The organism is Rhizobium sp. 05N49 (assembly GCF_056396805.1).
In genome coordinates, this window is sequence record NZ_JBFTME010000001.1 from 111967 (window position 1) to 220999 (window position 109033).

Genomic DNA, 109033 nt, shown 5'->3' on the forward strand with positions numbered 1-109033 from the left:
GACAAGCGCTGGCAGCAGATTGATAACAAGGCGCTGCCGGGCTATCTTAAAGCTGTTCCAGAAAAGCGCGCAGCGGCTGTGCGTTGGAAGCCGCGCGCAATAAAGGCATCATGACGCATTTTGGAAACCAGATCGTTCCTGCCGAATTCCCCGAGCTGAAAATGCTCGTATGGAACCGGGATCCCGCGCATCCCATTGCCGCCGCCGACGCCTTTGCCTTGTATGAACGGAACTGGCGTTTCGTCGATCGTGAGAACCTGACCCCTCGTGAAACGCTTCTGATCAAGGAGCTCACTGAAGAATATGGTCACGGCCTCATGTTGGTTTAGCAGATTTACCGATGCTTCCGAACTTTCTATCGTGACGATCGGCGCATCGGGAGACTGGAATGCACTTCGTCCGACCTGAACATCAGATAATCGCGGAAATGCTTGAGCGCATGGACAGCAGGTTTCTGCTCGACTGCGAATGCTGGTTCGGTGGCGGAACCGCGATCGTCCTCAAACTCGGCGAATACAGGAAGTCGCTCGACCTGGACTTTCTTTGCGCCAGCCGCGAGGGATACAGAAAGCTCAGGGAAGGCTTCTTCGAGCATGGCGTCCGCGCCGTGTTTCCCGAACCCGTTCAGACGCTGCGCGAGGTGCGGGCAGATGCATATGGCATCAGGATGATCGTGGGACTTCATGGACAGCCCATCAGGTTCGAGATCGTCAACGAACCGCGCATCGAACTGAGAGGCGCCTACGACCCTGACCTGAAGGTGCCGGCGTTGCTGCCCGAGTCGATGTTTGCCGAAAAACTCCTTGCCAATGCCGATCGCTGCCAGGACAGGRCTGTCGCCTATCGTGATGCCCTCGACCTCGGACGTCTCGTAGAGACATATCAGGCTATTCCCGACGCTGCGGTCAAAGCAGCGGAGGGAGCCTACGGCAAGGATATAGCGAGATTCATGGCATGGGTACTGAACCGGCTTCGTGACGACAACGAAATCCGATATGCGGCCGAAGCGCTCGATATGGATTTCGACGCCGCCGCCCGTGCGGTGGCCGTTCTTCGACAGGCGGCGCTCCACGTCTGGCCCGACAGGGGCATAGAGGAAGAGGTCTGATCATGGATCGGCCGTCAAACACGATGAACCCAGCAGACGACAGCTTCACCCACGCCCTTGCCCTCATCCCCGAGGGCTATAGCGAAGGTGCCTTCGAGAACCGCCGCTGGGGCGCCACCGTGAAGCGCTCGCCCGACGGCAAACGCATCTGGCTCTATGCCGAGGATCTCGCCGGAACCGATATCGTCAGCTTCAATCTCTACCTGCTGGCGGAGAGCGGCAGCACGCTGAAGCCCTGTGAAATGTCCTCCGCGAAGGTCATCGCCTTCGTGCTCGGTTACCGGCCGGACAGCCAGGATCAACCGATACTGCCGGCAAAGCGTTCGGCCAGCCTCTGACGCTGAAAACCTTCGGTGACAAAATCGACGAAGGCCCGCGTCTTCAGCGGCAGCAGCGTCCGGCTAGCGTAATAGATCGAGATCGGCCCGGCATCCACATACCAGGAAGGCAAGAGGCGGATCAGCTCGCCGCTGTCGAGATAAGGCAGCGCATCGGGCTTGGCGATGACAGTCACCCCAAGCCCGAGAAGGGCGGCGGCACACATCGCCGTCGGATCGTTGACGACGATCCTGGCCGGCAGATCGGCGGACTGCTCCTCGCCGGCGGCATTGCGCATCTGCCGTTGCGTCAGGCGCCCGGTGCTCAATGATTTCATGACGATACCGTCAAATGCTGAGAGCCCGGCCGGATCGACCGGCGGCCGGCGGCCGGCCATATAGGCCGGTGACGCCACCGCCACGAGATGGGCCGGCGCCAGCGTGCGCGCCACCACGCCCGAAGCGAGCTCGAAGCCACCGCCGACGGCCGCATCGTAACCTTCGGCGATGAGATCGACCGGCCGGTTCTCGAACATCCATTCCGGCTGCACCAGCGGATAACGCTTCATGAAACCGGGCAGCATCGGCAGGATATAGCCCGTGCCGAAACCCGGCGGCAGGCTGACCTTCAGCACGCCCGCCGGCTCCGCATGCTCGTTGGAGATCCCGGCAATCGCCCCCTGCAACCCCTCCAGATGATCGCGTACGGAGAGGAGAAAGCGCTCGCCCGCCTCCGTCAGCGTCAGGCTGCGCGTGCTGCGATGGAAGAGCCGGAGTTTCAGATTGGCCTCGAGCGCCGCCACATTGCGGCTGACGGCGGCTGGCGTCAGGCCGAGACGACGTGCGGCCGCCGAAAAGCCGCCAAGTTCAGCGCTGCGCACGAAGGATTCCAGATTTGCCAAACTCTCCATCCCGCAGGCCCCGCATCACCTTCAAGGAAAACTTGAAACTGATACCACCCACTCCCCTCTAATCAAACAGGAATGAGATCGCGATATTGCCTTCATCGAAACGAACACGACACGCAGAAAGGAAACTTGCCATGTCCATCGGCATCATCGGCGCCGGCAATATCGGTGCAGCCTTCGCCCGCGCCCTCGCCCGCAGTGGCATCTCCGCCACCATCGCCAATAGCCGCGGCCCTGAAACGCTCGGGGACCTCACCGCCGAGCTCGCTCCGCATATCACAGCGGGCACGATCGAGGAGGCAGCCAAGGCCGATATCGTCCTCATCGCCGTGCCCTGGTCGAAGCTGCCGGCAGCGCTGTCCGGCCTGCCGGATTGGGCCGGCCGCATCGTCATCGATGCCAATAACCCGATCGAAGCGCCTCTCTTCAAGCCGGCCGAGCTCGGCGGCCGGCTGTCGAGCGAGATCGTCGCCGGCCTCGTGCCCGGCGCCCGTCTCGTCAAGGCCTTCAACCACCTCTTCGCCAATCTCGTCTCCGCCGACCCGCACGCCGAAGGCGGCAGCCGCGTGCTCTTCTACTCGGGCGATGATATCAAGGCGAAGGCGGAAGTCGCCGAAATCATCACGCGCCTCGGCTTTGCCGGCGTCGACCTCGGCCCGCTCAAGATCGGCGCCAGCCTGACGCAATTCCCCGGCGGCCCGCTGCCGGCCCTCAACCTCGTCAAGTTCGGCTGAAGGAAGTTGATATGACACCGATGGAGGTCGCAAGGATCTTTCGGCAACTGGCTGCGATCAAGCGCTAGCCGCCTTCAATCATCCGCCCCTGTGGCGGCGTACGTAGAGCTCGTTCGCCGCCCGAATCAGAGCAGGAAGATTTCGGACATATTGGGCGGCGCCCCGAAAAATGTTCCGGAACCCGTCTCTGCCGGAGAGCCTACGGAAACTCTGGTTTCGGATGGCAAAGGGGCTTCCGTGTGCCGCCGCGGCATCGAGAGCCGCGTTCGCATCCGAAATCGCACCCAGCCTCTTGAGGGCCATGTAAAGAGGGTAGTAGCAATCCGTCTCGCCACTCTTGGCCGCCCGATCATACAAAGGAGCCGCATCGGCGAAATTGCCTTCTTCCGCCAGCAACCCGGCAAGCCCATACATGCCGAAGGCATCGCCTTCCTCCACCGCAAGCCTATAATAGTGTTTGGCTTTTTGCACGTCTCGCGGCTGCATGTTGTCGTAGGCATAGGCAATGTGCGAGGAGCACGGACCATATCCTTCAGCCAGCAGCTCAAGATAGATCGCCAGGGACTGCTCATAATTCCCCGCCTCAAGCAGCTTATATGCTTCCTCGCCGTTTTTGCTGGCAGTCAGGCTGTCCATGGTGCCCCCGTTCGCACCCTCGCGCCGCATCCCCCGATACGGGCTCCCCAGTCACGATACCAGTGGTTGTGCCCTCCGCCAATATGAACGAGCATCAGTCCGTTTACTGCTGCTGAAATGCCAGCCGCACGCCGAGCGCCATGTAGATCGAGCCGATCACCTTCCCCTGCCAGCGGCCGATCGTCCGGTTCCTGTTGAGCCAGCCGCGCACCGAACCGGCACTGATCGCGAGTGCTGAAGTCACGCAGATGCTGAGCGCCACAAAGATGATGCCGAGCAGCGCGAATTGCCCGATCACCGATCCGCTTTCGGGATGGATGAATTGCGGCAGGAAGGCGAGGAAGAAGAGCGCCGTCTTCGGGTTCAGGATCTCTGTGAAGATCCCCTGACGGAAAGCCTTGCCGGGGCTGATCTCAGGCGCCGCCGCCATATCGAGATTGCCGGACTTTTCGATGAAGGCCCGGTATCCGAGATAGATGAGATAGGCCACGCCGATATATTTGACGACCTCGAAGGCGAGCGCCGAAGTCGCAAGCAAGGCCGAAAGGCCGAAAGTCGCCATGGTGGAATGGATGAGATCGCCGACCCCGATGCCGAGCCCCGTTGCGATGCCGGCCCGCCTGCCGCCGCTCACCGAGCGGGCGAGAACCAGCAGCGTCGCAGGCCCGGGAATCACCATCAGCCCGAGCACGACGAGAACATAGGTCGTCAAAACAGCCATACTCATCTTCGATTTCCATATCTGAAATAGCGACCGTCAGACTAACGACTTCGGCTGTCGGTGCAATATTCGAAAAGTTTACGCGGCGGCAGGTGCCATGGCCCTCGTCTCGCGAGAACGCCCTTGCGTAAAGCACGGAATAGGCGCAGCATTCGAACGCTGGCAGCCACTTCAAGGGCCCTGCCGGTTCGGGGCGCAAGCCCTGGCCCCAACGAAAGGGGGACGTCATGTCTTCCGACTTTTATCCATCAAGCCTGTCGCGCAATCTCATCCGAACCGGCGCATTCGCCTATCGTGAGAACGTGGCGCTCGGGATTCTCGATCGCGCCACAGACACCGCCAGGAACCCGGGTAATCTTTCGGAAGCGATCGGAAGTTTCGTGGCCTTTCCCGATTTCAGCGGCGAAGCGCAGACCCGCCGGGGAACACATAGGCGGCGCGTCTACGCCGCAGGACAATTGCCTCTTTCCACACTGGCGGCCTTTCTCGACGAACGTTCCGGCCCCGGCCCCCGGCCCCTTTGATATTGCGGCTATCGCGCTGCCGGCGGGCAGCGGGCTGCAATATCTGAACTGCCCCGCATCACCACACCAGGAGGAAACCATGGCCAAGGGCCAAGTGCGCAGCAACAAGGAAACCCGCAAGCCGAAGAAAGACCGATCTGCCTCAGCCTCCCCTGCCGCCGCACCCGGCACGCAGGTCAAGATGGCGAGCAGCAACGCGGGCGGCGACAAGAAGAAATAGCGCCCGCCCGCTCCGGCGCGGCGGCCCTTTGGTCGCCACGCCCATCGTCCCGAAGGATATCAAGATGACCACCCGCAAGCGCGCAGCGGAACATCTCTTCCGCCCGCCGCAGCCAGACAAGGCTTCCGATGCCGAAAAGCTTCAGGATGTCCGCAGGCGACTGCGCCTGAGACAGCGCGAAACCAGGCAGGACGAGCGCCGTCAGCGCCAGAAGACGCGAGCGGGCCTGCCCGCCGCTTCATCCTGAAACCGCGGCCTCCGAAAATCTGAAAAGCTGGAAGACCCTGGAATGGCTTGTCCATGCCAGGAACGAGCAAGGACCATCCACGTGGCAGAATTCGACTATACGATGCAAGCCGGCCTCTACAGCGGCAAGACCCTGCGCGGCACGCGTGCCCCGCGCTACAAACGCTTCGAAACCGCCGCCGAAGCGGTGCGTTTTGCCATGGAAGACATGCCCGGCTCGCAATTGCGCGGCTGCGTGCTGGAAGTGAACGAAGCCCGCTTCGATGAAAGGCAGATCCGCATGCTCTACGAAGCGCCCGCCTATCCGCTTTCGCGCAGGGAGAAGTAACGGGCACAGCGGTTATGTCACCGCGATCATTCGAGTGCCGCCTCGTATAATCAGGGAGGCAGGATGACGATCTTCTCCGTCCGCCATATCACATCCTACCATTACAAAAAGCCGGTGCATTTCGGCCAGCACCGGCTGATGTTTCGCCCGCGCGACAGCTTCGACCAGACGCTTTTGGGCTGCAGCCTCAATGTCTCTCCTCGGCCTGCTTCCGTGCGCTGGATCCACGATGTCTTCGGCAATTGCATCGCACTCGTCGATATCGCGTCGGCCGCCGCCGAGCTGCGCTTCGAAACCGTCATCCGCCTCGACCATACGGCGCAGGTTCCGCTCGATCTGGAGATCGATCGCAAGGCGCTGCGCTTTCCCTTCGCCTATGACGAGGACGAGGCGATCGATCTCGAACGGACCATCGTCAGGCACTATCCCGATGCCGGAGACGAGGTCGGCAAATGGGCGCGCCAATTCGTGCCGCTTGTTCATCAGCCGCGCACCGGCCACATCCTGATGACACTCTGTTATGCAATCCATGAGAGCTTCAACTATGTCAGGCGCTTCGAGCACGGCACGCAGACGCCCGGCGAGACATTGCTCCTGCGCAGCGGCACCTGCCGCGATTTCGCGTTGCTGATGATGGAGGCGACCCGCTCCCTCGGCTTCGCCGCCCGTTTCGTCACCGGCTATGTCTATGTGCCCGATCGCGATGGCTCCATCACAACAGGCGGCGGCGCGACCCATGCCTGGTGCCAGGTCTATCTGCCGGGTGCGGGCTGGGTGGAGTTCGACCCCACCAATGGCATCGTCGGAAACCGCGACCTGATCCGCGTCGGTGTGGCCCGCGACCCGCGCCAAGCGGTGCCGCTGTCAGGCAGCTATGACGGCGGATCGCAGGATTTCGACAGCATGCGCGTACAGGTCAACGTCACGACGGAACAGGAATTCGATGCGGCAAGCGGCAGGTGACGGAACGCCTTCCCCGCTCGTGCATTCGCCTGCAGGACATTTCATCCGACCGAAGGGACCACGCCCCCATGAAGATCCGCGCAGGCTTTCACATCGGCTATAACTGCAAACACGAAACGCCCATGCTGCTGGTCCTCAACATCCACCCTTCCCGCCGCGTAGACCTGCTGACGGAACAGGCCCTGGCCTTCGACCGGCCGATCGAGGCCTGGTCCTATGTGGATGGTTTCGGCAATTCCTGCAGCCGCATCACGGCGCCGCCGGGGCTGACAACCATCTCCACCGAATTCGAAATCTATGACAACGGTCTGCCCGATCCCGTGCCCGAAGACGCCCTTCAGCACGCGATCGACGATCTGCCTGACGATGTGCTCGTCTACCTGCTCGGCAGCCGCTATTGCGATACGGATCGCCTCGCCGATTTCGCCTGGAAGACCTTTTTCAAGACAGCACCCGGCTGGCCGCGCATCCGGGCGATCCTCGATTTCACCCACAAGCGTATTGCCTTCGACTACCGGAAGGCCGATCCGCTGCGCACCGCCTTCGGCGGCTATACCGACCGCACAGGTGTCTGCCGCGACTTCGCCCATCTCGCCATCACGCTCTGCCGCTGCATGAACATCCCGGCGCGCTACTGCACCGGCTATCTCGGCGATATCGGCGTGCCCAGGGATCCGAACCCTATGGATTTCAGCGCCTGGTTCGAAGTCTATCTCAGCGGCCGCTGGTACACGGCCGACGCCCGCCACAACACGCCCCGCATCGGCCGCATCCTGATGGCGACAGGCCGCGACGCCACCGACGTCGCCATGTCGACGGCCTTCGGCCCCGCGGTGCTCAAGCGCTTCGAGGTGATCACGGAGGAGATGCCAGGTTGATGTGGTTGAGGCTTGGTCACACATCCGCAGCCATGAAAGGGCTGCTTCAGAACGCTTTTGGAAGACCTGCCTGTTTCAGCGTCTCATTGGCTGTATGGCGGGATTTGACCCCATGATCGACGGTGAAATGGCGATTTGAAATCGGACTGAACCAGATTTCATGATCGCCCTTTCCTGGCCGAACATATGTGCAGCCGGCTTTCGACAATAACTCTTTGAGTTCCTTGAGATAGCCGGCCATGCAGTCAATAGCTGGGATTGGGGATGCGAACGAGCTGCTCTGCCATGATATGAACAGGGATTTCCGGCAGGTCAGACGTAAATCCGTTCAGCTCGAAAAGATCCGTTATGGCAGCGATGACCTTGGGCTCGAGAGCTTCCAGAGTATCAGCCTCAACAGCCAGTCCATCGATGTCGCTGCTGCTGGCGACCCAAACGGAAGCCTCTTCATCCCACTCCGCCCGCACAACGATCGATACGTGCTTCATACGATGACTTCTCCAAATCGGACATAGTTTGTCCAACACGTTCACGCACCAACAGTATGGCTCGCTACGGTGTCATAGTGCACATATATAGCGGAAAGAAAGTGAATTTTTTAGTAGAGCGCGATCTAGCGGTTTCGTGCTTCGTTCGGAACGCTCGAAGCGCCACCCTCACACCTCCCCCTCATCCGGCAAGGTAAACACGAACCGCGTTCCGTGCGGCTCGTTGCCTTCCGCCCACAGCTGCCCGCCATGCGCCTCGACGATCGAGCGGCAGATCGCAAGTCCCATGCCCATGCCCTGCTCTTTCGTGGAAAAGAACGGCTCGAATATCTTGTCGGGAAATTCGATGCCCGCGCCCCGGTCGCTGACCTCGATGCGCATCATCCCGTCCGCCTTGCGCAGGCGCACTTCGAGCACCCTGTCACCGGCAACGGCCTCCATCGCATCCATGCCGTTGCGCATGAGGTTGATGACGACCTGCTGGATCTGCACCCGGTCGAAGGCCACGCCGAGCACGGTATCCGCGCCTTCGATATCGATGCGAACGCCGCGCCGCATCGCCTCCTCGGCGAGAAGATCGCCGACCTCGGTGATGACACGGCCGAGTGTCACGCAATCCCGTTTGTCCTCGGCGCGCTTGAACAGGGCGCGCACGCGCGTGACGACGTCGCTTGCCGAATGCGCGCTGACGATGATGYGCTCCAGCGTTTTCTGTGCCCGCTCGATATTCGGCGGATCCATCATCAGCCAGCGCCGGCAGGCGTCGGAAGAGCTCATCACCGCCGAGAGCGGCTGGTTGACCTCGTGGGCGATGGAGGCGGACAGTTCCGCAAGGCTGGCGGCCTGGCTGGCCCGCGCCAGGCTCTCCTGCGCCGAAAGCAGCTTCTCCTGCGCCCGCACCTCGCCGTCTATATCGAGGCAGACGACATTCCACTGCACGATCGCCCCCTCGGCATCACGCATTGGTGCTGCGCGCGTCTCCACCCAGCGATATTCGCCATCGAAACGTCTGAGGCGATGCCTGCGGGCATAGGGTTCGCCCGTTGCCAGCGAATGGGCATATTTCTCCTTCACGGCGGCGAGTTCGTCAGGATGCACGCCGGCGTCCAGCGTGCCGGCCAGCCGGGATTTGCCCGTCCCGTCGAGCACATCGAGATCGTATCCGAGGAAATCCCGCAGTCTCTGGCTGCGGAAGATCGGTTCGCCATCGGGCGTGGCGCAATCGATCATCGCCGGCAGGGTTTCCACCAGCTGGCGCAGGAAGCGCTCCTGCTCGCGAAGGGCCTCCTGGGTGACAAGCAGATCATGGATATCGGTGCTGACGCCATACCATTGCAGGATGGCGCCGGAGGCGTCGCGCAGCGGTTCCGCCCGCGTCTCGGTCCAGCGGTAGCTGCCGTCGGCGCGGGCCTGGCGGTATCGCTGGACATAGGGTTCACCGGTGGCGAAGGAGTGGCGTACCGCCTGACGCGCCGCCTCCCGGTCATCGGGATGGATGACGCTGAGCGACGGCGATCCATCCTGCGCAGTGATGTCTTCAAGCGTGGCGCCCGTCACCTCGGTAAAGGGCTTGTTGACATAGGTCGGCAGTCCTTCGGCCGAAGTGGTCCACATCAGCGCCGGCACGGTATCGACAAGCAATTGCAGCTGCCGCTCGCGTTCGCGCAGTGCTGCCTCCGTGCGCTTGTAGGCGTCGATATCGACAGTCACGCCATACCATCCGGTAATGCGCCCCTGCCCGTCCCGTGTTGGCCGCGCCGCCGCCCGGTGCCACACATAGGCGCCATTGGCGCGCAGAACCCGGTATTCGAAATTCCAGTGCTCGCCGGTCCTCAGCGCATGGCGCAGCGTCTCGCCCGCCTCCTCGCGGTCATCGGGATGCACGCCGCGCTGCCAGCCCTGCCGTCCACCCTCGATGAAAGGCTTGCCGTCCAGAAGCAGGTTCAGGTCTTCGAGCGCCATGGCGATCGAGGTCTGCGCGGTCGGCGTCGCATAGGTGAACTGGCCTGAAGCATCCATCGCCCAGGCGCCGCCATAGAGGTTTTCGATGGCGAGTGCGGCGCGCACCGCCTCGCCGGTCTCGCCGAGAGAGCTCGCCGTCGTCCAGCGCTCGTCCTGCCGTGCGACCGCCGGATCGACCTCGACGCTGGTGCCGTATTTCGACTCCACTCGGAATTCCACCCACTGGTAGCTGCCGTCGGCCTGAAGCTTCCGGTAGCTGCTGACCTGGGGAATGCCGTGGAAGAAAGCCCGCGCCCGCGCCTGCTCCACCGTTGCCCGGTCATGCGGATGAACGTCGGCCATCGGCGGCAACGCAGTCATATCGTCGGGAGAACCATCGGGCGCATCGGCCGCAATGCCGCCGGCAAGGGCCGCGCTCTCGGCATCGATGACGGTGCCGTACCATCCGGTGATGACACCATTGCCGTCGCGCATCGGCTGACCCGTGCTGCGTGTCCAGCCATAGCCGCCGGTCGGCCGCAGCATGCGGTTGTCGACGCTGTAATGCTCGCCCGTCTGCAGGCAGCGCCGCCACAGCGCTGCAGAAACCTCGTAATCATCAGGGTGGATGGCCCGCCTCCACCCAAAACCCTTGCCGTCATCATTGGCATTGAAATCGTCGAGCCCGAGACCGAGAAAGGCAAGCACGCTCGGCGTCACATAGAGGAAAATACCGTCGGCATCGGTGGCCCAGGCAACGCCGGTAAGCCGCTCGACCGATTTGGCCGCCCGCACCGCATCGGCATCGGGCTTTGCAGGCGTGTTTTCCGAAACGACCGGGCCGAGAGACAGCGATAGCGCAAGGAAAGCCGCCCATGTGAAAGCCGGTTCGCGCAGCTCCGCATCGAACAGTGCTGCCAGCAGCGCGCCGAGAACGGCCACGGCCAGAACCGCATAGAGGAACTTCGCAGCACCGCCCCGCACACAGAGAAAAACGGCAGCGACGGGACCGATCAGCCCGAGCGGCGACGATGTCGCCCAGGATACGGCAACGCCGACAAGGCAGGCGATGACGGCAAACCCCAGTCGCCGGCGAGAAACATCCGGCATCAGCATGCGCTCACCCCGCTATCGGGCACAGGCTGAAAGCGATTGGCACCGGTTTTCGCCCTTGGCGTCCGGTCGCATGGAGGCATGGCTCGATCTGTTCCCATCATGTCCGATTGCAATATCCAGTCCTTGCCGAGGATAGCGCCACCCGAAGCAATTGGAAGGGCTCCGGCAGTCGCAGGGAGCGCCTGTGATCAGGCCCGTTTCAGCGCCGCGAGATCGCCGCTTTCCAGCGCCGGCAGATTGGCCTCGATCTTGTCGATCGGCCAGTCCCACCAGGCAAGTTCGAGGATCTCGCTGATGATCTCGACGGGATAGCGCATGCGGATGATGCTCGCCGGATTTCCGCCGACGACCGCATAGGGAGGCACATCGCGGGTGACGACCGAGGAAGCGGCGACGATCGCCCCGGCACCGATCCTGACACCCGGCATGATGACGGCGTCATGGCCGATCCAGACATCGTGCTCGACCACGGTATCCTTCACCGGCAGGTCCTTGTAGCCGAAGGTCTCCGGCTTGAAGATGCGGAAAGGATAGGTGGTGATGCCGCCCATAGGGTGATTGGCCGAACTGGTGATGAAATAGCTGCCGCGGGCAATCTGCACGAACTTGCCGATCACCAGCCGCTCCCGGCAGCCCGGCCCCAGATAGGGCGCCAGGATCTCGGCCGTCTCCTCCAGCTTCCCGTAATGCGTGAAGTAGCTGTAATCGCCGACCTCGATGCGCGGATGATCGATCACATTCTTCAGATACATCGTCGTCTTCGAAACCCTGCCATCGGGATGGGTGACGGGAAAGGCTGAATTCGCATCGAGAAGCGGCATGAAAAGACCTTTGCGCGAGGGTTTTACGGCAGCGGGCGCCGCCGCCGGCCAGAATCCGGAAGCAGGATTCCTATAGCCGATCCATCGGCAGGAACCAAAATCTCTGAAACGATCTGTCGAATTCCATGCCGCACATTCGTCTGTAAGATGAATGCAGCCCGGCCGCCCGGCTGTCACCACCCCTGGAGAAACAAGATGCCGCAATATCTGGTCGCCATCCACCTCCCCGACGATTACGCCCCCTGCGCGGAAGATGATGCGCTGCGCCGCGATATCGACGTGCTGAACGAGGAGATGGTGGCCGCCGGCATCAGGACCTTCGTCGGCGGCCTGCAAGCGGTCAGCAAGGCAATGTCGGTGCGCACCGCACCCGACGGCAAGCTGCTCGTCACCGACGGTCCCTATCTCGAAACCAAGGAACATATCGGCGGCTTCTGGGTGCTGGAATGCGCGGACATGGAACAGGCCCTCGCCTGGGGCCGCAAGGCCGACATCGCCTGCCGCGCGCCGGTCGAGGTGCGCGCGTTCAATTGACGCCCGCAGGCGATCCCCTTCATCGCCCTCTCACATGCGAGTGCTAGCGAAAGCAAATGGCGGCCGCCTTCTGGACAGAGCGCCGCCGACGCCTATCTGCCGCATGTGTAAATTCAACAGGAGGGAAAGCCATGTCAGAACTCGTGGTGCTTGGTTTCGATACCGCCGACAAGGCGGATGCCGTGCTCAACAGGCTCGTCCAGCTTGAGAAGGAATATCTCGTCGATCTCGAAGACGCCGTCGTCGCCGTTCGCGATCCCGCCGGCAAGGTGCGCCTCAAGCAGAGCGTCAATCTTACCGCCACGGGTGCCGCACGCGGCGGCCTCTCCGGCGCGCTTTGGGGCTCGCTCGTCGGCCTGCTCTTCCTCAATCCGCTCGCCGGCATGGTCCTCGGCGGCGCCTTCGGCGCAGGCTCCGGCGCGCTTGCGGGCTCGATGACCGATTACGGCATCGACGACGACCTCATCAAGAAGCTCGCCGACACGATCCCCGTCAACAGCTCCGCCCTCTTCCTGCTCTTGCGCAAGGTGCAGCCCGAAAAGGTGCTGGCCGAATTCAAGGGCGAACACGCCACCATCCTGCGCTCCTCGCTCTCGCCGGAGCAGGAAGAGCAGCTGCGCAAGGCGATGGCGACGGAGCCTGCTGTCGCAACGCCTGCCGCCTGAACATCAGACAAGCGGTGCGCCGGGCGGATGTCTGACCCCGGCTTCTGCTATCGCGAAATGTGGGCCTCAGCCTGGGTACCCTACCGCAGCGCTGAGCCAAGGCCTGTACGACCTCTAAGAATGACAGGCCGGGTGCAAACTGCCCCGGCCTGTAAACTCCTGCATCAATGCAACGAGGCGCTGGCTGCCGCCCGCTCATCCTTGTCATGCAGCGCGAAACGATCGACCATGTCGGCGCTCGCCTTGTTGAAGCCAAGCACCTGCACATCGGCACCCGCCTTGCGGAACTTGAGGACCACCTTGTCGAGCGCACCGACGGCGGTGATGTCCCAGAGATGCGCATCGCTGACATCGATGACGACCTTGCTGCCGGCATCGCCAAAGTCGAAAGCGCCGATGAAGCTTTCCGCCGAGGCGAAGAAGACCTGCCCTTCGACGCTATAGGTCACGATACCGGTCTGACTGTCCTCCCGCCTCGCAACGCTGAAGAGCCGTGCCACCTTGCTGGCAAAGAAGATGCCGGACAAGAGCACGCCCACCACCACGCCCTTGGAAAGATCCTGCGTCGCAAGCACGGTCGCGACCGTCGCCAGCATGACGATGGAGGATGTGCCGGGATGCCGTTTCAGATCGACGATCGATTTCCACGAGAAGGTGCCGATCGACACCATGATCATGACGGCAACGAGAGCCGCGACCGGCACGATACGAAGTATATCGTCGAGCACCAAAAGCAGCACCAGCAGGAAGGCGCCGGCCACGAAGGTAGAGAGACGCCCGCGGCCGCCCGAGGTCACGTTGATGACCGACTGGCCGATCATCGCGCAGCCACCCATGCCGCCGAAGAGCGCCGAGACGATATTGCCCGCACCCTGCCCCATGCATTCCTGGCTCTTGTTGCTCGGCGTATCCGTGAGATCGTCGACGATCTGCGCCGTCAAAAGCGACTCCAGCAGACCGACGGCAGCAAGCGCCACCGAATAGGGAAAGATGATCCGAAACGTTTCCCATGTCAGCGGCACGGCGGGCAAGGCAAACGGCGGCAACGCCGTCGGCATCTCGCCGAGATCGGCCACCGTATGCACATGAATACCGAAGCCGAGCGCGATGCAGGTCACGACGACGATCGCCACCAGCGGCGAAGGAATGGCCTTGGTCACGTAAGGAAAGAGATAGATCACGCCAAGCGCAATGGCGATCAGCAGATAGGTCACCTCAGGCACGCCGATCAGCTGCGGCAGCTGCGCCACGAAGATCAGGATTGCCAGCGAATTGACGAAGCCGGTCATGACCGAGCGCGACACGAATCGCATCAGCCGCCCGAGCTTCAGCATGCCGGCAATGATCTGCAGGACGCCCATCAGAATGGTCGCCGCGAACAGATACTGGATGCCATGCTCGCGCACCAGCGGCCCCATAAGCACCGCAGTAGAAGCCGTCGCCGCCGAAATCATCGCAGGCCGCCCGCCGCAAATCGCCGTCACACAGGCAATGGCGACGGAGGCAAACAGCCCGACTTTGGGATCGACCCCGGCAATGACAGAAAAACCGACGGCCTCCGGTATCAGCGCAAGCGCCACGACAATACCTGAGAGGATATCGGCACGAATGTTGGAGAACCACTCCAGCCGGTAGTTTGAAAGAGATCGCATCTGAGAATTTTTCACAGTTGAAGGCAACGACCGGAGGGACCGGTCCTGGGAGGTAAGGTTGCGTTCACGTGTTGTCTGGCGGATCGGCGGCCAGAAGAGCCACCCGGAGTTTCACCGGGTCCTTGTGGATGGGGCGTTGGTAGCGGAGATTGGGTGGGGACGCAATGGTTGATGGAGTAGTATTGTCGTTGGGCGGACCTTGCAACTCCCGGCGGAAAAGGCGCCTATATCGCGGTATTCAAACTCCGTCCGATTTAGCCTGTTCAACCTGGGTGATAAACGTTTCGACAAGAAAGGTTGCCATTGCTCCCGCCATATTTACAGCCAAGCTAGCATGACGGGGAGAAGGACGGACTGGCAGCTTTCCACCTCTCCCGTGAGCATGTGTCATGACAACTTCGCACTGAATCCTCCCGAGGTCCCCCTCACCCCCTAACCTTGATCACCTCTCCCAACGGCGCCTCCAGCCGAAACTCAAACCCCGCCGCCGCATAGCTCAACTCCGCCTTTCCCTGAAACGAAGCCGGCAGCAAGCGTCCGATCATCCGCGTCCCGAACCCGTCCCGCGCCGGCGCGCTGATCTCAGGCCCGCCGCTCTCTCGCCATTCCAGCGTGAACTGCCCTTCGCCCCCGTCATCCCTCCTCACGCCCCATGCGAGATCCACCACCCCCGCCTCACTGCTCAGCGACCCATATTTCAAGCTATTCGTCGCAAGCTCGTGCAGGGTCAGCGTCAGCATCAGCGCCTGCTGCGGCGCAAGGTCGAGATCGGGGCCGGAGATGCGGATGCGCTCGCTGAAATCGCCTACCGAGATCAGGGATGCCTGGACGAGGCTGCGCAGGCTCGCATCCGCCCACGCCGTCTCCGTCAGGATATCGGTCGCGCGCCCGAGCGAGACGAGTCGCGCGCTGTAGGTCTCGGCCGCCTCGGTGAGATTGTCGGCCTGGCGAAAGGTCTGGTTGGCGATTGATTGCACGAGGCTCAGTACGTTCTTCAGCCGGTGACCAAGCTCGTGGTTCAGCATCTGCTGGCGCTGGCGGGCGTTCACCCGCTCGGTCACATCGGCGGCCATGCCGAACCATTCGGCGATCTCGCCCTTGTCGTCGAAGATCGGGATGGCGCGCGAGAAGGTCCAGCCCTCCTCGCCATCGGCCCGGCGCACGCGATGTTCAAGCTCGAAGGGCCGCTTTTCGCGGATGGCATGGGCAACCGCTAAGCGCAGCCGCGACCGGTCCTCGGGAAAGAGATAATCTTCGATCCAGCGCACCGTGGGGCCCTCCACATCGGAGCCGCGGCCATCGAGCTGGCGCATTTCCTGCCAGTCCGGGCTCATGCGGTAGACGGCATCGGAGGTGGCATTGATCAGCGCGCGGGTGCGCTCCTCGCTGCGGCGCATCGCTTCCTCCGCCCGCCGCCGCTGGGTGATGTCCTGCATCACTGTCAAGAGCCGCGGCGGTTTCTGGCTGAGGCGCGAGACGAACATTTCCAGCACCATCGCCTGCGGTTCGGACTCCCGCTCGAAGCGGATGGGCTCGCCCGTCTCCAGCACCCGGTCGTAATCGTCGTACCAGTCCTCCACCTCGTCGGGGAAGAATTCGCGGATCGTGCGGCCGCTGAGATCGGCGATGCCGAACATCGTCTGCATCGCCTTGTTCATGACGATATAGCGATAATCGCGCAGCCCATCGGCGCCGACAGGCAGCCGCTCGATGATGCAGGCGCCCTCGTCGATGGAATCAAACAGCGCCCGGTATTGCACCTCGCTTTCGCGCAATGCTTCTTCCGCCTGCTTCTTCTCCTTGATGTCGCGGAAGATGATGGCGACCTGCCGCTCTTCGGCAGCACCGATGCGGAAGGCATAGACCTCGAACCAGCGCCCGCCGAGCGCATCGGCCTGATGCTCGAAGCGGACGGGCTCGCCCGTCAGCGCAACCTTGCCGTAAACATCGAACCAAAATTCCTCGTGGTCGGGCGCAAGCTCCCGCATCGTCCGCCCGGCCGCGCCCGTCAGCCCCGTCTGCCGCTCGAAGGCCGGGTTGAGGAGCAGGAAGCGATAGTCCCGCGCCCGCCCCTCTTCGTCGAACAACAGCTTGATTGTGCAGAAACCATCATCGATGGAATCGAAGAGAACCCGGTAGTGATGTTCGCTTTCGTTCTCTGCCATTCCCGCCCGACCGGAGCCATTTGACTCGGTACCTATCCAACCCGCCTTCGCGGCCGCTCGTGTCTGCACCCGCCACAGGCAGATGGCTGGATGCAGATGCATCGACAGCTGACGCCTGGGCTGATGAACGGCCATTCCTCAAGCAGGAATTAGCGCTGGGCGGATTATTTCCAAGGGAGGTTTTTGAGCGTGGATTGCGGCAGCGGCAGCTCAGAGGAAACTCGCCTGAAACGACATCGCCGTCAGCGAGACGTGCGCCTCCAGCGGCGGGCGCAGCTCGAAGGCCTTCGCATCACGTGAGAAATTCCAGAGGCGCAGCAGGCACCATTCGCTGCGCCATTCCTCGGCCGCCGCCAGTTCGTTGCGCGAAATGTGGAAAGGCGTGCGCTCCCAGCCATTCGTCGTCTTCACCTCGATGCGGCGCGGGCGGCCGCCCGGCTCGAAGCTGGCAATGTCGAAGCCGGCACCATCGCCTTCTTCCTCCGATATCCAGCGGATTTTGCGGGCGAGATCCTCCCGGCCGGCGCTGACGAGCATCGCGCGCTCATGCGCCAACACCCGCTCTTCGCCTGCCTTTCCGAGATTGCGATTGCGCTCGTCGCGGCCGGCGACATCGAACTTGCGGGCAATGAATTGCATCTGCTCCAGCTCCTGCGGCGGAGCCTCGTTGGAAAGCGTCGGCGGCGGCCCCACCCAGAGTGCAGTTTGCTCACGCAGCCCGGATAGCGCCGGCGCGCCGGGAGCCCGTCTCACCCAGCCCTCATTCTGCGAAAGCCAGCGCATGACGGCGTCCACTAGCGACATCTGGAAATTGAAGGCCGGCTTGTAACCGTTGATCCAGTCCTCGCCGAGCCCCTTCAGCACGGCGCTGATATTCTGGTGCTTGAATTCGATCGATGTCCGCGTCCGGCCGATCCGCGCCTGCAACTGCCTGTTGTGCTCCGCCTTGTTGTAGGGCTGGCCGACAAGGTCGTCGGCAAGCATTGCGAAATAATCCGCAACGATCAGCGCATTCTCTTCCTCACTCCAGGGTCCGTCTGCCATCATATCCCCTAGGGCACCACCGCCAGCACCGGCGTCGCCGTCGTGAGCACCGCCTCCCCGGTCCCGCCATCAGGAAAAACCACCCTCGCCTCGCCGGTCTTGCGGGCGCGGTCGAGCCTGGCAAGCATCTGCCTGCCGCCGGCAAGACCGCAGATCGAAAGCGCGCCGATTGCGCCGGGCTCGATGCCGTCGGCCGGCACAAAGAGCAGCACCGCGTCGTCCCAGATCGACAGCGGACCGGAGGAGGCCCGCACCTCAGCGGCGATGATCCGCCGGTTGCGGCTGGCGCCGATCGAAAGCTGCGCCTTGTCGAGCACGGCCTGCGGCAAGGGCTGCGGCTCGGCGAGCGAACGGACTTCGCCATCCTCGCCGATCACGGCCGAGAGCAGGATCTTCGGCCCCAGCCCCTCGCCTTCGCGTGTAATTCCTGCGTGGTGCATGACCTCGGTCACGGCTACGCCAAGGAAGCCGGCGATCTCGGCCGCCTCCTCCATCGTCATGCGGCGCTTGCCCGAGAAAGTGCGGGAAACGGCAGACGCATCCTTGCCGAGATGGCGGGCGAGCGAGCGCAGCGATTGCCCCCTGTCATCAAGCTGGCTGTGAAACCAGCTGCCATCGATCTCAGCCATTCAGCGTCCCCATACAATATGCAGCGTTGCTTATTTGTTGCAAAAAACGCAACGATATGCAAGCAACCGCACCGGGCTTTTTAGCGTCAACCTTTGACATGGTTGATCTGCTCAAGTTGCAGTATCGACCGAAATTTCGGTGGGAAACGGCATTCCAGGCGTCAAAAATAAAAGATAGGTATTTTTTCCTACTCCGGATTGACGTTGTGATTTCGACAACATAATCTCAACCACAACAACAAGAGCCGCATGGCAGGAGGAAGATCAGCATGGCAAAGGCCCGGACGCCCTGGCAGAAGGTTGCCGCCAAACTGGCGCTGACGCCGAGCGGGCTTGCAGCCGAGCTCAAGCGCCATCGCTCCAAGATTTCACGGGCGCTGAGGGATGAGCGCGGCCTCATCAATGGTCGCGACCAGCTGATGCTTCTGCAGGCGGCAAGGCGCCTTGGCGTTTCGCTCACGCTCGCCGACCTCATGCCGGAGGAAGAGGATGCGTAGGGAACCGCTCTCCATGCTGGCGCAGTCGGAGCTGATCGATGCGCTCGTCGGGCGCTGCGTCATGCGCGGCGGGGCGGTCGCCGCCGAAACGCTGCTTTCCATCGATCGCAAAGATGTCGACGACCTCGTGCATCTCGCCAACCGGCTGCGCCGCCTTGCCCTCTTCGAAGACCGCATCCGGGCGATGGTGATGGCCTCTTAGGCGCTGCCACATCCGGCACCAATTCGCATTGTCACAAGAATTCCAGATCCAGTGAGGCTCCATATGCAGACGATCACCACACGCCCGACCCCATCGGCGGGCCCCGCCCCGCTTACAATAACCCGGCCGCTGCTCTGCCCCTGCTGCAAGCAGCCGGTCACCACGCCCCAGCCCGAGATCGTCATCGATCACTTCGGCCTGACGCCGATGGAAGGCCGCATCTTCCATGCGGTCTGGAAGGGCAAGGGCATGCCCGTCATCACCGAGCGCATCTTCACCGCCATGTATATCGACGATCCCGATGGCGGCCCTTCGCCGGACAAGATGTATCTCGCCTTCAAGGTCGCCCTTTGCCACCTGCGCCAGAAGCTCGAAGGCTCCGGCATCGGCATTGCCAATGTCGGCTATCGCCGCGGTTACCGGCTGGTGCTGGAAGGCAAGTTTCCCAATTCCTCCTCGCGATAAGCCGCCCGCCCGACAATCCCCGAAAGCGCGAAATGACCATGGCCGCCGCCCGCACCGCGCCGGCCATGTTGCGATAACGACAACATTCCTTGCAAGAGCCGCAACATGCCTGCAGATCTCGAACGGCTTCGCCGCGATGTGTCGCTGTCTGAGACGGCGGCGCGCTATGGCTGCAGGCTGCAGAGGAACGGGCATGAGCATATCGCCTGCTGCCCCTTCCATGCCGAGGAAACGCCCTCCTTCACCATCTTCAGGGGGCAGGACGGCATCGAGCGCTTCCATTGTTTCGGCTGCGGCGCCGGCGGCGATGTGCTCGATTTCGTGCGACAGATCAAGGGCGTCGATCTCGCGGAAGCCATCCGCCTTCTCGACGGCGGCAGCCGCTTCGATGGCGCCGGGAATATCAGGCCGAACATAGTCCCGCGCGCGCAGCAGGTGCGCGATCCCTATGAAGGCATCACGCCGCTTCTGCCTCCCTCCGAGCCGGTCACACCCGGCGTCCGCATCCGCCTCTACAACCCCAAGCGCAAGGGCGACCGCTCCGAATGGGGCGCCTTCGCTCCCTCCATGGTCTTTCCCTATCGGCAGGCCGATGGCGCCCTGATCGGCTATGTGCTGCGCCATGACCTGCCCGACGAGGGCAAGGAAACGCCGATGGTCATGTTCGTCCGCCTGCCGGACGGCAAGGAGACCTGGTGCCGCTACCCCTTTCCCAGGCCGCGCCCGCTCTACGGCCTCGAAACGCTCGGCAAGACAAAGCAGGTGATCGTCGTCGAGGGCGAGAAATGCCGCGACCGGCTGGCGAAGAAATCCGGCCGCACCGTTCTTTCCTGGGCTGGCGGCACGCAGGGCGTCAAACATACGGACTGGTCGCCGCTATCGGGCCGCGATGTGGTGATCTGGCCGGATTTCGATGCGCCCGGCCTTTCGACGGCAGACGAGATCGCCGCCATCCTCTTGAGCCTCGGCGCGCGCGTCCGGCTGACGGGTCTTACCGATGCCGGAGCAGCCTCCGATCTCGGCCATTTCACCTATGCCGAGTGGCAGGCGGGCCGTCTTCCCTGCCGCGGCTGGGACAGCGCCGATGCCGTCGATGCCGGCTGGACGCGCCTCGATCTCGATGCCTTCATGCGCGCCACAATCCGCCGCCACCTGGCCGCGCCGGTCGAGCCGCCGCCGGCGACAGAAGAACCGGAGCAGAGCGCACCGAAGGCCCCGCCCGCGGGCGCCGATGGCATAGACAGCATGCCGGAATGGTTTCCGAGCCAGCCTTTCGGCTCCGAAGTCTGGCTGGCGCGCATCTTCAACGAACATCTGGCGAAAGCCTGCGGCGGGCGGATCGTGCGCGCCGACGGCAGGTTCTGGGCCTATGGCCCCTCCGCCTGGCGCTCCATCTCCGAACAGAAGATCCGCCTTGCCATGCATGCCTTCGATGCCATCGGTATCGGCCCGAAGGAAAAGCCGCTGAAGCTCGGCCGGCACATGATCGACGGCATCGTCAACGAATTCGGCACGCGCACCACCGAGGCCGGCTTCTTCGGCAATTCGGCCATCGGCGTCAACGCGCTGAACTGCACCATCACCCTCGACGAAGCCGGCAAAGTGACCTGCCGCGCGCACGACCCGGATGACCGCTTCCGCTTCACGATCGCAGCGGATTACAACCTGCATACCGAAAGCCATCCGCCCGAGGGCTCGCTCCTGCACAAACTGCTCCACGGCGCCTTTCAGGGTGATCCCGATGCCGCCGGCAAGATCGACCTCGTGGCCGAAATGCTGGGAGCGGCCGCCTTCGGTCTCGCCACCCGCATCCGCCAGCCGAAAGCCTTCATCCTGCTCGGCGAGACCGCGAGCAACGGCAAATCGACCATCGCCTCGCTCTTTCGCGCGCTGCTGCCGGAAGGGGCCGTCTCCTCCATTTCGCCCGCCTTCTTCAATGATGAAAAGCGCATCATCAATCTCGCCGGCAAGGCAGCGAACGTCGCAGACGAGTTGAGCGCTGCGGCCATATCGGGCGAGGAATTCAAGGCAGCCGTCACCGGCAACCCGATCGAAGGCCGCAGCCTCTACAAGGATGTCGAAAGTTTCATCCCCCGGGCGCTGCATTGCTTCACGACCAATACCCTGCCCCGCTTCAATGGCGGCATAGATCGAGGCCTGCGCCGCCGCCTCGTCGTCATCCAGTTCAATCGCAGCATTCCCGAGCATGAGGTCATTCCCGATATTGCCGAGCGCATCGCAAGGGAAGAGCTGGAACTGCTGCTCGGCCTTGCCGTATCGGGCGCCCAGCGGCTGAAGCGCAACGGCCACTACACCATTCCCGCAAGCTCGAAGGAGGCGCTGAACGCCTGGCTGCTGCTCGACCCGCTCAACGAATGGTTCGATATCCGCATCGAACCCGCGGAAATCGAGCCATCGGGCGGCTGGCTGCGCACTGCCAAACTCTTCGAGGATTTCCGCAAATGGGCGATCGACCAGGGCTACCGCGAAAACTTCCTGCCGCCCGTCAACACCTTCTCCCAGCGCCTGAAATCCATGCCCGACGTGCGCCTGGTACGGTTTGCAAACGGCATGGTGGCCCAAGGGGTGATCCTGAAGGAAGTCGCACTTGCCGCTGCCAACAATTATGCCGACGTGTTCTGAGCCCTGCCGTGTGGTGTGAAACTCCCGCCTTCCGCTCTGCCGCAGAAGGCGAACGCCTCGCTAGCCCAATATGATTAGGAACGATCCGCCCGGAATTCGGGTTGTTTTGTCGGCCCCTCAGTGGCCGGCCGCCGCGCCCCACTCCGCCTTCCTGTAGCGGAGGCGGCGGCCACTCTTTTCCCTTCAGCCACATCGCAGGCGCCGCGATCCTCGCGTCCCGAACGGCCATCGAAGATGCCGGCCAGGCCCTGCATCCGGCCCCGCTTCCTCACATCGGCAAGAGCCGCCGCATTGCCGCTTCAACACCTGATTTGCCGGCCGCTCCGCCTGCGGTCACCATGCCACGGCCGCAACTGTTGCGGTCGGAAGGTTGTCGCGATCCGACCGACAAAGGAACGTGAAATGACCGCGGCAAATTTTCCCGAATGCCTCTCCATCACGCTTGCATCCGAAGGCGGCCTCTCCACCGAGCGTGCCGACCCCGGCAACTGGACCGGCGGCAGGATCGGCAAGGGCACGCTGAAAGGCACCAAATACGGCATCTCCGCAGCCGCCTTCCCAAATCTCGACATCCGCAACCTCACCCTCGACGACGTCAGACCCATCTACAAGACGAAATATTGGGACCAGATCGGCGGCGACACCCTGCCCCCGGGTTTCGACCTCGCCACCTTCGATTACGCCGTCAATTCCGGCCCCGCCCGGGCGCTCCGCGACGCCCAGACCGTGATCGGCGCCCCCGCCGACGGCAAAACCGGCCCCATCACCCGCCTGCACGCAGCCACTGCCGGCGTGAAGGAAATCAAGGCGCTCTGCGCAAGGCGGCTGGGCTTCATGCAGAGCCTGGCGATCTGGAAGACCTACAGCAAGGGCTGGAGCGCACGCGTGGCGAAGATCGAGGCGAAAGCCGTGGCGATGTATCTCCGTGGACAGCCGGGTGTGGATGCCAAGGCCGTGCTGGCGGACGAGGCGGACAAGGCGGAGAAGACGGCGGGTACGCTGCAGAAGGCGGGCGCCGCAATCGCAGTGTCGGCATCGGGCGGCGCTGGCACGGGCGCGGCGCTGCCGGCCGAGCCGAATTTGCTCGTGCTTGGCGTGGTGATGGTTCTTGGACTGGTCGTGGCGGCTATGCTGGTCGTGAAGGCCGCAAGAGAAAAGCAACGCGCAGAGGCATACCGGGCGGCCGGGCGGTAACGACGGAAGCTGGTCCCCTCGGCTGTGAACGTCACCGGCTCGCTGAGCGGCGCATACATCCCTTTATCCCCCAAGGTGCTTCCGCGAAGCGCCTGTCGTTCGCTACTAAACATACGTCATCCACTCGTGATGTTTTCAACCATTTCTAGAAGAAATAAGAAATTTCGAAGAACATAATTCCCGCAGCACGAGAATCAAAATAAAGATACCCCGCCAATCACAGCACAAGAGGCTGTCAGCAGCATAATTGAGGGATAATCATGCGCGCCTATATTGCATTGACATTGATTGCCACCGGATTGCTCACCGGCTGTGTGCCGACCGAGAAACAATATGATGCAGCTGTCAGAGTGGCGCGGGGCAGCGAGAGTCAGAGAAACGGGCTTTTGAACGAGTGTATCAGGCAGCTCGGCTTATCCGACACGAAGGCCCGCCATAATGCCGCACTCTTCCTGAACGTGGCAGAAAAGGACGCTCCGAAGATTGCCTGTGGCCGATACACAAATGCGATCGTTTCCGGCGACATAACCTATCAGGATATGCTCGACATCAAAAATCACCGCTACACCCCGAAGCTGATCAAGATCTTCCGGGGCGGTTGAGGCAGACGCTTCGAGATGCCTCGCCAATCACAGCAAAAAAACACTGTCCGCAGCATAATTGAGGAATAATCATGCGTGCCACTATTGCAATAACATTGATTGCTGGACTGCTCGCAGGCTGCGCGCCGACGCAGCAGGAATATCAAGCCACTGTTACGGCGCTGCAAGGCAGTCCTCGGTTGAGGACGGAGGCGCTTAACAATTGCGTCCAGCGTCTGAGCAGGCTCGACAAGAGCACGCTTCACGACGGCGCCGTTCTCATGAACGTCTCGGATAAGGATGCGCCTCGGGTCGGCTGCGCGCGCATGCAAAAAGCTCTGGTCTCCGGCCGGGCAACCTATCAGGATGCGGTCGACATCACGAACAACCGCATGACGCCGAGAGTCATCAAGATCTTCCAGGACCGCTAAGGCGGAAAGCGTCAAATGTCGCAATGCGCCCGCCCTTGCGAACGGAAGGGCGGGCGCAGGGCGGCAAGACTCAGCCGCTCCACGACATGGCAGTCCTCGCCCAGTTGCCGCGCTGCGCCTCCGGAACGGGATCGATCCTGTTGAGCCTCATCGTTATCGAGCAAACCTCTTCGTCGCTGAGTTCGGCGAGTTTCGCCAGCTTGTTCAATTCGTCCGTGGTCACGCCCAGGCGCTGCGTGATCATCTGCACGATCTCCTCAGCGGTCAGCGTAACGGCCGCAGGCTCCCGCATCTTTCCGTCCTCATAGGCCAGGCGCTTGGCTTCCATAACTTGCCAATAGCTCTCCTTGATCTGGGGAACAGCCTGTGCGGACTGAGACACCCGCAGACTCATGAGATCCTTGCAGCCCTGCGGATAATATCGCGCGAGAGCCTCGTTGAGCGCAGCTGTCTTCTTCAAGACATCGATAGCAATGGCATCGCTTGCCCGCGACAGCGCAGGATTGCCGTATTTCGCCACCATGGCAGCTACTTGCGCTCGCGGATCGATCTTGCCCCCCGAGGCTTCGACCTTGGCAAACAGCTGCCGCGTTTCAGCTTCGTGATCCATGAAGACCGCGTGAACGAAAGGATTGATACCGGCGAGGACCTTCATCTCCTTTTCGAAGGAGCCAGCCTTCTTTTCCTGCGCAGCCGAGTCGGATGCGGGCTTCGCATCTGCGGCAGGCTTTTGCTTCTCCGGGGACGGACCGAGCGAGAGCAACGCCCTGCCCCAATCGCCCTGCAGCTCTTTCGGCAAAGCGCGTACGTTATAGAGTTTCTTTGCGATTGAGCACATGTCTTGGTCGCTGACCCCGGCAGGAGCTTTCAGCGCCTTGTCTATCTCGCTCCCGGTCATTCCCAGGTACCGCGTCATGATCCAGTACTGCTCCTCGCCGGACATCAAGGCAACCGGAGCGCGGAATTTCCCATCCTCATAAGCATAGGTTTTCGCTCGCCGATCATCCATCCGACCGTTTCTGACTTCCACAACGGAATACCAGTCAGGCATATTGCCGGTGAAGAAATACTCGCAGCCTTCGGGATATTTGGCGGCCACGATATCGGTAAGCGCGGCCGTCTTGTCCATGACTGCAATCACGGCACTGTCGCCTGCGCGCGAGAGGGCCGGAGTGCCATACCTGTCGATGACCGTCGCAAGGGTTTTCTTTTGTTCAACCCATAGCTGACGGCTCAGCTCAGCGTAGACTTCCAGTACGATATCCCTGTGATCCCGATAAATGGCCTGTAGATAAGGATCTGTCCGTCCGGTCAATCGGATCACCATATCCACAGGATCTTCCTTGGCACCTTGCGCGATTGCGCCCGAACCAAGCAACGCCATCGCAGCCACCAGCGACAATAATCTCTTCATGAAACCCCACCCCAAATAGTTGCAATTCTTTTATGTGTGAAATTCCAGGCCGTCCACGGCCCACTCGGAAAATGGTAAAAATATCAGGGGAATGCGCGCGATGCCTCGGCGGCGGCGCCTTGCACATCCCGCAGCGTCAGCCCCCCACAGATGATATCGAACGGCAGATTCCGGCCGCCCGTTCGGGCACTCCGAAGGACAGTCCACCTCAGCTATTCAGCTTCAGCGCCAGCTGCTGCCCGCCAAACACCTTCAGCACATGCTTGTTGATCGGCCGCATCGCCTCGATGCGGCGTTGCTCTTCCCGCCTGCGTGCTTCGTGACGCTCGCGGTCTGCGCGCAGCTGCGCGGCAAAGGCCATGGCCTTGTCTGCTGCTCCTGAATAACTCGGGCTTGCTGCCATCGAACTCTCCATCAGAACATAGATGAGAACGTTTATTTGTTCTCATTTTGTTCTCATTTTCGGAGAAGTCAAGACGATCGTTTCAGGGCAATACAAAAGGTAGGGTTCCGGCGCGGGAAGAGCGGTGCCGGCAAATAGATGGGAAAGCGCCAAGTCTTTGACGCGAAAAAACTATTCTTTGGTCTGCAGCCACACCATGGCGAAAGACATCAGGCCGCAAAGCGTGGCGATCAGAAGCAGGTTGTCCATCGGAATCCTCCTATTTGTGGCAGAAACGCGGCAGGAGGATTTTGGTTCAATTGCCCTCTATTTAAGGTGATTTGCGGCCATGACCGGGGCGCTGCCTGCCTATGCCGGCCTGATCACGGTCATGATGACGATGTTGCCGGCTTCGTCCCGGGCGCTGTCTGTCGTCGCGATCACCTTGCCGGCAAATTCCGCCTCGGCCTCGGCAAACGCCTCCTTCACCAGCCGGAGCGTTTCCAGATAGGCGCTATTGTCTCGCCTCGGCATCGCCAGCAATGCCTTGATCCCTGCGCTATCGTCGGTCATGACGCTGAGTACTCCTTTGCGTGATCCCTATATTGGGAAATATCGGGACCTTCCTTCGCTGCCTTCCGGGAAAACGGCACCTGCGTCAAGGGCGGGAGCACCCTGCTGGCAAATGACGGCAGACACCCTTGAATGCGCGATCTCGCTTTATCTCCATCTCTCATGTATAAGCCCTCGTCCCGTTGCCAAGCCCGGTTCCGGCCTATCACCGGCAAGGGCTTGCAGGATAAGGCCTCCGCTACGAGATAAGGCCACGGGACCCGCGACCTGACGAAAGAAGACTTGAGATCATGACCACGGCAAAGACGGCTGCATCCGAAGGCATTCAGCGCTATTTCAAGGCGCCGGTTTTCGCGGTTGCGCCCATGATCGACTGGACGGATCGCCACTGCCGCTATTTCCACCGCCAGATCAGCCGCAATGCCCTGCTCTATACGGAAATGGTCGTCGCCGACGCCATCATCCATGGCCCGCGTCAGCGCCTGCTCTCCTTCGATGCGGCCGAACATCCCGCAGCCCTGCAGCTCGGCGGCTCCGATCCGGCCAAGCTTGCAGAAGCCGTGCGCATTGCCGAGCCCTATGGTTATGACGAGATCAACCTCAATGTCGGCTGCCCCTCGGATCGCGTCCAGTCCGGCACGTTCGGCGCCTGCCTGATGCTGACGCCGGAAACGGTTGCCGAATGCGTCGCCGCCATGAAGAAGGTCGCAAACGTCCCGGTCACCGTCAAATGCCGCATCGGCGTCGATGAGCAGGAGCCGGAAGCGGCCCTGCCCGCGCTGATGACCCGCGTGCTCGATGCCGGCGCCGATGCCATCTGGATCCATGCCCGCAAGGCCTGGCTGAAGGGCCTGAGCCCCAAGGAAAACCGCGAGATCCCGCCGCTCGATTACGATATCGTCTATCGCATGAAGCAGCGCTTCCCCGATGTCTTCATCGGCATCAACGGCGGCATCCACACGCTGGATGAGGCAGAAGCTCACCTCGCCCATGTCGATGGCGTCATGCTCGGCCGCGCCGCCTATCAGAATGCCGCTATTCTCGCCGATGTCGACCAGCGCTTCTACGGCGCCCCCGCCTCCGGGCCCGACTGGAATGCGCTGCGCGACCGCATGATGGCCTATGCTGCCGGCCATATCGCCTCGGGCGGCCGCCTGCAGCATGTCGCCCGCCACATGGTGGGCCTCTTCACCGGCCTGCCGGGCGCGCGCCGCTACCGCCAGATCCTGTCGACAGATGCCGCAAAGCCGAATGCCGGCCCGGAAGTGATCGCCGCAGCCTTCGCCGCTGTCGATTTCTCGGGTGCGACGGAAGCCGTCAGCGCCTGAGGCTGGTCAGGACCATGCTGCGGCCATAGGCAACCAGGCGCGGACGGACCGGTCCGTTTCCCTTCCATGTTTGAACGAAGTTCGGCTGAACGCGTTTATAACGATCCCCCACGAAGGAAGGTGAAAGGAACCGCTCATGAAAACCCTCATGATAACAGTCGCCGCCGCTTCCCTCGGCTTTGTCCCCGTGGCTGAGGCCGCGAGCCAGCATAAGCAGCCGAAACATGCCGCCCAGCAGGTCGCAAATGAGCCGCAGCAACGTCTCGGCACCCTCTCCTGCGTCGTTGCCGGCGGGGCCGGCATGATCATCGGCTCCAGCAAGGCGATCGATTGCAGCTTCAAGCAGAACACCGGCAAGATCGAGCACTATTCCGGCACGATCGGCAAGCTCGGTCTTGATGTCGGGGTCACCGGCAAATCCTACCTCAGCTGGATCGTCGTCAACACCGCCCCCACCCGCGTCGGCGACGGCGCTCTTGCTGGCACCTATGTCGGCGCCTCTGCCGGCGCTTCCGTCGGCGTCGGTCTCGGAGCAAACGCGCTTGTGGGCGGCAGTTCGAAGAATTTCGCATTGCAGCCGCTCAGCGGCGAAACCGGAACCGGCGTCAACGTGGCCGCAGGCGTCTCTCGCCTCCAGCTGAAGGCAACGCGCTAAGTCCTGCCGGCGGCGGCCACCGGTCGCCGCCGGTATTTTCCGCGACTACCCGACCGGACAATGCCAGCCGCTCGTTTCATCCGGCGCAAGCCGTCATGCCCAATGCCATTGGCGTTTCCCGGGAATTGTCGTAATCCGGTGCCCGATCTCAGGCAGGAACGGACATGCGGATCAGACAGGCAACTCGGGACGATTTCGACACCTTGCGATCGATAGAGTTGGCCTCTTTCGAAACGCTGCGCGCCACAGGTGCTGTCAGCGGAGAGCCGGAAGCAAGCAGCGACGCCGAACTGCAGCACTATCTCGACCACGCCCTCCTCTATGCCGCATGCGATCAGGATAACGTCCCCGTCGGCTATGCCGGCGCCTATGTCGCGGAAGGCTGCCTGCATATCGGCGAAATGGACGTTCATCCGGATTTCCAGAGAAAAGGCCTCGGCCGCAGGCTCATGGAAACGCTTCTTGCAGAAGGCCGTTTGCGAAAGCTTGCCGCGGCAACGCTGACGACAGACCGCCTCGCCCCCTTCAACGCGCCTTTCTATGCATCACTTGGCTTTCGGCTCCTCGAAAAGGAAGAATGCTCCCCGCGCCTGCGGGCCATCCTCGATTCTGAAGCCGAAAAGGGCCTCGATCCGCTCCGCCGCATTGGCATGGTTCTGCCATTCTGATACTCGACATATGGGAGGCCAGCCAGCATGAAAGATGTCGTCGCGTTGATAACGGGCGCAAGCCGCGGTGTCGGCCGCGGGATTGCGCTTGCCTTGCTCGCCGAGGGCGCCACGGTCCACGTGACCGGCAGGACACGTTCGGAGGCGGAAGCAAGCGCTGGCAAACGCGCAGGCTCGCTCGAGGGCCTCGCGGTCGAGGCCGAGAACCTGCCCGGACGCCTGGTCCTCCATAATTGCGACCACGGCAATGACGCCGAGACCGAGCGCGTGGCCGAAGAAATCAAAGCCGGCAGCAGGCTGGACATTCTCGTGAACAATGCATGGCCCGGCTATGAAAACATGGTCGAGGACGGCGATTTTACCTGGCCCCGCGCCTTCTGGGAGCAGCCCCTCTGGCGGTGGGACGCGATGATGGGCACCGCATTGCGGGCGGCCTTCCTGATGTCGCGTGCGGTAGCACCCGTCATGATCCAGGCGCAGCGCGGCCTGATCGTCAATATTTCCTTCTGGGCAGCGCAATTCTACGATGGCAACGCGATCTACGGCATGGCCAAGGCCGCTGCCGACAAGATGGCCGCAGACTTCGCCCATGATCTGCGCCCGCACAATGTCGCCGCTGTCGCCCTCTATCCCGGGCTGGTGCGCACTGAAGCAGTCATGCAGAACGCCGAATATTTCGACCTGTCCAATTCCGAGTCACCGCAATTCATCGGCCACGTCATATCAGGCCTTTGGCGAGACCCGGCGCTGATGTCGAAATCCGGTCATGTCCTGGTCGCGGCCGAACTCGGCCAGGAATATGATATCGCCGACGTCAACGGCTATAGACCCGTCCCCCTCACAGCAGCGGACTTTGCCAAGAGCTGAATTCACGTTCAGCCCATTCAAAAACTTGGATTGCAGGTCCTGCAGGAAACGACCTAATTGGCCGGCCCGACGTCCATTCCATCGTAGATGACATCCGTGTAGCCAGTGGCCAAACCTTCGAGCTGAGTATTCCTGGCATCAAGAGTATCGACGGTTTGACGTTCGACGCGTTCGACACGCAACTGCCAGCCAGAGGCGGCGTGCGGTGCCTCCGCCTCCAGCCGGCGAATTGCAACCAGCTTGTATCCGTTGCTTGCCAGTTCGGCGCCGATTTTTTCCAGGTCATCTCTATCGGGGCTGGTGAAATAATATCCCCAAAGCATACGTCCTCTTACATCCCAAGGCGTCTGAGCCTGAATATTCGTGAACATCTCTTCCAACTGGCCCTTCGGGATATGCACTTGTGCAGCCACGGCCTTTTCGCCTGTGACGGCAGATAACATACTCAAAACTAAGACTAGCTTTCTCATGCAAACCCTGCTGGCGATTGTAACCATCAAGATGACGCTGCGAGCCGCCCCATCAAGCCGCCACCAAGAGCAGCACGTAGGCCACGACCGTCACCATCAGGCCGCGAAACGCAATCGTTACGAAGCGGTATTTGCTGCGCGCGATGTGCGAGAGAATATCGGCATTTTCTACATATTGATCGAAGAGATAGCGCTCGTCGCGCCGGTTCGCCGCGTCGTAGAAGGCGTCGCGATGCCTGGGCCACGCGCCCCAGAACATCGAGGTGGACTTGTCGAGCCGCCGCGGCAGCACGACGAGGATCGCCGCCAGAATCGAAAAGACCGAGGCCGCAGCCAGGAGCCCGGAGAAGAGAATGGCCTGCGGCGTGCCCTGCGCATAGCGCGCCCAGGTGAAGACCGCCCTCACTTCGACGGAGCTCACAAGAAAGGCGAGCATGAAAGTAAAGATATACGCAGCCTTCTGGTCCGATATCTTGATCTGATCGTAGAATATATCGTTGATTTTCTTGATATGGTCGAAATATTCCGAGTCGACATCGTCCGTGGACGGAGAGCTGGAAGGCAGCTCCGCAAAATTTTCAAACTCGCTCAAAGGAAACCCCACCCCGAAATAGTGTTTCCCTAATAATACACTTGACTGCGAAAGCAAGAACACGTGTGCACCCGACTTGACTTTTACACCGCACTTGGCCAAACGGGGAAAAGATGCGGGGGTATCTGAAATGTCGGGGCTGAGGTCTGTTCTGTGCGCAAGTACGTCTCTTGCGCTCATGTCAACGTTACTTTCATTTCCGGTCGCGGCCGAACCGATTCAGCGCTCGACGCCGGTTGCAGGCTCCGTCATCGCCCGCAAGACAGGCGAGGAAGTGCGTTTCGTCGATGTCACCAACTGGCGCGTCGTCGATCTCAACCAGGATCTGCTCGATGGCGACGTGCTGCGCACCAACGCCACGGGCCAGCTCGCCATCCTCTTTTCCGACCACACGCAGATCCGTCTTGGCCGTAATTCCGCGCTGCAGGTCAAGAAGATGTCGGCGACCGGCGACACGATCCTCAACCTGCAATCCGGCACCATCTGGGCCCGCGCCCAGCGCGGCGGCCAGGGCCTGACCGTCGAAACCCCGGCCGCCGCCGCCGCTATCCGCGGCACGGACTGGACGATGACCGTCGAAGGCGCCAAGACCTCGATGATCGTGCTCGAAGGCCGCGTCTCGCTGACCAACCCGCAGGGCAGCGTCGATGTCAACGAGGGCGAAGGCGCTGTCGCCACCATCGGCCAGGCGCCGCACAAGCTCATCAGCGTCAATCCTGACGACCGCGAGCAGATGCTCTTCTATCTCGACCTGCGCGACGGTTTCGGCCTCATGCCGACTTCACCGCTGCGCGCCGACCGCATGGCGACGGAACGCCGAAGGCTGCTCGCCCTGCCGCCCGAACGCCGCTCTGTGGAAGACTGGCTGGAGCTCGCCGAAGTGCAGAGCGCCTTCGATGGTCGCCAGGCCGCAGCTGCAACATTGCAGAACATCCGCGGCCGCAAACTGTCGGTGGCCCAGCAGGCGCGCGTCGACCTGCTCGATGCCACCATTGCGGGCTCCGAAAAGCGCTATGACGACGCCGCAAAGCTTTTCGCCAGGGCGCTGCCGCATCTCGACCCGACACGCCGCAACATGGCGCAATATGGCGGCTATTTCGCCCGCTCGCTGGCCGACCCCTCTCATTCCGAACCGCCGCCGGCAAACACGACCGGTCCCTATGGGGCCATCATGCAGGCCTATACGACAGGCTTCCTGGAAAACCCGCGCGCCGCGATCGAGATCATCCGGAAAGCGGAACAGCGCTATCCCGACGATCCGACCCTGCCGGCAATCCGCGCCCAGCTGGCGCAACTCATCGACGACCGCGCCCAGATGAAGGAAGCAGCCGACCGCTCGCTGTCGCTCGATCCCGATCATCCTATGGCCCTTGCCGCCCGTGCCGGTTACAGGGCGGCCTATGAGAGCGATATCAACGGCGCGCTCGCAGACCTGAACCGCGCGATCGAACTTGCGCCCGGCGCCTCGGGCACGCTCAATTCGCTCGGCCTGCTGCAGAGTTCGCGTGATGCCAACGGCGAGGCGGAGGAAGCCTTCAAGAAGGCGATCGAGCTCGACCCGCAGGACCCGCTGCTGCATGCAAACCTTGCGATCCTCTATCTCGACCAGGCCCGCATGAAGGAGGCCAAGCGCGAGATCGACACCGCAATCGCCCTCGATCCGTCCTTCGATATCGCCCTGCTCGCCCGCGGCCGCTACTATCTGCAGACCGGCGAGCGCGACAAGGCGTTGGAAGATCTGCTCGCCGCCAGCACCGCCAATCCCGGTCACTCGCAATCGCAGCTGATGCTTGCCGCCGCCCATTACGAAAAGGGCGATCGCCTCCCCTCCGAACAGGCGCTCGACAATGCCAACCGTCTGGATGACAACGATCCTGTCATCTCCGCCTTCCGCACCGCCGTCGATATCGACGATTACAATGCCGATGGCGCCATCGCCAACGCGCAGGAATTCCTGCGCCGCTCGCGCGCCCGCGGCGGCGATTTCAGCGGCCTCGGCGCCAATGCCAGCGCCGGCTCGACGCTGAACAACGCCTTCCGCCTGCAGGGTCTGGATGCCTGGGGCCGCTACTACGGCGATGCCGTGTTCGATCCGTTCAAGGGCAGCAGCTATATCGACCAGTCGATCAAGGGCAGCATCTTCCCCTTCGTCAACGCGACGAGCTTCAGCGATGACAACATCATCCTGAACCGGAACAATGCGTCGAGCTACTCATCCTTCATCCAGGGCCTGCTGCTCTCTCCGCACATGCTGTCCGGCCGTTCACGCGCGGCAACGCTGTTCGACGTACCCTTCATTGAAGGCTCGATCGGCGGCGGCATTAATAGCGTCGATGGCCACACGCGACGCACCGGCGAAGCCGACATCCAGGGCTATTCGAACACGACCATCCCGATCAGCTTCTACGGCAACCTGACCTGGGAAGAACTGGCGCTTAATCGCGACTATCAGAGTCTGGGCGGCGTCCAGACGGATAACAAACTGCTGACCGCCAACGGTTACCTGACCGCAACCGTCACGCCAGACGATCGCGTAGTGGCCTTCGTCAATCACGGCAAGAACGATGGAGCGCTGAACGCGTTGTCGGAAAACACCGCGTTCACGGACCTCGTTTTCGGCGTCCCCTTCCCTCTGCCTCTCTACACAGCCCAGGACACTGTCAGCGAAATCACGAATGCCGGTATCGGCTGGAGCCACACGTTTGCCTATGAAAACATCCTGAATGGAGCGCTGCTTTATTCGGGAAGCAAGTCGAATACGAGCACCGCGCTCGATGTCGATCTGGACCCGCTGTTCGGGATAGGGGCTCCCTTCATCATTCCCTTTACCGACGCGACCCAGGAGGCTGAATCCAACACCTATATCGGTGCATTGAGCCATTCCATCGGTGCCGGGCCTTTGACATTGCGCTATGGTATCGAAGGCGGCTGGCTCGACGTCAGTAGCACGGTTGACGCGACACTGCTGGGAACCTCGGCTCCCACGGAGCACAATGAGAACACCGTCGACATCGCCCGAGCCTATATCGACGTCCTGCATGAAATCACGCCTGATCTGAAAGGCGAATACGCCTTGTTCGGCACCCGCCTGGAAGGAGATGGTGTCGACGTCAGCCGGCTGGAGCCACGCTTCGGTCTTGCCTGGGCGCCGGTCCAGAACCACTGGCTACGCGCGGCCTTTATGCGCCAGAGCTTCGACACCGCCGTGCCGACGCTCGCCCCGATCGGCATACTTGGCCTGCAAGCCAACCAGTTTTCCGCCAATCCGCAAGGCTATACGGATACGGTCGCCCTGCAATGGGATGCCGAATGGACCGACCGTTTCTTCACCTCGGTCGAGTACCAGCATCAGGAACTGCATGATTTCTCGATCGATCTTCCGTTGATCTCGCTTCCCTCGGATACGACGCTGCCAATCTCGCGCGGCAGCATCGATCGCGCCGCCGTCACAGCCAACGTGGCGCTTGGCAACGGTTTCGGCCTGTCTGCGACCTACGCTTATATGGATTCGGAAAACGAGGATCCGCTGGAGCCGAATTACGGCGGTTCTCTCCCCTTCATACCGCAGAACTCGGGCCAGATTGCGTTGACTTGGGTCAATGAGGCCAAGGTCAAGGCGATGGTTGCCGCAAATTATATCGGCGAGCGTGACGGTGACCGCTTCGGCACCAAGCTCGACGATTACTGGAGCCTCGACGCGCATCTGATCTGGGAGCCCTTCGACAAGCGCATCGCGCTCGAAGCCGCCGCCTATAACCTTCTCGATGATGACTTCGAGGTGACACCGGGCGTACCCGGCTGGGGCCGCGCCTTCAAGGGCAGCCTGAAGATCCGCTTCTGATGATGGCGCGCCCGACCGCCCTGCAACGGCTTCAGGCAGAGCGCGCCATCGACACAGGCCGGCAACAGCGCCCGCCCGGCTGGCCCTTCTCCAGCCGCGGCATCCGTCTTCTCGTGCTTGCGCTGGTCACGCTGGTCACGATTTCGCTGATCTCCCGGCTGCCCGCCTGGGCGCTGACGGAACTGCGCACCTTCGACTATCTCTCCACGATCGACGATCCCTCGCCGCCGGCCGGCGGCCCGATCATCGTGGCGATCGACGAGCCGGCGCTTGCCGATATCAACGCCCAGTGGCCCTGGCCGCGCAGCCTCCATGCCGAGCTCGTCAAGCAGTTGCGCGCCGCCGGCGCAAAGGCCATCGCGCTCGATATCATCATGGCCGAGCCTTCGACGGCTGAAAACGATCAGGCGATAGCCTCCGCCGTCGGCCCGGACATCGTGCTTGCCGGCGACGAAACGTTGATCGAGGCGCCGCAGGCCGATCAGCTGGTGCGCACCACGCCGCTGCCGCAGATGACGGAAGCCGGCGCGCGCACCGGCATCGCCTCGATCGCGCTGAGTGGCGATGGCATCTTCCGCAACATTCCATCCTATGAGGATGGCTTTGCCATGGAGCTTGCAAAGGCTGCGGGCATGAAGGCGCCGCATCTGCCGGCAGGCGCGCTCGTCCAGTCCCTCGGCCCGGCCCGCTCCTATCCCACCGTTTCCTATTATCAGGCGCTCGACCCGAAGAATTTCCTGCCGCCCGATATCTTCAAGGATCGCGTCGTGCTGGTCGGCCTCAGCCTGCAGAATGCGCCCGAGATCGACCAGGGCGGTGTCGATGCCTATGCCACGCCCTACACCGTCCACACCGGCAAGCTGATCTCCGGCGTCGAGGTGCAGGCCACCATCTACGACAATATCGTCCATGGCCTCGCCATCAATGAAGCCGGCCTGCCGGTCGTTGCGATCTGCATCCTCGTTGCCGTCGTGCTCGCCGCCGCGACGGTCTGGAAGGCCACGAGCTGGCGCACGCTGGTCGCGACCGCCGCCGCCGTCCTTGTCTTCGCCGCGGCAAGCTATGCCGGCATCCGCTTCACCCATGTCTTCGTCTCGCCGCTCGGGCCGACCGTCGCCTTCATCGCCGTCGCCTTCGGCCAGGCAGCCTTCGACTATGCGCAGGAGCGCCACCAGAAGCGCCAGATCACGCTCGCCTTTGCCCAATATATCTCGCCCGATCTCGTCAGGCGCCTCTCCAACGATCCCTCGCAGCTGAAGCTCGGCGGCGAGCGGCGAACCCTGACCGTCCTGTTTTCCGACGTACGCGGCTTCACCACCATTGCCGAAACGATGAAGGACGATCCCGAGCAGCTGACAACGCTGATTAATCGCCTGCTGACACCGCTCTCGGATGTCGTCATGGACCATGGCGGCACGATCGACAAATATATGGGCGATTGCATCATGGCCTTCTGGAATGCGCCGCTCGACGACCCCGACCATGCCCTGCATGCGGTCAAGGCCTCGATCGCCATGCAGGATGCGATCGGCACGCTGAACCGCGAGCTGGAGCGGGAAGTGGCCGCCACCGGCCGGCCGCTGCATATCCTGAAAATGGGCGTCGGCATCAATACCGGCGAATGCATCGTCGGCAATATGGGCTCGACCCGGCGCTTCGACTATTCCTGCCTCGGCGACAGCGTCAATCTCGCCTCACGCCTGGAAGGCGCCTCGAAGAATTATGGCGTCGCCCTGCTGCTCGGCGAGGAAACCGCCCGCCTTGTGGCCGAACATTACGCCGTGGTCGAGCTCGACCGCATCATCGTCAAGGGCCGCACGGTGCCCTCGCCCGTCTTCACCGTGCTCTACGGCTCGCACCGCGCGGCGCTCCCTGAGCATAACGCCTTCCTGGATGCAAAATACGCGGGCACGCTCAGCATCTCCGACCCCGCCTTCGACACCCTGCCGAAGGCCATTCCTGAGCTTTCGGCCTATTACGCATTGGTGCGCGGCAGCCTCGCACAGGACATCGCGGCCCCCTAGAGCGATTCAAGCCAAAGCGCGCAGCGGTTTCCGGTCAGAACAAAGGTGGCTCCTTCCGCGCCTTTTGCACTTGAAAGCGCGTCGCGATCTTTCATATCCGCCTGCCGCGCTCTAGTTCTTCGTCTTGCGCATGTCGTTATCGCAAAACCGCCGCGCAGTTTTGCGCGACATGCTTTACGATATCTCCAGACTCGCCCAGATCAATCAGCCAAGAAGTCCCATCATGTCCCTTCCCGCCACCGTCATTCCACTCCCGCAGCCTGTTCTCCTGCCCGTCGAAGGCAGCGCCGAGGCCTTTCCGGTCCGCCGCGTCTATTGCGTCGGCCGCAACTATGCCGATCACGCCATCGAAATGGGCCATGACCCGAACCGCGAGCCGCCCTTCTTCTTCCAGAAGAACGCTGACAACCTATTCTCCGGCAAGGATTTCCCCTATCCGCCGCTGTCGAATGACGTGCATTTCGAGGTCGAATGCGTGCTGGCGCTGAAGGCCGGCGGTGCCGATATACCCTCGGAAAAAGCGCTCGACTGCATCTATGGCTACRGCGTCGGGATCGATTTCACCCGCCGCGACCTGCAGGCCGAGGCCAAGAAACTCGGCCGCCCGTGGGAGCTCGCCAAGGCCTTCGAACATTCCGCCCCGGTCTCGCCGCTCGTCCCCGCGAGCCGCCTCGGACATCCCGTAAATGGCCGCGTCTGGCTTGATGTCAACGGCGTCCGCAAACAGGATGGCGACTTAAACCAGATGATCTGGAAAGTCCCGGAAATCATTGCAGAGCTTTCGAAACTCTTCGTTCTGGCGCCCGGCGATATCATCATGACCGGCACGCCAGCCGGTGTCGCTGCCATCAACAAGGGCGACAGCATTTCCTGCGGCGTCGATGGCATCGCGACGCTCTCGCTGAACGTGGTCTGAGGAGGAAGACATGGCAATCTATGCGCTCGGAGGCCAGCACCCGAAACTGCCGCCGCACGGCACGTTCTGGATCGCCCCCGAAGCGCATGTGATCGGCCATGTGGAGCTCGCCGAAGAGGTCGGCATCTGGTTCGGTGCCGTCCTGCGCGGCGACAACGAACCCATCGTCATCGGCAAGGCCACCAACCTGCAGGAAGGCGTCATGGTCCACACCGACCCCGGCTTCCCCACCACGATCGGCGATCACTGCACCATCGGCCACCACGCCATCATCCACGGCTGCACGATCGGCAACAACACCCTCATCGGCATGGGCGCCACGATCCTGAACGGCGCCAGGATCGGAAACAACTGCCTCGTCGGCGCAAATGCGCTCATCACCGAAGGCAAGGAATTCCCCGACAATTCCCTCATCGTCGGCTCACCCGCCAAGGCGATCCGCACGCTGGACGACGACGCGATCGCCAGGATCACCCAGTCGGCAAAGAAATATGTCGGCAACTGGCAGCGCTTTGCGCGGGATCTCGAGCGGATCGATTGATAGTCGACCGCGGGAAGATCTGACAGCGAGGCGGTTTTCAATCGGTCGTTGCCGCGAGAATCCTGCCGCCCCTCGGCTCCTGGACGATGACGGCGCTCTTGAGGTCGCCGGCCGTAGCCGGGATCGGCAGCTTCACCATCTTGCCGTCCCAGGTGCCGAGACGCGTCAACTCGTGCACGACATGAGCGTGCGGCAATGTCTCGCCAGCGTTCTCGCCTCTGGCGACCGGAACCTGCACGGTGCCCGGAGCGTAGCGGACGAGCCAGACGTCGGCCGGAGCGCTCCGGCCCTTCGCAGCGTCGATGACAGCCACGTTCCGGGAGAGCGCGATCCCGGGGCCGGACAGTGCGGGCTCGGACGCGATCAGGCGCCGGATCTGGTTGAGATCATAGCCGACGGTCGACTGGTGGCCGTTGACCACCATCTGCGGCGTGAAAGGGCCGGATTGGCCGAGTGCGGGCTCATAGGTCACCTGCCGGTCGGTGAATTCCTTCTTTCCGAAAATGTCCTTCCACCCGAGATAGTCCCAATAAGTCACCGAGAAGCTTAGGGCGAGCACATCAGGATCGTTGCTGAGCTTGACGAGATTGGCATTGGCCGGAGGGCATGAGGAACAGCCCTGGCTGGTGAACAGTTCCACGACCGCAGGTGATTGCCCGGCGGAGGCCTGAGAGGTGGAACCAAGGCCGAAGATTGCGGCGATGATCGCAAGATTGAACGGGGCTAAATATGTCATGGCGGTGCTCCCTGATGATCTGCATCTCGTTCTCCTTCGCAGGTGGATCGCCATTCGTTACAGCCTCACGCACTTGTGACGGTGTCCGGAAAGCCGCGCCGCCAGCCTTTCCCGGCCAAAGGTCTCCGGCCACAGCGAAAAAACTTCGGGACGCCTGTAACAAATCCCGCTTCGCCTACGTACATGCAGTAGGGGCGTGACGGTACCGGACATCGAAAACGACCATGGCAACACTCGACGATCACAGCCAGGCCACTCCAGCAGGCCCGACGATAACAGTCATCCGCCGGCACTCGCTGGCAACCCGCATTACACACTGGATCAACGTTCTCTGTCTCAGCCTGCTTTTGATGAGCGGGCTGCAGATTTTCAATGCCCACCCGGCGCTTTACTGGGGCCAGTACGGTGCGGATGCAGACCCGTCCTGGCTGTCGATCGGCGCCGTCGATGGCGGCACGCGCGGCGTGCTTCGCATTGGCAATCTGCAGATCACCACGACAGGCGTTCTCGGCGTTTCGGGAACGGGCGATGACGCGACCGAGCGTGGCTTCCCTTCCTGGATCACCATTCCGAGCTACCAGGATCTCGCAACCGGCCGCCGCTGGCATCTGTTCTTTGCCTGGCTCTTCGTCATCAACGGATCGATCTATGCGCTCATCGGCTTTCTGTCAGGCCATTTCCGACGCGATCTGGCGCCGAGCGGCGAAGAGATCTCGCCGCACCATCTGGGACAGGAGATCGCCGACCACGCGCGCCTGCGCTTCCCAAAGGGTGAAAAGGCAAGGCGTTACAATGTGCTGCAGAAGCTCGCCTACCTGATCGTCATCTTCATCCTGCTGCCGCTGATGTTTGCAACGGGCTTGACCATGTCACCCGCCATGGATGCCGGCTATCCCTTCCTGCTCGACCTCTTCGGCGGCAGGCAAACGGCCCGGTCGATCCACTTCATCTGCGCCTGGTCGATCGTCCTCTTCGTTTTCGTGCATATCGCCATGGTGATCCTGTCCGGCCTCTGGAACAACATGCGCTCGATGATAACGGGCCGCTACGTGATCGAAACCGAAAGGGACGATCGATGACCTTCTCCATTACACGCCGCGGCCTGCTAATCGGATCGGCTGCCGGACTCGGTGCATTCGGCCTGACCGGCTGCGACGATGTCGTCCAGAACCCCAATGTCCAGTCTGTTCTCGACATGGCCGAGACGCTGACGATGAAAAGCCAGCGGCTGCTCGTTCCCAAGGACAAGCTGGCGCCTGAATATTCCGAAGCCGATATCTCGCCGACATTCCGGCCGAACGGCACCAGCCAGCCAGACAGCGAAGCCTATGCGCAGATGATGGCAACCGGCTTCGCCAACTGGCGACTGAAGATTGACGGGTTGGTAGAGCGTCCCGTCGAGCTTTCGCTCGCAGATCTGAAGAAGCTGCCCTCGCGCACCCAGATTACCCGCCACGACTGCGTCGAGGGCTGGAGCGCGATCGGCAAGTGGACGGGCGCGCAGCTCGGACCGCTCCTGCAGAGCGTGGGGCTGAAACCGCAAGCCCGCTATGCCGTCTTCTACTGCGCAGACCAGCTCGAGCAGACGCTGGACGGTAGCGGAACCTATTACGAAAGCATCGATCTCATCGACGCCTTCCACCCGCAGACCATCCTCGCCTACCAGATGAACGGCAAGGATCTGGAGGTCGCCCACGGCGCCCCGCTTCGCCTGCGCGTCGAGCGCCAGCTTGGCTACAAGCATGCCAAATACCTGATGCGGATCGAGATGAAGGACAGCTTCGCCGGCCTGTGGGGCGGCAAGGGCGGCTTCTGGGAGGACCGGGGCTACGAGTGGTATGCCGGAATCTAGGCACTCGTGCCCCCGATCAGTCTTGCTGCGGGACAGACTTGCCGCGCGACAGACTTGCAAAGGGCAATGGCGCCCGCAAGGAGGAGGAGAAGACCATGTTGAAATGCACAGCAGCAGCAATCGTCCTCGCAGCAGCTTCCGCGCTGCCTGCCTTTGCACAAGACGCGATGATGTCGGCGAAATGCGACGAGGCCTCGATGATGAAAATGCAGGCCGACATGGATGCCATGACGGATCCCGCCATGAAGGAAAAGAAGGAAATGGCGTCCAAGGAAATGATGATGGCCAAGGATTCCATGAAGGCCAACAAGATGGAAGAATGCAAGACGCACATGGAAAAAGCCATGAAAAGCATGAGCAACATGTGAAGCGTATCAGACAGATGCGGGCGGCCCTGGGAGGGCTGCCCGCGGCATGAACGCCGCAGCACGAACGGCAGCAACCGCCCCGTCGGCGCCAATGTACTCGCGGCTGAACGGAATTCCCCGACAACGGCCTGATCGCCGGCTCACCCGGCCATGCCATCCCTACGCTGGAGGAGTCGGCGCAATCCGTCAGGCGAGCAACGCTCGTGCTGCCCGAGCGCCGGGCAAGCGCATTGTGATGCGCGGAACATCTGGCATCCGCACACCGACGCTGGCATAAATGAGCTTCATCGAGGGAGGCATCATGATGCAGAAGAACGCGCCGGACTTCAGCCTTGCGGGCAAGGTGACTTTGGTGACGGGAGCGAGCCGTGGCATCGGCCGGGCTTGCGCACTTGCCTGTGCCGCGGCAGGCTCCGATATCGTCCTGGGGGTCCGTGATGTCTCAGCCTCAGCGGGCTTGGTTGCCGAACTCGAGGGCACGGGCCGAAAAGTTCTCCCGGTTGAACTGGATATTCCCAACAAGGCCCATATCGCACAGGCCGTCGACGCAGCGCTGGCCACGTTCGGTCGGATCGACATCCTCGTCAACAATGTCGGCGTGGCTCCGGGCAATCTCGCGGAACTCGTCGAGGAGAAGGACCTTGACGAGATCCTCGATGTCAACATCAAGGGCACCTTTCTGATGACCCAGGCGGTTGGCCGTCACATGATCAAGCGCAATGGGGGCCGGATCATCAATATCAGCTCGCAGGCCGGTACCGTGGCGCTGCGTGGTGAGGCCATCTATTGCATGAGCAAGGCGGCAATCAATCACCTCACGCGCTGCCTTGCGGCCGAATGGGCACGCTACGATATCACCGTAAACACTGTATCGCCGACCTTCATTCATACCGACGGTACAGCACCTTTTCTATCCGATGCCAACAATCACAAAGCGACCCTCGGTCATATTCCGCTCGGTCGGATCGGTGAAACCGATGATGTGGTGGGTGCCGTAGTCTTCCTTGCCTCACCGGCTGCAAGCCTGATCACCGGCGCAAACCTGCTGGTGGACGGTGGATGGTCCGTCGCCTGAGACCAAGCAGGCCCCTCACCCGGCCACCTTTACCTGCTTGGCAAACGGCACCCACAGCAGCGCGCAGGCCGTCAGCACCGCAACCACCATCCATGCCTCGTTGATCGCCTGAACACTTGCGGCCGTCTGCACCAGCGGATCGAGCATCGCCGTCGTATCCGCGTCGAACTCGCCGTGATGGCCCGCGACCGCCTGCAGCGGTGCGCCGACAAAGGCGGCAATGCCCGTGTCCCCCGCCTTCAGCCGCTCCCAGAGGCTATCGCCGAGCGGTCCCGAGCGCGTGTAAACGATAGTGTCGATCAGTGCGATGCCGATTGCACCGCCAAGGTTGCGCATCAGGTTGAACAGGCCGCTGGCGTCTGGAATGCACTCCGGCGGCAGCGTGCCGAGCGCGAGGCGCGTCGGCGGCAGCAGGCAGAACATGATGGCGGTGCCGCGGATGACCTGCGGCCAGAACATCGCGTCGAAATCGGTCTGCGGGTCCTGAAAGGCGCTCATGCCGATGCCGATGGCAAAAAGCGTGAAACCGACCGCAGACAGCAACCGCGCATCCAACCGCTTTTCGAGCGCCACCGCGATCGGCGCGGTGATGAGCTGGGCAATGCCCGTCACCAGCATCGTCATGCCGATTTCGAGCGCGTTGTGCCCGCGCACGAAGGCGAGAAAGACCGGCATGAGATAGACCGAGCCGAAGAGGCCAATGCCGAGAATGAAGCTCATCGCAGAGCCCGCCAGAAAATTCCTGTCCCCGAAATTCCCGAGTTCGACCACGGGCAAGGCGCGATGCAGCGACCGCCACGCGAAGACAGCTCCCGCAACCACCGACAGGCCGATGAGGCCGGCGACGTAAAGCGAAGTCCAGCCGCTCGTCGGCGCTTCCTTCAGGCCGAGTTCCAGTGCCGCGAGGCTCGCCGCCATCAGGAGCAGCGAGACGATATCGAGATGCCACAGCTCGGAGAGATTGACGCCGTCCCGCGGAAGCGCGCGCATGGCGACGAGTGCCGCGACAATGCCGGGGATGATATTGATCAGGAACAGCCAGTGCCAGGAATAGGTCTCGGTCAGCYAGCCGCCGACGATCGGCCCGATGGTCGGCGCGAGCACCGCCAGAACGCCGGCGATCGTCGTCGCCAGCGCCTGCCGTTCATCCGGAAACAGGATGAAGACGGCCGAAAACACCGAGGGAATGAGCGTGCCGCCGGAAAATCCCTGGATCACCCGCCACGCGATGAGCCCGCCAAAGCTGTCGCTCGCCGCACAGCCCGCCGAGGCGATCACGAAGAGCGACAGCGACACGACGAAGAGCCAGCGCATCGTCAGCAGGCGCGTGAGAAAACCCGTCAGCGGTATCGCCACCACTTCGGCGATGAGATAGGCGGTCTGCACCCAGCTCATCTGATCCGGATGGATATCGAGTGCCGACTGGATGGTCGGCAGCGAGGTCGCCACGACCTGAACGTCGAGGATGGCCATGAACATGCCGAGGCACATCGCCATGAAGCCGATCCACCTGAGGCTGTGGGGAACTGCTGATAAAACGGTTTGAGACCGGTCGGGCATGCAATGATCCTGCAAAAGCGTCGTTCTCAGGCGCGGCCTGGATGGCCGGAATCAACGCATGGCAGGCGACAATAGCAGGGCATGGCGCAGCATGCCAAAACACAATGGCAGGAGCCGCTTCGCCGCGCCGATGACGCGCTGCGGAACCCCATTATCAGCCGCGTCACGACCGGCGCATGGGCTTCGAACGGGAAGCGCCGTCATCGAGGAAAGGGCTTCCATTCGCGGCAGCCCATGCATGGGTGACAAGCCGCACCATGTGCGTTTTGCGAACATCATGTGTTCGATCATATCGGTTTTCACATTGCCGCAAAGCATGTTTCATACCCCTCGCACAAACGATCTGATCCATCCGGGAACAACAGCGCTGCCATGACCGGCTTCGGCGCGACCACGCCCGCACGACCGCAAGAGGAAATGCCATGAAGGATGAACTGCGCGCGCTGGCTTCGCTTGCCGGCCCCTTCCCGCCATTCGATGCCGATGCCGTGCCCGACGACCCGCGCGATCTCTTCTCCGACTGGCTGCGCGATGCGATAGCGGCAGGCATCCGCGAACCGCATGCCATGGTGCTCTCGACGGTGGACGGGAACGGCGCGCCCGATGCCCGCCTTCTCATCCTGAAGAACCTCGACGCCAGGGGCTGGCATTTCGCAACGTCAGGCAACGGCCCCAAGGGCCGCCAGATCGCCCTCAACCCTTACGTTGCGTTGACCTTCTACTGGCCGGCGCTCGGCCGTCAGGTGCGCCTGCGCGGCACGGCTTTCGAAGCCGGCGAGCCGGAACGCCTGGCCGATTTCCGCAGCCGCTCGGCAAGTGCACGGGCCGCAGCCCTTGCCGGCCGGCAGAGCGAGGCGCTGTCCTCCCGCAGCGAACTCCACGCCGCCATCGACGAGCAGATCCGGCGCATCCACGCCGAGCCGGATCTCGTGGCGCCGAACTGGCAGCTCTTCATCGCCATGCCGCATGAGGTGGAGTTCTGGCAGGGTGCAGAGGACCGGCTGCATCACCGCCTGCTCTATCGGCGGGAGAAGGCCGGCTGGCGGCGCGAAAGCCTCTGGCCCTAGGCCTTTCCTGGTCAGGCAGGCGATTACCGCGGCCTTTACCAGCGCCGGCGGCCCGAGGCGCGCCTTACGGCAAATGCCGGCGCAAACGGCTGCCGGGCCGAGGAGAGCAACGCCAGGACAAAATAATCAAGATTTCAGGACCCCGCCTCTTGCAATCGGTCGTGACGCGCATCATATCCCGGCTTCACCTGAAAACGAACTTGCGCTTGGTATCGACGTCGGTCGAGCCGCGTTCGAGCTTCACAGGACAAGGGCGCTCCCCGCAAGGGTCGAGCGCCCTTTTGATTCCGGCTCGTGGCCGCCGCCTCAGGCGTAAGGTGTACCCTCTAGCGACGCCTTCACGCCAAGACTTCCCTGGTCGGTGAGCGCCAGAAACAGGGCCTTCGCCTTCCCCGTATCGCCGTGCTGCCGGAAGCTTCGGTGCGCCTCGATGAAGGCGACGCTCCAGGTGGCAAGCAGCATTGCGCTCGCAAGCCTTGCCGCGGGATCGTCAGCCGGTCGCCCCGCACTTTCGGCAAGTGCCACCGCCAGTTCTCCCGCAATCTCGTCCCGGATAGCGCGCGCCCTCGCCTTCAGCGTTTCGCTGTTTTCCACCGTCTCGATGAAAGTCTGGCTCGCCGCCGAAAACAGCAGATAAGGCGTCTGCTGCCGCACAAGCTGATGCGCCAGCAGCCGCAATGCCTCGATCGGCGGCACCCCGCCATCGCGCTGCCGCAAGGCCGCGCGAAGTGTCTCGCGCGCCTCCTCGTCGCGATCGAAGAACATGTCTTCCTTGCGCGGGAAATGGTTGAAGACTGTCATTCGGCCGACATCGGCGGCCGCCGCAATCTCATCGACCGTCACATTCTCGAAGCCCCGCTCGAAAAACAGCCGGTCGGCGGCAAGCGAGATGGCGCGCCGCGTCGCAAGGCGCTTGCGGGATCTGCGATCCGAGGGTGCTTCGTCTGATGGCGTCGTCATGCGGCTTCCATAACAGGATTCATGTACTGAGTACACCGATGTTGACAGGCAGTGTTTCGCAGCCTATTACTGTACTCAGTACATATTAATATGCAGTACATCGATAGCAGATGGACGTGGATCCGTGCCCGGGACCGCGATCGGTCGAGCCTTGTCTGCATCCGCCGAAAGGAGAATCCTCAATGAAAGCCATTCAATTCAGCCGCTATGGCGGCGCCGAGGTCCTCGGTATCGTCGAGATCGATCCACCGCATCCCGGCCCCGGAGAGCTGCGCATCAGGGTGCGTGCAGCCGGCGTCAATCCCTCGGACTGGAAGCGGCGCGAGGGACAATATCGCGCTTTCGAGGACGTCCGTTTTCCCTCCGGCGTCGGCGTCGAGGCCTCCGGCATCGTCGATGAAGTCGGCCCCGGCGTCGCGAGCACCTTCGTCGGGGATGCCGTCTTCGGCTATGGCCGGGCCACGATGGCCGAACATGCCATCCTCACCCACTGGGTTCACAAGCCCGACGACCTGCCCTTCGAGATCGCCGGCGGACTGCCCGTAATATCGGAGACAGCCTGGCGCAGCCTTGATGAGCTCCACGTCAAAGCCGGTGAGACGCTGCTCGTCAGCGGTGCTGCGGGCGGCATCGGCTCGGCTGTCATCCAGCTGGCGCGCATTCGGGGCATTACCGTAATCGGCACGGCAAGCCCGCAGAAACACGACTATCTGAAGAATCTCGGCGCCATCCCGACGACTTACGGGCCGGGTCTCGCCGATCGCGTGCGGCAGCTCGCGCCCGAAGGGATCGATGCAGCCCTCGATATCGCCGGCTCCGGCATCATCCCCGAGCTGATCGCCTTGACTGGCGATCCCGCCCGTGTGCTGTCCGTCGCCGATTTCTCGGCGGAGGAATATGGCGCGAAATTCTCGCACGGACCGCCGAAGGAGCCCGAACGAGTGCTCGCCGATGTGGCACGGCTCTATTCCAGGGGCCAGTTCCGGCTGCACATCGAGCGAAGCTTTCCGCTCGAACAGACGGCCGAGGCCCAGACCCTCAGCGCTGCCGGCCGCGTCACCGGCAAACTCATCATTTCCCGTGAGCCAGACCATGAATAGACCCCTCATCGTCATCTTCACCGCCATCTGCCTCGATGCCGTCGGCATTGGCCTGATCTTCCCGATCCTCCCGCGTCTGCTTCAGGAGGTGACGCATTCAGCCGATATCGCCTTCTATATCGGCATCATGACCGCGCTCTATGCCGCCATGCAATTCGTCTTCGCTCCCGTGCTCGGCGCACTCAGCGACAGTATCGGCCGCCGTCCGGTGCTCCTGATTTCGCTTGCGGGCGCTGCCGTCAATTACGTCATCATGGCCTTTGCGCCCTCGCTCTCCCTGCTCTTTGCCGGCCGCGCCATCGCCGGTCTCACCAGCGCCAACATGTCGGTCGCATCCGCCTATATCACCGACATCTCGCCCGCCGATCAGCGCGCCCGTCGCTTCGGCCTGTTCAATGCCATGTTCGGCGCCGGTTTCATCATTGGACCGGTCCTCGGCGGCCTGCTCGGCGATTATTGGCTGCGCCTGCCCTTCATCGCCGCCGCCGTGCTCAACGCCGCAAACCTGCTGCTTGCCCTCTTCGTCCTTCCGGAATCCCGGGCGCCCTCCCGCCGGACGATAAATATCGCAGCCCTCAATCCGCTTGCACCCTTCAAACGGCTCGTCTCGATGAAGGCACTGCTGCCGATCGTGCTGGTCTATTTCGTCTTCAGTGCGGCAGGCGAATCCTACGGCACCTGCTGGGCGCTCTGGGGTTTCGATGCCTTCGGCTGGAACGGAGTCTCGATCGGCCTGTCGCTCGGCGCCTTCGGCATCTGCCAGACCGTCTGCCAGGCCTTCCTCCCCGGCCCCGCCACCCGCCTGCTCGGCGAGCGCTGGTCGGTGCTCACAGGCATCGCCGCCGCCTGCCTCGCCCTTCTTGTCATGGCCTTCGCGAACCAGGGCTGGATGATCTTCGCCATCATGCCTGTCTTCACCCTCGTCGGCATCGGCAACCCCGCCTTCCAGGCGCTTGCCACAAGCAAGGTCGCTCCCGATCGCCAGGGCGAACTGCAGGGCCTGCTCGCCTCCACGATCAGCCTCGCCTCGATCATCGCGCCGCTCGGCTTCTCATCCCTCTATTTCCTCACGGGGGAGAACTGGCCGGGCGGCATCTGGCTCTCGGTGATCGCGCTTTATGCAGTCGCAGTGCCGCTGGTGCTCATAAGCACGAGAACCCGTGCCATTGGAGAGGCCGTAAATGCTTGAGGACTTTGCGTGACCCAAAGCCGCTGGCAGCTTTCGGGCACTGCCTGCCGCGAGACGCCATTCTTGTCCGCATCACATGAAGTATGCATATCGTAGTCAAATGAAGATACGGTCGATTTGCGCAGACTTGTTTAGCTTCGATGGAAACGTTGATCGGGCAAATCCCGTCGCCATCCGCGTCGAGCTTTCCAATAATTCTGCAATGAGAATACGCGGTTCCAGTGATGGAGAGAGCATAACCGTGGATGATCAACCTCTCGAAGGTCCTGCCGATATGGCAGAGTTTGGGAAGATTGAAGTTCAGCAGCTTACAGACCACTTCGACGATGCGATTTTAGGCTGCGAGATCGTGACGGTGAACGAGGTTCTGGACGGCAACAATATTGCCGTCGGACTAGCTTTCAATAGCAGTGAAACCATAGTGCTTTGCATTTGGAACTACGGCGACGAACTACACTACGGCAACTTTGCCACCATGGCTCAGCAGGATTGGGGAGCGACACTCCGTGTCTCCTCAAAATGCTACGAATTGAGATAGGTCACGTCGATAAGCAATAGGTGGTCGTGGCTAGCGCCCGGGCTCGCCTTGCATGTCCAAAACCGCTGTCAGCGCTCTGGCAGTCCCGCCTGCCGCAAGCCCTCGGCCGTCCGGTCTGCCCATTCCGGCACGCCCTGAAACACGGGTCTCGACAGATATCGCTCGATTGTAAAATGCGGCTCGATCTGCAGCAGCTTACCCGCGGCCCACCTGGCCGTCGTCAGGTCGCCGCTCATCGCCGCCCAGGCCGCCATCATCCTGTAGCACCAGGTGACATCAGGATGTTTGTTGACGACCTCGCGGGCGATGGCAACGGCCTCGGAATAGAAGCCAGACATGGCAAGCGAAAGGGCCATGCCCATCCGCATGTTGAATGTCAGCGGGTCTGCCGGGCTCAGCGTCAGAGCCCGTTCGAACCGTTCCGCAGCACCGGACTCGCCCTTGTAGCTTGCAACCCAGCCATAGCGCGCCCATGCCCAGGCATTGTTCGGATCGAGCGCAAGGGCCCTTTCGAGATAGGCGGCCGCACGCTCCTGATCGCCGCAATGGCTGAGAGCCCCGCCGACCGCCGTCAGCGCCGTCGGATCATCATCGATGGAGCCCACTGCGGCCTCGACCGCCTTCAAGGAGCGTTCGAGGTCCCGCGCGGGTTCGTCGGTCCAGATGTAGCCGAGATGCTGTGCGTAGCACCATGACAGAAAGGCGTGAGCGCGGCCGTAAGCGGGGTCGATCGCGATGGCATCCTGCAGCAACGGTATCGCTCGCTCGTTCGTCGCCTTGCTCTGCCCCCAAAGGTATGGGTACGCGCGCATGACGAGATCGTAGGCCCGCAGGCTGTTTGGCGGCTTGCGCTTCGAAAGCTCGGTTTCAGCGCTGCGGATGGCCGGATGGATGGCGCCGGCGACCTGCGCGGCGATCCTGTCCTGAAGCTCGAAAATATCCTCGGCCGCCCCGTCGTAGCGTTCGGACCAGAACTGCGTGCGCGTCTCGGTGTCGACCAGTTGAACCGAGATCCGCAGGCGGTCTCCGCCGCGCCGCACGGTGCCCTGGACTACGTAATTGACGCCAAATTCGCTCTCGAGGTCATGCACGTCGACGAAGCGGCCCTTGTAAGTGAAGGCGGACTGGCGCGCGATGACGAAGAATTCGCGAACGCGCGAAAGCGCCGCGGTGATTTCCTCCACGACACCATCGACGAAATACTCATCGCCCTGACCGCTGAGATTGTCGAAGGGCATGACGACGATCGACGGCTGGTCCCTGCCGAAGCGCTGAGCAGGTGATGGCGTTGCTGGCCCTGTTCCTCTCGCTGGTCCGGCATCCCCGCCTTCAGGCGCCTCCAGCAGCCAGTCGACCCGAAAGACGGATATCGGCCGGGGTATGTTCTTCATGGCGCGTTCGCCGAGGCTCGTCAGCACGAACGGAACCTTGCCATAGAGATGCTCGCGCACGGACCCGGAAATGCAGATGCCCGACGGCGGCGCCATCTCCTGCAGGCGCGCGGCAATATTGACGCCGTCGCCGAGCAGATCGTCGCCAGACACGATGACATCGCCCAGATTGATGCCGATGCGGAATTCAAGGCGGTGCTCCGCGGGCATGTCCTGCGGATTGCCGGCAAGGCGCCGCTGGATTTCGACCGCGCACCTGACAGCCTGAACAGCGCTTGCGAATTCGGCGACAAACCCGTCACCTGCTGTGCCGAAGATGCGGCCTTCATGCTCGCGCACGATCTCGGCTATCTGGCTGAGGCACAGGTTGAGGGCACGGATCGTGCCCTCCTCATCCAGCGCCGTAAGGCGGCTGAAACCGGCAACATCGGCGGAAAGGATGGCTGCGAGCTTTCGATCCACGGTGGTGGTTGCTCCTGCGGAGTATCGTACCCTGGGATGAATATGCGCGGATTTCGCCAAATTCATAGGGTTTTACACGAATGGATGAGTGACCGCCTTCGGCATGGTCGTCGTCGCAGCGGCACACACGGCTTGGTCAGCGGGATTTGCACCGCTACAAGTTATGGATATTTCGATATTCAATTTTACCGATAGTTTTTGGCGCCTGTTAAGCGCCGGCTGGTAATCGGTCGTTATCGCAAATGCCTGTGCCAAATTCCCTCTACTAAGTCATTGTGAAATCGGAATTTTGAAATGCGCCTTTTTAAAGAGTTTATGGTCATCACCGTCTTGCCGATGCTGCTTTGCGGCTGCGGCGCGGCCAAGTCTCTTCAGGCTGGGGCTGCCAAGCTTACAGATGACCTCGGAACCGCCCTGACCGCCCCCTATACCAAGGTCGACAGCCAGTGGCGTGGCAAACCGATCGCGACATTCGAAAGCAAGTTCGGGGCGCCGACAGACCGCAGCGCTGCAGGCGGAACGCCTGTGCTGACCTGGCAGCGATCGCGCGTGGTGCGGATACCCGCAAGAACCTATGACCAGACGGAGTATGTCGGCAACATGGTCCTGACCAAGCGGATCTTCTCCCCGGAACATGATCAGGAAGTATCCTGCACCGTTGCCGTCACCGCAAAATCGGGAATGATCACGCGGGTGAAAACGCTAAGCGACAGGGTCGTTCCGGTTGGCGAAGACGGGTTCTTTCCGTCGAATACTTCGACCTGCCAGATCATTTTCGGACTGTGAGAGAATTGCCCGAAGGCGATGGTCACGCTCACGTCTTCTGCGCAGAGAACTTCAACACGATCGCCGGATGGGCACCTGCTGCCCATTGAGCACATGCCCTGATCATCAGACGTTGCCGCGTCACATATCCTTCATCGTCCCCGGCTAGGCAGGCCGAAATCCGGAGACTGACCATGGACACGACCACCCAGCCAAACCGCCCGAAGATCGCCGAAACCGTCATCCACCCRACGGCAAGCCTCAGGGATTCCAGCATCGGCAAATGCTGCGAGATCCTGGAGCATACATCCCTGCACACGGTCGAGCTCGGCGATTATTCCTATCTCGGCCAGCGCTGCATCGTCGGCGATGCCTCGATCAGGAAATTCTGCGCCATCGCCGCAGAGGTCAGGATCGGCGCGCCCAACCACCCCATGGACCGCCCGTCCATGCACCGTTTCACCTATTGCCCGGAATATTACTCCGCCGATGCGGTGCGCGATCATTCCTTCTTCGCCGACAGAACGGCGGACCGCGCCATCATCGGCAATGACGTCTGGATCGGCCACGGCGTCATCGTGCTTCCGGGCGTGACGGTCGGAGACGGCGCCGTGCTTGCGGCGGGCGCCGTCGTCACCAAGGACGTCGCGCCCTATACGGTCGTCGGCGGCGTTCCCGCCAGATTCATCCGCGAGCGCTTCTCGCGAACGACAGCCGAAAACTTGCCGCCATCGCCTGGTGGGACTGGCCGTTCGAGACCATCATGAAGCGGCTCGCCGAATTTCAATCCAGTGATATCGAGGCTTTCTGCGAGCGCTGGTCCGAGCCTGCCCATCTTGCGCAAGAGAGTGAGGATCGCCGGTCATGAGCGATGAAAGACATCAGCATAGTGCGGCCTGCCATTGCGGCCGCGTGAAATTCCGGGTCCGGCTGGCGGATGAGTTCAACACGATCCGCCGCTGTACGTGCTCCTACTGCCGCATGCGCGGCGCCATCGCCGTCTCTGCCGATCTCAAGGATATCGAGTTCGTGGAGGGCGAAGACAACCTGACGCTCTATCAATTCAACACCCGGACGGCGAAGCACTATTTCTGCAGGACCTGCGGCATCTACACCCATCATCAGCGCCGCTCCAATCCGAACCAGTTCGGCATCAATGTCGCCTGCATCGAAGGCTTCAGCCCCTTCGATTTTCCGGAGGTCCAGGTCATGGATGGCGTCTCCCATCCCTCGGATTCCGGCTCTGCCGCAAGGGTCGCCGGGATTATCCGATTCGAACAGGCAAAGTGAGCGTCGCCACGCCGGCTTTTGCACCGCTGGCGTGAGACGAGGCCCGGGCATTCGCCGGGCCTCGCTGATTGCGCCGGATATGCGCCGCGCCCGTCAGTAGTCCCAGAAGATCGGCACCCAGCGAAAGGCGTCGCCGTCGACAGCCACATGGCCGATGGACGGGAACGGCAGGTGGGTCGCCACCAGCAGTTCGCCGGTCGCTGCCAGCTCGCGCAGAAGCCGGACGCGGACGCGGACCGCCTCCTCGGGGTCGTGCTCGAAACCGTTGAACCAGTCGGGATGTTCGAACCCGACCGCGAACACGGCATCGCCGGCAAACATCAGCTTGTCGCCGCCGGAGGCCACCCGGACGACGCTATGGCCGGGTGTATGGCCGCCGGTGCGGGATACGACCACGCCCGGCGCCACTTCATACTCTTCGTCGAACAGCCGCAGCTGGCTCTGATATTCCGTGCTGAAGCGCTTGGCAGCCGCCCGAAGCGCATCCGGAAAGCCCGGCGGCATGGAAACGTGCGAGAAATCCGGCGCTTCCCAGAATTTGACCTCTGCGGCAGCGACATGGATCCGCAGGTCCTCGCGCAGCCGTTCCTTGACCCCTTCGACCAGTAGCCCGCCGACATGGTCCATATGCATATGGGTCAGCACGACGTCGGTCACGGATCCAAGATCGATGCCTGCGGCCTCGAGCCGCTTGATCAGCTGCCCTGCCCGCGGCAGGTTCAGGTCCGGGTCGATCCCCAGGCCGGCATCGACGAGGATGGTCTGATCGCCGCTGCGCACCACGACCACGTTCAGCGACCAGTCGAAAGCATCCGGCGGCAGGAACATGTCGCCCAGCCAGCCGGCCCGCACGGCCGGGTCGGCATTGTGGCCGAGCATCTTGGTCGGCAACGGCAGCACCCCGTCGCTGACCACCATCACCTCGATCTCGCCGATATTAAGCGCATAGCGCGACGGAACCAGTTCGCCGGTCTTCGCTCCAACGGAGGGCGAAGCGTTTTGCGAGGACATATGTGTCTGCTGCGGCCCGGCGTTCCGGGCTTTTGTTTCTAACTGCGACATCACGCACTCCTGTGTTGTGTGGACATCAGCCCGTCACTCTCCATTCGCCGATACGCAGACGTGGCGTATCGACATGGATCCGGCACTCGAATCTCACGTTCCAGACGCTTCCTTTTTCGAGCGCTTCTTCTGTGGCTGCCCCCAACAAGTACAGCCGCCCTCGGGCGCCGGTAATCCAAACTTACGTTTAAGAAGCAACGGCTGACGGGATGCCGCCTTCGGATCACGGTTTCAAAGGGATCGGCATCCGGTTCAAACGGGAAACGAAATCAGGCCCTTGCCATCAAGTCCTGGCTCTTGCGCCTCCCCACTATCAAGGAGCTATCGAGCCGAGCTGGGCGCCAGATGCGTAGGGCTCGTTCCCGTCTGTCGTCTGAACATGGCGATGCGCTGGGCGATGCCCCGCCCACGGACGGCGGTCATTATTCGTCTAGCGTGAGCCCGCCACCAAAACCGGCTCGAGAGCATCGAGCAGAGCGCCGGGTGATACCGGCGGGCCAACAGCATCCCATGCGTTCTGGAACTCGGCGATTTCTATCCCGACGAAATCCTGTTCGGCGATAACCTTGCAGCAGGCGCGCACATCGTCCAGCGACAGGCCGCCTTCGCATTGGTAGTCTGTCGGCACGATGCCCGGCTCCAGAACATCGCAGTCGAAATGCACATAGACGGGACGGCCGGCGATCGCGGTCCTGAGGTCGGCCGCAAGATCGGCCCTGGGTTTGATATGCGGGATGCCGTGTTTCGCAATCAGATCCAGTTCATAGGGATCGAGGTCACGTTGACCGACGAGAACGACCTGTTCCAGGCCAAGACCTGCACCGAGACCGGACGTCCAGAGGCCAAGCGGCCCGGCAAGCGCCAGCCCGCCGAGATAGCCGGTGGGGCTGGCTTCCGGTGGGTTCAGGTCGCCATGCGCATCGAACCATACGATGCAGGTTGCGGGACGATGTTTCGCAACAGCCGGAAGGGTCGCCAGCGAGACCGCGCACCGGCTGGTGGCGGCAATCGACACCGCGCCTGCGGCCAGCACGTCCTCAAATCGGGACTGCAACTTCTTGAGCGAAGGCAGTGCCGCGTCGAGCTCTTCGCGCCACCCGCCGTTCGTGGCGGGTTCGGGAGTGCCGATGACTGTCGGAGAAATGCCGGTCCGGCGTTGAAATTCCTCGCCGATCGCCTTGGCACCCGGCATCGCGAGATCGTTGTGATCTCCTGCGCGCCCCTGGAACACGGTATATTCAGCTTTTCCAGCCACCGCCTGCAACCTTGCAATGTGTTGTTCCCTCCCGTTTAGCCGGTTTCCGGGCGGAAAGCGAGACGGTCTGCAGGTGCTGCCCTAGCCCGGGAAAGGCTCCAGCGTCCCGAACCAGGCAACGAGCGCGACAACACAGACAGCGATCATGATCTCGCCCACGGTCCCCGCCGCCAGCGCTTTTCCGGCCGAATGCGACCGGCCCATCAGCGGCACCAGCCCGTAGCGGTTGAAGACGGCGATCAGCATCATCAGCATGGCAAGAGCTATCTTCAGAGAGAGCAGCCGCTGATAGGCGACGCTCCAGTCGAGCGGCAGCCCGCCGATGATCAGCAGGCTGTTTGCCACGCCCGATAAAATGACCAGCGCCACGGCCACATGCCCCGCCCTCGAGAAGCGTATCAGCGCTGTCAGGGCATCCGCTCCCGCCATCCCGTCTCCAAGCCGGCTAAGCACGAGCGCCACGGGGATCAGCGCGCCCACCCAGGCGCCGCCCGCGAGCACGTGCACCATGTCGTTCGCCCGGTGCAGCACCCGCAGCCATCCGTCGTTCATGGCCGCATGGCCCGTCAGCGACAGGCCGCAGAGCAGCAGGCCCGAAACGATGGCAGTCGCGACAACCTTCCGCCGTAACTGCAGCAATGTCACCAGAAGCAGAAGAGCGGCAAATGCCGCCTGCCAGGCCCAGGCCGTGCCGATGGAGGTCGCCGTCAGCACCGATATCATCACATCGCCGTCCAGCCCGTCCGCCCAGCCATTGCCGATCATGGCGCAGCGCACCGGCAGCAGCGCCAGTGTCGCGAGGACGGCCAGCACCACCGCCGCAATCCGCCAGGCCGCAAGCCGCGCCCAGATGCTGGCGCTCAGGCGCTCTGGCACGAGCAGCCACAGATAGGCAGCGCTGCCCCAGAGAAACAGGGCAGCTCCGTCAAAGACGAAACGGCAGGCGATGTTGGCGATATCCGGTGTCATCAGGGCTTTACGGTGAAGGTGAAGTTGCCCTCTGTCTTGTGCCCGTCGGTCGAAAGCACATGCCAGTCGACCGTATAGCTGCCGGGCGCGAGCCTGTCGGACACCGGCACCATCAGCACCTTGTCGCCGTCCATGAGCATGACATCGCCGAGCTTGACCTCGCCCTTATCGGGGCCGGTGACGGTGACGCCGCTGAACTTGAGGTTCAGCTCCTCGGTGAAGGTGAGATCGAGTTCGCTGGGGGATGCAACGGCTGCCTTGTCTGCCGGCACGGAGCTTTTCAGATGCGCATGGGCGAATGCCTGGCCGGCAAGGGCAATGCTTGCGACGGTGGCAACGGAGAGAATGCGGGTCAGTCGTGACATCGGATTATGCCTTTCGGTTCATGGGACAGGCGATGGCGCGTTTGGCCCTCGCTGAGTTAGACAGTCGGAGAGCGGATTTATTCCGCTCGATGCCGGAGTTTGTTGCTGAGAACCGCTTTTCACTGGGCGCGATCCCCTTGCTCGTTGCCATGCTCGGGCCATCTCACGCGCCTCTTCCGCCCAGCAACACATCACGGATCTTCGCCAGCGCCTCGTCACGATCCGTTCCATACGGAATCAACCCTTTCAGCCGTCCGTCGGCACCGATCATCAGCAGCGAAACCGTATGGCTCATGTGATAATTGCCGTCCTCGGACGGCAGTTTCGCAGCATGGATGAACCAGCCGTCCGAAACCTTCCTCATCTCTTCCGGCGTGCCGGTAATGCCCATGATCCGGCTCGAGAAGGCGGTGACATAATCATGCATCACCTCCTGCGTGTCGCGCTCCGGATCGATGGAGAAGAAATAGGCCTTCAGCGCCCTGCCCTGATCACCGAGTGTGCCCAGCCAGTCGGCGACCTCGTAAAGCGTCGTCGGGCAGGCCTCCGGGCAATGCGTATAGCCGAAATAGACGAGCGCCGGATGGCCCCGGAAGATCGACTGGTCGACCGCGTTGCCCCTGTCGTCGACCAGCGAAAACTGCCGGTCGAAAGGCCCCGTCCGTGGCTCCGAAAGATAGAGCGAAACCATCAGCGCGACGAGCGCGCCGACGAAGACCGCACTTGCGGCAAAGCCAGTGATGGCAAGGCTCTTCTGTCTCATTGCCCATGCCCCTCATGGCCGCCCTGACCAGCATCGCCTGCCTCGCCCGCCATCATGACGGTGCCCTCGAAGCTCGCAAACGTCGCCAGCACCTTGGGGTCGAGCCTGGCCTCGGCATCGGCGAGATCCGCCGCCAGCGCCCTGGCATCGTCAGCCGAAAGCCCGGCCTTCTCCAGCGCTGCGGCCTCGCGGATGCCGTCGCCGCTGCAGAGAAAGACGCTCCAGCCATGATGGCCCTTCTTCAGCAGTGCGCGGCCGCCGCGCCCATCCTGCTGCCAGCCGGCGATCGCCCAGTCGTTCCTGACGACCACTGGCAGGATTGTCAGCGGCTTGTCCGGTCGTTCGAACATGGTTTTCAGCGTCTCGGGTATCGCCTCCTCAGGCGGCGACCCCGACATCTCCATGCCTTCCATGCCAGGCATATTCATCGCCCCATGGTCCATGCTGCCATGGTCCATGCCCCCGGCACCGCCGACATCGTCAAGCGGCCCGGCGATCTTGCCGACGGCGAAATCGACGGTGATGTCGCCGGCCTTCTCGAAGCGCAGCACCGCGCGGATCGTCTCGCCCTGCCTGAAGGGCTTGGCCACGTCCTGGAACATCAGGTGGTAGTTCGGCGCGAGCGTGATTGTCTGCCCGGCCGGAATGGCGAGCCCGCCTTTCAGCTCACGCATGGTCATGATGCCGTTCGCCATGGTCATCTGGTGCAGCTGCACGCTCTTCGCCCGATCCGAGCTTGCGGCAACAAGCCGGTCCGGCTCACCGCCGTTATTGGTGATAACGAGATAGCCGTCGCCGACCTTGGCGCCCGGCACCATGGAATGCGAGGCCGCATGATCGATGCGGATAGTGTCCTGTGCCGCCGCACCGGTCGCAACCAGCAGGCCAAGGACGAGAGAAACTAAGGTCTTCATCATCCCCTCCTCAGGCAAAGGCGCGCTTCAGCGGCGGCACGAAGCGGATCACCGTCTGGTCGAGGGCGATCATCAGCAGGATCGTGAGGCCGCTCATCGGAAAGGCGATGGCGAAGGCGAGCACGATGGCCCATAGCCCGAAATAGACCGAGCGCCGTGGCGGCATTGGCGGCACGCCTAGCCGGCCGGCCGGCCGCCGCTTCCACCACATGACGATGCCGGTTGTGCAGGAGAGAATGATGGCGAGGCAGGTCGCCAGCATCAGCAACTGGTTGAGGAGCCCGAATTCCTGCCCCTGATGCACGTTGACGCCCCATTCTATCGCCCGACCGAGGAAAGGATATTGCCCGAAGGAGAGATCGATGAGCGGCTTGCCGGAATACTGGTCGATGTGAAGCGTGCGCTCCTTGGTCAGGTCGTCAGGATAGATCGCCGCCGTATAGATGCCGCTCTCGCTGCCGGGAATGGCAAGATCGAAGCCCGGCGCCATGCCGAGACCGCGTGCAATCTCCACCGCCCGATCGAGCCCGATCGGCTTCTTCGACTGTGCGGCCGCAATCTCCGACAGCGGCACCGGCGCCTTCTCGACGATCCAGCCGGCCTTGGGCAGGATATCCTCGGTCACCTTCTGCGATTTCGGCACGGCATCCCAGAGCTGCACCGGATAGCCGAGATCGTGGCTCGTCAGCCAGGCATTGACATTGGCTCCCCAATAGCCGGACCAGGGCATGCCCGTCATCGCCATGAAGAAGATCAGGATGCCGGCAAATGCGCCCGTCACAGCATGCAGATCCCGCCAGAAGACCCGCCGCGAGGGCGTGCCGCGCACGGTGACCACCCCGCCCGCCTGCCGCCGCGGCCACCAGAGATAGATGCCGGTCACGACCAGCACCATGGCAAAGCCGCCGGTGATCTCGATCAGCTTGTTGGGCATGCCTCCGAAGAGCGCGAGGCTATGGATGCGCTTGACGACATAATTGAATTCCTCGGTCGTTCCGACGGTATCCAGCACCTTGCCGTCATAGGGATTGACGAAGACCAGCGTCGAGCCGGTATCCGAAGACACCGTGACGATCGCCGACCGGTCAGGCCTGGCCGGGTCCTTGTAGGAACTCGCAACCGAGCCCGGTACGGCTGCCGCCGCCAGATCGGCGATCCTCTGCGGCGCAAGCGGCTCGCCTGCAGGCTGCACGACGTAACGATAGGCAAAGACCGAATTGTTGATCTCGTCCTTGAAGAGATAGAGCGAGCCGGTAATGGCAAGATTCAGCAGGAAGGGAATGACGAGCAGGCCGGCGAAGAAATGCCAGCGCCAGATCGCGCGATAGAGCGAAACGCCCGAGACGGCGTTCTCTGCCTCAGTGGCAGTGATGATAGACATGGAAGTAGATCCGGATCCTCGGCCGGCTCAATACAGCCCGGCCATGATTGCAGGAGGCATCACGGCGCGTGCCGCAATGCGGGTTCAGGCAAGGATCGGATTGGCAGGCGGGGCACGCGGCCCCGTATTCGGCGGGAAAAGCTCGCGATGGAAGGCTTCGACGCGGCGCGGCAGTTCGACGGCAACCGTGAAGCCAATCCGCGCACCGGTGACATCGGCAGGCTGCGGCAGCACGACGGAGGCACTGATGCGGCAGGCTTCGCACGGATTGAGATGCGCGATCTTGCCGTGTTCCTTGCCGCTGTCGTCGGTGACGGTGACGCAAAGCGTGGGCAGCGTACCGTCGGGCAGCACATATTGGGCAAGCGCCGCGGGGCTCAGGTCGTTTTCGGCAGCGGCGGGAATCTGGTGTGCAAGACCGACGAAGACGAGCGCGATGGTGCACAGAATGCGCACCAGCCATTGCTCGATCCCGTTCAGACGGTGTTGCATCGTTCCCCTGCGCCGAAAGGCCCCTACCTCAGCATCGAATCCGTGATAGCGGCATCGGAGGGAAAGCTCAATGCGACATTCGTTCGCCGCAGCGAGAACGGTTCACATGCGATGCGAAAGCTCGTCCCGATGCCGCTCGTAGGCGTGCCTGGCATCGGCCAGCGCTTCGTCGATATCATGCGACCGGCCGGCCAGCGGTAAATCGCCCAGCGTCCCATCGGCAATCAGCAGGCGCCACCCCCAGGGTTTTGCCATCGACAGGCTCTCGCTGCTGCCGGCGATGGTTCCGACATATTGGCCTTCGACAGTCAGGTGGAAGATATTCGGCTCGCCTGACGGCACAAGCGCGAAATTCGCGCCTTGCGGATGTCCGGTCATGACAATGCTCCCACTGATGATGATCGAGCCGAACCGCCCCGCCGTAGCTTTGTTCCAGAAAACCTCTCAGCCGGCGACGATGAATGCGCCGACGGTAATGACGACAGCCACCGACACGATCAGGCCGATATAGATCGACAGATGCTTGACCTGATATTTTGCTGCCGGCGTCATGGCGCTGCCTCCACGGGTATCCCGCCCTCGCCGGGATCGGGCGACGGTTCGTCATTGTCAGGCTTGTCCGGCTCGGGCTCCTTGACGGGCGGAGCGGGTTTTCCGGGTGGCGGAACGGGGACCGACGGAGGTTCCGGCGCCAGGATCCTGATGGCTGTGACAGGACTTGTCATGGTCTCATCCTCCGGCTTGCGTGACAGGCTTTCATGAGCAAACCCAACGGGGCCGGAGCTGCAATGTTCCAGAGAGGGATCTTTTTCCGGCTGGCGGGAACCTTGGCTTCCTCATCAGTTTCAAAAGCCATTTCGAAGGGAAAGCCTGCTTCCTGCCGATTTCCCGGACCAGCTTGCCGTTGCAGAAAAAGATCCGCCGCCGCGGGCCGATCGAGCCCGGCAGCGCGGTCTGTCCGCGCTGCCCTTGAGAAAAGACCGGGGCCTGTCGTAGCCTGCCCTTCAACTCACATTTCCTGTTCCCACCAGCCGCGAGTGTTCACGTTGGCGGCGTCAGCGAGCGCTTCCAGTTCCGCAATATCGTTGCCGGAGAGCGTCATGGTGCGGGCTCGGGCCAGACCATCGACATAGTCGGGCCTGGTGACGCCGATGATCGGCGTCGCGCCCTTGGCGATCGCCCAGGCTGTCGCGACATCGGGAGCTGCCGCACCTTGGCTCTGGCCGATCGAGACGAGCTTGTCCGTCAGCGCCTTTAGCTGGGACAGCATGCCATTGTAGGTCTTCGACCGGTTGCTGCCTTCGGGCAGCGGGTTCTCCGGACTGTATTTGCCGCTGAGGGCTCCCTGTTCGAGCACCATATAGGCGAAGAACGGGATACCCTGATGGCGGCAGTAGTCCAGGATGCCGGCATTCTCGGAGCCGCGGTAAAGAAGGCTGTAGTGGTTCTGGATGGCCTCGACCCGGAACCCGGCCTCTCCGAGGATCCGGTTGGCGAACTCGATTTCGCCGAGGTTGTGGTTCGAGACGCCGACATGTCTGACCTTCCCGCTCTTGAGCAACGGGATCAGGCAGGGAGTCCACCGCGCCACATCTGCCGGATTGTGAATCCAGTAAAGGTCGATGTAGTCGGTGCCGAGGCGCACCAGGCTCTGCTCCAGCATGTCTGCCACGGGATCATCGCCGGTCCCCGCAGCCTGCGGGGTGAACTTCGTCGAGAGCTGGTAGTCGCTGCGGGCGTAGCGTTTCAGGACCTCCCCGAGCACGGTCTCCGAACGGCCCATGCCGTATACCATGGCGGTGTCCCAAAGGGTGAAGCCGGCCGCATGCGCCTTGTCGGCAATGTCTTCGAGGCCGGCCCGGGTCAAAGGGCTGCCGAAGTAGCCGTGGCCAGCCTCGCCGCTGTCGCCCCAGGCCCAGGTCCCCAGTGCGACCGGGGGGATCTTCAGATTATCTGATGTCATGTTCGCTCCTGCTTGTTCTGCCGCCAGGTTTGCTGTGACCCGGGCAGTGCTTACATCATGATGCGCAGCGAAGCCGCACCGTTAGCCTGATGCACCGGGATTACTGCCCGATCCTCCAGAAGCCGCTGCTCGCATTGCCGCCCTTCCGCGCATATGCAATGGTCGCCTCATGGACATACTGACCGAAATCTCCACGTTGATTGCCCGGCATGTCTCGAAGGATGGCTTCCACGCCACCCCGATCGAACGTGTGACGCTTGCTCGATCCTCCACGGTGACGATGCCGATGCCGAATGTCTATCGGCCGCAACTGTGCCTCGTCGCCCAGGGGCAAAAGGAGGTCACGCTGGGCAACCACGTGTTCAGATATGCACCCGGCCGCTATGGGATCGTGACCTACGACTTGCCGGTGACGGGCCAGGTTGTCGAGGCGACGCCTGACAAGCCCTATCTCTGCCTGTTCATCGATTTCGATCCGGTTATGCTGGGGGAGTTGGCGCTGCGCGTGCCACCACCGCCGGGGACGCCCTTCCAGCCCATCGGCAAGACTGTGTCCGACGCCGGCGCCGGCCTGCTCGACGCGGCGCTGCGCCTGTTGCGCCTGCTCGACGATCCGGCGGCGCTGCCCGTGCTCGGGCCGCTTGCCGAGCAGGAAATTCTCTATCGCCTGCTCGCCGGCCCTGATGGCGCCAGGATGCGCTACATCACCTCCAGCCAGGGTCGGGTGGCCCAGGTCGGCCGCGCCATCGCCTGGATCGGGCAGAATTTCCGGGAACGCTTCAGCATCGAGCACCTTGCCGCGGAAGTCGGCATGAGTCCCTCAAGCCTGCACGAGCACTTTCGCGCCGTAACGGCGATGACGCCGCTGCAATTCCAGAAGCAGCTCCGTCTGCAGGACGCGCGCAGCCTGATGCTGGTCCAGGATATGGACATCGCGACTGCGGCCTTCCTCGTCGGTTACGAGAGCCCTTCGCAGTTCAGTCGCGAATATCGCCGCCACTTTGGCGAGCCGCCGGCGCGTGACATAGCCCGCTTGCGCGCTTCGCCCGGCCTTGCAGTGCTCGCTTGAGTTCGGCTCCAGCGGCCATGCGCCGCTCGAGCGGCCGGGCTTGTTGGGCGCGACCGCGGCAAACTTCCCGGCGGCTTTACCTCGCGGCAAGCGATGCTTGGCCCGATTGACCGCGGGCCCTAGGCCGTCGGCTCGAAAACCGCGCGGTTCTTGGTGACAAAGACCTCGATCGTCATCGACGAGGCCGTCAATGCCTATATCGAAGGCGCCCCGGCCGGCGGAAAGGCCATACCCTCCTGCCCCATCTCCTCCCTCGGCAGCGAACTCGCCCGCTCCGGCCCCTCCGGCACCAGAGCCACCCGCCGCAACGGAATAGCCTCTTTCGCCACGCTCGTCGGCGCCGACCTTGGCGCGCATCGCGACCAGCGAAGAGATGGCGGAGGAAATTCTGGATGTCGCCGGACAGAAGCTGCACTGCGCTGAGTGAGCCTGTCCATTCGGCCTCTTGCGAATCGCATAAGTCTATGCTTATGTGTTGTCATGATGGAACATGATATCTTTCGCGCTCTCGCCGACCCGACCCGCCGCACGATCTTCGAAAAGCTGGCGAACGGCAGCATGAATGCCAGCACCCTTCGCCAGGGCATGGATATCAGCCAGCCGGCCATGTCCCAGCATCTCGCGGTGCTGCGGTCGGCACGGCTGGTGCGCGAACAGAAGGAGGGCCGTTTCGTGAATTACGAGGTCGATCCCGAGGGGCTTGCCCTCATCGCCCAATGGCTGGCGAAATACCGCGCCTACTGGCCAGCCCGTATCGATGCTCTGAAGCTCTTGCTGAAGGATATGGACCAATGAACGAAATGAAGGCCGAGATACAGGCCAGGGCGCCGCAAACCGGGTTCGAACAGAAATACGAGCTGGATGCGCCGCCGGAAAAGGTCTGGCGGGCGATCAGCATTGCGGAATTCCGCGAGAAATGGCTGCCGAAGGAAGCGCTTGCCGAGCCGCAATCCGTCTCGGAGACGCCGGGCAAGGAAATCCGCTACCGAATGCGCGACGATGCCCCGCCCTATCTCGAAAGCACGGTCACCTTCACGATCGCGCCGAATGCAGCCGGCGGAACCAGTCTGCGGATCGTCCACGAGCTGACCGGCGCCACTGTCGAGCAGCTGAGGAAATCGGTCGCCAACGGCAACAGCCGGACCATAATGCTCGCCGCCTGACGCGGCAGGCCTCTCCCCATCAATCACCGGAAAATTGGAGTTCGCCGATGCGCGAAGCGATGCAACTCGTCCCCATGGTCGTCGAACAATCCTCCCGAGGGGAGCGATCCTTCGACATTTACTCCCGCCTCCTGCGCGAGCGGATCATCTTCCTGAACGGCGAGATCAACGACACGGTCTCCGCCCTCGTCTGCGCCCAGCTTCTGTTCCTCGAAGCGGAGAACCCGAAGAAGCCGATCAATCTCTATATCAACTCGCCGGGCGGCGTCGTCACCAGCGGTTTTGCCATGTACGACACGATGCGCTTCATCCGCGCACCGGTGCACACGCTCTGCATGGGAACGGCGCGCTCGATGGGCTCCTTCCTGCTGATGGCCGGCCAGCCGGGCGAGAGGGCAGCACTCCCCAATGCCAGCATCCTCATCCACCAGCCTCTCGGCGGCTTCCAGGGACAGGCTTCCGACATCTTCATCCATGCCGAGGAAATCCGGAAGATCAAGCTGCGCATGACCGGCCTCTACGCCGAGCATTGCGGGCGATCCTATGATGAGTTCGAACAGGCGATGGACCGCGACCGCTTCATGACGGCCGAGGAAGCCCTGGAATGGGGCCTCATCGACCGTATTCTGCAGGATCGCGAAGAACCGACGGAGGCCATGCCGGAATAGTCGATGCCATCTATCGATGACATCGACTCCGTTCGGTTAAGCCTCAGCCGCCGGCCTTGAGCGCCGTATTGCAGAGGCTCCAGTAGCCGCCGCCCTTCTGAATCCATTTCAGATCGTTCAGCGTGCCGGCATCCTTGTTGGCATGGTAGCTGTCGACGCAGGTATGCAGCCGGCCCTTGCCGGGCGTTTCGCTGGCATATTTCTTGTCGATCGCTTTCGGCATGGTCACGCCCTTGGGCGCCTTCATCGTCGCCTTTGCGGGCTCCTTGTCCGTCGTTGCGGCGACTGCCTTGTCATCGGCGGCATCTTCGGCGGCCGCATCCGCGCCGCAGAATTTCGCCCGGAAATCGTTCCACTTCATGTCCTTGGCCGAGCCATCGGCCTTGGCCGTCTGATATTTGGCGCTGCATTCCTTCATGGTCAGCGCAGAGGCCGGAGAGACGAAGAAGGCGGCGGCAATCAACGCTCCGGCGGAAGCGGGCACAAGCAATCTCGCAATCATGGGATATCCTCGGTTGGGGGCAGTCAAGGCACGCACGTCATCGGGGCCGCGCATCACCGTGGCCCCGCATCTTCCAGGCTTACGAAACGGTTCCATTGGGCGTTGCTGCATCGACCGCTTGCGGCAGATGCTCGGCAAGCAGCTTGGAGACCTCGTCGGTGTTGACGCCGAACTTGGCGGCAAGGTCGCGCAGTTGATCGGAGGACAAGGCTGCCTCGATCTGTTCTGCCGATACCGGGAGATTGTGGCCGGTGCCGATCCAGGATGAAACCTGCTGGCCGAGACCCGCCGAGTTGAGCTGGGAAACAATGCCCTGCAGGCCGCCGGCATTGTCGAATATTCTGGTTGCAACCGCGACGTAATCGACTTGCCTGCCGGCAAGCACATCAGAGAGAACGCCGCCTAAGCCATCGAAAATACTCATGGTTACTCCTCCGACCATCAGTAGATTCTACATTAGCACGAAGTCAAATTAGTGTCATTGCGGATTTGCAGGACCAAGGGTCGCACCGGCGCCGATCTTGCAAGCACCCGCGCCCCTGCCCTAAATATGTGAGGCAGCCGCCGCATTCCCTTTCACTCCTGAAGGCAGATCAGCAATGAAGCGTCACGATTTCGATGATCTCGCCGCCTTCCTCATCGTTGCCGAGGAGCGCAGTTTCACCAGGGCCGCCGCCCGCCTCGGCATCTCCTCCTCGGGTCTCAGCCACATGATGCGCCAGCTGGAGGAGCGGCTCGGCATGCGCCTTCTCGCCCGCACCACCCGCAGCGTGGCCACGACAGAGGCTGGCGAGCGCCTGCTTCTCACGCTCCAGCCGGCTTTCGCCGAGATCAATCGCGGCCTGCAGGAACTCGGCAACCTCAGGGAAAAGCCCTCCGGCACCGTGCGCATCACCGCGGGCAAACATGCCGCGACATCGCTCGTCATGCCGATCCTGCCGGCGTTTCACCGCACCTACCCGGATATCCGCGTGGAGCTCATCATCGGCGATCGGTTCGAGGATATCGTCGCCTCGCGCTTCGATGCCGGCATTCGCTTCGGCGAACGCATCGACAAGGATATGGTGGGCCTGCGCATTGGGCCGGATATCCGCGCGGCGATCGTCGGCTCGCCGGAATATTTCGCCCGCCACCCCATACCGAAAACCCCGCGCGACCTCGCCGACCACGATTGCGTGACCTATTACATGACCTCTGTCGGAGGCGCCTATGCCTGGGAATTCACCGAGGACGGCCGCGATATCGAAGTGAAGGTCTCGGGCAGCTTCATGGTCAACGATTCGGACATGATGGTCGAAGCGGCGCTGTCAGGCTCCGGCCTCGTCTATGTCTTCGAGGATTTTACCGCCGAGCATATCAGAAGCGGCCGGCTGATCCGCGTGCTGGAAGACTATTGCCCGCCATTCACCGGCTATTCCATCTATTATCCGAGCCGGCGACAGATGCCGCCGGCCCTTTCTGTCTTCGTGGAAGCGCTGCGCGCCATCCCGAAACGGTGAGCGACGTCAGGCCGCCTGCGCCGCCGGCATCGTTGCCATGTCGATGACGAAGCGGTAGCGCACATCGCCGCGCTCCATCCGCTCGAAGGCCTTGGCGATATCCCCCATGGCGATCATCTCGCATTCCGGCAGGATGTTCTTGCGGCCGCAGAAATCCAGCATTTCCTGCGTCTGCCTGATCCCGCCGCTCGGTGTGCCGGCAATGCGCCGGCGCCCCCTGATCAGCGACAGGTTGCTGAATTTCGGCGTATCGACCAGCGAGCCGGCAATGACCAGCGTGCCGTCGGAATCGAGCGTGTCGAGATAGGGGCCGAGATCATGCTCGTAAGGCACGGTATCGATGATCACGTCGAAGGCGAAGGCCGCAGCCTCCATCGCCTTGGCATCAGTCGACAGCAGCACCTTGTCGGCACTGAGTTCGCGTGCCGTCGCGATCTTGCCCGCCGAGCGCGTCAGAACCGTCACCTCAGCCCCCAGCGCCGAAGCGAACTTGACGGCGAGATGCCCGAGCCCGCCGAGCCCGATCACGCCCACCCGGCTGCCAGGGCCGACATTCCACGTACGCAGCGGCGAGTAGGTGGTAATCCCGGCGCAGAGCAGCGGCCCGACCCGCGAAAGGTCCAGCCCGTCGGGCACGCTGAGAACGAATTCCTCGCGCACGACGATATGATCTGAATAGCCGCCATAGGTCGTCTCGCCGGTCACTCGGTCCTGGCCGTTATAGGTGACGGTGACGCCCTTGTAGCACATCTGCTCTTCGTTGCGCCGGCAGTTGGGGCACTCCATGCAGCTGTCGACGATCGTGCCGACGGCAACATTGTCGCCCGCCTTGAAGCGTGAAACGGCGCTCCCCACGGCAGACACCCGCCCGACAATCTCATGGCCCGGCACGACCGGATAGGCCGAAAAGCCCCAGTCGTTGCGGGCCATATGCAGGTCCGTATGGCAGACCCCGCAATAGAGAATATCGATCGCCACGTCCTCGGGACGCAGGTCCCGGCGGTCGAAAGAGAAAGGTTGCAACGGCGTATTCGCATCGGTTGCGGCAAATGCTGATGTTCTCAATGGCTTATCCCTTGCAAGGCTGTTGAATGCTGACGGGCACCAGAAGCTGTGCCGGATGGGATATAGCGTCGATAAATTATCCGGATTAGACGAGGAATGCGGGAAAGGCTTGTGAGATAGGCTCAGCAATCGCTTATCGATGGCCTGCGTCATACACCGCTATCCGGTCATGATGAAAAGCCAGACATCGAACGGCCGGCGCCCCCAATTTCTCAAAAATCCGACAGCCGCGACTGGACAAGGCAAATGTAACTTTATAACAACAGCGATGTAATGTTATTACATTAAAGGAGATTTCATGTCCCGGCGCCTTTTCGCTATCTTCGCAGTCGCCACTACGCTCACATCCGCCACCTTGCCATCGACTTCCCGCGCCGAGGAGGAACAGCAGGAGAGCTGGCGGCTTTTCGTGGCTGATCACAGCCTGCCGGTCGTCCACGCCATAGATCTTGCGAGCGGGAGACAGATCGGTCGCTTCGATCTCAAGGGTTATGCCGCCCTGTCGTTGAGCGACACCGGGCGCACGGTCTTTGCCGTCCAGGGTGAAGAGAATATCGTTCACGTCATCGATACCGGCATTGCCCTTTCCGATCATGGAGAGCATCGCGATCTCGAGGTGGCGCCACCCAAGCTGATCGGCACGACGATAAAGGGCGAGAAGCCGGGCCATGTGGTGACGCATGGCGATGACGTGGCGATTTTCTACGACCGCACCGACCGCTTCGATCTCTTGAAGGAGAGCAGCCTGCTGCAGGAAAAGCCGGAGCCGAAAGCTGTCAACACCATCGCCGCCCATCACGGCGTCGCGGTGCCGATGGGCAATCACCTGCTGGTCTCCGTGCCGAACATGCAGGCGCCGGTCAAGGAGGGCGAACTGCCGCCACGCCTGGGCCTGCGGGTGCTCGACCGGGATGGCCGGCAGATCGGCGATGTCGCGCCCTGCACCGGCCTGCATGGCGAGGCAACCTCCGCCCGCCTCGTCGCCTTCGGTTGCGAGGAAGGCGTGCTCATCGCCCGCCCCAGCGGCGCGGAAGGCCCGAGCGTGGAAATGCTCGCCTATGGCGCATCGCTGCCGCGGGGCAAGGTCTCGACGCTGCTCGGCGGCCGCTCGATGCAGTTCTTCCTCGGCAATTACGGAGAGGACAAGCTGGCGCTGATCGATCCTGATAATACGGACGCACCTTATCGCATCATCGACCTTCCAACGCGGCGCGTCGATTTTGTGCTCGATCCGGCAAAGTTTCAGAATGCCTACATCCTCACCGAAGACGGCAGGCTGCATCTGCTCGATACAGTCGAGGGCGAGATCGTCAGATCGGAAACCGTAACAGAGCCCTACAGCAAGGATGGTCATTGGCGCGATCCGCGTCCGCGGCTGGCCGTGGCCGGCGATGATATCGCCATCAGCGATCCCCGTCACAGCTTGATTCGCCTCGTCAGCACGCAGACGCTGAAGGAGGTGCGTACGATCCCCGTCGAGGGCCAGCCCTTCGCGCTTGTCGCCGCCGGCGGCTCGGGCGCCAGTCACTAAGGCGGCTTCGGACCCGACACACTTCGCATTCCGGCGCTTGACGTCGCCCATGGCGGCGTCATAGATCGAGGCGACGGTTCCCCGAAGAGAACTCCGAGGGGAATAATAGGGAACACGGTGAGGACGACCCAAGAGGGACCGAGACCGTGGCTGCCCCCGCAACTGTAAGCGGATTGTCGATCTCGGGGTTGATCGCTTCAGCGATCACGCCCTCGGCCTCAGGGCCGTGCCACTGCGATTTCGCGGGAAGGCAGATGACCGGCACATATTCGCGAGCCAGGAGACCTGCCGTCGATCACGATCCAATCAAGCCGGGCGGGGATGCCCGGACAAGGAGCAGACATGATTGACAAGATCCCTCCCCACCTGCCGCCATCCATCCGTCTCGATTGGACGATCCGCCGCTAGCCTCCCGCTCGCTGACCATCGTTCGCGCGCCGGCATCCGCTAGCCCTTTTCCTTTGATCGAGAGTTTTCCATGCGACAGCTTCTGAAGAGCTTTTCCCTCGCGCTCGGGCTGGCCGGCTTTGCTGCGCCCGCACTTGCCGCCACCCAATATCCCATCACCCTCACCAATTGCGGCCAGCAGGTCACCTTCGAAAGGGCGCCGGCCAAGATCGTCTCGATCGGCCAGGGCATGACCGAAGTGCTGTTCTCGCTCGGCCTTGCCGACAAGATCGCCGGCACGGCCGTTTGGGTCGGCCCGGTCCTGCCGCAATATGCCGATGTTAACAGCAGGATCAAACGGCTGGCCGATAACGACCCGAGCTTCGAATCCGTCGTCGGCGCGGAGCCTGATCTGGTGGCTGCCGAATTCGAATGGCATGTCGGCACGCAAGGCTCCGTCGGCAAGCGCGAGCAGTTTGGGGATCTCGGCATCAACACCTATGTCGCGCCGGCCGATTGCGTCGCCAAGATCAATACCGACGGCGGCGATGGCGTGCGCAAGGAACTGTTCACGATGGACCTGATCTATCAGGAAATCGCCGAACTCTCCGAGATCTTCGACGTGAAAGACCGCGGCGATGCTGTCATCGCCGACCTGAAGAAGCGGGAGGCCGCGGCCGTTGCCTCTGTTGCCGGTGCTGCGGCAAAGAACCTGCCGGTCGTCTTCTGGTTCTCCAGCAAGGAAGTGAAAGGCGATGCCTTCATCGCCGGTAAAAACAGCGCACCAGCCTATATCCTGAAGACGCTCGGGGCGAAGAACGTCGTCACGACGGAAGAGGAATGGCCCCTCGTCGGCTGGGAAACGATTGCGCAGGCCAATCCCGCCGTCATCGTCATCGCCACCATGGACCGCCGCCGCTATGCCGCCGATGATCCCAAGGTGAAGGTGGATTTCCTGGAAAACGATCCGGTTACGAAAGAGCTCGATGCCGTCAGGAACAAGCGCTTCATCATGATGGACGCGCAGTCGATGAACCCGACGATCAGAACCATCGACGGCATCGAGACGCTGGCAAAGGGCATCCAGTCCTTCGGTCTGGCCCAGTGAGCCAGGCTGCCTTGCCACAGAGGATATGGTGGGCGCTTGCCACGCTCACCATCGCCGCCCTCCTCCTGCTCGGTATCATGATCAGTCTCGCCGTATCGATCGGCGAGATATCGATCCCGCTCGCCACCACGGCAGAAGCGGTCTCCAACCGCCTCTTCGGCACAGCATTCGAGCTCAGCCGCATCCATCAGGGCATCGTCTGGGATTACCGCCTCAGCCGCGCGCTGGTGGCGGCCAGTGCCGGCGCATCGCTGGCACTCTGCGGCACGGTGCTGCAGGCGCTGCTGCGCAATCCGCTTGCCGAACCCTATGTGCTCGGCATTTCGGCCGGCGCCTCCACCGGGGCCGTCTGCGTCATGATCCTTGGCTTCGGCTATGGCGTGCTCAGCCTCTCCGCCGGCGCCTTCATCGGCGCTCTCATCGCCTTCCTGCTGGTCGGCATTCTGGCGGCCGGTGTGGGCGGCACCAGCGAGCGCATCATTCTCTGCGGCGTGGCGGGCTCGCAGCTCTTCAATGCGCTGACCTCCTATATCGTSACGACCTCGGCCAATGCCGAACAGGCCCGCGGCGTGCTCTTCTGGCTCTTGGGGTCGCTTTCCGGCGTGCGCTGGCCGGATGTCTACCTGTCCGTGCCGGTCGCACTGACAGGCTTTGTCGTCTGCCTTGCCCATGTGCGTGCGCTCGATGCCTTCGCCTTCGGCACGGATGCCGCAGCCTCCCTCGGCATTGCAGTGCGCCGTGTGCAGTTCACCCTGCTCGCCGTCACCGCCGCGATGACGGCGAGCGTCGTCAGCATGGTGGGCTCAATCGGCTTCGTCGGCCTCGTCATTCCCCATGCCGCCCGCTTTCTCGTCGGCCCCGCACATGGCCGCCTGCTGCCGGCGACGGCGCTTGGCGGGGCGATCTTCATGGTCGGCGCCGACATCGTCTCGCGCATCATCATTCCCCAGCAGATCCTTCCGATCGGCGTCGTCACCGCGCTCTTCGGCGCCCCGGCCTTCGCCATCATCCTCTATCGCGTGCGGAGAAGCGCATGAGCATATCAGTCGACAAGGTCAGCTATGCCGTCGGCAATACCGTCATCGTCAATGGCGTCAGCATATCGGTCGAAAAGGGCAAGGTGCTCGGCCTGCTCGGGCCGAACGGCTCCGGCAAATCCAGCCTGCTGCGCCTGATCTGCCGGCTGCGGCAGGTGAAAAGCGGCGTCATCCGCCTCGGCGACGACGATGTCTCCGGCCTTTCGCGCGCAGCACTCGCGCGGCGCATCGCCCTCGTCGAGCAGCAGACAACGACGGATACGCAGCTCACCGTGCGCGATATCGTCCGCCTCGGCCGCACGCCGCATCGCGGCCTCCTCTCCTCCTGGGCACCTGATGACGATGCCGCAGTCGAAGAAGCACTCGCCCGCGTCGACATGGGCGAACGCGCCGGCCAGCTTTGGCAGACACTGTCTGGCGGCGAGCGGCAACGGGTGCATATTGCGCGGGCGCTGGCCCAGACCCCGAGCGAACTCCTGCTCGACGAGCCGACCAACCATCTCGATATCCAGCACCAGCTCGATATCCTGGCGCTGGTCGCCAAACTCGGCCTCACCTCCATCATCGCGCTGCACGATCTCAATCTGGCAGCGATGTTCTGCGATCACCTGGCCGTGCTGCAGAAGGGCGAGGTCGTGGCAGCAGGCACGCCCGAGGAAGTGCTGACCGAAGCTCTGATCGCCCGCGTCTTCGGCGTGCGCGCCCATATCGAAAAATCACCCGTGCATGGCCGCGCACATATCCAGTATCGGATGGGGTAAGACATGGATGGGGTGAATTTCGATCTTAAGGAAGAAATCCGCGACTACTGGTCGAAACGCTCGGAAACCTTCGACCTCGCCTTCGGCCACAGGATCGCCCCTGGCCCGGAGGCAGACGCCTGGCAGAAACCGATCCGCGATACCCTCGGCCCCGAGCCGAAACGCGTGCTGGAACTTGCCTGCGGCACCGGCGAAGTGACCCGCCTGATCCACGATCTCGGTCATGACGTCACCGCTCTCGATTTCTCCGAAGCGATGCTGAAGGTTGCCCGTGCCAAACACGCCGGCAAGGAGCGCCTGCGCTTCATCCTGGCAGACGCCGAAAACACCCTGGAGCCGGACGCGAGCTATGACGCCATCATCTGCCGCCACCTCGTCTGGACGCTGACCCGGCCGCAGGAAACCTTCGCGGAATGGTTCCGCATCCTCAAGCCCGGCGGCCTGTTGCTCTTCTTCGATGGTGACTGGGCAAGCCCGAAACCGACCGGCCGCATCGCCAGCCTGATGATCTCATGGATCGACCGCCTCATCGGCGCCGACAAGAACTATGACGGCGCGCTCAGCACCCGCCACGCCCGCATCATGTCAGCCCTGCCCTTCGGCCAGGGTCTCCGCCCCGACATGCTCCAGCCGCTCTTGAGATCGGCAGGCTTTACGGACATCGCGCTTCACTCCCACGCCCCGATCGCGAGGGCGCAGCGCAAGAATGCCAATCTCCGAAATAGGCTCCGAACCCTCGTCTACCGCCGCTTCATCCTGGCCTGCCGGCGGCCCTGATGCCTGCATTTGCCGCACGCCCATCTCTAGAGGCGTCGCGATTTGCCGAGGTCTGAAGCCAGCCTGTGCCAAATGCCCGCCACCGTAAATGATCGATGCATTTACCGTTGCGTACTTGTCGGACGCCGTCAGCCGTTCAGGATGATCCACGAACGAAGCGGCAGTTCGCCTGATGCAGGAAGGGAAAGGTGTTATGGCAAAGACCACCGCGCCCTCATCCGGCAAAAGCAGGCACCGCGCTCTGCCGTTCGCCATTCTGGCGTTTTTCCTTTGTCTGGCCGGATCCTTCCCACGGCACGCGTTTGCCGCTCCGCCTGAATTTCCGGACCGCGAACTGGTGGTCGGCACCAAGGAGGCTCCGCCCTTTGCCATGAAGGGGCCGGATGGCAGCTGGACCGGCCTGTCGATCGAACTCTGGCGTCAGGTCGCGGAAAAACTCGGGCTCAAATATCGGCTGGTCGAGGAACCCTCGGTACAGAGCCTGATCGAGGCGACGAAGCGCGGCGACTACGATCTCTCGGTCGCGGCCATCACCATCACGGCCGACCGGGAGCGCAATGTCGATTTCTCCCAGCCATTCTACAATACCGGCCTCGGCATCGCCGTCTCCGTCCACAGCGCTTCCGTCTGGTACGAGATCACCCAGACGATGACTTCCCTCGGCTTCCTGCAGGCGGTCGGCGCCCTCATCGGCATCTCGCTGGCCGTGGGCGCTCTGATCTGGCTCTTCGAGCACCGCCACAACGAGGATTTCGGCGGCGGCGCCGCCAGGGGGCTCGGCGCGAGCATCTGGTGGTCGGCTGAAGCCATGACGCAGGCAAGTACCGGTCATCGCGGCCCGAAAACGCTCGGAGGACGAACGCTCGCGATCCTCTGGATGGTCATGTCGATCATCACCATCGCCGTCTTCACCGCAAGCGTCACCTCCGCGCTCACGACGCGTCAGATCCGAGGACTGGTGAACGGCGCAGAAGACCTGCCGCGGGCACGCGTCGGTGCCGTGTCGGGATCGGCGACCACAGGATTTCTCGACGGGGAACGCATCAGGCACCGGGATTTCGCCAATGTGCAGGACGGCTTCCGGGCGCTGACATCAGGCTCGATCGATGCCTTCGTCTATGACAAGCCGCTGCTTTCCTGGACGGCCGAACAGCAGTTTCCGACAAGCGTACAGGTCCTGGACACCGTATTCGAGCCGCAGAACTACGGCATGGCGATGCCCGCCGGCAGCCGCTACCGCAAGCCTATCGATGTCGCCATTCTCGAAGCGATCCACGACGAGGCGTGGAAGGAGACGTTGTTTCAATATCTCGGGGAGAAAAAATGATGGCCCGGGCGAGCGGTCCTCCCCGCCCCGGCACTTGCCATCCCGCCTACCAGTTGCCCGGATCGGCAGTGTGATCGACGGCTGCGAATTCATCCGCCTTTGCCCGATCGAGCGTCACAGTCCGCGTCCGCTTCGTCTCATCGGCAACCAGATAGCGAAGCGGCGCCGCGTCCCGCGCAAGCTCCTGATACAGGAGAAGCGCAGCCTCCTCGGCGGTATCGGCTTCGATCTCTCGCGTGATGGTTACGGTGAACTTGTTCATGGCATCTGGCCTTCTCGATCGTCGCGGGCATGGGCGCAATGTCCACCGCCTGACAATAGGCTGAGAGCGGAATAGTTCAAGCTACCCTGCCCTCGACAACCAGCCGTCCGCCATCCGGCCCTCAAACCGACCGCATCAACCCGCCATCCACCTTCAGGCTCTGGCCGGTAATATACCCCGCCCCGTCGGACACCAGAAACGCGATGGTCGCCGCCACTTCCGCACTCGTGCCGTAGCGCTGCATCGGCACGGTCTCGCGTCGCGCCTCGGTGGCCGGAAGGCTGTCGATCCAGCCGGGCAGCACGTTGTTCATGCGGATGTTTTCGGCCGCATAGGTGTCGGCAAAGAGCTTGGTATAGGCGGCAAGGCCGGCGCGGAAGACCGCCGAAGTCGGAAACATCGTCGACGGCTCGAAGACCCAGGCCGTCGAGATATTGACGATCGCGCCCTTCTTCTGCGCCTGCATGATCGGGGTGACCAGCCGCACCGGGCGGATGACGTTCATCAGATAGACGTCCATGCCCGTATGCCACTGCTCGTCGGTGATCTCGTTGAGCGCGGCGCGCGGCCCATGGCCAGCGCTGTTGACGAGAACGTCGATGCGGCCCCAGGCGCCCATCGCGGCATCGACCAGCCGCTTCAGATCGTCGTTCGACTGGTTGGAGCCGGTCACGCCGACACCGCCGAGTTCGCCGGCAAGCGCCTCGCCCTTGCCGGATGAAGACAGGATCGCGACCTTGTAGCCATCGGCCGCAAGGCGTCTTGCGCTTTCGGCTCCGATGCCGCTGCCGCCTGCCGTGATTACAGCCACTTTTTCTACTGACATGCCGGTGCCCTCCTGAAACGATATCGTCGATTGATTGGTATCTGCGTGCACGGTATCATGTTCACTGCGCGAGCGCGAAACAGTTCTCCTCTTCTTTGCCAGTAGAAAAACTACTCGATGAGCGATATCCCAGGCAAGCTTCCCTCCCTCAATGGCCTCAGAGCCTTCGAGGTCGCCGCGCGCCACCTCAACTTCAGGCTCGCCGCCGAAGAGCTTGGTGTCACGCAGGGCGCCGTCGCCCAGCAGGTCCGAGGGCTCGAGGCGCAACTCGGCATGACCCTGTTCGAACGGCTTCCCCGCACGCTGGCGCTGACGGCCGAGGGCAGACGCTACATCGCCGATATCAGGCGCGCCTTCGAGATCATCGCGCGGGCAACGGATGAACTGAAGCCGCAGGCGATCAAGCTCACGATCAGTACGACGCCGACCTTCGCGTCGAAATGGCTGATCCCGCGCCTGCCTGACTTCACCGCCCTGCATCCCGATCTCGACCTGCATATCCTGGCGACCGAGCGCATCTCGAATTTTGCCGCCGATGGCGTCGATCTCGCCGTCCGCTATGGCCGTCCGCCCTTCGGGCCGGGGCTGAATGCCGAACTCCTGTTCGAACAGGAGGTCATCGCCGTCTGCAGCCCGCTGCTGCTTGCCGGCCGCAACCCGCCGCGCACGGCCGAGGAGCTTTCGGCCTATCCGCTGCTGCACGATGCCCACAATCTCTGGCCTGAATTCGTCGAGCGCCATCTCGCCAACAGCAGCAGCCCCACCTTCAAGGGCATCAGCTTTTCGCAGACCGCGCACGCCATCGAGGCGGCGATTGCCGGACAGGGCATCGTGCTTGCCAATGGCGGTTTCGTCACCGAGGATCTGGCCAGGGGCCGGCTGGTGCGTGTTTTCGAAGCCAGGCTGCGCGGCCCTTCGGATATCTACCTCGTCTGGCCCCGCCACCGGAAATCTGCCGCGCGGGAAACCGTGATCGGTTGGTTGTTCGCCGAAGCGCAGACGCCAGGCTGAGCGCTCGCGCTCGTGCCAGGGCCAGGCTGGCGAACATATAGACTGATGAGCCTCTTGTGCAGAACGCCGGAGACACCAGATTCAATCTCTTCATTGCCTCCGATAAGCATCGATAATCACAGGCCTATTTGATGTTCCATTTCGTTCTCGGGCTCCCCTGGCTCGTCGTCGTCCTCAGGTTCATTCTCCCCCTGCCATGGATCTGGCCCGCCAAGGCCCTGCTTGCCGGCCTGCTCCTCATCGCCTCGCAACAGGTGCTGCTGAACCGTATATCCTCGGGTTCCGTCTTCGCGCCCGAATATCCGCGCCCGCTGATTATCGTCCTGAATTTCCTCTTCGGCGCCACACTCCTGCTCGCCGTCTTCCAGATCGCGCTCGATGCCGTGTCGCTTGTCCTTGCCCTCATGGAGGGCCGATTTCCGGCCGTGCCCCCTGAAGTCCGCTATATCATCGGACTTGCAGCCTTCGGCCTGGCCGCTTTCGGCGTTGCCGGAGCCGTGCGCATTCCGCCGGTGAAAAACGTAGAGATCTCGATCCGGGACCTGCCCGAAGCCTTTGAGGGCTACCGCCTGCTGCAATTGACCGACCTGCATCTCAGCCGCCTATTCCCGGCCTCCTGGGCCGAAACCCTCGTCAGGAAGGCCAATGAGCTGAAAACCGACCTGATCGTCGTGACCGGCGATTTCATCGACGGCCGCCTCGAAAAGCGGCGGGCGGATGTCGCCCCCCTGGCGAAGCTTCGGGCGCCCGATGGCATCTTCGCCATCCCCGGCAACCACGAATATTATTTCGGCTACGACGAGTGGATGCAGCACGACGCCAGTCTCGGCATGCGCATGCTGATGAATGAGCACGCCGTCATCGAGCGCGAGGCGAGCCGCATCGTCATTGCCGGTGTGACGGATCTTGCGGCTTTCGGCAGAACCATGCCGAACCCGGACCTTGCCGCGGCATTGAACGGCGCTCCGGCCGAAGCCCCGATCATTCTCCTCGATCATCAGCCAAGAATGGCAGCCGAGACCGCCAAGAGAGGCATTGCGCTGCAGCTGTCCGGCCATACCCATGGCGGCATGGTGTTCGGCCTCGATCGTCTGGTCGCCCGCGCCAATGGCGGTTTCGTCTCCGGCCACTACCACGTCGGCGGCATGCAGCTCTATGTCAACAACGGCACCGCGCTCTGGCCGGGCTTTGCGCTGAGGCTCGGCCGGCCCTCGGAGCTGACGGTATTCACGCTGCGCAGACGCGCCTAATCCCGCTCGGGTTTTGCGTCTCTCACCATCAGGCGAATACGCTCGGCGAGATCGGGATCGACGGGATTATAGACGACCATGTTGAGATCCGGCCTGCCGTCGATTGCAAAGCCGGAATATTCAAGCTCGATATCGCCGAGAACGGGATGTCTCAGCCGCTTGGTTCCCTCGCCATGGGCGATCACCTCGTTCTCCTCCCAGATCCGCTTGAACTCGGCGCTCGTGCGGCAAAGCTCCTCCACCAGATCTGCTATTTCCGAGGTCGCCCCCGCCCGCGCCGCATCCGCCCGAAAGGCCCCGACGACGAAACGCGCCATGGCATCCCAGTCGTGCTGGACGTTGCGGACGCCGGGATTGGAGAAGAGCAGGCGCAAGACGTTCCTGTCATCAGGCGCAAGCTTGCCATAGTCGGTCATGACGATGGTGGCCGCGCGGTTCCACGCCACGATATCCCAGGCCGCCGTGCGCACCAGCGCCGGGCTCACCTCAAGCGTATCGAGAAGCCGCTGCAGGCGCGGGCTGATCCCCTCCACGGCGCGGTAGCGCACCTCGGGCGGCCGGCCAAGGCCGAGGATGAAGAGATGCTCGCGCTCCGGCTCGGTCAGCATCAGGCCACTGGCGATCCGGTTCAGGACGTCGGCCGATGGCGCTCCGCCCCGTCCCTGCTCCAGCCAAGTGTACCAGGTCGGGCTTATGTTGGCGCGCTGTGCCACCTCTTCCCGCCTCAAGCCCGGCGTGCGCCGTCGCCCGGAAAAACCGAATACAGCCGGATCGAGGCGCGAACGGCGGTCGCGAAGGAAGGTGCCGAGGGAGTTGACGTCAGTGCTCATAATATTCCTGTTAGCCATTATAATAGGATAACATCACTACTTTAACAGCATAAAACATAGCGCAATAGTGGGCTTCATCGCAATAAGGAGACACGACATGCGCATTTTCCTCACCGGCGCCACCGGCTTCATCGGCTCGGCCATCGTCCCCGAACTCCTGAAGGCAGGCCATCATGTCATCGGCATGACCCGCTCGGACGCCGGCGCCAAAGCGCTCGAAGAGGCAGGCGTAGAAGCCCACAATGGCGTGCTGGAAGAACCCGAAAGTGTCCGTCGCGGCGTCGAAAAGGCCGATGCCGTCATCCATACGGCCTTCGACCATGATTTCTCCCGCTTCGTCGAGAATTGCCAGAAGGACAGCCGCGTCATTGCCGCCATGGGCGAGGCGCTGAAGGGCTCCAACCGCCCGCTGCTCATCACCTCGGGCACCGGCATCGGCAATGCCCATCTCGGCGAGCCCGCGAGCGAAGACGTCTTCAACGACGAGCATCCCAACCCGCGCATCGCGTCCGAACGTGCCGGCAATGCGCTTCTCGACCAGGGCGTCAACGTCTCGGTCATGCGCCTTCCCCAGGTCCACAACACGTTCAAGCAGGGCCTCGTCTCCCCGCTCATCGAAATCGCCCGGCAGAACGGCGCTGTCGGCTATGTCGGCGAAGGCCGCAACCGCTTCCCGGCCGGCCACCTGCTGGACGTTGCCCTCCTCTACCGGCTTGCCATCGAAAGAGCCGTATCAGGCGCCCGCTACAATGCCGTTGCCGAAGAAGGCATCGCCACCCGCGAGATTGCCGAAGCCCTCGGCCGCRGCCTGAAGCTGCCGGTCATCTCGGTCGCGCCGGAAAAGGCGGCCGAGCATTTCGGCTGGATGGCAATTTTCGCCGGCCTCGATTTCCCGGCCTCAAGCGAAAAGACCCGCCGCATCCTCGGCTGGAACCCGGTCGGTCCAGGCCTGATCGCCGATCTCGACGCGATGGATTATGGCGCTCTCGCAGCCTGAGCCGCAAATGCACCTGCGGGGCCTTTCAGTCTCCCAGGTGCAGAGCGTTCCTGGTCGTCAGATCCCAAGCCCGCCGGCGACATCGATGACGCCGCCGCTCATGTAACCGCCATGCGGCCCCGCCAGATGGCAGATGAGCGCGGAGACCTCCTCAAGCGTCGCAATGCGCCTGATGGGATGCAGGTCGAGAAGTGCGTCGGGCACGGTGTCTCCCAGCGCTTCGACGGACATGTCGGTCGGCATCACGCCGGGCTGGACGACGTTGACGGTGATGTTGCGCCTGCCGAGATCGCGCGCCACACCCTTCGCATAGCCGATGAGCGCGGCCTTCGTACCGGCGTAATCGGCGACACCCGGAACCAGCACGCGTGTACCGAACAGCGAACCGATGAAGAGAATCCGGCCGCCATCGGACAGCACCGGAGCCGCCGCCCGCGTCACCGACACCGGCCCCAGCACATTGGTCTGCCATTGGCGGTCGAGATTGACCACGTCGAGTTCGGGATCGTCGACCGTCTTGCCCTGCACGGCGATCGCCGCATTGTTGACGAGGATGTCGAGCTTGCCGAAAGTGGCAATGACCTTGTCGATCAGCGGTTTGGCAGCGGCCGTATCGGCCTGGTCGCTCTGGATCGCCAGAGCCCGCACACCCTTCGCCCGCAGCCTCTCGACCACGGCCTCCGCCTTCCCGGCCGAGGCCACGTAGCTGATCGCAACATCAGCGCCCTGATCGGCCAGCGCTTCCGCCGTCGCCGCTCCAAGTCCGCGCGAACCACCGGTYACGAGCGCGACCTTTCCCTTTAAAATCTGAGGCATGAGTGTCCTTTCTACCCCGTCCAGGCGCGCGCCTGCCGTCATCGGCAAGCTGCGCATTATTTTCGTAACGACCGTTACGGTAACGATTGGTATGAAATGTAGACAACGCCTGTCAAGTAGTTTAATAACGGTCGTTATGAAATTGACCGGACTGACCTGATGGGACGCCATCGCGAGTTTGACGTGGAAAAAGTGCTCGATTCCGCCCTGTGCCTCTTCTGGCGCAAGGGCTACGAAGGCACGTCCTATGCCGACCTGACGGAGGCCGCCGGCATCGAGCGCCCCGCCCTCTATGCCGCCTTCGGCAACAAGGAAGCCCTCTTCCGCAAGGCGCTGGACCGCTATTCCGAGCGCTATCTGGATTACCTCCCGGTGGCGCTGAAACTGCCGACCTCACGCGAGGTCGCCGCTCATATCCTCTACAAGGCCATCGAACTGAACACCCGCTTCCCCGACCATACGGGCTGCCTCGGCATCAATGGCGCCATGGCCGGATCGGATGAGACCGAGCCGGTGCGCCAGGCGCTGATCGATTTCCGCGCCGCCGGCCAGGCCGATATTCAGGAACGTTTCGAACGCGCCAAAGCGGAAGGCGACCTGCCGGAAACCGCCAGCCCCGAAACGCTGACCGCCTTCATCCTGGCTATGACCCACGGCATGGCCGTGCAGGCCAAGGCCGGCTTCAGCCGCGAGATGCTGAACGCCATCGCCGATCAGGCGCTGTCTACATGGCCGACGAAATAGCCCTGAAGGCAAAACCCAACGGCCCAGCCGCTTGCTTATGAGTTGGTCCCTGTTGGTGCCAGCCTGTTATCCAATCTGCTGGAAAGGAGATCTTGAGGCATCGTCGTGAATCGATCGACGAGGAATGGCTGTCATCTCGCCGGAAAAGGCTCAGCCCTATACAAACACAAAAATTAGTCCGTCAGATCAGGGGCGAACGACCACTCGTCAGCCATGAACTCAAGCGTCTCGTCGCGGAAATAGTAGAGAAAATGTCGAGAGTTGGCGGTGTCGGCCCGGATTGTCTCCCAAGGCACGGCATCGCGGATCGGGTCGTGGCCAATCAACTCGTAGAATTTGCCCCAATGCGGAGCGATGCCACTGTAACGACCATGGCCATTGACCTTGTACCATTCATGATCGTTGGTGCCGTCCCAGCGCCACCGGGTGCAATCAATAAAGCTTAGCGTGCCCCATGCCTCATCGAACTTCGGGCTGGCCTTTGAGAATAGGCTCAAAGCCTTCGCCATACCCAACCGCTCTTTGTCTCGCATGGGCCTGCAGGAGCGGAAACGGACGTTAACCGAGCTGTCCGCAACCGACACCTGAGGCTCTGGCGCATTTGGCTCGGCCGCCCAGCCTTGACCGAGCTGTTGTTCTAGAAACTTGAGCATTCGCCACGAATAGTCGAATTGCATGGCGATTTCCACCGAACCCAATCATCAAGCTCTCATGGGTTCACGGCCGTTTTCAGTCTCTCCATCCTGCCACTGCATTTGAGCGCGCACTACCCCGCCGCCGCATCCATCTTCGCCCGCACCGCGAGAAACGCCGCCGTCAGCCGCGCCAGGACCGGCGATTTGACCGTGCCATTTGCCCCGCCGATCGGGTCCACGATATGGATCCGTCTCAGGTCCTCCATGAACTCGTCCCACAGCTTCTGCCCGCCCTCCTCCAGCAGCTCGGCGCGGATGCTCAGATCCTCGCTCACCGGCAGGAACCGCCGCCCCCAGGCGCCGATCATCGCGAACATGGGCACGAGCTGGATGGAGGCTTCCGTCAGGCTGTAGATCGCTTTCTGGCTGTGGGAGGGATCGTCGAGCTTGGTGATCAGCCCGCAGGACATCAGCCGTTTGAGACGCGCCGCAAGGATATTGGAGGCGATGCCCTCCTCCGATTGCGTCAGGAGCTCGCGAAAGTGCCGGCGATTGCCGAACATGATATCCCTGATGATGACAAGGCTCCATCGGTCGCCCAGCACCTCCATCGTCAGGTTGATCGGGCAGCCCGACCGTATCTCGATATCCATATTCGACTCCGTGAGAAAACCAGTTGCATTATAGGATCGGTCGTGCGACAACACAACTGATTTCAATATGCAATCAGATGGAGGCTGACATGGCACGTGTACGCGTTGCTGCATTTTCCCTTTCGGTGGATGGTTTCGGCGCAGGTCCGGACCAGAGTCTTGAAAATCCCCTCGGCAAGCGCGGCATGGAACTGCACCAGTGGTTCTTCGGCACCCGCACCTTCCGCGCCATGATCGGCAAGGATGACGGCTCCACTGGCACCGACGAGAAATATGCCTCGACCGGCAATACCGGCTTCGGCGCCTTCATCCTCGGCCGCAACATGTTCGGCCCGATCAGGGGCGAATGGCCGGACGACGCGTGGAAAGGCTGGTGGGGGCCGAACCCGCCCTACCACGCGCCGACCTTCATCCTCACCCACCATGCCCGCGAGCCCATCGTCATGGAAGGCGGCACCACCTTCCATTTCGTCACCGGCGGCATCGAGGAGGCACTGGAAAAAGCCAGGGCCGCAGCCGGCGACAAGGACATCAAGATCGGCGGAGGCGTCAGCACTGTCAGGCAATATCTGAAGGCCGGCCTGGTCGACGAGATGCATTTCGCCATCTCCCCGGTTGTCCTCGGCAAGGGTGAAGCCATGTTCGAAGGCATCGATCTGCCCGCACTCGGCTTCTCCGTCAGATCCCACGAGATGACGGAACTGGCGGCGCATGTCGTGCTGTCGAAATAGGACGCAAGAGATTATCGCCGGCGCATCCGCCGGGCGCGATCGAGCGTCCGGTTTTTTTGGAGGAGCGCGACAGGCATTACAGGCGCGAAGCCGCCGTTACCAGGCATTTACCGTAACGTACTTCCGCGGCCCGCTGTTTTCCCCTACCGATCGATCCGTACGGTCAACACCGCGCACGATCAATCCGGTGGGGAGCAGCAATGACATTTGCGGATTTTGTCACGCTCACTCTGAAGGCCAGCCTGTTCCTGATCGTTTTTGCGCTCGGGCTACGGGCAACGTTCAGCGACGTCACCTACTTGCTCGCCCGCCCGGTCCTGCTGTTCAAATCCATCCTGTCGATGAACATCGTCATGCTGGGTTTGGCCCTGGCGGCCGCGTTCTTGTTTCCGCTGCCCCTGCCGCTCAAGATTGCCCTCATCGGCCTTGCAATGGCGCCCGTTCCACCGATCCTGACCATAAGGCAGAGTAAGGCGGCCGGGACGTCTTCCTACGCGATCAGCCTGTGCGTCACGGCGTCATTTCTCGCCGTCGTCCTCGTTCCGCTCGCCATCGCACTGGCAGATGTCGTCCTTGGCGAGCGCTACCAGATGCCTGCCATCCGTGTCGTGCCGATCGTCCTCGTCTCTGTCATCCTGCCGCTCGTGCTCGGGATGATGGTCGAGCGCTTTGCCCCCGTCGTCGCGCGGCAGTTCGTGCAACCGATCGCAAGGCTCGGAACCGCCCTGCTCATTCTGGCGGCTGTGCCGGTCCTCATCGTGACGCTGCCTGCGACCTGGGCGCTTGTTGGCAACGGGCTCATCCTGTCTCTGGCACTTTTTACCGCTTTCGGGCTGCTGGTCGGCCACGCCATGGGCGGGCCGCATGCCCATGATCGCGTGGTTCTGGCGCTGGCGACGGGCGCGCGCCATCCCGGCGTCGCGATGGCGATTGCCGCCTACAATTTTCCGGACGAGAAGGCGGCGGTAGCAGTGGTGCTGCTGCATGTTTTCATCGCTGCGCTCGTCGCGATACCCTATCTGAAATTTGCCCGCCTCAACGCCGCGCCTGCCGAAAGCCTCGACACGTAATATCCTCCAGCAGGCGCATCGGCCGATGCACTCGACACCGGCCGATGCCGCGGCAGGCTCAGACCAGCCCCTGGCTGAAGCCGAATTCGCCCTCCGCTTCCGCCGCGCTGACATCCTCGCCGAACAGCATGTCATTATGCGGCCGGCCGCTGCGGACCATCGGATAGACGTTTTCCAGCGCCGCGACCCGGCAGTCGAAAAGAACCGGCCGGTCGATGGCGATCATCTCGCGGATCTTCTCATCCAGCTCCTCCGGCCTCTCGCAGCGCAGGCCCACGGCCCCATAGGCCTCCGCCAGCTTGACGAAATCAGGCAGCGAGGCGGAGTAGGATCTTTCCCGCCGGTTGCCATGCAGGATCTGCTGCCATTGCCGGATCATGCCGAGCTGCGCATTGTTGAGGATGAAGATCTTGACCGGCGCCTGGTGCTGCATGGCCGCCGAAAGCTCCTTCAGCGTCATCTGCACCGAGCCATCGCCGACAATGCCGAGAACGAGCCGCCCGGGATGGGCGATCTGCGCACCGATCGCCGCCGGCAGACCATAACCCATCGTGCCGAGCCCGCCCGAGGTGAGCCAGCGGTTCGGCCCTTCGATACCGAAGAGCTGTGCCGCCCACATCTGATGCTGGCCGACATCGGTGGTGACGATAGGGTCGAGATCGGTCGTCAGCGCATGCAGCCGCTCCAGCGCATATTGCGGCATGATCGCGTCATGGCGCATCTCATAGGCAAAGGAGTTCCGCGCCCGCCATCGCTCGATCTCGCCCCACCACGCATCCAGCCGCCCGCGCTCCGGCCGGGCCGGAAGCGCCCGCCAGGCTTCGATCAGATCCCGCAGCACATCGGCCGCATCGCCGGCTATGCCGATATCGACGGATACGTTCTTGTTGATCGAGGATGGATCGACATCGATATGGATCTTCCTCGAACCCGGCGAAAACCTGTCGACACGCGAGGTGACGCGGTCGTCGAAACGCGCACCGATGGCAATCATCAGGTCGCAATCATGCATCGCCATATTTGCCTCATAGGAACCGTGCATGCCCGGCATCTTCAGCCAGTTCGGTCCGCTCGCCGGATAGGCGCCGAGCCCCATCAGCGTCGAGGTGATGGGAAAGCCGGTCAGCTCCACCAGTTCCCGCAACAGGCGCGAGGCCTCCGGCCCGGAATTGATGACGCCGCCGCCGGTATAGAGGACCGGCCGCTCAGCCTGCGCCATCAGCCTGACCGCGGCAGCGATCGCCTCCTGATCGCCGCACCTCGGCAGCTTATAGTTCGCAGGCATCGAAACCTCCTGCGGCCCGACATAGAGCCCGCTCGCAAACAGCACATCCTTCGGCATGTCGACCAGAACCGGCCCCGGCCTGCCTGACGTCGCGATCCTGAAGGCGAGATGGATGGTCCTTGCGAGGTCGTCGATGTGATCGACGAGGAAATTATGCTTGGTGCAGGGCCGCGTGATGCCGACCGTATCGCATTCCTGAAAGGCATCCGTGCCGATCAGCGTCGTCGGCACCTGCCCGGTCAGGCAGACGAGCGGAATGGAATCCATCAGCGCATCCTGCAGCGCGGTGACGGCATTGGTGACACCCGGTCCTGATGTGACCAGCATGACGCCGACCTTGCCGGTCGAACGCGCATAGCCCTCGGCGGCATGCCCTGCCCCCTGCTCGTGGCGCACCAGCAGATGTTTGATCTCGTCCTGCTGGAAGATCTCGTCATAGATCGGCAGCACGGCAGCACCCGGATAGCCGAATATGTGCTCGACGCCATTGTCGCGCAGCGCCCGCAGCACGATTTCGCCGCCGTTCATCAGAGGGCCGAAAGAAGAAGGATCGGAGGAATTTTGGGTAAAGCTGGCCTTATCGCCGGTCATAGCAATTTTCCGTCGTTGATAGGGTGATTGGGTTGCGACGGGGCACAAAAAAAGGCCCCGTCAGGGACCTTGTGTTCGGCGCATGGGTGGCTGATGCCGGACGGTTACACCGTCCTGCCCATGCGCGATATCACCACGACGAGAACCATTGCGATTTTCATGGGCGTAAGAGCTAACCGCAAATTTGCGGTCCGTCAACGGCATCTCTGCCTGCCCTATTGCGCTGTCGCTGCCCGCATGCTGTGCCAACGCCAGCGGTTAGATCATCCGATACCTGCATCTACCTCATGCATATCGCGCAGCGGCCGCGATCGACGCCTGACATTTGCGAGGGCTCGGCTTTCGTCGCGCCCTCGCAGGGAGGCGTTCTCAATCGAATGTCGCCTGCACGATCCATGCCTCCTCTTCGCTCGGAATATCGAAGCCTTGGATATATTTCGCGAGCAGCTCGTCCGTTATCGGAAACGCGGCATTTGCATCACGTCGTGCCGAGCGTTCTCTCAAACGGCCGCGCAAAATCGCCTCGTCCACCTGAAGATAAATGATGCAGCACCGGTGATCCCGAGCTTCGACAAGCCCACGGTAGCGGGCGCGAACCGCCCCATTCCAGAAGGCAAAATCGATCACTGCCTTCGTGCCGCGCATGAGCTGGTCTTCAAGGCGGAGCCGCAGCCGCGTTTCGGCGGCGGCCTGCAGATCGGCATAGGCAGCTTCCGGATAATCGACGCCAAAACGCCCGTCATGGCGCCAGACCTCTTCGTCGATCGAGAAACGCTCACATCCGAGCGCCTCCAGCCGCTGCGCAAAGGTCGTCTTGCCGGAACCTGCCAAACCGCACATCATGAACACGATCCGCGGCTCGGTCCGCACCAGATCTTCGGCGGCGGCCACTGCCTGCCGATAGGACATTACCATCCGAAACCCGCCTCCCTGCGATCCTGATCGGCGACAAACCTCAGCGTTTGACATCGTGCCGCACGCCTCGACTGACAAGAGCCGGCCACCACCTATGTGCCTATTTCTATCCCTCTGAACTTGCTCACACAATGCGTCAGCGGCCGGCACGCTTTCCGTCGACCGCCAACGAGAAGGCCTCACCAGGGGACAGCGCCCTGCTCGCTCTGGCAAATGCCTTTAAGGTCGTGCCCTTGAAGCAAAGCCATTCGCACCGGAAAAGCCGCAGCCTCCGATGGCGTGCGGTCGCCGCGATGGCCACTGAGGTCGGTGGCCACGAGGCCGGGGCAAGCCGATACGGCGGTGATCCCGGTATCGCTGAGCTCCGCATTGAGCTGGACCGTCAGCATGTTCAGCGCCGCCTTCGACGCATTGTAGCCGATGAGCCGCACGCCATAGAACGGCCAGCTCGGATCGCCGTTCAGCGTCAGGGAGCCGAGGCTGCTGGTCATGTTGACGATGCGCCCGGCCTTGGTCTTGCGCAAAAGCGGCAGCATCGCCTGCGTCRCCGCGAGCGCCCCGATGAAATTGGTCTCCAGTTCGCTGCGCACGGCATCGAGCGAGGCCTTGCCGGGCGCGCCGTCCGTATAGTCGGCAATGCCGGCATTGTTGACGAGGATATCGAGGCGGCCGTGCCGCGCATCGATCTCCGCGGCGGCGGCCGCAATGCTTCCCGCATCGCAGACGTCGATCCGGATGAACGATACGTCGAGCCCCTGCGCGGCGAGGTCATCCGCCGCGGCCTGGCCGCGCCCGGCATCGCGTGCGCCGAGCAGAACAGACACGCCTGATCCGGCGAGCTGTCTGGCGATTTCATATCCAATTCCCTTGTTTGCGCCTGTCACGAGCGCGATACGTCCAGTGCTGTTCATCCTGAAGTTCCTTGAAAATCTCGATCGGTGCGCGCAGATTGAAAATAAGAAGGATTCTTCAGGTTTTGAATTCGCATATGGTTTCCGCGCAGGTATCAGCCGCAAATGCCCGCAAATCACCGCGTCAGGCGCGGTCGGTGAACACCGTCGAGGCGATTTTCGAAGCGACGATTCAGGTTTTGATAGCGGACGGTCCGGGTGACCTGACGACGACGCGGGTCGCCGAAAGAGCCGGCGTCTCCGTTGGCTCCCTATACCAGTATTTCCCGAACAAGCAGGCGCTGTTCCACGCGGTCAACGAGCGCTACCTGACGATGCTGGCCGAACGCGTGGAAGCCGCCTGCCTCGCCCATCGCGGCGCGCGCTATGCCGAGATGGCCGATGCCCTCGTCAGCACCTATATCGAGGTGAAAATCGAGCGCCGCGATGTCACGATCGCCCTCTACCGCGCCGCCGCCGAGATCGATGTCGCCGGCATCGTCGAGGCCATGTCGCAGCGCATCGAAGCGGCAAGCCATGCCATGTTCGCCACCGCCTCGGACGCAGAGTTCGACAATCTCGCCACCGTCAACGTGATGATGCTGAACGTGCTCTGCGGCACCGTCCGCAACGTCTTCGACCGCCACATGTCGGAACTGCTCATCGACGGCGGTTTGCGGACGCAGCTGACGCTGATGTTCTGCACCTATCTGGCTGCCGCGAGAATTGCGGCCTGAAATCGCCGGTCTGCGTCCTACTCCGCCAGCTCCCGCATGACCTTGATAAGGTCCGACTTGCCTTCGAAGCCGATGCCGGGCAGTTCCGGCATGGTGATGTGGCCGTCGATGACCTTTACCCCATCCGGGAATCCGCCATAGGGCTGGAAAAGATCAGGATAGCTCTCATTGCCGCCAAGGCCGAGGCCAGCCGCAATGTTGAGCGACATCTGGTGGCCGCCATGCGGAATGCAGCGTGAGGGCGACCAGCCGAACTGGCGCAGCACATCGAGTGTACGCAGATATTCCACCAGCCCATAGGACAGCGCGCAGTCGAATTGCAGATAGTCGCGGTCGGCGCGCATGCCGCCATAGCGCAGCAGATTGCGGGCATCCTGATGCGAGAACAGGTTTTCGCCTGTCGCCATCGGCGCATCGTAGAATTCAGATATCGCCGCCTGCAGCGCATAATCGAGCGGATCGCCGATTTCCTCGTACCAGAAGAGCGGATAGTCGCGCAGCATCTTGGCATAGGCGATGCCGGTCTCCAGATCGAAACGCCCGTTTGCATCGACGGCAAGCCGCGCCTCAGGCCCGATTTCCTCGAGCACGGATTCGATACGGCCGCGATCCTCGTCGATCGAAGCCCCGCCGATCTTCATCTTGACCACGGTATAGCCGCGGTCGAGATAGGTGCGCATCTCCTTGCGCAGCGCGCTGTTGTCCTTGCCGGGATAGTAATATCCGCCGGCGGCATAGACGAAGACCCTGGGATCGGCTTGCCTGCCCTTCATATCCGCCAGCAACCGGAAGAGCGGCTTGCCCTCGATCTTGGCGACGGCATCCCACACCGCCATGTCGATCGTGCCGACAGCGACCGAACGCTCGCCGTGGCCGCCTGGTTTCTCGTTCTTCATCATCGCCGCCCAGATCCGCTGCGGATCTAGATTGGTGCCGGCATCGTTCACGAGACTGTCGGGTGCCGCTTCCAGGATACGGTCCCTGAAGCGCTCGCGGATCAACCCGCCCTGCCCGTATCGCCCATTGGAATTGAAGCCGTAGCCGACCACGCGCCGCCCGTCTCTGACGACATCCGTGACGACGGCGACAAGGCTCGTCGTCATCTTGCTGAAATCGATATAGGCGTTGCGGATCGGCGAAGCGATCGGCTTCGTCACTTCGCGGACATCGATGATGCGCATGGCAGTCTCCATTCTTCAGATGCCGATGTTCTACGAGTCAGGCGCCCTGTCGTCCAATGCCGATCCGGGCTCTTTCAATGCCGATACGGCATAGAGAATCTCGAAATCGCTTGAAATAATCGACAGGATGCCGTTTGTTCGATGCCATCAAGGCATCACCAAAAACGGATCGACATAAGTGGAAACGGCCTGGCTTGCCGACCTCAAGGCACTCGCGGAAACCCTGAACTTTTCGCGCGCCGCCGAAAAGCGCCATATCACGCAGCCCGCTTTCGGCCGCCGCATCAAATCGCTGGAGGACTGGTGCGGCGCCGAACTCGTCGATCGGTCCACGCACCGCCTGAAGCTGACCCCCGCGGGCGAAGCCATGCTGGCAGCGGCCGATGATGTCACCGCCYGTCTGGAGCGCGCCATCAGCGAAATCGAACAGATGCGGGCGGCGACCTCGACGGTGACCTTTGCCGCCACCCACGCACTGTCGTTCATCTTCTTTCCCGGCTGGATTCAAGGTCTGGGCCACGAGGCATCGACGATGCCTATCCGCCTCCTCTCCGACAATATGAACGAATGCGAGCGGATCATGATGGAGGGGCGCGCGCAGTTCCTGCTCTGCCACGACCATCGAAACAGCAGAATCCGCCTCGACATGAACGCCTACAGGCAGGTGGAGCTTGCGACTGACCGCCTGATCCCCGTCAGCGCACGGGACCGGGATGGCCGACCGCTCCACAGCATTTCGGAAATCGCGGATCGCCCTATCCCCCATCTTGCCTTCGAGGAAACGTCGGGCATGGGCCGCATCCTGTCATCCGCCCTTTCCGCCAGGACATCTTCGCTGCAATTCTCGACGGTCTTCACCTCGCATCTGGCAATGGCGCTGAAGGCACTTGCGATCGAGGGAAAGGGTGTGGCCTGGATCCCGGAGAGCCTGGCGGCGGATGAGATGGGACCGGCTGGAAGACTGACCTCAGCCGGATCGGCGGATTGGGCGGTCGATGTCAGCATCGTGCTGATCAGGCCAAGGGCGCGCATGACCGACATTGCCGAGAGCTTCTGGAACCTCGTTCAAGGCAAGGCTGGCATTCAACCCGCCCATCGTGGTTCGTCATGACTCCAGCTCATTTCATGAGCGGAGCCTGTCTYAGCGCCGCGTGAATATCGCTGACGACGGCAGCACCTTCGCCGACGGCGGCCGCTACCCGCTTCGTCGAACCGGCCCGGACATCGCCGATCGCAAAGACGTTCGGAAGACTGGTCTCCAGCTGCAGGGCGCGCCTTCCGAGCTCCTCTTCGACCTCAGGGCTGAAGGTCGTACCGGTCCTGATAAAGCCCCTGTCATCCGTCTTGATGCGGCACTTGATCCAGTCGGTATTCGGGTCGGCGCCGATGAACATGAAGACGCGGCGAAGATCGAAGTTCTTCTCGGACTGTGCCCTGAGCTCAGTGATGGTTGCCGCCAGCCGGCCATGCGGGTCTTCCGACAGCGCCGTCAGCTCGCATCCGAGATGCATCTCCACATTCGGCAGCGCCGCGATGCGATCGATGAGATAGGTGGACATGGTCTCGGCCAGGCTTCGGCGGATCACCAGGTGGAGACGCCGCACCCGCGGCGCAAGGAATGCGATCGCCTGGCCGGCCGAATTGCCGCCGCCGACGAGCGCGATATCGTCGTTTTCGCAGAGTTTGGCTTCGATCGCGGATGCCCAATAGGAAATGCCGGCGCCCTCGAAGCGCGCTATGTCGGGAATATCGGGCCTGCGATACCTGGCGCCCGAGGCAATGACGACGGTCCGTGCCTTGACTGCCCTGTCCCCGTCAATCCGCAAGACCATAGGGTCGGTCCTGCGTTTGCCGGCCGGGGCTGGAATGAGCTCGTTCACATCAAGCGGCARGGCRATCTCCGCKCCGAACTTGAGCGCCTGATTGAAGGCGCGGCCGGCGAGCGCCTGGCCTGAAATTCCGGTCGGAAAGCCGAGATAGTTTTCGATGCGGGAAGAACTGCCGGCCTGCCCGCCGATCGAACGGTTATCGATGACGATGACGCTGAGCCCCTCCGATGCCGCGTAGACCGCAGCAGCCAGGCCCGACGGGCCGGCCCCGACGATCGCCACATCATAGACGGTTTCCGGATCGAGTTCCGGCGTTATGCCGAGGCAGCAGGCTGCTTCGGCATCTGTCGGATGTTTGAGCACCGTACCGCTGGGGCAGACCATGAGCGGCAATTCGCTGGCCAGGATCCCAAGCCTTTCCACCAGGCCTCGGCCTTCATGGTCCGAGGCCGCATCGAGGACGACATGAGGATAACCGCTTCGGGTCAGAAAGCCCTGCAGGCGAACCAGATTGGGCTCTCCGGGATGGCCGATCAGAACGGAGCCGGCGCCGCCGAAATTGATCAGTTCCACACGCCGCAGGATATAGGCGCGCATGATGATCTCGCCGATCTCGGCCGAGCCGATGATGAGAGCCTTCAGATGCGCAGCATCGAATGCCAGCGCCACACATCCTTCCGGCCCGGCACGCCCGCCCGCAAGTACCGGCCGCCCGGAAAGCTGGCTGACTTCTCCTGAAAACTGCCCTGCATCATGGCTCGTGATCAGGGCTTCCGGCATCGACAAGCCGTCATGCCTGAAAACGTCGAGCCGGCCGGAAAGGATCAGCCATGCCGGCGAATGCCTGTCGCCGATCTGCGAGACGATCTCGCCGGGAGCAAAGGAATGCGGGCCACTGCTGGCAAAACGCCCGGCTATCTGGACCTGCGCTGCGCTCAGCACCGGAAACATCTGGTGACGGCGGGTTTCGAGACTGTCGGAGCTCATCTCGGCACGCTCAATAATAGATCGGGATCGGGCCGCGCTGCGGCGTCTGATTCGGCAGTTCCACCATCGTCTCGTCGAGATAGCACCAGCCCCAGCCTTCCGGCGGGTCGTAGCCTTCGATGATGGGATGTCCCGTGGCATGGAAATGCGCCGTCGCATGTTTCCCGATCGACTGGTCGCAGCACCCGACATGGCCGCATTCCCGGCAAAGCCGGAGATGGACCCATTCCTGTCCCTCCTCCAGGCATTCCTCGCAGCCGAGCGTCCTCGGCTCGACGGATCGAACGGCTGCGACATGTTTGCACACCGACATCTGCATCTCCTCTTTCTCTTGAAGTTCGCGCCTGCCGGAGGAAGATAGATCAAAAGACGATTTTCTCTAGCATTGCCAGGCGCAGAACCGTCCCCCTCGCCGGCCAATATGCAGCGAAGAGGCCGCGCCCGCCATGCAGGCGAGACCGGTTAGTTCATCTTCCGCTAGAAAATATTGCAGCGCTGTGACCGCGGTCACTATCGGAAACAGCTACTGCTTGTATTTTGCCGCCGCTGGATGCTGCACCTACCAGCTGGAGAAGGGTCGCTGGGCCCCACTTGGTGGCCCTTCTCGTTTTTCCGCTGTCGATGATGGCGTGACGCGCCCGTTTACCGGAACATTTCGACGTGACTGCCGATCCTGCCGCCTTTTCGCACGCTGCTCACCGCGTCCTGCCGCGCGTCGGACGGCGTGTCGCCGAACCATGACACCATGAACAAAAGAAGCGCCGCTGCCATCAGCGGCGGGCCAAGATAGACGATCAGGAGGGAATTCAGCGGTCTCACGGTGGCGTCTTTTTCAGGTTTCTTGGTTTGACACGGATTTCAGGGCCGTTACGGCCGGTGCGGGCTCGTCGTCATCGGGCGTCACCAGGGAGCGCCGCGATATTGGCTGAAGCAAGGGTAACAGTCTGGGAGTGCGAAGCATTCAGCGAGAGATAAAGCCCCTGAACGCTATAGTAGGCCGCAACCCACATTAGTAGGCCGAGCTGAAGTGCAATGATAAAACAGTAGATCCTCATCGTTTCCCTTCGGAATCAGCTTTTACTAAGCCAAAACGTCAGAATTATTCTGTGCATCCAGGCACATAATAACGTCCTTATTTTCACAGATATCGCAAAGTTAGCCGATTTACTATTATCACCCACATAGCAAAAAGGTGGAAAAATAGGCCGACCGGATAAAACGGGCAGCATCGAAAGAATTATACTTGCCGCTCCGTTGGCGCGAGCGCCCGGTCCTCTCAAGCCCCATCATCGACTGGCGTGCCCCTGAACGACACTGATGGTGATCAAAGCTACCTAAACGATCTTGCCCGTCACCGAACTGCCTCCGGCCGTCAATCAGATCAACCCAAGGTAGCCATTTGCTTCGCCACATGCTAGGGTGCCGGCCAGAATAGGTACGTGAATGTCATTGTAGTTTCACTTGCCCCGGCAGGAGGCACTCAACAATATCCGGATTTAACAGCAAACGGAGGAAGACGCATGAGCGCCTTTTACGGCACAGCTGGAGATGATGTGTTTCGCACGCTGAACTCTACTCTTATAATAATCCCAGAGGCAGGAATTATCTTCGAGAACAGTGATGTTTACCTCGGCGATGAAGGCAACGACACCTTTCGCATCGCGACGTCGACTTTCGACTTGCCGGATCTCTTGGAAACATCAAACGATATTTTCGGGGGAGCGGATAACGACACCCTGATCTTCGCCCCTCCTCATGACTTTCCCGGCCAGATCGACGTCACGTTCTTCGGCAACGCAGGAACGGATTCCGCATACCTGAACTTTCAGCCGATGGGAGCTCTCGACGTCGATTTCACGAATTTCGGGCCGGGCACCTTCACATCCATCCTGGCCCTGACCCACGCAGACGGCAGTTATGCAGGCCAGTTCTTCATCGAACCTGATGTCGAGCATGTCTCGGTCATCGGTTCGAATTTCGCTGACCGAATGGTCGGCAATGCAGGCGACGACAAGCTGGATGGCAAAGGCGGGGCCGATACCTTCTTCGAAACGACTGGCAACGACACCTACATATTCGATGATACGGGCGATCGCGTCGCGATTTATTCAGGGCCGCTGCTCACCCTTCCCGATGGCGGCGTAGACACGATCTGGACAACGGTCAGCGTGGATCTGCGTGACCAGGGGCCTGTCGAAAACCTCCGGCTGAACGGCACGGCGGATATCGATGCGACAGGCAACGACCTTGCCAACATGATCACCGGCAATGCCGGCAGCAATCTCATCGCCGGCGGTGCCGGCAATGACAGCCTCTACGGCAAGGGCGGCGCCGACACGTTCCATTTCGATGACATGGGCGCAGCCAGCAAGGACTTCATCTGGGACTTCGATTCGGACGACAAGATCAGCCTCGGCCCGGCCTTCGCCGGCCTCGATGTGGACAATAACGGCGTGGTGGACGCAGCCTCTTTCGAAATCGTCAACAAATTGGGTGCCGGCGGAACCAAGGCCGGCCCCGAGCTGATCTACAATTCCGCAACCGGCATTCTGTCCTACGACGCCGACGGCGCCGGCACGACCCATGCTGCGCAGGACATCGCGTTCATCGGCGTGAACAAGACGTTCTTCGACAATACCGACGTCCTGGCAAACGGCTCCCTGCTCGTCTGACCGCACGCCCCGCATCTGGAAACGGCCGGTTTACCGGCCGTTTTCGCAGGGTATGGAGCATCCACCGGAAGGTGATTGAACCTTTAGCGATCTGCCCAAATCGCTCGAACGAGCGCATGCTACCCTTGAGCCTGGCAAATAAGATTCAGGCCGGATGCTGGGGGGCATGGAATGCGCGATTTGCTGTCAAATTTCGAAGAAGACCATCGTAGTCTCGGTTATGGTGCAGAGGCTCCAACCCATGGGCATGGTTTTTCCCGGGTCCATGCGGTCGCCGCGATCTTGATCCTGTGCGCGGCGATCTTGTTTATCGGAGGCCATGGACTGGTCTAGAGCAATTCGGTCAAAGACGTACGGCGGCATTTCTCGATTTGAGGAAGATCGGGATATCGGCAGCCTGCAATCATCCCGAACCGTCAGAACCCCGAACCGTCAGAACCAGAGATCGCGCACGCACCGCCCCTTGGAGGGCAGGTCTTCAAATGTCTCCAGCCCGTCGAAGTGATCGATCGGCAGATCGGAAACGAGATCCGGCGGCGCCAGCCGCAGGTTGACCGCCATGCGCCGGCGCCCATCCCTGTTGAGCCTCAGGCCGCGCCAGCTGAGCACGCAGGCGCAGGTCGGGCAGAACAATATTTCCAGCGACGCCGTCTCCCGGCCGGTCCGCGTATAGGAGCCGGTCTCGCCGCTGACGGTGATCCGCTCGCCCTCGTAATCATAGGCCCAGAGCGCTCCATAGCGCCGGCAGAGCGTGCAGTTGCACGCCGTGATCGAGCCCGGATCGCCTTCCAGCGTCCAGCCCGTCTTGCCGCAATGACATGAGCCGACCAGCATCAGCGCACCGTTTCATCCCTGCCTGTTTGGAAGGATCCATCCTGCCTCAATCGGGCGCCGCCTGCAAATTCCACCCTTGCAGCCTGCAAGTCAGATCATGCCTTGACTCCTTCTGAAATGAGAACATAATAAGAACATCCGTGGCGCTGCGGCCGCCATCCCGACAATCTGGAACTGAAATGCTCTGCAAGGAGAATGAGAACATGCGTCCGCAATTGGCCCCCAAAACCGATGGTGATGTGATCGCAAACGAAGACCTGAGCTGGGAGGTCGAGGCAGTGCTCTCCTGGCACGACGAGGATGCCAAGGCAGCTATCGCCACGCTTCTGCAGGACTGTCGCCACCTGCGCCAGCAGCTTGCGCTTGCGGAAGGCGCCCTCAGCCGGGGCATGACCCGTGGCTGGCGGCCTTCCTTCGAGCGCTCCTCCCTTGACCGGACATGAAACACCGCCGCAGCATCGATCTCGTCGCCAGCCATGAGGAGGTCGCAACCGACAGGGAGACGCTCGCCACCCTGCCGCAATGGTATGTCATCCAAGCCCAATGCCCGGCTTGTCAGCGCGAGACGAGGATCGACCGGCGCGTGCTCGCCTACCGCTACGGCAAGGACATATCGCTGGCGAGGATCAGCCTTCGCCTGAAATGCAGCGGTTGCGGCAACCGCACGGGAAACCAGCTGCTGCTCGGCAGGCTGCCACGCGATTGACCGCAATCCCCGCTTATCTGTCGGCCGAGGCAAGCAGCAGCCTTGCCGCCACCATCGCCCCGTCGGTTCGGATCGTGGGGGCAACAGCCCCGGCGCGCTGGCGCATGTCGGGCTGCAATGCCGCCGAAAGCGCAGCGGAGAAGGTCTCCGGCGTCGGTATCGCCCCTTCATGCGCGACGCCGATGCCGAGTGCCGCAACGCGACCCGCCCAATAGGGCTGATCGGCTATCTGCGCCACGACCACCTGTGGCACGCCGGCACGGGCAGCGGCCGCCGTCGTGCCGGCCCCGCCGTGATGGACGATCGCCGCAACCCGCGGAAAGAGCGCCTGATGATTGGCCTCCTCGATGAGGAAGCAGTCGCGCGCGCCATCATCGGTCACCAGCCCGGCCCAGCCGCGCGACAGCACCGCACGCCGCCCTGCAGCGCGGATCGCAGCAAGGATCACGCCCGAGGCATCCTTCAGCGCATGCATCGGCATRCTGCCGAAGCCGACATAGACGGGCGCTGTTCCATTATCGAGAAAATCTTCCAGAGCCGCCGGCAGCGGCCGGTCGTCATCGAGCATCCAGGCGCCCGTCTGCACCGCGTCGATCAGATCCGTCGCAAGCAGCGGCCCGACCACAGGATCGGCCGCAAGCAACGGCCGGCGTGTCAGGACCGGATCGCGCACATTGTCCACCGTCGCCATGCCCATCGACGCGCGCAGCCGATTATAGGCCCCGCCGAAGATCACATTCTTCGTTTCGATATCATAGCCCCAGAGGACCCGGTTGTCGGTCACGCCGGGCGGATGCGGACGGCCCTTGAATTCATGCGGCTTGTGATGATGCGACGGCAGGAAGATCGGGCAGAATGTCGCCCCGAAATAGCCGATGCCGGCCCGCTCTGCCACCAGCTGTGCTGCCGCCATCGCCGGAAACAGCCCCGCCGCGACGATGAGATCGCATCCTTCCGCAGCTGCCGAAAGCGCCTCGAACTGGCCCGCCAATATCCCGGCTGCGCGTTCGGAAATGCCATCGGCCGAACGCTCCCGCGTATTGCTCTCGGCGCTCTTCATCACCTCGCTCACCCATTGGCGCACGGGCGTGTTTGCCGGCGCGAGCGGCACGCCGAGCCGTTCGAGCAGCCCGGCAAACTCCGCATCCGGCGGCGCGCAGACCACCGCCTCTGCGCCAAGTCCCTGCAAGGCAACCGCCAGCGCCGCCAATGGCTGTACATCTCCGCGCGACCCGTATGTGGAAAGCAATACACGCATGCTCTTCTCCCGATGCTGTTGATCAGGATAAGCGTTCTACGCCTCGACCGGGGTCTTGCCGCAAGTCCCGCCTACGCCATATCTAAAGGCATAGCAGGGATGATGATTGTTCCCGGCTGCATAATTTCCCGACATTTCCAGCGATGAGCGGCGGCGAATGGCCGGCAGGTCTACGTCAGGAACCGGCTGAGATAGGCATAGCTGCGGGCCGCAAATTCGAAGGGCAGCCGCGGATTGTCGTGCTCGACGACGAAGAGCCGCGCGCCGCTTGCAACCGCCGCTCGCCAGAGCGACGGCCAGAGCAGCACGCCGGAGCCGACATTCGCCCAGCCGTCCTCGTCCGGGTCCATATCATCGGGTGCCTGATCCTTGACATGCACGGAGACCAGCACCGACGCATAATGCCTGATCCATTCGATGGCATTGGGCTGGGCTCGCGCCAGCCAGGCAATATCCGCCTGCCAGGTAAGCGGGCTGCCCCTGGCTGCCTCGAACATCAGCTCGAAGCCGTAGCGCCCGCCAATGGTGCGCTCGAAGCCCGCCATCTTGTTGTGATAGCCGAGCACGATGCCCTCTGCCTTCATCTGCTCCGAAAGCGACCCGAGCTCGTGGCCGATCCGCTGCCATGCGGCTTTCGTTTCCTTCGCCATCGCGGGCGCCGGATGCGGAACGAAAAGCTGCCCGATGCCGCATTGCTGGCAGGCATCGACAAAGCGCTGCCGCTCGCTGCGCAACGCCTCCAGTCCGACATGGGCGGATGGCGCCGAAAGCCCGTTCCTCAGAAGTCCGGCCTGCAGATTATCGGCATCGCGCAGATGCCCCTCGAGTGGCTCCACGGCGCCGTAACCGGCGCTCGCCGCCTTTTCAAGCTGCGTGCCGAGATCTCCGAGACCGCGCATCGAATAGAGCTGCAGCGAAAGCATCGGCTTCGTCATCGCTCATCCCCAGACCACTGTCGCCCTCGCCGGCAAGGCATCTTGATCGTTCCCTTAATCGAATCCGGGCACAGTTTCGCCTGTGTCGAGACAGATTGCGAGGGCAAAACGGCCGAAATCAGCCCAATGCCGGCAGGGCGGACTTCGGCGACAGCTTGCGCTTCAGGTTGACGATATGGCGGCCGAAGGATCTGTCGATGCGTTTCACATCGATCAGCGTCAGGTCCCCGCAGGCGGAAAACGTGTGAAGGCCGTCGGGGTAGTCGGCAGTGGCGAGATCGCCCGTCAACTGCGCCGGCAGATGCGCGCAGGTCACATGCGTTTCGCTGAGCAGGCTGAAGCGCAGGAAGCGCAGGCCGCCGCCATAGCTGACGCTGCAGTCCTGGACCGGCAGGATGACCTGCCCATCGGCGCCGATAAAGGGCGTGCCGCCGGGCCGGGCGCCGGAGCGATCCACAAGCACCGGATTTTGCGGATGGGTCTTCCACGGGCCGGTCAGGCGATCGGCAAAGGCGATATGCAGCTCGCGCTGGTCACGCGCGCCGGCACCGACGAGCGTGTAGAACATCCACCACTTGCCCTGATGCTCGATAAGGCAGGCCTCGGCAACGGGCATACCGGTCAGCAGCACGGTCTCCCGCACCCAGTCATCCGGGAACGAGCGGGCACGGTAAAGAGCAACCTCCCCCGCCTTATGGCTTTCCGGCATCATCAGCACCTCGCCATCCTGTTCGATCAGGAAGGGATAGGAGAGATGAAAGGGCCTGGTGAGCGCCACCGCCTTGCCGCGCCATTTGAGGTCCGGCCCCACCAGTTCGTGGCGCTCGATGAAACCGTGCTTGGTATGGTAATCATAAGCCTCCACGAAAACGTGCAGGCTGTCGCCCTTCCTCACGGCGAAGGGATCGGCAAGATATCGCCACGGCCCCGGATCGGGCAGCCATGTAATGCGATCGGAAGAATTCGCCAAGGCTTTGGCATCGAGCAGCGTATCGGCGGGCGCCGGGACGATGCCCACCTGCCAGAAATCACTCTTGGGCTTCAGACGCATAGATCAACCGCGGCGGATCGATGTCGGGCACAGCCGGCACTGCGGCTGCGCGGGCAAGCCGGGAATAGAAATCGAGAACATTCGCAATACCAGCCGAACGGGAGAAAGGAGCCAAGTCGTAGCCTACGCGCGACAGGCGGACAACAGGCTGTTCCCGCAAGACATCGGCAAGCGCTTCGGCCAGCTGATCGATGGAGCCAGGCGCGACCAACGTCACCGGCTGCTCGCGCAGATATTCCGACGGCCCTTCGGCGGCCGTGGCAACGATCGGCAGCCCCTCGTGCATGGCTTCGAGAATGGCAAGGCCTGCAGACTCTTCTCGCGACGGTGAGACGAAGAGATCCAGGTTGCGCAGGAACCCTGGCACATTCTTGCAATGGCCGAGCAGGTGGATGCGGCTGTCGCCCTTCGCGAGCTTCTCCAGCGCGGCGCGATGCGGCCCCTCGCCGACGATGACGAGAACGGCATTGTCGGGTGCCGACCGCCGGAAGGCCGACACGAGCACATCATAGCCCTTGCTGGGATGYAGACGCCCGACGCTGCCGACAAGCCGTGTTCCGCGCGGCAAGTTCAGCTGCGCGCGCAGATCCGTGCTCTCGGTCGATGTGACATCGGGCAGCCAGTTGGAAATCAGCGTCGACTGACCGTCAAATGTGCCGAGCCGCGTCGACTGGGCAGTGTTGACGCAGATCACCCCGTCGAGGCCGGCATGCTGCCTGGTCTTGTAGCCGACATGCAGGGTCGCGACCCTGGTGACACTGTCGCGCGCTGCGGCAAGCGCCTTGCAGCCGTGGCTGAGATGCCCATGCGCAATTTCGATTCCCGCCCGATCCATCAGCCGCCGCAGCCTCGGGCCTCTCAGAAACGGGAAAGCGAAACCGTGAAAAACCACCTCTTTCGAGAGCAGGCCGGCAATCGGCGAGCCGTATCGTCCCGCAACGTGAACCTCGTGGCCAAGGGAAGCCTGCCCGTTGGCAAGATCAGCGCAATATCGTTCCGATCCAGCGACCCTGGAGGAGAACAGGACATGCAGGATTTTCAACTTATGAGACGCTGCCGTATCGACAGCCTCATAGGCGCGCGGATGCAACTCACCCACGAAATCTTTTCGAGCGCTCACAATACACCTCAGACCGATAGCCGACCGAGTTGAGTTGTTGGCGAAACACTTCCCGATAGGTTTCGACGATGATCTACATCGGAGATCCTACGCAAACAAGACTGCGTAACTATACAGAATCGTAAGCTTTTAGCCACGGAATAACCATTTTTTGGGTAACCCGCTGAACTAATTCTTGAAAAATTGCGGCACTGTCCCGCACGACTGTAACGCCGATAAAACAGCCTGCCAAAGTGCCAGAAAAAGTCGTGTGACCGACCTTGCCGGCAATTGCAAGCTTGCGCGCCCTGAAAAGCGGTCGGTGTCCGGGCGCCTTATTTTTTCAATGCGTAGTTGATCCTGCGGGCCGTCTCGGCAATGCGGATCGCATAGGTCGGTAATCGCCTCCACCAGGGAAATTTGGTGGCCCTGTAAACCGACCGTGTCCCGATGTTCGAGCCGCCCTCTTTTACGACGGCTACATTCTGGCGGGTCGTGTAGATCCGCGCCCGGGACGCCCAGCCCCGCTCCAGTTCGACATCCCAGGGAAACCGCATGGTGCCGATCGCCTTGAGGAGCTTCAGGGCGCCCATCCGCGTTACGACATAGCAGGCGGCCGACCCCTGTGGACCATGCGTTGCCCGCCCGATCTCATCGCCGACTGCCGAGGCGGCAACCGGCCTGAAACCGACGATGCGGTGGTTGAAGAGCTTGATCACATCGGCACCCGGCACCGCCGCGATTGCCGCTTCGGCGCGCGCAATGAGATCGGCAGACAGAATGATATCGTCCTCGACGATGATGCAGGCGGCCTTGTCGGTCTCCAGAAAGGCTTCGAGCACCTTCAGATGGCTCCGGTAGCAGCCATATTCGCCGGGCAGCATGGTGCGGCCATTGTTGCGCTGAAAGGCGCGCTCGTCACAGGCCACGCGCTGATCCGCGGGAACCTCCCGACCGTCGACGCCGGCAACGCGAATGAGATCGAACTGCAAGGCTTCGGCCTGATCGGACAAGGCATTCCACCGCTCCGTGGAGCGGTCGAGATTGATCACATAAATGCAGGTCGTCATCGCCCAACCGTGGTTCTGCAGCCCAGGGCAGCCACAAACCTCTCGCGAGGCCGGGCGTCCCGTCATGAAAGTTCGCCTAGCACTTCCCCCGCCGGCTATGCAACCTGTCGTCGTTGCATGACAGCGATGTTGGTGACGAATTTCTCGTTATTCGACCAGGAGCAAGCCCGCGACCGCGATGACATCGGCTTGAATTGCGGGAGCGGAGCCTCTAGCACTCATACCCCATCGAACAGCATTTCAGGACGCATGACTTGCCCGCCTTCCCCTTCTCGCTAAACGACCCCATCCAGCATCACGGCCCTCTTCCGAAAACCTCCGACGTCGTCATCATCGGCGGCGGCGTCATCGGTGTTTCGACAGCGCTGTTCCTGGCAAAGCGCAAGATTTCCGTGACGCTCATCGAGAAGGGCCGCATTGCCGCCGAGCAGTCCTCGCGCAACTGGGGCTGGATCCGCAAGCAGGGGCGTGATGCGGACGAACTGCCCATCGTCATCGAGGCCTGCCGCCTCTGGGAAGAGCTTGCGGCAGAATGCGGCGAGGATATCGGCCTTTTCAAGACCGGCGTCACCTATCTCGCCAACTCGGACAAGGAGATGGCCGGCTTCGAGACCTTCATGAAGCTTGCGAGCGCCTACGATCTCGACACCCGCCTGCTCGATGGCGGGCAGACGGCTTCCCTCTTCCAGGGCATGTCCCGCAAATTCGCCGGCGCCATGACGACGCCGTCGGACATGCGCGCCGAGCCATGGCTCGCCGTGCCCGCTCTTGCCAGGCTCGCCGCCCGTCTGGGTGTCACGATCATCGAGAACTGCGCGGCGCGAACCCTTGATATCTCCTCGGGCAAGGTGAGCGGCGTCTGGACCGAGGCCGGTCGCATCGAGACCTCGACCGTGCTCGTCGCCGGCGGCGCCTGGTCGTCGCTCTTCCTGAGAAAACACGGCGTCTCCATCCCGCAGCTCGCCGTCCGCGCCACCGTTGCCGCAACCGAGCCCCTGGCCGAAATCCACGCAGGTGCGGCCGCCGGGGCCGATGTCGCCTTCCGCCGCAGGCAGGATGGCGGCTACACGCTGGCGCCGAGAGACCATCGCCTCTATATCGGCCCCGATGCCTTCCGCCACGCGACGAAATACCTGCCGGCGCTCATGGCTCACCCGTTCGGCACACGCTATTCGCTCGCGGCTCCCGAAGGCTTCCCGGACGGTTGGTCGACCCCGCGCAACTGGACTGCGGATGCAGAGAGCCCCTTCGAACGGATGCGCGTGCTCAACCCCGCACCCGAACAATCCAGCCTCGAAGCGATCAGGCGCGATTTCCAGCGCCTCTTCCCGCAATTCGGAACCGTGCGCCTGAAGGCAAGCTGGGCCGGCATGATCGACGCCATGCCCGATATCGTGCCGATCGTCGACCGCGCCGAGGCCATCGCCGGCCTCTTCGTCGCAACAGGCATGAGCGGCCACGGCTTCGGTATCGGCCCGGGCATCGGCCGCGTCGTCTCCGACCTGATCCAGGGCAACGCCCCCGGCCACGATCTCAACCGCTTCCGGCTGTCGCGCTTCACCGACGGCAGCCGCATCCGGCCGGGACCGGCGATCTGATCCGACGCGAATGCCTGCCACCTTGCCCGGGCAGGACAGATTACCGGATGATCAAGTATAGGGATTTTTCGGCGACACCTCGATCCGGAAGCCCTGCTTCTTCAGGTCGCGAAGAAGCTCCGGAGCAGGCGGTTTCTTCAGGCAGATCATGGTCACCAGCCCCGGCGACAGCAGCCGCAGGCTGCAAGCCATATCCTGCGCATAGATGCCCGACCAGTAACCCGCCAGCCGCGCAGAAGATTTCGATTTGCTTGCGCCGCTGAGCGGCCCCCACCAGAAGCCGTTCATGGGCCGCCAGGCGATCCCGTAATATCCGAGCGCCGTCATGATCTTGAATGTTTCCGATCGCGACAGGCGGAAGACGAAATTGCCGACAGGCTCAAATTGGTCGTAAGCATGCTCGCCGCGCAGGAAGCGCTTGATGCTTCTCTTGAGGTTTCCAAGCGGCGAATGGCCATCCAATGGTTCGATGAGCACGACGCCCAGGCGGGAAACGCGCAGCATCTCATAGAGGCCGACGGATGGCCGCGGGAAGTGATGATAGGCTTCCTTGCACAGCACATAGTCGAATTGCTCGTCGTCGAAGGATATCTTTTCGGCATTCTCTTCCGAATAGCCGTCGATCCAGTTTCGCCGCTTGGCAATTTCGAGCGTCGATGCCGAAATGCTGGTTGCAAGAACCGATTGAACGTGCGGCCGCAGGAAATTGGCATCGGTCCCGAAGCGGCCATCGCCGACCGTCATCCAGCTCGTGCCTGCAGCGTGGCTGAGGAGCGGATTGAGCGACGCATACATCCGGTCGTGATGCAGGCAGTCGACCGTATCCTGGGCGACGTAGCGCGACGGCAGATGGCTTTCCGACGCATTGTTATCTTCATCGGAGCGATGCCGGAGATAGGTATCGCTGATGCGTGCGGAATTGGGATATTGAACTGAAACCATGGGAACCCACCCTCAACTATCAACCACGCGCACTCAAAGCGCCAGACTGTTTGCCCGGCTCACTGGACGCAAGGCCGCCCAACGCGGCCTTATTCGCCCTAGGCCATCATCACTAGGCTACCGGCCAATAGGCACGCAGCACACATGCTCTTAAGGACAAATTCTCTAGACCGGCCACCAACCTTTGGGGGGCAAGTGTCACCCAAGGGCTTAGATGCGGCAACGTCGTGAGGGGATGGCAATGCCCATCGGAAGTATCACCGGAGCGAGCCTGCCTGAGACTACCGCTATTCCCTCTACTTCCGCCTCGCGATGAAAACCGATGTCGTCATGTTCCTGGTGACGACACTGCCGAAATCACCCCTTGCGAGATCTTCCAGCGCATCCAGCAGCTCTTCACGCTTCTCCGCCTCCAATGCCACGACATTCGAATAGGTCGCGTAGAGCCGCCGCACCGCGGGCGGATCGAGCGTCAGCGTCCACTCGAACATGACAGGCGGATCGCAATGGAATGAGGCCGCCTCGAAATCCCGGAGCCGGGCCTCGCTGTCGAGCCCGTAAGGCGTCTGCGTCGTTCCCCCGCCCGATGGACTTGCGCGATGCCCCGCAAAGAGATGCGCACTCGCCTCATGGAACGGATCTGGCCTGATACTATCCCCGAAGACGTTCCAGATCAGAGCGACCGCACCGCCATGTCGAAGCAAGGCATGGATATGCCGCAACGCCGGAACGGCATCGAGCCAATGAAATGCCGTTGCGCTGACGACGAGATCGAAGGACTCCGGAGCTTCGTCCACTTCTTCGAATGCTTGCTCGACGACCTCGAGTTCGGGGCGATGCAGCCGCGCTCGCAGGAATTCCGCAAGCCGGCTGTCCGGCTCGACCGCCAGAAGCCGCTGCGGCCCGTGATCCAGAAGATGCTCGGTAGCAAGCCCGGTCCCTGCCCCGATCTCCAGCATCGAAATACCGGATCGCAAACCCGCCCGCTGCCGCAACACCTCCCACACCGAGGAAGGATAGGGTGGCCGGGCCAAGTGATAGTTTTCAGGGCTCAGTCCAAAGGCTTGCCGGCCGAACGAACGGGCAAGGATGTCACCAGACATGACGATCTCCGCGCTGACAGCCCGTAGACCTATCCCATTCCGCAAGAAAGCGCATTCACGAACCGAGCAGGGACACGACCCCGCTCGCGATATCGTAGCGCGCCGCGACGACCTTGAGCTTTCCCTCCTTGGTGGCGCCCGCAATCACGGTCGAACTCCGGCTGATCAGCGTCGCCTGCATCTTGGCGTTGGCCTCGACGGCAGCCTCGAGATCGTTGCCCGCAGCATTTACCGCAGGCCAGATCGGCGCATAGAGGGCTCCAATCTGGCCGGGCACGGCCTTGCCGTCGATCGTGGCTTTCACCGCGCCGCAATTGCTGTGGCCGAGCACCATCAGCAGCCGCGCGCCGAGAACGGCAACGCCATATTCGAGGCTGGCGATGATCTCGGGCGTGGCGATATTTCCGGCGACGCGCACGACGAAGAGCTGGCCGATGCTCTGATCGAAGACGAACTCCACCGGCACGCGTGAATCGGCGCAGGAGAGCACCGCCGCGAAAGGCTCCTGCTTTTCCGCAGTCTTCGCCTTGAGGATCGACAGGTCCTCGTTGAGCGACTGGAGACGCCCCTCGGTAAACCGCTTGTTTCCTTCCATCATCGCCTTCAGCGCTTCGTCCGGCATCATCGTACTCTGCGCCGAAACAGGCCCGGCGGATGCGGCAGCAATCCCGGCCGCCAACGCCGCGCCTCCCAGCGCGCTGCACAGGAAACGCCGCCGCCCCTGATCGTCGGGCAGATCGGGACAGCTGCCGCAGCTGCAAGCCACACCGGAATATTGCTTGAAATCATGCATCTTCCCCTCCCCGGGTTGAACCCACGATTGACATGCCGAAACCCGCAGCCCGCTTGCCCATGGCAGCGCGAGCGCCGAGCTTGCGCAAGTCGCCCAAACGGGTGAGGCACGATCGGCCGTTATCGGCGGATGAATGGCGCCCCCTGCGGAATATTTCACGGCGCGAACGCCCTCGGCCTATCGACGGCTTGTCCTTTCCATGCCCCCGATGCATCGAGAGACATGTCGGGGAGATGGGGGCGGCCAATGACATCGGGCATCGTTTTACTGCTGTTTCTGTCAGGCGTCGCGGGTGGCGTGATCAATGCGCTCGCCGGCGGCGCGACATTGCTCACCTTCCCCGCCATGCTCGCAGCCGGCCTACCGCCCATTACCGCCAATGCCTCGAATGCGGTAGCGATCGTGCCGGGCCATCTGCTCGCCGTGCTTGCCGATCGCCGCAAGGTACTGCCACTCGACGCAAAACTCTGGTCGTCCGTGCTCGTCTGTCTCCTCGGCGGCGCCATCGGCGCGCTGCTGCTGCTCGCCTTGCCCGAACGGCTCTTCGTCCTGCCCGTTCCGGCCCTGATCGGCATTGCCACCCTGCTCTTCCTCTTCTCGCCGCGCATCGCCGCCTGGGCGGAAGCAAGACGCGGCGATGCCGAGCCCTCACGCGGCCTCGGCGTTTCCGTCCTCGGCCTCTCGTCGATCTATGGCGGCTTTTTCGGCGCCGGCCTCGGCGTCATCCTGACGGCGGTTCTCTCGATTGCCGACCCGGACGATATCCGCCGGGTGAAAGCCTTGAAAAACCTGCTTGCGACCTCGGTCAGCATGGCAGCCGTCGTCATCTTCATCGCCGAGCGCGCCGTCCGCTGGCCGGAGACCCTGACGATGCTGTCTGGCGCCCTGCTGGGCGGCTATCTCGGAGGCACCCTCGTGCGCGTGCTGCCGGCCATCGTGGTCCGCTGGTTCGTCATCGTCACCGGCGCTGCGATGACGATCGTCTACGCGGTCAAATACTGGAGCTGAGGCCCGTCGCTATCCTCACCCCAGCCGCCAGAACCGCTTCAACCCTTGCCACCGTTTCACGATACGGATCACGATGGGCGGCGGGATCTTTCTGGTGTCGGCCACCGTGCCATGCCGCGTGACAGGCGCTCGTGGATCGACCAGGAAGGCCACCATCACGCAGTCGCTCGCCGCCTCTGCCGTCAAAACTTCGTCCGACAGCAGCAGCCCCTGCTCGCCTTCGCCAAAGGCCTGCCCGCCGGCGAGAACCGCGCCGCTGAACACATAGAAATACAGCTCGCACCCCTGCTTATGGGGGAACTCCACCCGCATGCCCGCCCCCAGCCGGATATCGAAGAAGTCGATCCGGTTGCGAACGAAGAACGGCGCATCGCCGCCTTCCGGCCCGACA

The 109033-nt window shown here is 62.3% G+C and carries 120 protein-coding genes, 1 pseudogene, 1 riboswitch and 1 other annotated feature (1 of these 123 cut by a window edge); of the genes and pseudogenes, 63 read left to right on the forward strand and 58 right to left on the reverse strand.

Going from position 1 to position 109033, the window contains the following annotated elements; all coding sequences use genetic code 11:
- Nucleotides 1–110 precede the first annotated feature (110 nt).
- From AC1DF8_RS00570 to AC1DF8_RS00580, 3 genes are all read left to right on the forward strand, one after another.
- A complete protein-coding gene (locus AC1DF8_RS00570; RefSeq protein ID WP_049800936.1) occupies nucleotides 111–329 on the forward strand; it encodes a hypothetical protein in 219 nt (72 codons plus the stop codon).
- 110 nt (nucleotides 330–439) lie between these two features.
- Nucleotides 440–1108: a nucleotidyl transferase AbiEii/AbiGii toxin family protein gene (locus AC1DF8_RS00575; RefSeq protein WP_477994542.1), complete on the forward strand. Its 669-nt coding sequence runs from the start codon at nucleotides 440–442 to the stop codon at nucleotides 1106–1108.
- A gap of 2 nt (nucleotides 1109–1110) precedes the next feature.
- Nucleotides 1111–1446 (forward strand): hypothetical protein, encoded by a 336-nt coding sequence (locus AC1DF8_RS00580; protein WP_112546742.1) that lies wholly within the window; start codon nucleotides 1111–1113, stop codon nucleotides 1444–1446.
- Here AC1DF8_RS00580 and AC1DF8_RS00585 read toward each other — a convergent pair.
- Nucleotides 1407–2336, reverse strand: coding sequence for a LysR substrate-binding domain-containing protein (locus AC1DF8_RS00585; protein ID WP_477994544.1), 930 nt, complete (start codon nucleotides 2334–2336; stop codon nucleotides 1407–1409). The two genes, AC1DF8_RS00580 and AC1DF8_RS00585, sit on opposite strands and share 40 nt — an antisense overlap.
- A 131-nt stretch (nucleotides 2337–2467) precedes the next feature.
- Between AC1DF8_RS00585 and AC1DF8_RS00590 the strand changes: the two genes are divergently transcribed.
- The gene (locus tag AC1DF8_RS00590; RefSeq protein ID WP_477994545.1) at nucleotides 2468–3067 is read left to right on the forward strand and encodes an NADPH-dependent F420 reductase; all 600 of its coding nucleotides are present in this window, start codon (nucleotides 2468–2470) and stop codon (nucleotides 3065–3067) included.
- A 78-nt stretch (nucleotides 3068–3145) separates the two neighbouring features.
- On the opposite strand, the gene AC1DF8_RS00595 is transcribed toward AC1DF8_RS00590, so the two are convergent.
- Nucleotides 3146–3703 (reverse strand): SEL1-like repeat protein, encoded by a 558-nt coding sequence (locus tag AC1DF8_RS00595; RefSeq protein WP_477994547.1) that lies wholly within the window; start codon nucleotides 3701–3703, stop codon nucleotides 3146–3148.
- Between the two features lie 103 nt (nucleotides 3704–3806).
- The gene (locus AC1DF8_RS00600; protein ID WP_477994548.1) at nucleotides 3807–4430 is read right to left on the reverse strand and encodes a LysE family translocator; all 624 of its coding nucleotides are present in this window, start codon (nucleotides 4428–4430) and stop codon (nucleotides 3807–3809) included.
- A 221-nt stretch (nucleotides 4431–4651) separates the two neighbouring features.
- On the opposite strand from AC1DF8_RS00600, the gene AC1DF8_RS00605 reads away from it, so the two are divergent.
- The 6 genes from AC1DF8_RS00605 (at nucleotide 4652) to AC1DF8_RS00630 (ending at nucleotide 7583) form a co-directional block, all read left to right on the forward strand.
- A complete protein-coding gene (locus AC1DF8_RS00605; RefSeq protein ID WP_183877684.1) occupies nucleotides 4652–4948 on the forward strand; it encodes a hypothetical protein in 297 nt (98 codons plus the stop codon).
- A gap of 79 nt (nucleotides 4949–5027) precedes the next feature.
- On the forward strand, nucleotides 5028–5168 hold the full coding sequence (locus AC1DF8_RS00610) for a hypothetical protein (RefSeq protein ID WP_183846644.1): 141 nt from the start codon (nucleotides 5028–5030) through the stop codon (nucleotides 5166–5168).
- Between the two features lie 64 nt (nucleotides 5169–5232).
- The gene (locus tag AC1DF8_RS00615; RefSeq protein WP_477994550.1) at nucleotides 5233–5415 is read left to right on the forward strand and encodes a hypothetical protein; all 183 of its coding nucleotides are present in this window, start codon (nucleotides 5233–5235) and stop codon (nucleotides 5413–5415) included.
- Nucleotides 5416–5496: 81 nt separating this feature from the next.
- A complete protein-coding gene (locus tag AC1DF8_RS00620) occupies nucleotides 5497–5742 on the forward strand; it encodes a hypothetical protein (protein WP_112546749.1) in 246 nt (81 codons plus the stop codon).
- Nucleotides 5743–5805: 63 nt separating this feature from the next.
- Complete coding sequence (locus AC1DF8_RS00625) at nucleotides 5806–6705, forward strand: transglutaminase family protein (RefSeq protein WP_477994552.1); 900 nt, start codon at nucleotides 5806–5808, stop codon at nucleotides 6703–6705.
- 68 nt (nucleotides 6706–6773) lie between these two features.
- Nucleotides 6774–7583, forward strand: coding sequence for a transglutaminase-like domain-containing protein (locus AC1DF8_RS00630; protein ID WP_183846648.1), 810 nt, complete (start codon nucleotides 6774–6776; stop codon nucleotides 7581–7583).
- 46 nt (nucleotides 7584–7629) lie between these two features.
- On the opposite strand, the gene AC1DF8_RS00635 is transcribed toward AC1DF8_RS00630, so the two are convergent.
- The 4 genes from AC1DF8_RS00635 to AC1DF8_RS00650 form a co-directional block, all read right to left on the reverse strand.
- The gene (locus AC1DF8_RS00635; RefSeq protein WP_113015249.1) at nucleotides 7630–7824 is read right to left on the reverse strand and encodes a type II toxin-antitoxin system HicA family toxin; all 195 of its coding nucleotides are present in this window, start codon (nucleotides 7822–7824) and stop codon (nucleotides 7630–7632) included.
- 4 nt (nucleotides 7825–7828) lie between these two features.
- Nucleotides 7829–8071 carry a DUF1902 domain-containing protein gene (locus AC1DF8_RS00640; protein ID WP_112969507.1) on the reverse strand — a complete coding sequence of 81 codons (243 nt, stop codon included), beginning with the start codon at nucleotides 8069–8071 and terminating at the stop codon, nucleotides 7829–7831.
- Between the two features lie 168 nt (nucleotides 8072–8239).
- A complete protein-coding gene (locus AC1DF8_RS00645) occupies nucleotides 8240–11128 on the reverse strand; it encodes a PAS domain-containing protein (RefSeq protein WP_477994554.1) in 2889 nt (962 codons plus the stop codon).
- 188 nt (nucleotides 11129–11316) lie between these two features.
- Nucleotides 11317–11949 carry a CatB-related O-acetyltransferase gene (locus tag AC1DF8_RS00650; RefSeq protein WP_112969580.1) on the reverse strand — a complete coding sequence of 211 codons (633 nt, stop codon included), beginning with the start codon at nucleotides 11947–11949 and terminating at the stop codon, nucleotides 11317–11319.
- A gap of 195 nt (nucleotides 11950–12144) precedes the next feature.
- Between AC1DF8_RS00650 and AC1DF8_RS00655 the strand changes: the two genes are divergently transcribed.
- Together AC1DF8_RS00655 and AC1DF8_RS00660 are read left to right on the forward strand one after the other, a co-directional pair.
- Entirely contained in the window at nucleotides 12145–12483 is a 339-nt protein-coding gene (locus AC1DF8_RS00655) for a YciI family protein (protein ID WP_477994556.1), read from the forward strand.
- 131 nt (nucleotides 12484–12614) lie between these two features.
- On the forward strand, nucleotides 12615–13148 hold the full coding sequence (locus AC1DF8_RS00660; RefSeq protein WP_112546754.1) for a DUF1269 domain-containing protein: 534 nt from the start codon (nucleotides 12615–12617) through the stop codon (nucleotides 13146–13148).
- Nucleotides 13149–13312: 164 nt separating this feature from the next.
- On the opposite strand, the gene AC1DF8_RS00665 is transcribed toward AC1DF8_RS00660, so the two are convergent.
- The 5 genes from AC1DF8_RS00665 to AC1DF8_RS00685 form a co-directional block, all read right to left on the reverse strand.
- A complete protein-coding gene (locus AC1DF8_RS00665) occupies nucleotides 13313–14800 on the reverse strand; it encodes a SulP family inorganic anion transporter (RefSeq protein ID WP_477994558.1) in 1488 nt (495 codons plus the stop codon).
- 69 nt (nucleotides 14801–14869) lie between these two features.
- Nucleotides 14870–14925, reverse strand: a sequence feature (sul1 is cis-regulatory element that is thought to sense ions involved in sulfur or methionine metabolism; They are found in Alphaproteobacteria).
- A gap of 113 nt (nucleotides 14926–15038) precedes the next feature.
- Nucleotides 15039–15191 (reverse strand): abortive infection family protein, encoded by a 153-nt coding sequence (locus AC1DF8_RS00670; protein WP_477994559.1) that lies wholly within the window; start codon nucleotides 15189–15191, stop codon nucleotides 15039–15041.
- A gap of 34 nt (nucleotides 15192–15225) precedes the next feature.
- The gene (locus AC1DF8_RS00675; protein WP_477994560.1) at nucleotides 15226–16965 is read right to left on the reverse strand and encodes a PAS domain S-box protein; all 1740 of its coding nucleotides are present in this window, start codon (nucleotides 16963–16965) and stop codon (nucleotides 15226–15228) included.
- A gap of 210 nt (nucleotides 16966–17175) precedes the next feature.
- Nucleotides 17176–18009: a protein NO VEIN domain-containing protein gene (locus AC1DF8_RS00680; RefSeq protein ID WP_477994562.1), complete on the reverse strand. Its 834-nt coding sequence runs from the start codon at nucleotides 18007–18009 to the stop codon at nucleotides 17176–17178.
- A gap of 8 nt (nucleotides 18010–18017) precedes the next feature.
- On the reverse strand, nucleotides 18018–18638 hold the full coding sequence (locus AC1DF8_RS00685) for a helix-turn-helix domain-containing protein (protein WP_477994563.1): 621 nt from the start codon (nucleotides 18636–18638) through the stop codon (nucleotides 18018–18020).
- 269 nt (nucleotides 18639–18907) lie between these two features.
- Between AC1DF8_RS00685 and AC1DF8_RS00690 the strand changes: the two genes are divergently transcribed.
- The 7 genes from AC1DF8_RS00690 (at nucleotide 18908) to AC1DF8_RS00720 (ending at nucleotide 24651) form a co-directional block, all read left to right on the forward strand.
- Complete coding sequence (locus tag AC1DF8_RS00690) at nucleotides 18908–19135, forward strand: hypothetical protein (protein WP_112546760.1); 228 nt, start codon at nucleotides 18908–18910, stop codon at nucleotides 19133–19135.
- Nucleotides 19128–19337, forward strand: coding sequence for a hypothetical protein (locus AC1DF8_RS00695; RefSeq protein WP_183846659.1), 210 nt, complete (start codon nucleotides 19128–19130; stop codon nucleotides 19335–19337). Before AC1DF8_RS00690 ends, AC1DF8_RS00695 begins: the two co-directional genes overlap by 8 nt.
- 63 nt (nucleotides 19338–19400) lie before the next feature.
- Nucleotides 19401–19802: a helix-turn-helix domain-containing protein gene (locus AC1DF8_RS00700; protein WP_183877696.1), complete on the forward strand. Its 402-nt coding sequence runs from the start codon at nucleotides 19401–19403 to the stop codon at nucleotides 19800–19802.
- A 105-nt stretch (nucleotides 19803–19907) separates the two neighbouring features.
- Nucleotides 19908–22445: a CHC2 zinc finger domain-containing protein gene (locus tag AC1DF8_RS00705; protein ID WP_477994565.1), complete on the forward strand. Its 2538-nt coding sequence runs from the start codon at nucleotides 19908–19910 to the stop codon at nucleotides 22443–22445.
- A 402-nt stretch (nucleotides 22446–22847) separates the two neighbouring features.
- Complete coding sequence (locus AC1DF8_RS00710) at nucleotides 22848–23639, forward strand: glycosyl hydrolase 108 family protein (protein ID WP_477994566.1); 792 nt, start codon at nucleotides 22848–22850, stop codon at nucleotides 23637–23639.
- 260 nt (nucleotides 23640–23899) lie between these two features.
- Complete coding sequence (locus AC1DF8_RS00715) at nucleotides 23900–24241, forward strand: hypothetical protein (RefSeq protein ID WP_112969495.1); 342 nt, start codon at nucleotides 23900–23902, stop codon at nucleotides 24239–24241.
- A gap of 71 nt (nucleotides 24242–24312) precedes the next feature.
- Entirely contained in the window at nucleotides 24313–24651 is a 339-nt protein-coding gene (locus AC1DF8_RS00720; RefSeq protein WP_112547101.1) for a hypothetical protein, read from the forward strand.
- 70 nt (nucleotides 24652–24721) lie between these two features.
- Here the strand turns inward: AC1DF8_RS00720 and AC1DF8_RS00725 are convergent, their stop codons facing one another.
- The 3 genes from AC1DF8_RS00725 to AC1DF8_RS00735 all read right to left on the reverse strand — a co-directional run bounded on the left by AC1DF8_RS00725 (nucleotide 24722) and on the right by AC1DF8_RS00735 (nucleotide 27020).
- On the reverse strand, nucleotides 24722–26065 hold the full coding sequence (locus AC1DF8_RS00725) for a hypothetical protein (protein ID WP_162733360.1): 1344 nt from the start codon (nucleotides 26063–26065) through the stop codon (nucleotides 24722–24724).
- A gap of 208 nt (nucleotides 26066–26273) precedes the next feature.
- Complete coding sequence (locus AC1DF8_RS00730; RefSeq protein ID WP_007818517.1) at nucleotides 26274–26468, reverse strand: hypothetical protein; 195 nt, start codon at nucleotides 26466–26468, stop codon at nucleotides 26274–26276.
- Between the two features lie 348 nt (nucleotides 26469–26816).
- Entirely contained in the window at nucleotides 26817–27020 is a 204-nt protein-coding gene (locus tag AC1DF8_RS00735; protein WP_112547103.1) for a hypothetical protein, read from the reverse strand.
- 290 nt (nucleotides 27021–27310) lie between these two features.
- Here AC1DF8_RS00735 and dusA point away from each other — a divergent pair, with 290 nt between their 5' ends.
- The 4 genes from dusA (at nucleotide 27311) to AC1DF8_RS00755 (ending at nucleotide 30538) form a co-directional block, all read left to right on the forward strand.
- Nucleotides 27311–28348 (forward strand): tRNA dihydrouridine(20/20a) synthase DusA, encoded by a 1038-nt coding sequence (gene dusA / locus AC1DF8_RS00740; protein WP_113147290.1) that lies wholly within the window; start codon nucleotides 27311–27313, stop codon nucleotides 28346–28348.
- A 136-nt stretch (nucleotides 28349–28484) separates the two neighbouring features.
- Nucleotides 28485–29003 carry a DUF992 domain-containing protein gene (locus AC1DF8_RS00745; protein WP_477994570.1) on the forward strand — a complete coding sequence of 173 codons (519 nt, stop codon included), beginning with the start codon at nucleotides 28485–28487 and terminating at the stop codon, nucleotides 29001–29003.
- Nucleotides 29004–29167: 164 nt separating this feature from the next.
- Nucleotides 29168–29671 carry a GNAT family N-acetyltransferase gene (locus AC1DF8_RS00750; RefSeq protein ID WP_477994571.1) on the forward strand — a complete coding sequence of 168 codons (504 nt, stop codon included), beginning with the start codon at nucleotides 29168–29170 and terminating at the stop codon, nucleotides 29669–29671.
- Nucleotides 29672–29698: 27 nt separating this feature from the next.
- Nucleotides 29699–30538 (forward strand): SDR family NAD(P)-dependent oxidoreductase, encoded by an 840-nt coding sequence (locus AC1DF8_RS00755; RefSeq protein WP_477994572.1) that lies wholly within the window; start codon nucleotides 29699–29701, stop codon nucleotides 30536–30538.
- 53 nt (nucleotides 30539–30591) lie between these two features.
- Here the strand turns inward: AC1DF8_RS00755 and AC1DF8_RS00760 are convergent, their stop codons facing one another.
- Nucleotides 30592–31008, reverse strand: a complete 417-nt coding sequence (locus AC1DF8_RS00760; RefSeq protein ID WP_477994573.1) for a ribonuclease E inhibitor RraB — start codon at nucleotides 31006–31008, stop codon at nucleotides 30592–30594.
- 52 nt (nucleotides 31009–31060) lie between these two features.
- On the reverse strand, nucleotides 31061–31600 hold the full coding sequence (locus AC1DF8_RS00765; protein WP_018114541.1) for a Pycsar system effector family protein: 540 nt from the start codon (nucleotides 31598–31600) through the stop codon (nucleotides 31061–31063).
- 178 nt (nucleotides 31601–31778) lie between these two features.
- Here AC1DF8_RS00765 and AC1DF8_RS00770 point away from each other — a divergent pair, with 178 nt between their 5' ends.
- The 4 genes from AC1DF8_RS00770 (at nucleotide 31779) to AC1DF8_RS00785 (ending at nucleotide 38922) form a co-directional block, all read left to right on the forward strand.
- Complete coding sequence (locus AC1DF8_RS00770) at nucleotides 31779–35441, forward strand: FecR domain-containing protein (protein ID WP_477994574.1); 3663 nt, start codon at nucleotides 31779–31781, stop codon at nucleotides 35439–35441.
- Nucleotides 35441–37465, forward strand: coding sequence for a CHASE2 domain-containing protein (locus AC1DF8_RS00775; RefSeq protein WP_477994575.1), 2025 nt, complete (start codon nucleotides 35441–35443; stop codon nucleotides 37463–37465). The genes AC1DF8_RS00770 and AC1DF8_RS00775 overlap by 1 nt, the downstream gene beginning before the upstream one ends.
- Nucleotides 37466–37688: 223 nt before the next feature.
- Nucleotides 37689–38381: a fumarylacetoacetate hydrolase family protein gene (locus tag AC1DF8_RS00780; protein WP_477994577.1), complete on the forward strand. Its 693-nt coding sequence runs from the start codon at nucleotides 37689–37691 to the stop codon at nucleotides 38379–38381.
- A gap of 10 nt (nucleotides 38382–38391) precedes the next feature.
- Nucleotides 38392–38922 (forward strand): gamma carbonic anhydrase family protein, encoded by a 531-nt coding sequence (locus AC1DF8_RS00785; RefSeq protein WP_477994578.1) that lies wholly within the window; start codon nucleotides 38392–38394, stop codon nucleotides 38920–38922.
- 37 nt (nucleotides 38923–38959) lie between these two features.
- On the opposite strand, the gene AC1DF8_RS00790 is transcribed toward AC1DF8_RS00785, so the two are convergent.
- A complete protein-coding gene (locus tag AC1DF8_RS00790; protein WP_477994580.1) occupies nucleotides 38960–39658 on the reverse strand; it encodes a DUF1223 domain-containing protein in 699 nt (232 codons plus the stop codon).
- A gap of 224 nt (nucleotides 39659–39882) precedes the next feature.
- Between AC1DF8_RS00790 and AC1DF8_RS00795 the strand changes: the two genes are divergently transcribed.
- From AC1DF8_RS00795 to AC1DF8_RS00810, 4 genes are all read left to right on the forward strand, one after another.
- Nucleotides 39883–40737 carry a cytochrome b/b6 domain-containing protein gene (locus AC1DF8_RS00795; RefSeq protein WP_113016795.1) on the forward strand — a complete coding sequence of 285 codons (855 nt, stop codon included), beginning with the start codon at nucleotides 39883–39885 and terminating at the stop codon, nucleotides 40735–40737.
- The gene (locus tag AC1DF8_RS00800) at nucleotides 40734–41510 is read left to right on the forward strand and encodes a molybdopterin-binding protein (protein ID WP_112969485.1); all 777 of its coding nucleotides are present in this window, start codon (nucleotides 40734–40736) and stop codon (nucleotides 41508–41510) included. The genes AC1DF8_RS00795 and AC1DF8_RS00800 overlap by 4 nt, the downstream gene beginning before the upstream one ends.
- 95 nt (nucleotides 41511–41605) lie before the next feature.
- Nucleotides 41606–41878 carry a hypothetical protein gene (locus tag AC1DF8_RS00805; protein WP_112547111.1) on the forward strand — a complete coding sequence of 91 codons (273 nt, stop codon included), beginning with the start codon at nucleotides 41606–41608 and terminating at the stop codon, nucleotides 41876–41878.
- A gap of 304 nt (nucleotides 41879–42182) precedes the next feature.
- Complete coding sequence (locus tag AC1DF8_RS00810) at nucleotides 42183–42953, forward strand: SDR family NAD(P)-dependent oxidoreductase (protein ID WP_477995049.1); 771 nt, start codon at nucleotides 42183–42185, stop codon at nucleotides 42951–42953.
- 15 nt (nucleotides 42954–42968) lie between these two features.
- Here AC1DF8_RS00810 and AC1DF8_RS00815 read toward each other — a convergent pair whose 3' ends face one another.
- On the reverse strand, nucleotides 42969–44513 hold the full coding sequence (locus AC1DF8_RS00815; RefSeq protein WP_477994582.1) for a DHA2 family efflux MFS transporter permease subunit: 1545 nt from the start codon (nucleotides 44511–44513) through the stop codon (nucleotides 42969–42971).
- 422 nt (nucleotides 44514–44935) lie between these two features.
- Between AC1DF8_RS00815 and AC1DF8_RS00820 the strand changes: the two genes are divergently transcribed.
- The gene (locus tag AC1DF8_RS00820) at nucleotides 44936–45580 is read left to right on the forward strand and encodes a pyridoxine/pyridoxamine 5'-phosphate oxidase (RefSeq protein WP_477994584.1); all 645 of its coding nucleotides are present in this window, start codon (nucleotides 44936–44938) and stop codon (nucleotides 45578–45580) included.
- A gap of 306 nt (nucleotides 45581–45886) precedes the next feature.
- Here AC1DF8_RS00820 and AC1DF8_RS00825 read toward each other — a convergent pair whose 3' ends face one another.
- Complete coding sequence (locus AC1DF8_RS00825; protein ID WP_477994585.1) at nucleotides 45887–46540, reverse strand: TetR/AcrR family transcriptional regulator; 654 nt, start codon at nucleotides 46538–46540, stop codon at nucleotides 45887–45889.
- Nucleotides 46541–46722: 182 nt separating this feature from the next.
- Between AC1DF8_RS00825 and AC1DF8_RS00830 the strand changes: the two genes are divergently transcribed.
- The 3 genes from AC1DF8_RS00830 to AC1DF8_RS00840 all read left to right on the forward strand — a co-directional run bounded on the left by AC1DF8_RS00830 (nucleotide 46723) and on the right by AC1DF8_RS00840 (nucleotide 49367).
- Complete coding sequence (locus tag AC1DF8_RS00830) at nucleotides 46723–47640, forward strand: NADP-dependent oxidoreductase (RefSeq protein WP_477994587.1); 918 nt, start codon at nucleotides 46723–46725, stop codon at nucleotides 47638–47640.
- Nucleotides 47633–48829 carry a TCR/Tet family MFS transporter gene (locus AC1DF8_RS00835; protein ID WP_477994588.1) on the forward strand — a complete coding sequence of 399 codons (1197 nt, stop codon included), beginning with the start codon at nucleotides 47633–47635 and terminating at the stop codon, nucleotides 48827–48829. Before AC1DF8_RS00830 ends, AC1DF8_RS00835 begins: the two co-directional genes overlap by 8 nt.
- Nucleotides 48830–48956: 127 nt before the next feature.
- Nucleotides 48957–49367: a hypothetical protein gene (locus tag AC1DF8_RS00840; RefSeq protein WP_477994589.1), complete on the forward strand. Its 411-nt coding sequence runs from the start codon at nucleotides 48957–48959 to the stop codon at nucleotides 49365–49367.
- 68 nt (nucleotides 49368–49435) lie between these two features.
- Here the strand turns inward: AC1DF8_RS00840 and AC1DF8_RS00845 are convergent, their stop codons facing one another.
- On the reverse strand, nucleotides 49436–51220 hold the full coding sequence (locus tag AC1DF8_RS00845) for an adenylate/guanylate cyclase domain-containing protein (RefSeq protein ID WP_477994591.1): 1785 nt from the start codon (nucleotides 51218–51220) through the stop codon (nucleotides 49436–49438).
- 294 nt (nucleotides 51221–51514) lie between these two features.
- On the opposite strand from AC1DF8_RS00845, the gene AC1DF8_RS00850 reads away from it, so the two are divergent.
- The 3 genes and pseudogenes from AC1DF8_RS00850 to AC1DF8_RS00860 all read left to right on the forward strand — a co-directional run bounded on the left by AC1DF8_RS00850 (nucleotide 51515) and on the right by AC1DF8_RS00860 (nucleotide 53275).
- Entirely contained in the window at nucleotides 51515–52006 is a 492-nt protein-coding gene (locus AC1DF8_RS00850; RefSeq protein WP_477994592.1) for a hypothetical protein, read from the forward strand.
- 173 nt (nucleotides 52007–52179) lie between these two features.
- Nucleotides 52180–52853 (forward strand): annotated as a pseudogene (locus AC1DF8_RS00855) (DapH/DapD/GlmU-related protein).
- Nucleotides 52850–53275, forward strand: coding sequence for a GFA family protein (locus AC1DF8_RS00860; RefSeq protein ID WP_112969475.1), 426 nt, complete (start codon nucleotides 52850–52852; stop codon nucleotides 53273–53275). Before AC1DF8_RS00855 ends, AC1DF8_RS00860 begins: the two are co-directional and overlap by 4 nt.
- A gap of 93 nt (nucleotides 53276–53368) precedes the next feature.
- On the opposite strand, the gene AC1DF8_RS00865 is transcribed toward AC1DF8_RS00860, so the two are convergent.
- The 11 genes from AC1DF8_RS00865 to AC1DF8_RS00915 form a co-directional block, all read right to left on the reverse strand.
- Nucleotides 53369–54286, reverse strand: coding sequence for an MBL fold metallo-hydrolase (locus AC1DF8_RS00865; protein WP_477994593.1), 918 nt, complete (start codon nucleotides 54284–54286; stop codon nucleotides 53369–53371).
- A 481-nt stretch (nucleotides 54287–54767) separates the two neighbouring features.
- Complete coding sequence (locus AC1DF8_RS00870; protein WP_477994595.1) at nucleotides 54768–55592, reverse strand: arginase family protein; 825 nt, start codon at nucleotides 55590–55592, stop codon at nucleotides 54768–54770.
- 81 nt (nucleotides 55593–55673) lie between these two features.
- Nucleotides 55674–56561 (reverse strand): copper homeostasis membrane protein CopD, encoded by an 888-nt coding sequence (gene copD, locus AC1DF8_RS00875; protein ID WP_477994597.1) that lies wholly within the window; start codon nucleotides 56559–56561, stop codon nucleotides 55674–55676.
- Nucleotides 56561–56926, reverse strand: coding sequence for a copper homeostasis periplasmic binding protein CopC (copC, locus tag AC1DF8_RS00880; protein WP_018115060.1), 366 nt, complete (start codon nucleotides 56924–56926; stop codon nucleotides 56561–56563). The genes copD and copC overlap by 1 nt, the downstream gene beginning before the upstream one ends.
- Before the next feature lie 163 nt (nucleotides 56927–57089).
- Nucleotides 57090–57689, reverse strand: a complete 600-nt coding sequence (locus tag AC1DF8_RS00885) for an SCO family protein (protein ID WP_477994600.1) — start codon at nucleotides 57687–57689, stop codon at nucleotides 57090–57092.
- On the reverse strand, nucleotides 57686–58603 hold the full coding sequence (locus tag AC1DF8_RS00890; protein WP_477994602.1) for a copper uptake system-associated protein: 918 nt from the start codon (nucleotides 58601–58603) through the stop codon (nucleotides 57686–57688). Before AC1DF8_RS00890 ends, AC1DF8_RS00885 begins: the two co-directional genes overlap by 4 nt.
- Nucleotides 58604–58613: 10 nt before the next feature.
- Nucleotides 58614–59984, reverse strand: coding sequence for a PepSY-associated TM helix domain-containing protein (locus AC1DF8_RS00895; protein ID WP_477994603.1), 1371 nt, complete (start codon nucleotides 59982–59984; stop codon nucleotides 58614–58616).
- Between the two features lie 84 nt (nucleotides 59985–60068).
- Entirely contained in the window at nucleotides 60069–60476 is a 408-nt protein-coding gene (locus AC1DF8_RS00900; RefSeq protein ID WP_112969469.1) for a hypothetical protein, read from the reverse strand.
- Between the two features lie 102 nt (nucleotides 60477–60578).
- Complete coding sequence (locus AC1DF8_RS00905; RefSeq protein WP_477994606.1) at nucleotides 60579–60854, reverse strand: hypothetical protein; 276 nt, start codon at nucleotides 60852–60854, stop codon at nucleotides 60579–60581.
- Nucleotides 60855–61024: 170 nt separating this feature from the next.
- The gene (locus AC1DF8_RS00910) at nucleotides 61025–61201 is read right to left on the reverse strand and encodes a hypothetical protein (protein WP_477994607.1); all 177 of its coding nucleotides are present in this window, start codon (nucleotides 61199–61201) and stop codon (nucleotides 61025–61027) included.
- 284 nt (nucleotides 61202–61485) lie between these two features.
- Nucleotides 61486–62439: an aldo/keto reductase gene (locus tag AC1DF8_RS00915; protein WP_477994608.1), complete on the reverse strand. Its 954-nt coding sequence runs from the start codon at nucleotides 62437–62439 to the stop codon at nucleotides 61486–61488.
- Nucleotides 62440–62608: 169 nt separating this feature from the next.
- Here AC1DF8_RS00915 and AC1DF8_RS00920 point away from each other — a divergent pair, with 169 nt between their 5' ends.
- From AC1DF8_RS00920 to AC1DF8_RS00940, 5 genes are all read left to right on the forward strand, one after another.
- Entirely contained in the window at nucleotides 62609–63508 is a 900-nt protein-coding gene (locus AC1DF8_RS00920; RefSeq protein WP_477994611.1) for an AraC family transcriptional regulator, read from the forward strand.
- A 153-nt stretch (nucleotides 63509–63661) separates the two neighbouring features.
- Nucleotides 63662–63931 carry a hypothetical protein gene (locus AC1DF8_RS00925; RefSeq protein ID WP_477994612.1) on the forward strand — a complete coding sequence of 90 codons (270 nt, stop codon included), beginning with the start codon at nucleotides 63662–63664 and terminating at the stop codon, nucleotides 63929–63931.
- 57 nt (nucleotides 63932–63988) lie between these two features.
- Entirely contained in the window at nucleotides 63989–64303 is a 315-nt protein-coding gene (locus AC1DF8_RS00930; RefSeq protein ID WP_112969466.1) for a metalloregulator ArsR/SmtB family transcription factor, read from the forward strand.
- The gene (locus tag AC1DF8_RS00935) at nucleotides 64300–64671 is read left to right on the forward strand and encodes an SRPBCC family protein (RefSeq protein ID WP_477994614.1); all 372 of its coding nucleotides are present in this window, start codon (nucleotides 64300–64302) and stop codon (nucleotides 64669–64671) included. Before AC1DF8_RS00930 ends, AC1DF8_RS00935 begins: the two co-directional genes overlap by 4 nt.
- Before the next feature lie 47 nt (nucleotides 64672–64718).
- Complete coding sequence (locus AC1DF8_RS00940; protein WP_112969464.1) at nucleotides 64719–65339, forward strand: ATP-dependent Clp protease proteolytic subunit; 621 nt, start codon at nucleotides 64719–64721, stop codon at nucleotides 65337–65339.
- Between the two features lie 43 nt (nucleotides 65340–65382).
- Here AC1DF8_RS00940 and AC1DF8_RS00945 read toward each other — a convergent pair whose 3' ends face one another.
- Both AC1DF8_RS00945 and AC1DF8_RS00950 read right to left on the reverse strand, forming a co-directional pair.
- Entirely contained in the window at nucleotides 65383–65841 is a 459-nt protein-coding gene (locus tag AC1DF8_RS00945) for a hypothetical protein (protein ID WP_018115046.1), read from the reverse strand.
- 79 nt (nucleotides 65842–65920) lie between these two features.
- Nucleotides 65921–66265, reverse strand: a complete 345-nt coding sequence (locus tag AC1DF8_RS00950) for a YidB family protein (RefSeq protein ID WP_018115045.1) — start codon at nucleotides 66263–66265, stop codon at nucleotides 65921–65923.
- Nucleotides 66266–66440: 175 nt separating this feature from the next.
- Here AC1DF8_RS00950 and AC1DF8_RS00955 point away from each other — a divergent pair, with 175 nt between their 5' ends.
- On the forward strand, nucleotides 66441–67340 hold the full coding sequence (locus tag AC1DF8_RS00955) for a LysR family transcriptional regulator (protein WP_113115026.1): 900 nt from the start codon (nucleotides 66441–66443) through the stop codon (nucleotides 67338–67340).
- Between the two features lie 6 nt (nucleotides 67341–67346).
- Here AC1DF8_RS00955 and AC1DF8_RS00960 read toward each other — a convergent pair whose 3' ends face one another.
- Nucleotides 67347–68405 carry an NAD(P)-dependent alcohol dehydrogenase gene (locus AC1DF8_RS00960; RefSeq protein ID WP_477994616.1) on the reverse strand — a complete coding sequence of 353 codons (1059 nt, stop codon included), beginning with the start codon at nucleotides 68403–68405 and terminating at the stop codon, nucleotides 67347–67349.
- 298 nt (nucleotides 68406–68703) lie between these two features.
- Between AC1DF8_RS00960 and AC1DF8_RS00965 the strand changes: the two genes are divergently transcribed.
- From AC1DF8_RS00965 to AC1DF8_RS00990, 6 genes are all read left to right on the forward strand, one after another.
- Nucleotides 68704–69936, forward strand: a complete 1233-nt coding sequence (locus AC1DF8_RS00965; RefSeq protein WP_477994618.1) for a hypothetical protein — start codon at nucleotides 68704–68706, stop codon at nucleotides 69934–69936.
- A gap of 58 nt (nucleotides 69937–69994) precedes the next feature.
- Nucleotides 69995–70243, forward strand: a riboswitch (cobalamin riboswitch).
- A 171-nt stretch (nucleotides 70244–70414) separates the two neighbouring features.
- A complete protein-coding gene (locus tag AC1DF8_RS00970; protein WP_477994619.1) occupies nucleotides 70415–71431 on the forward strand; it encodes an ABC transporter substrate-binding protein in 1017 nt (338 codons plus the stop codon).
- Between the two features lie 11 nt (nucleotides 71432–71442).
- A complete protein-coding gene (locus tag AC1DF8_RS00975) occupies nucleotides 71443–72468 on the forward strand; it encodes a FecCD family ABC transporter permease (RefSeq protein WP_477994620.1) in 1026 nt (341 codons plus the stop codon).
- A complete protein-coding gene (locus tag AC1DF8_RS00980; RefSeq protein WP_477994623.1) occupies nucleotides 72465–73229 on the forward strand; it encodes an ABC transporter ATP-binding protein in 765 nt (254 codons plus the stop codon). The genes AC1DF8_RS00975 and AC1DF8_RS00980 overlap by 4 nt, the downstream gene beginning before the upstream one ends.
- Nucleotides 73230–73232: 3 nt before the next feature.
- Nucleotides 73233–74006 carry a class I SAM-dependent methyltransferase gene (locus tag AC1DF8_RS00985; protein WP_477994624.1) on the forward strand — a complete coding sequence of 258 codons (774 nt, stop codon included), beginning with the start codon at nucleotides 73233–73235 and terminating at the stop codon, nucleotides 74004–74006.
- Between the two features lie 193 nt (nucleotides 74007–74199).
- On the forward strand, nucleotides 74200–75333 hold the full coding sequence (locus AC1DF8_RS00990) for a transporter substrate-binding domain-containing protein (RefSeq protein WP_477994626.1): 1134 nt from the start codon (nucleotides 74200–74202) through the stop codon (nucleotides 75331–75333).
- Nucleotides 75334–75379: 46 nt separating this feature from the next.
- On the opposite strand, the gene AC1DF8_RS00995 is transcribed toward AC1DF8_RS00990, so the two are convergent.
- Both AC1DF8_RS00995 and AC1DF8_RS01000 read right to left on the reverse strand, forming a co-directional pair.
- Complete coding sequence (locus AC1DF8_RS00995) at nucleotides 75380–75595, reverse strand: hypothetical protein (RefSeq protein ID WP_018115036.1); 216 nt, start codon at nucleotides 75593–75595, stop codon at nucleotides 75380–75382.
- 121 nt (nucleotides 75596–75716) lie between these two features.
- Nucleotides 75717–76421: an SDR family oxidoreductase gene (locus AC1DF8_RS01000; protein WP_477994628.1), complete on the reverse strand. Its 705-nt coding sequence runs from the start codon at nucleotides 76419–76421 to the stop codon at nucleotides 75717–75719.
- Nucleotides 76422–76538: 117 nt separating this feature from the next.
- On the opposite strand from AC1DF8_RS01000, the gene gcvA reads away from it, so the two are divergent.
- Together gcvA and AC1DF8_RS01010 are read left to right on the forward strand one after the other, a co-directional pair.
- Nucleotides 76539–77432: a transcriptional regulator GcvA gene (gene gcvA, locus AC1DF8_RS01005; protein ID WP_113016773.1), complete on the forward strand. Its 894-nt coding sequence runs from the start codon at nucleotides 76539–76541 to the stop codon at nucleotides 77430–77432.
- Between the two features lie 131 nt (nucleotides 77433–77563).
- Complete coding sequence (locus AC1DF8_RS01010; protein ID WP_477994630.1) at nucleotides 77564–78682, forward strand: metallophosphoesterase; 1119 nt, start codon at nucleotides 77564–77566, stop codon at nucleotides 78680–78682.
- Here the strand turns inward: AC1DF8_RS01010 and AC1DF8_RS01015 are convergent.
- Nucleotides 78679–79512, reverse strand: coding sequence for a helix-turn-helix transcriptional regulator (locus AC1DF8_RS01015; RefSeq protein WP_477994632.1), 834 nt, complete (start codon nucleotides 79510–79512; stop codon nucleotides 78679–78681). The two genes, AC1DF8_RS01010 and AC1DF8_RS01015, sit on opposite strands and share 4 nt — an antisense overlap.
- Nucleotides 79513–79609: 97 nt before the next feature.
- On the opposite strand from AC1DF8_RS01015, the gene AC1DF8_RS01020 reads away from it, so the two are divergent.
- A complete protein-coding gene (locus AC1DF8_RS01020) occupies nucleotides 79610–80509 on the forward strand; it encodes an SDR family oxidoreductase (RefSeq protein ID WP_477994634.1) in 900 nt (299 codons plus the stop codon).
- Between the two features lie 57 nt (nucleotides 80510–80566).
- On the opposite strand, the gene AC1DF8_RS01025 is transcribed toward AC1DF8_RS01020, so the two are convergent.
- On the reverse strand, nucleotides 80567–81325 hold the full coding sequence (locus tag AC1DF8_RS01025) for an SDR family NAD(P)-dependent oxidoreductase (RefSeq protein ID WP_477994636.1): 759 nt from the start codon (nucleotides 81323–81325) through the stop codon (nucleotides 80567–80569).
- 159 nt (nucleotides 81326–81484) lie between these two features.
- On the opposite strand from AC1DF8_RS01025, the gene AC1DF8_RS01030 reads away from it, so the two are divergent.
- On the forward strand, nucleotides 81485–82069 hold the full coding sequence (locus tag AC1DF8_RS01030) for a TetR/AcrR family transcriptional regulator (RefSeq protein ID WP_477994638.1): 585 nt from the start codon (nucleotides 81485–81487) through the stop codon (nucleotides 82067–82069).
- A 173-nt stretch (nucleotides 82070–82242) separates the two neighbouring features.
- Here the strand turns inward: AC1DF8_RS01030 and AC1DF8_RS01035 are convergent, their stop codons facing one another.
- Together AC1DF8_RS01035 and AC1DF8_RS01040 are read right to left on the reverse strand one after the other, a co-directional pair.
- Entirely contained in the window at nucleotides 82243–82746 is a 504-nt protein-coding gene (locus AC1DF8_RS01035) for a hypothetical protein (protein ID WP_477994640.1), read from the reverse strand.
- Between the two features lie 89 nt (nucleotides 82747–82835).
- Nucleotides 82836–83357, reverse strand: a complete 522-nt coding sequence (locus AC1DF8_RS01040) for a winged helix-turn-helix transcriptional regulator (RefSeq protein WP_113210485.1) — start codon at nucleotides 83355–83357, stop codon at nucleotides 82836–82838.
- An 89-nt stretch (nucleotides 83358–83446) separates the two neighbouring features.
- Between AC1DF8_RS01040 and AC1DF8_RS01045 the strand changes: the two genes are divergently transcribed.
- A complete protein-coding gene (locus AC1DF8_RS01045; protein WP_112969448.1) occupies nucleotides 83447–84088 on the forward strand; it encodes a dihydrofolate reductase family protein in 642 nt (213 codons plus the stop codon).
- Between the two features lie 200 nt (nucleotides 84089–84288).
- Nucleotides 84289–85158 (forward strand): Na+-dependent transporter, encoded by an 870-nt coding sequence (locus tag AC1DF8_RS01050; RefSeq protein ID WP_477994642.1) that lies wholly within the window; start codon nucleotides 84289–84291, stop codon nucleotides 85156–85158.
- Between the two features lie 58 nt (nucleotides 85159–85216).
- Here AC1DF8_RS01050 and AC1DF8_RS01055 read toward each other — a convergent pair whose 3' ends face one another.
- The 3 genes from AC1DF8_RS01055 to AC1DF8_RS01065 form a co-directional block, all read right to left on the reverse strand.
- Nucleotides 85217–86971 carry an acetolactate synthase 3 large subunit gene (locus AC1DF8_RS01055; protein ID WP_477995050.1) on the reverse strand — a complete coding sequence of 585 codons (1755 nt, stop codon included), beginning with the start codon at nucleotides 86969–86971 and terminating at the stop codon, nucleotides 85217–85219.
- Nucleotides 86972–87403: 432 nt separating this feature from the next.
- Complete coding sequence (locus tag AC1DF8_RS01060) at nucleotides 87404–87949, reverse strand: ATP-binding protein (RefSeq protein WP_113147322.1); 546 nt, start codon at nucleotides 87947–87949, stop codon at nucleotides 87404–87406.
- Between the two features lie 179 nt (nucleotides 87950–88128).
- Nucleotides 88129–88860 carry an SDR family NAD(P)-dependent oxidoreductase gene (locus AC1DF8_RS01065; protein ID WP_477994645.1) on the reverse strand — a complete coding sequence of 244 codons (732 nt, stop codon included), beginning with the start codon at nucleotides 88858–88860 and terminating at the stop codon, nucleotides 88129–88131.
- A 137-nt stretch (nucleotides 88861–88997) separates the two neighbouring features.
- Between AC1DF8_RS01065 and AC1DF8_RS01070 the strand changes: the two genes are divergently transcribed.
- Complete coding sequence (locus AC1DF8_RS01070; RefSeq protein ID WP_477994647.1) at nucleotides 88998–89576, forward strand: TetR/AcrR family transcriptional regulator; 579 nt, start codon at nucleotides 88998–89000, stop codon at nucleotides 89574–89576.
- A 17-nt stretch (nucleotides 89577–89593) separates the two neighbouring features.
- On the opposite strand, the gene AC1DF8_RS01075 is transcribed toward AC1DF8_RS01070, so the two are convergent.
- Nucleotides 89594–90757, reverse strand: coding sequence for a mandelate racemase/muconate lactonizing enzyme family protein (locus tag AC1DF8_RS01075; protein ID WP_113147325.1), 1164 nt, complete (start codon nucleotides 90755–90757; stop codon nucleotides 89594–89596).
- A 178-nt stretch (nucleotides 90758–90935) separates the two neighbouring features.
- On the opposite strand from AC1DF8_RS01075, the gene AC1DF8_RS01080 reads away from it, so the two are divergent.
- Entirely contained in the window at nucleotides 90936–91868 is a 933-nt protein-coding gene (locus tag AC1DF8_RS01080; RefSeq protein ID WP_477994650.1) for a LysR family transcriptional regulator, read from the forward strand.
- A gap of 7 nt (nucleotides 91869–91875) precedes the next feature.
- On the opposite strand, the gene AC1DF8_RS01085 is transcribed toward AC1DF8_RS01080, so the two are convergent.
- The 3 genes from AC1DF8_RS01085 to AC1DF8_RS01095 form a co-directional block, all read right to left on the reverse strand.
- Nucleotides 91876–93573 (reverse strand): FAD-dependent oxidoreductase, encoded by a 1698-nt coding sequence (locus AC1DF8_RS01085; RefSeq protein ID WP_477994652.1) that lies wholly within the window; start codon nucleotides 93571–93573, stop codon nucleotides 91876–91878.
- 10 nt (nucleotides 93574–93583) lie between these two features.
- Nucleotides 93584–93886, reverse strand: coding sequence for a UBP-type zinc finger domain-containing protein (locus AC1DF8_RS01090; protein WP_477994654.1), 303 nt, complete (start codon nucleotides 93884–93886; stop codon nucleotides 93584–93586).
- A 329-nt stretch (nucleotides 93887–94215) separates the two neighbouring features.
- On the reverse strand, nucleotides 94216–94392 hold the full coding sequence (locus tag AC1DF8_RS01095; protein WP_477994656.1) for a hypothetical protein: 177 nt from the start codon (nucleotides 94390–94392) through the stop codon (nucleotides 94216–94218).
- A 701-nt stretch (nucleotides 94393–95093) separates the two neighbouring features.
- On the opposite strand from AC1DF8_RS01095, the gene AC1DF8_RS01100 reads away from it, so the two are divergent.
- Nucleotides 95094–96245, forward strand: a complete 1152-nt coding sequence (locus AC1DF8_RS01100) for a calcium-binding protein (protein WP_477994658.1) — start codon at nucleotides 95094–95096, stop codon at nucleotides 96243–96245.
- 432 nt (nucleotides 96246–96677) lie between these two features.
- On the opposite strand, the gene AC1DF8_RS01105 is transcribed toward AC1DF8_RS01100, so the two are convergent.
- On the reverse strand, nucleotides 96678–97079 hold the full coding sequence (locus AC1DF8_RS01105) for a GFA family protein (RefSeq protein WP_183846749.1): 402 nt from the start codon (nucleotides 97077–97079) through the stop codon (nucleotides 96678–96680).
- Between the two features lie 203 nt (nucleotides 97080–97282).
- On the opposite strand from AC1DF8_RS01105, the gene AC1DF8_RS01110 reads away from it, so the two are divergent.
- A complete protein-coding gene (locus AC1DF8_RS01110) occupies nucleotides 97283–97522 on the forward strand; it encodes a hypothetical protein (RefSeq protein WP_029616483.1) in 240 nt (79 codons plus the stop codon).
- The gene (locus tag AC1DF8_RS01115) at nucleotides 97519–97785 is read left to right on the forward strand and encodes a hypothetical protein (protein WP_018115229.1); all 267 of its coding nucleotides are present in this window, start codon (nucleotides 97519–97521) and stop codon (nucleotides 97783–97785) included. The genes AC1DF8_RS01110 and AC1DF8_RS01115 overlap by 4 nt, the downstream gene beginning before the upstream one ends.
- A 13-nt stretch (nucleotides 97786–97798) precedes the next feature.
- Here the strand turns inward: AC1DF8_RS01115 and AC1DF8_RS01120 are convergent, their stop codons facing one another.
- From AC1DF8_RS01120 to AC1DF8_RS01140, 5 genes are all read right to left on the reverse strand, one after another.
- Nucleotides 97799–99043 (reverse strand): glycosyltransferase, encoded by a 1245-nt coding sequence (locus AC1DF8_RS01120; protein WP_477994661.1) that lies wholly within the window; start codon nucleotides 99041–99043, stop codon nucleotides 97799–97801.
- Between the two features lie 170 nt (nucleotides 99044–99213).
- Nucleotides 99214–99978: a sugar phosphate isomerase/epimerase family protein gene (locus AC1DF8_RS01125; RefSeq protein ID WP_018115227.1), complete on the reverse strand. Its 765-nt coding sequence runs from the start codon at nucleotides 99976–99978 to the stop codon at nucleotides 99214–99216.
- Nucleotides 99979–100096: 118 nt separating this feature from the next.
- A complete protein-coding gene (locus AC1DF8_RS01130; protein WP_477994664.1) occupies nucleotides 100097–101029 on the reverse strand; it encodes a glucosamine inositolphosphorylceramide transferase family protein in 933 nt (310 codons plus the stop codon).
- Nucleotides 101007–102128 carry a glycosyltransferase family 4 protein gene (locus AC1DF8_RS01135; RefSeq protein ID WP_477994666.1) on the reverse strand — a complete coding sequence of 374 codons (1122 nt, stop codon included), beginning with the start codon at nucleotides 102126–102128 and terminating at the stop codon, nucleotides 101007–101009. The genes AC1DF8_RS01130 and AC1DF8_RS01135 overlap by 23 nt, the downstream gene beginning before the upstream one ends.
- Nucleotides 102129–102463: 335 nt before the next feature.
- Nucleotides 102464–103264, reverse strand: a complete 801-nt coding sequence (locus tag AC1DF8_RS01140; protein ID WP_477994668.1) for a glycosyltransferase family 25 protein — start codon at nucleotides 103262–103264, stop codon at nucleotides 102464–102466.
- 188 nt (nucleotides 103265–103452) lie between these two features.
- On the opposite strand from AC1DF8_RS01140, the gene AC1DF8_RS01145 reads away from it, so the two are divergent.
- A complete protein-coding gene (locus AC1DF8_RS01145) occupies nucleotides 103453–104796 on the forward strand; it encodes an NAD(P)/FAD-dependent oxidoreductase (RefSeq protein ID WP_477994670.1) in 1344 nt (447 codons plus the stop codon).
- Nucleotides 104797–104847: 51 nt separating this feature from the next.
- On the opposite strand, the gene AC1DF8_RS01150 is transcribed toward AC1DF8_RS01145, so the two are convergent.
- The 3 genes from AC1DF8_RS01150 to AC1DF8_RS01160 all read right to left on the reverse strand — a co-directional run bounded on the left by AC1DF8_RS01150 (nucleotide 104848) and on the right by AC1DF8_RS01160 (nucleotide 107634).
- Entirely contained in the window at nucleotides 104848–105738 is an 891-nt protein-coding gene (locus AC1DF8_RS01150) for a class I SAM-dependent methyltransferase (protein ID WP_112969429.1), read from the reverse strand.
- Between the two features lie 296 nt (nucleotides 105739–106034).
- Nucleotides 106035–106841, reverse strand: coding sequence for a class I SAM-dependent methyltransferase (locus AC1DF8_RS01155; RefSeq protein WP_477994671.1), 807 nt, complete (start codon nucleotides 106839–106841; stop codon nucleotides 106035–106037).
- 55 nt (nucleotides 106842–106896) lie between these two features.
- Nucleotides 106897–107634, reverse strand: coding sequence for a carbonic anhydrase (locus tag AC1DF8_RS01160; protein ID WP_477994673.1), 738 nt, complete (start codon nucleotides 107632–107634; stop codon nucleotides 106897–106899).
- Between the two features lie 246 nt (nucleotides 107635–107880).
- Between AC1DF8_RS01160 and AC1DF8_RS01165 the strand changes: the two genes are divergently transcribed.
- Complete coding sequence (locus tag AC1DF8_RS01165; RefSeq protein ID WP_477994674.1) at nucleotides 107881–108642, forward strand: sulfite exporter TauE/SafE family protein; 762 nt, start codon at nucleotides 107881–107883, stop codon at nucleotides 108640–108642.
- Between the two features lie 15 nt (nucleotides 108643–108657).
- Here the strand turns inward: AC1DF8_RS01165 and AC1DF8_RS01170 are convergent, their stop codons facing one another.
- On the reverse strand, nucleotides 108658–109033 hold the 3' portion of the coding sequence (locus AC1DF8_RS01170; protein WP_477994676.1) for a pirin family protein. It continues 434 nt past the right edge of the window; 376 of the gene's 810 nt are visible here — the last part of the coding sequence; its start codon lies beyond the right edge, outside the window; the stop codon is at nucleotides 108658–108660.

Bases quoted from the DNA above. Each gene is read 5' to 3' on its own strand.
- AC1DF8_RS00570 (WP_049800936.1), top strand. From the start codon at position 111: ATGACGCATTTTGGAAACCAGATCGTTCCTGCCGAATTCCCCGAGCTG.
- AC1DF8_RS00580 (WP_112546742.1), top strand. From the start codon at position 1,111: ATGGATCGGCCGTCAAACACGATGAACCCAGCAGACGACAGCTTCACC.
- AC1DF8_RS00585 (WP_477994544.1), bottom strand. From the start codon at position 2,336: ATGGAGAGTTTGGCAAATCTGGAATCCTTCGTGCGCAGCGCTGAACTT.
- AC1DF8_RS00590 (WP_477994545.1), top strand. From the start codon at position 2,468: ATGTCCATCGGCATCATCGGCGCCGGCAATATCGGTGCAGCCTTCGCC.
- AC1DF8_RS00595 (WP_477994547.1), bottom strand. From the start codon at position 3,703: ATGGACAGCCTGACTGCCAGCAAAAACGGCGAGGAAGCATATAAGCTG.
- AC1DF8_RS00600 (WP_477994548.1), bottom strand. From the start codon at position 4,430: ATGAGTATGGCTGTTTTGACGACCTATGTTCTCGTCGTGCTCGGGCTG.
- AC1DF8_RS00605 (WP_183877684.1), top strand. From the start codon at position 4,652: ATGTCTTCCGACTTTTATCCATCAAGCCTGTCGCGCAATCTCATCCGA.
- AC1DF8_RS00610 (WP_183846644.1), top strand. From the start codon at position 5,028: ATGGCCAAGGGCCAAGTGCGCAGCAACAAGGAAACCCGCAAGCCGAAG.
- AC1DF8_RS00615 (WP_477994550.1), top strand. From the start codon at position 5,233: ATGACCACCCGCAAGCGCGCAGCGGAACATCTCTTCCGCCCGCCGCAG.
- AC1DF8_RS00625 (WP_477994552.1), top strand. From the start codon at position 5,806: ATGACGATCTTCTCCGTCCGCCATATCACATCCTACCATTACAAAAAG.
- AC1DF8_RS00630 (WP_183846648.1), top strand. From the start codon at position 6,774: ATGAAGATCCGCGCAGGCTTTCACATCGGCTATAACTGCAAACACGAA.
- AC1DF8_RS00635 (WP_113015249.1), bottom strand. From the start codon at position 7,824: ATGGCCGGCTATCTCAAGGAACTCAAAGAGTTATTGTCGAAAGCCGGC.
- AC1DF8_RS00640 (WP_112969507.1), bottom strand. From the start codon at position 8,071: ATGAAGCACGTATCGATCGTTGTGCGGGCGGAGTGGGATGAAGAGGCT.
- AC1DF8_RS00650 (WP_112969580.1), bottom strand. From the start codon at position 11,949: ATGCCGCTTCTCGATGCGAATTCAGCCTTTCCCGTCACCCATCCCGAT.
- AC1DF8_RS00655 (WP_477994556.1), top strand. From the start codon at position 12,145: ATGCCGCAATATCTGGTCGCCATCCACCTCCCCGACGATTACGCCCCC.
- AC1DF8_RS00660 (WP_112546754.1), top strand. From the start codon at position 12,615: ATGTCAGAACTCGTGGTGCTTGGTTTCGATACCGCCGACAAGGCGGAT.
- AC1DF8_RS00665 (WP_477994558.1), bottom strand. From the start codon at position 14,800: ATGCGATCTCTTTCAAACTACCGGCTGGAGTGGTTCTCCAACATTCGT.
- AC1DF8_RS00670 (WP_477994559.1), bottom strand. From the start codon at position 15,191: ATGACACATGCTCACGGGAGAGGTGGAAAGCTGCCAGTCCGTCCTTCT.
- AC1DF8_RS00675 (WP_477994560.1), bottom strand. From the start codon at position 16,965: ATGGCAGAGAACGAAAGCGAACATCACTACCGGGTTCTCTTCGATTCC.
- AC1DF8_RS00680 (WP_477994562.1), bottom strand. From the start codon at position 18,009: ATGGCAGACGGACCCTGGAGTGAGGAAGAGAATGCGCTGATCGTTGCG.
- AC1DF8_RS00685 (WP_477994563.1), bottom strand. From the start codon at position 18,638: ATGGCTGAGATCGATGGCAGCTGGTTTCACAGCCAGCTTGATGACAGG.
- AC1DF8_RS00690 (WP_112546760.1), top strand. From the start codon at position 18,908: ATGGCAAAGGCCCGGACGCCCTGGCAGAAGGTTGCCGCCAAACTGGCG.
- AC1DF8_RS00695 (WP_183846659.1), top strand. From the start codon at position 19,128: ATGCGTAGGGAACCGCTCTCCATGCTGGCGCAGTCGGAGCTGATCGAT.
- AC1DF8_RS00700 (WP_183877696.1), top strand. From the start codon at position 19,401: ATGCAGACGATCACCACACGCCCGACCCCATCGGCGGGCCCCGCCCCG.
- AC1DF8_RS00705 (WP_477994565.1), top strand. From the start codon at position 19,908: ATGCCTGCAGATCTCGAACGGCTTCGCCGCGATGTGTCGCTGTCTGAG.
- AC1DF8_RS00710 (WP_477994566.1), top strand. From the start codon at position 22,848: ATGACCGCGGCAAATTTTCCCGAATGCCTCTCCATCACGCTTGCATCC.
- AC1DF8_RS00715 (WP_112969495.1), top strand. From the start codon at position 23,900: ATGCGCGCCTATATTGCATTGACATTGATTGCCACCGGATTGCTCACC.
- AC1DF8_RS00720 (WP_112547101.1), top strand. From the start codon at position 24,313: ATGCGTGCCACTATTGCAATAACATTGATTGCTGGACTGCTCGCAGGC.
- AC1DF8_RS00725 (WP_162733360.1), bottom strand. From the start codon at position 26,065: ATGAAGAGATTATTGTCGCTGGTGGCTGCGATGGCGTTGCTTGGTTCG.
- AC1DF8_RS00730 (WP_007818517.1), bottom strand. From the start codon at position 26,468: ATGGCAGCAAGCCCGAGTTATTCAGGAGCAGCAGACAAGGCCATGGCC.
- AC1DF8_RS00735 (WP_112547103.1), bottom strand. From the start codon at position 27,020: ATGACCGACGATAGCGCAGGGATCAAGGCATTGCTGGCGATGCCGAGG.
- dusA (WP_113147290.1), top strand. From the start codon at position 27,311: ATGACCACGGCAAAGACGGCTGCATCCGAAGGCATTCAGCGCTATTTC.
- AC1DF8_RS00745 (WP_477994570.1), top strand. From the start codon at position 28,485: ATGAAAACCCTCATGATAACAGTCGCCGCCGCTTCCCTCGGCTTTGTC.
- AC1DF8_RS00750 (WP_477994571.1), top strand. From the start codon at position 29,168: ATGCGGATCAGACAGGCAACTCGGGACGATTTCGACACCTTGCGATCG.
- AC1DF8_RS00755 (WP_477994572.1), top strand. From the start codon at position 29,699: ATGAAAGATGTCGTCGCGTTGATAACGGGCGCAAGCCGCGGTGTCGGC.
- AC1DF8_RS00760 (WP_477994573.1), bottom strand. From the start codon at position 31,008: ATGAGAAAGCTAGTCTTAGTTTTGAGTATGTTATCTGCCGTCACAGGC.
- AC1DF8_RS00770 (WP_477994574.1), top strand. From the start codon at position 31,779: ATGTCAACGTTACTTTCATTTCCGGTCGCGGCCGAACCGATTCAGCGC.
- AC1DF8_RS00775 (WP_477994575.1), top strand. From the start codon at position 35,441: ATGATGGCGCGCCCGACCGCCCTGCAACGGCTTCAGGCAGAGCGCGCC.
- AC1DF8_RS00785 (WP_477994578.1), top strand. From the start codon at position 38,392: ATGGCAATCTATGCGCTCGGAGGCCAGCACCCGAAACTGCCGCCGCAC.
- AC1DF8_RS00790 (WP_477994580.1), bottom strand. From the start codon at position 39,658: ATGACATATTTAGCCCCGTTCAATCTTGCGATCATCGCCGCAATCTTC.
- AC1DF8_RS00795 (WP_113016795.1), top strand. From the start codon at position 39,883: ATGGCAACACTCGACGATCACAGCCAGGCCACTCCAGCAGGCCCGACG.
- AC1DF8_RS00800 (WP_112969485.1), top strand. From the start codon at position 40,734: ATGACCTTCTCCATTACACGCCGCGGCCTGCTAATCGGATCGGCTGCC.
- AC1DF8_RS00805 (WP_112547111.1), top strand. From the start codon at position 41,606: ATGTTGAAATGCACAGCAGCAGCAATCGTCCTCGCAGCAGCTTCCGCG.
- AC1DF8_RS00810 (WP_477995049.1), top strand. From the start codon at position 42,183: ATGCAGAAGAACGCGCCGGACTTCAGCCTTGCGGGCAAGGTGACTTTG.
- AC1DF8_RS00820 (WP_477994584.1), top strand. From the start codon at position 44,936: ATGAAGGATGAACTGCGCGCGCTGGCTTCGCTTGCCGGCCCCTTCCCG.
- AC1DF8_RS00825 (WP_477994585.1), bottom strand. From the start codon at position 46,540: ATGACGACGCCATCAGACGAAGCACCCTCGGATCGCAGATCCCGCAAG.
- AC1DF8_RS00830 (WP_477994587.1), top strand. From the start codon at position 46,723: ATGAAAGCCATTCAATTCAGCCGCTATGGCGGCGCCGAGGTCCTCGGT.
- AC1DF8_RS00835 (WP_477994588.1), top strand. From the start codon at position 47,633: ATGAATAGACCCCTCATCGTCATCTTCACCGCCATCTGCCTCGATGCC.
- AC1DF8_RS00850 (WP_477994592.1), top strand. From the start codon at position 51,515: ATGCGCCTTTTTAAAGAGTTTATGGTCATCACCGTCTTGCCGATGCTG.
- AC1DF8_RS00860 (WP_112969475.1), top strand. From the start codon at position 52,850: ATGAGCGATGAAAGACATCAGCATAGTGCGGCCTGCCATTGCGGCCGC.
- AC1DF8_RS00865 (WP_477994593.1), bottom strand. From the start codon at position 54,286: ATGTCCTCGCAAAACGCTTCGCCCTCCGTTGGAGCGAAGACCGGCGAA.
- copD (WP_477994597.1), bottom strand. From the start codon at position 56,561: ATGACACCGGATATCGCCAACATCGCCTGCCGTTTCGTCTTTGACGGA.
- copC (WP_018115060.1), bottom strand. From the start codon at position 56,926: ATGTCACGACTGACCCGCATTCTCTCCGTTGCCACCGTCGCAAGCATT.
- AC1DF8_RS00885 (WP_477994600.1), bottom strand. From the start codon at position 57,689: ATGAGACAGAAGAGCCTTGCCATCACTGGCTTTGCCGCAAGTGCGGTC.
- AC1DF8_RS00890 (WP_477994602.1), bottom strand. From the start codon at position 58,603: ATGAAGACCTTAGTTTCTCTCGTCCTTGGCCTGCTGGTTGCGACCGGT.
- AC1DF8_RS00895 (WP_477994603.1), bottom strand. From the start codon at position 59,984: ATGTCTATCATCACTGCCACTGAGGCAGAGAACGCCGTCTCGGGCGTT.
- AC1DF8_RS00900 (WP_112969469.1), bottom strand. From the start codon at position 60,476: ATGCAACACCGTCTGAACGGGATCGAGCAATGGCTGGTGCGCATTCTG.
- AC1DF8_RS00905 (WP_477994606.1), bottom strand. From the start codon at position 60,854: ATGACCGGACATCCGCAAGGCGCGAATTTCGCGCTTGTGCCGTCAGGC.
- AC1DF8_RS00910 (WP_477994607.1), bottom strand. From the start codon at position 61,201: ATGACAAGTCCTGTCACAGCCATCAGGATCCTGGCGCCGGAACCTCCG.
- AC1DF8_RS00915 (WP_477994608.1), bottom strand. From the start codon at position 62,439: ATGACATCAGATAATCTGAAGATCCCCCCGGTCGCACTGGGGACCTGG.
- AC1DF8_RS00920 (WP_477994611.1), top strand. From the start codon at position 62,609: ATGGACATACTGACCGAAATCTCCACGTTGATTGCCCGGCATGTCTCG.
- AC1DF8_RS00930 (WP_112969466.1), top strand. From the start codon at position 63,989: ATGATGGAACATGATATCTTTCGCGCTCTCGCCGACCCGACCCGCCGC.
- AC1DF8_RS00935 (WP_477994614.1), top strand. From the start codon at position 64,300: ATGAACGAAATGAAGGCCGAGATACAGGCCAGGGCGCCGCAAACCGGG.
- AC1DF8_RS00940 (WP_112969464.1), top strand. From the start codon at position 64,719: ATGCGCGAAGCGATGCAACTCGTCCCCATGGTCGTCGAACAATCCTCC.
- AC1DF8_RS00945 (WP_018115046.1), bottom strand. From the start codon at position 65,841: ATGATTGCGAGATTGCTTGTGCCCGCTTCCGCCGGAGCGTTGATTGCC.
- AC1DF8_RS00950 (WP_018115045.1), bottom strand. From the start codon at position 66,265: ATGAGTATTTTCGATGGCTTAGGCGGCGTTCTCTCTGATGTGCTTGCC.
- AC1DF8_RS00955 (WP_113115026.1), top strand. From the start codon at position 66,441: ATGAAGCGTCACGATTTCGATGATCTCGCCGCCTTCCTCATCGTTGCC.
- AC1DF8_RS00965 (WP_477994618.1), top strand. From the start codon at position 68,704: ATGTCCCGGCGCCTTTTCGCTATCTTCGCAGTCGCCACTACGCTCACA.
- AC1DF8_RS00970 (WP_477994619.1), top strand. From the start codon at position 70,415: ATGCGACAGCTTCTGAAGAGCTTTTCCCTCGCGCTCGGGCTGGCCGGC.
- AC1DF8_RS00980 (WP_477994623.1), top strand. From the start codon at position 72,465: ATGAGCATATCAGTCGACAAGGTCAGCTATGCCGTCGGCAATACCGTC.
- AC1DF8_RS00985 (WP_477994624.1), top strand. From the start codon at position 73,233: ATGGATGGGGTGAATTTCGATCTTAAGGAAGAAATCCGCGACTACTGG.
- AC1DF8_RS00990 (WP_477994626.1), top strand. From the start codon at position 74,200: ATGGCAAAGACCACCGCGCCCTCATCCGGCAAAAGCAGGCACCGCGCT.
- AC1DF8_RS00995 (WP_018115036.1), bottom strand. From the start codon at position 75,595: ATGAACAAGTTCACCGTAACCATCACGCGAGAGATCGAAGCCGATACC.
- AC1DF8_RS01000 (WP_477994628.1), bottom strand. From the start codon at position 76,421: ATGTCAGTAGAAAAAGTGGCTGTAATCACGGCAGGCGGCAGCGGCATC.
- gcvA (WP_113016773.1), top strand. From the start codon at position 76,539: ATGAGCGATATCCCAGGCAAGCTTCCCTCCCTCAATGGCCTCAGAGCC.
- AC1DF8_RS01010 (WP_477994630.1), top strand. From the start codon at position 77,564: ATGTTCCATTTCGTTCTCGGGCTCCCCTGGCTCGTCGTCGTCCTCAGG.
- AC1DF8_RS01015 (WP_477994632.1), bottom strand. From the start codon at position 79,512: ATGAGCACTGACGTCAACTCCCTCGGCACCTTCCTTCGCGACCGCCGT.
- AC1DF8_RS01030 (WP_477994638.1), top strand. From the start codon at position 81,485: ATGGGACGCCATCGCGAGTTTGACGTGGAAAAAGTGCTCGATTCCGCC.
- AC1DF8_RS01035 (WP_477994640.1), bottom strand. From the start codon at position 82,746: ATGCAATTCGACTATTCGTGGCGAATGCTCAAGTTTCTAGAACAACAG.
- AC1DF8_RS01040 (WP_113210485.1), bottom strand. From the start codon at position 83,357: ATGGATATCGAGATACGGTCGGGCTGCCCGATCAACCTGACGATGGAG.
- AC1DF8_RS01045 (WP_112969448.1), top strand. From the start codon at position 83,447: ATGGCACGTGTACGCGTTGCTGCATTTTCCCTTTCGGTGGATGGTTTC.
- AC1DF8_RS01050 (WP_477994642.1), top strand. From the start codon at position 84,289: ATGACATTTGCGGATTTTGTCACGCTCACTCTGAAGGCCAGCCTGTTC.
- AC1DF8_RS01055 (WP_477995050.1), bottom strand. From the start codon at position 86,971: ATGAACGGCGGCGAAATCGTGCTGCGGGCGCTGCGCGACAATGGCGTC.
- AC1DF8_RS01060 (WP_113147322.1), bottom strand. From the start codon at position 87,949: ATGGTAATGTCCTATCGGCAGGCAGTGGCCGCCGCCGAAGATCTGGTG.
- AC1DF8_RS01075 (WP_113147325.1), bottom strand. From the start codon at position 90,757: ATGCGCATCATCGATGTCCGCGAAGTGACGAAGCCGATCGCTTCGCCG.
- AC1DF8_RS01090 (WP_477994654.1), bottom strand. From the start codon at position 93,886: ATGTCGGTGTGCAAACATGTCGCAGCCGTTCGATCCGTCGAGCCGAGG.
- AC1DF8_RS01100 (WP_477994658.1), top strand. From the start codon at position 95,094: ATGAGCGCCTTTTACGGCACAGCTGGAGATGATGTGTTTCGCACGCTG.
- AC1DF8_RS01105 (WP_183846749.1), bottom strand. From the start codon at position 97,079: ATGCTGGTCGGCTCATGTCATTGCGGCAAGACGGGCTGGACGCTGGAA.
- AC1DF8_RS01110 (WP_029616483.1), top strand. From the start codon at position 97,283: ATGCGTCCGCAATTGGCCCCCAAAACCGATGGTGATGTGATCGCAAAC.
- AC1DF8_RS01115 (WP_018115229.1), top strand. From the start codon at position 97,519: ATGAAACACCGCCGCAGCATCGATCTCGTCGCCAGCCATGAGGAGGTC.
- AC1DF8_RS01125 (WP_018115227.1), bottom strand. From the start codon at position 99,978: ATGACGAAGCCGATGCTTTCGCTGCAGCTCTATTCGATGCGCGGTCTC.
- AC1DF8_RS01130 (WP_477994664.1), bottom strand. From the start codon at position 101,029: ATGCGTCTGAAGCCCAAGAGTGATTTCTGGCAGGTGGGCATCGTCCCG.
- AC1DF8_RS01140 (WP_477994668.1), bottom strand. From the start codon at position 103,264: ATGACGGGACGCCCGGCCTCGCGAGAGGTTTGTGGCTGCCCTGGGCTG.
- AC1DF8_RS01150 (WP_112969429.1), bottom strand. From the start codon at position 105,738: ATGGTTTCAGTTCAATATCCCAATTCCGCACGCATCAGCGATACCTAT.
- AC1DF8_RS01155 (WP_477994671.1), bottom strand. From the start codon at position 106,841: ATGTCTGGTGACATCCTTGCCCGTTCGTTCGGCCGGCAAGCCTTTGGA.
- AC1DF8_RS01160 (WP_477994673.1), bottom strand. From the start codon at position 107,634: ATGCATGATTTCAAGCAATATTCCGGTGTGGCTTGCAGCTGCGGCAGC.
- AC1DF8_RS01165 (WP_477994674.1), top strand. From the start codon at position 107,881: ATGACATCGGGCATCGTTTTACTGCTGTTTCTGTCAGGCGTCGCGGGT.